This window comes from Chitinophaga sp., from assembly GCF_017745275.1.
Taxonomy (GTDB): Bacteria; Bacteroidota; Bacteroidia; order Chitinophagales; family Chitinophagaceae; genus Chitinophaga.
Window position 1 is genome coordinate 401,227 of sequence record NZ_JAGHZS010000005.1, and the last position, 115,343, is coordinate 516,569.

Here is a 115,343-nt window from a genome sequence, read left to right on the forward strand (position 1 = left end):
TATTGGCTTCTCCCTGGTACCAGCAGATTCCTTTGAGGGTATATGGGATGAGAGGGGCTACCATGGCGTTATACAACGCGGCCGGCTGGTGTGATGGATCTATGCGGTTGCTTTTATTGGCTACTGGTGGGAATGCTACGCCTACCTTATACGTCCAGTCGCCTTTCAAATCAATACTATCGTTTTCTGTAAACAAGGAATAAGGTTTATCCGGTACAAAGCCGCCCTTCCCGGCGGTATTGGTAACACGTATCACCAACAGGTTTTTACCGGCCTTCAGTAGGCCTGCCGGTACGGTGTAGCGGCGTTGCGGATATTGATAGGCAGTATTGCCTACCTGCTGACCGTTAATATACAGCGCATCTGCATCTACAATGCGTCCCAGGAAGACGCGGGCTGGCTGGCCGGCCATCGTGGAAGGGAGCGTGATTTCGCGACGATACCATACCACGCCGTTCAGGTCTTTCAGTCCCTGGTCTTCCCAGTAGCCGGGGATGTGAATGTTGCGCCAGCCGGTGGCGGTGTAATCAGGCTGATACCAGGCAGGAGTGGCTGTTAACCCGGCATCTGCAGGTGGTGCGGGAGCTGGCGTGATGGGTGGTATACCAGCCGTTTTATTTTTTTCGATGAGCGCCAGTTGCGCCGGAAAATTTTTGAGTCCGGCTTCACTGGTCCACGCTTCTATTGGCGTACCGCCTACGCTGGCATTGATGATGCCGATAGGCACTTTATATTGTTCGTATAATTTCCTGGCGAAGAACCAGGCAACCGCGGAGAACGTGCGTATGTCAGCCGGCACGGCGGGCTTCCAATAGCCGGTAGGTAAATCGGGTTGCGGACCGGCAACGTTGGTAAGCGTGGGTACCAGGAATTGCCGGATCTGTGGATGGCTGGCTTCGCTGATATCGCGGGCGTAGGTGACATCGTGGACGCCCAGTTGGTGTACCATGTTGGACTGCCCACTGCAAAACCATACATCGCCGAAAAGAATATCGCGTAGTGTAAGCTGGTTAATGGTGAGCGTGTAAGGGCCGCCGGCTTTGGTGGGTGGCAAATACAGCGACCAGTTGCCACTGGTATCGGCTGTTGTCGTATAGGCCTTGCCGTTAAAACGGACGGTTACTTTCTCTTTGCCGGATGCCCAGCCCCATAATTTTACTTTTTCATCCCGCTGCAGGATCATGCTGTCGCGCACCAGCCGGGGAAGCCGCACCTGGGCAAAAGGTTTACTGAATATGCAACAGCAGAGGGGAAGAAGGAACCATTTTTTCATAACGTATTATTGTAAAATTGTAGCGTCAGAAACCGATGCTGTTGCCACCATCTACTGGCAGCACTACACCGGTGATAAATTTTGCGGCGTCGCTGGTCAGGAAGTACGCGGCTTCGGCAATATCAACAGGTTGTCCCATGGTTCCCATAGGGGTTCTGCCAAATACTTTCGCCTTTCTTTCCGGATCACTGTTGAGTGCTTTGGCCGTCATATCGGAATAGATGAATCCGGGTGCAATGGCGTTGACGCGGATGCCCTGGGGCGACAATTCCACTGCCATGGCCCTGGTCATGCCATCAATGGCTGTTTTGCTGGCGGAATAAGCAATTACCTTGGGCAGGCCGTACTGTGCTGCCATAGAGCTGATGTGAATGATACAACCACTTTTTTGTAGTTGCATCTGTTTCACCACTTCCCGGCTCATCGTGAACACCGCCGTCAGATTCGTGAGGATGATCTGTTGAAACTCGTCGTCTGTTACTGCCGTAAAATCTTTTTTCATATTGGTGCCGGCATTATTCACCAGGATATCGATGGTGCCATATTGATGGATGATTGATTGTACAAAGGCGGGTATGGCAGAAAGATGGGTAACATCTATAGTGATGGCCTTGCAAAGCGGCCCCAGTTGCTGTTGCGCGGCATGTAGCCGCTCCTCATTTCTTCCTGCAATGATAACCTGTATACCTTCCTGCACAAATTTTTCGGCAATCGCCAGGCCCAGCCCGGAGCCCCCACCGGTAACAATGGCTACCTTTCTTTTTGTTGCTGGCATCATCTTTCTTCGTCAGTTTAAATAATTATTTTAAATGCCCGGTGCAAACGGGAATTGTAGTTGTTGATAATATTCCAAGGTATGATCCGGTTTTTCATAAGATGCCGGAATGGGCATATGGGAAATACTTTGAAAATATAATACACAGGCATTCCGCCACCAGAGCGCTTCTTTATGTTGAATATTCAATAGCATGCGCACTTGTTCAAACCGTTGTTTATCTACATAAGGTTGCAGCGATTGCCACGTAGCCTGCAGGGAGTCCGCATGTGCGGCGCCGGTGTAGTATTGATAGCAAAGCTCCTCCCACAGGTTTCGGCCGCTCTTCATTTTAAATGTCCACGGTACATGATGAAACCATAAGAGATATTTTTCATCGCAGGTATTTACATCTGCCCACTGCCGCTGTACCGCTGCTTGGTATTGCGCGAGGGCATTACTGCCCGTGGCGGTGCGGTCGAAGCCGATACCGGCGCTATCGGCTTTGTGGTAGTACACCGGGTTCCATTCAGGGCGACTCAAATTATTCACCCAGGGTGCGGGGCCGTAGTGGTGACTGGTACCCATGATATGATGCAGTCCTAACGGGTTCGCATACTGTACAAACAGGTCCCTGCTTTCCAGCATCAGTCGTGATGCTGTTTTCAAAAAAGCGGGGTTGTCAGACCATGTCATGCGTAACCATTCGTCCGCAATCTGTTCACTGGAAAGCGTGTGATCCCAGGCGAGGCGCCCGAGGGCGTACCAGTTGGCCTGCGCAAAGGGATGTCCGCACCAGTTGATATCGTTGCCGATGTTGGCTACGCCGGCCATGCCGGTGAGTGAATGCGCATCCAGGCTGCCATCAATGATTTTTGCCACGGTGCTGCCTTTTCCTTTGGCATAGGTATCGCTCTCTAGTGTTTCTTTAAACAGCGGCGCCAGGAAAACGAGGTGCGTGCCTTGTCCGAGGTATTCCTGTGTTACCTGGAATTCCATCATCAGCGGCGTATGCGGCATAGCGCCAAACAGCGGATGGAAGGGCTCTCTGGGCATGAAGTCGATGGCGCCGTTTTTTACTTGTACCATCACGTTGGGCCGGAATTGTCCGTCGAGGGGCGTAAAGTCGTTATACGCCTGTTGATGCCGGTCTACCGGGTTTTCGTGGCTGTATACAAAGGCCCGCCAGATGATGATGCCATGAAAAGGGGCGATGGCATCTGCGAGCATATTAGCGCCTTCGGCATGACTGCGGTGATAGTCCTGCGGGCCGGGTTGCCCTTCGCTGTTAGCTTTTACGAGGAAGCCACCGAAGTCGGGAACGTAGGAATAGATCTCTTTAATTTTTTCTTTCCACCATTGTTGTACGCCAGGATCCAGTGGGTCAGCGGTTTTGAGGCCACCGATGTTCATAGGTGCGCTGAACCTGGCGGTGAGAAATACTTTGATGCCATAGGGGCGGAGCACATCTGCCAGGGCTTTTACTTTTTCCAGGTAGGCAGGCGTGAGTACGGTGGCGTTGGCGTTCACGTTGGTGATCACGGTACCGTTGATGCCAATGGAAGCGTTGGCCCGTGCATAATCTATATATCGCTGATCGATGTAGTTGGGCAGGGTATGCCAGTTCCAGATGGAGAAGCCGGCATAGCCTCTTTCCACGGTTCTGTCGGGGTTATCCCAGTGGTTCAGCATACGCAGGCGCAGCTTTGGTGCAGATACCAGGGGCTGTGCGGGAATCGGTTGTGCTGTTTGCAGCAGGCGCAGGAAATGAAAGGCGCCGTATAATACGCCCCGGTCAGTATTGCCGGCAATGAGTATACATTTTTTCTGGTTGACGAACGTGGTGGTGATCACGAAACCTTCTTCCCCGGCTTGTTGCAACTGCGTACGGATGTTGGCGTTATGAATCAATAAAGACGAAGCAGGTGTGCCGGCAATGATGGTGCCGTTGCGGTATGGTGTGTTCCGGAGTGCAGGGGTTATCTGCAATAAACCCGACAAACCATTGGTTAATTCTTCTTTTACAATGCGCATGGTAGCGGAAGACCCGCTGATAATAAGGCTGTTGGCTTGTTGGCGGTAGGAGGTAAGGAGAGAGGGGGAAGTGATCCGTGTGTACCGGAGCCACAGGTCATACCCGTTTTCTCCTTTGGCAGTAAGGAGATAACAGAGGCAGACTAGCCATAACGTGGTTTTCTTCATGCAACAATTTTATTGAATGACGATGCGGGTTGCCCGGATGCAAATAACGGTATCGACTATATGTTCTTAGTGATCAGCTGCTCGTGTTCTCTTCCCGTAAATCACTTTTTGTGCCTTATTTTCGCAATCGGTTGCGTAAATATCTCAAAAAAATTTTATTCCTGCAATTTGTTTTTGAGAGAAGAGTCCCTGATTACCAGATCGGCGCGGAGCGTAATAGCATTGGTGTTATAGAGGTTACTGATGCCTTTGAGGTGATTAATAAGATGGGTGGCTGCCGTATGTCCAAGGCTTTCGCCGGGATACTCAACGGTGGTGAGGTTGGGCGCTATCACCCGGCTGATAGGGTCATTATTAAAGCCGGCGAAGGCAATATCTTCCGGGATACGCAGGCCGGCGTCTTTGAGGGCCAGCATACAATATACAGCGGCGGTGTCATTGGCGGAGAAAACCGCATCGGGGCGCTTATTGACCGGTAAATCCAGTATATACCGGGCGGCATCCGTACCCGCCTGCTCTGAGAGGTGACTGGTGAGGTGCCATTTTTCTTTTACAGGTAAATGATGATCACGCAGCGCCTGCTGGTAGCCGTTGAGCCTTTCCTGGTATACATTCCGCAGCACGTTGCCACCCAGGTGCATGATCTTTGTACATCCCTGGCTGATCAGGTGTTTGGTAATATTATAAGCTGCCTCGTAATTATTAATGCCTACTGCCGTGCTTTCATCATGCTGATGAATACGGTCGAAGAACACCACCGGTATCTTCTTCTTAAAGAAAGGTTCCAGGTGCCTGATAGTTTGGGTGTTGGAAGAAAGGGAGATGAGCAGGCCGTCTACCCGCTTATTAAACATGGTGGCCGCATTGCGTTTTTCTTTTTCTACATCCTCGAGCGACTGGGCGATGATCAGGTTGTAGCCGTGGCGGTTGGCTGCATCTTCCATACCTGCAATGGCAGACGACATAAAGTGACTGTTCAGTCGCGGTACCAGCACGCCCAGTGTATTCGTCTGCCGGCTTCTCAGGCTGCTGGCAAAGGTGTTCGACTGATATCCCAGTAACTGTGCCGTGTCCTCAATTTTCCTGCGGGTGCTTTTACTGATCATGGGATTGTTCTTCAACCCCCTGCTCACAGTGGCTGCAGATACGTTCAGGTATTTGGCAATATCGTATATAGTTACTTCCCGGTCGGCTGACATTTATGATCGCTTGTTCTTCAAAGGAAATCAACTTTCTTTGAATAAAAAAATGCAATCGGTTACGTAAGGCCGGTTTTCTCTTATATTCGTTCTAACGAACCAAAGGCGATAGATACGCCTGCGGATAATTTTTACTTTTTAAGATGCTTTATAAAACAGTCAATATGTTCATGCAGGAAACCATGCGTTGGTTTGGACCACACGATATTGTTCGTTTAAGCGACATCCGGCAGGCAGGATGCGAAGGGGTGGTGACCGCACTACACCAGATCCCCGTGGGTGAAGTATGGCCCATCGCGGCTATTGAGGAGCGGAAAGCGATGATTGAAAAAGAGGGAATGAGTTGGACTGTGGTAGAAAGTTTACCCGTTAGTGAAGATATTAAACGGCAAAGCGGAGATTATAAAACGCATATCGCCTATTACAAAGAAAGTTTACAAAACCTGGCTGCCTGCGGGATCAAAGTGATTACGTACAACTTTATGCCCGTGATGGATTGGGTACGTACTGACATTAGTTATACGTTGCCCTCCGGTGGTAAAGCCTTGTACTTTGAGCGCGCGGCGTTTATTGCCTTTGATCTTTTTATGTTGAAACGGCCACTCGCGGAGAACGATTATACGCCGGCAGCAATAGCTACGGCGGAGCATTGGTGGGAGACACATGCAGATGCAGAAAAACAAGCCGTATTTCAAAATGCGATGTTGGGATTGCCGGGAAGTACGGGTCGCTTTACGCCTGCTGAAATTCTTGCGGCATTGGATTCATATAAAGGAATAGATACCGCCAGGTTAAAAGCACACCTGTTTTATTTTTTAAGAGAGGTGGTGCCGGTAGCGGAATCACTGGGATTGAAGATGGCCGTGCATCCGGATGATCCGCCATACCCGGTATTGGGATTGCCCCGCATTGTAAGCACTGCGCAGGATTTACGGGACATAATAGCCTCCGTGCCTTCTCCTGCCAACGGGCTTTGCTTTTGTTCCGGTTCCCTGGGGGTACGCCCGGACAATGATTTGATGAGCATCATTGCGGAGCTGGGAGCGCATATTCACTTTTTGCACCTGCGCAATACGCGGCGGGATGAGCAGGGTAACTTTTTTGAAGCGGACCATTTAAACGGAGATGTGGATATGGTGGCCGTGGTGCGGGCATTGTTATTGTTGATGAAGGAAAGAAGGGTGGCGTTGCCGGTAAGACCAGATCATGGCCATCAGTTGCTGGATGATCATACCAAAACCACGTATCCGGGCTATTCGGCCATTGGCAGGCTCAAAGGGCTGGCAGAACTGCGGGGACTGCAAAGAGGTCTCGCCAGTATATTATCTTAGCTAAAGCCGCCGCGTACGCACATCTACACAGGTTTTTCCATAGCGCTAATGGTCTTATCAATGATGTTGTTGAAAAAGGAGGTATTTTGCAGGTTGATTCAGACTATAAATTTGATAAATAGTATTAATATGTCCATAGGAGAAAATGTAAATGCCAACCAGAGCGGAGATCCATATGAAAATTTTCGGTCGTTGTTACAGCAGTCCATCGTATTTCCCACTGAGTATACTTTTAAGTTCATTATAAAAGCAGAAGAGGCGAAGATAGCGGAGCTGAAGGCAATGTTTGCTGATGTAGCGGCAAAGATCACGGAAACCAATTCTTCCGGCGGAAAATATAAATCATTTACGGTGCTGGTGCCTGTGCAGAATGAAGAAGAAGTGATTACTTATTACAAGCAGGTATCCACGATCGATTCCGTAATTATGTTATAAGGAATGGTGTGAGAGTGGGGTGTAAAGGAATTGTTATAATATTGACATTTTTCAATGTATTGCATGGTTGAATACGCCAAAATCACTACTTTCGTTGCCTTATATATAATAGCTAATCGAAATTTATGAAGCAAACAGTACCAGCTTTAGCCCTGCTGCTTTCCTTGGCAGCCTGCGGTGGTGCTTCGACTGAACAGACGAAGACCGAAGAAAAAAAAGAAGCAGCTGCCACTACCGGCGCAGCTTATGCAATTGACACTGTAGCCAGCGCCGTACAATGGCGTGCAACCCACAAAGGTGGTTTTGCTCCACGCTTTGGTGTAATCAAAGTAACAAATGGTAGCCTCAACGTTGACAACGGTGCTGTTACCGGTGGTAGCTTTGATGTAAACATGAACAGCCTGACTACTGATCCTGCTGCTGTAACTGAAGCAGGTAAAAAGTCAACCGACCTGGATGGTCACCTGAAAAGCGGTGATTTCTTTGATGTAGCAAAGTATCCATCTGCTAAATTCGTTATCACTGCTGTTGCTCCTTACGATAGCGCTAAACAGAAAAGCCTGTTGCCTGGTGCTACTAACCTGATCAGCGGTAACCTGACACTGAAAGACAGCACCCTGAACATCACTTTCCCTGCACAAATCGCAGTAAACGGCAACGATGTTACCGCTAATGCTAAATTTGTGATCGACAGATCTGCATGGGGTATCAGCTACAAAACAGAAGGTAGCCCTGAAAACTGGATGATCAGCAAAGAAGTTGAAATTGGTTTCAGCGTAAAAGGAACTAAAAAATAATTCAACTGCGCAAGCAATTGTATGGAATAGAAAGCGCCCCGCAGTAATTGCTGCGGGGCGCTTTTTTGCATAAGAAAATCACAGGGAGCCCCTCACAGCCACCAGCTTATGCCTGTATTGTATTTTAATTTTTTTATCATTACCTTGGTTCAATTGCTTCAAAACAATTTCGTCAAGCCATGGGAGATCCGGCAGAGGAAGGGCATAAAGCCGCCACGTTATTACAGCAGGAGGTTACCGGGCTGGAGCTGGTATTCAAAGAATGCTACGCCATTCTCCTTGCTTACGCCTGCAAGTATGTATTGCGCGAAACCGCTGAAGACATTGTGCAGGATGTTTTTGTACAACTACACCGTAAAGGCACCCTGCACATAACCACCAATATTAAAAGTTACCTTTTTCGTAGTATCCACAATAGTTGCCTGGACTATATTAAACACCAGGCAGTACACCAGCGTTATGTAAATGCGTCGCTGCCGGCACTCACGGCGGCAGAACTGGACTATTTCAGTCCGGATGGCGGCAGGCAAAGCCTGTTGGAACTGGATCACCTTGAAGTCAGTGTATGGCAGGCCATAGAAGCATTACCGCCCAAATGCCGGGAAGTAGTGAAACTCCGCTACCAGCAAGGACTCAAAACCGGCGAGATATCCGAAGCCATGGGCATTTCTTCCCGTACGGTGGAAACACAGTTATATAAGGCCATTAAGCAGTTGAGAGGAATGATACGACGTACTAACCTCCTGTTTTCCTTTATCATCATGTAGCAGGCTGCCTTCACATTTTTTTTATTTTTCTAAAAAAAAATGAAAAAAGCATACGTAGATATTCTCTCCTTGTCGTCTAAATAAGTGACATGTCACAAAACAATACTAACGATTTGGATTATACGATTTTAATCAGGTTCATAGATGGGCAAACAACGCCGGAAGAAACGGCGGCAGTTACCGAATGGTTAGCCGCTTCCCCCGATAACCAGGCCCTGTATTTCCAGGTGAAAGATATCTTTGACCAGCAGTTAGCCAGCAGCATTACACCTGTTGAAGCTGACCAAAGCTGGGAAAAGGTGATAACACAGCTGGGAGCAGAACGCAGTGTTCCGGTAAGACGGCTTGGCTGGATGAAATATGCCGCCGCTGTGTTGGCACTGTTACTGGTTGGTGGCGCTGGTATTTACCTGTGGAGGAAAAGCAATACCCCGCCTGCGCCAATGGCTACACTGGTATCGAAAAAAAATACGGTGCAAACGATCCTTTTACCGGACAGTACACGTATATGGGTGAAGCCCGGAGGAAGCGTGAAAATGAAGGAAGGCCCAAATGAAAATACACGTGAAGTATGGCTGGAAGGAACCGCTTATTTCGAAGTAGTGAAAAAAGCCGCCGTACCATTTACAGTACATGTACCGGACATGACAGTGACGGTACTGGGTACTGCTTTCACCATCAACGATCGTCTTCAACACCCGGCGGTAATGGTAAATTCCGGCCTGGTTAAAGCCACTGCTTTCAATAAAGAACTATTGGTGCATCCCGGTGAAAGAGGAATGGTGACCGATAGCCTGTTACGGATAGATCACGTTAATCCACAGTTATATGCTGCGTGGAAAGACGGCGACTATAAATTTGAAGAAACTTCGATAGAAGAAATCAGGGAATTGTTGCTCGCGAATTACGGGTATGAAGTGGCAGTGATACAGCCACAAAAATTCCGCGGTACCCGTATCAGCGGACATGTATTGATCACAGATGAAAATAGTTTATGTAAAGTTTTGGGCGCCATGCTGAATGCCTCCGTGCGGAAAGATGGCTACCGGATTATTATTCAACCAAAGTAAGTTTCAATTTAAAAATGTATCGTCAAATGCCTGTCAGTTAAGTTGGTAATCTGAATTTTGCTGCATTGAAAATCCTAATGTTGCCGCCTGGTGATACCAGTTGGACAACATTGTACGCCGCGTTCGATGAAATACTTATCTTGTTACGACCGTCAGCCATTACGTCCACGCGTACCAGGCTGCAATTGCAAAAACCATATTATTAACAACAGTGACAATTAACAACGAAATACACAGGTATTGTCTGAAGTCTTTAACCAAAATATGTAGTCTTTAACCAAAATTTATTCGTTATGAAATTTGGATCTCTACGGCATTGCCTGAAGGGAGTGGCTGGTCTATGCTTTGTACTGAGTGCGATAACCCCGCCCTTACATGCACAGGACGCAATGGCGGGCATCGAAACGCCAACCAACCAGGAACGTGGCCGGAGCAGTCCTTCTGAAAGAGGAAGCAGCACGCAAATGATTCCACTGAAGGATGCCCTCGAAAAAATATATTCGAAATATCAACTCAGGATCGCCCACAATGAAAAGTATACAAAAGATATTTTGTTACCCGACAAAATATTGAGAATGGACGCCGAAAACGTGGTGCCCTTTCTCCAGAAAACATTACTGGGACATAACCTTAGCCTGAGCCCCATGGGCCCATCACAATATGTGATTACTCCTGCGGAGAACCGTACACCCGCGCCTGTACGAAAACCGGCTGTAAAACTAAAAGTATCCGGTACGGTAAAAGACAAGCTGGGTGCACCCCTGGTAGGGGTGACCGTAAAAGTCCAGGGAACACCCACCGGTACTACCACCAACGATAAAGGGTATTACGAACTGGACGTGGACCCCACCGATGTACTCGAATTTTCTTACATCGGTTATCAGCCCCAACAGATCGCCGTAAGGAATAAAGTAGATATCAATGTGGAAATGCTGGCGAAAGAAGGGGGCCTGAATGAAGTGGTGGTAGTAGGTTTCGGTGCACAAAAGAAAATCAGCCTCGTAGGTGCACAGTCTACCATTAAGCCGGAAGAACTGAAGCTGCCGGTACGCAGTCTTACCAATGCATTGGGCGGACGCCTCGCCGGCATTGTTGCCGTGCAAAGAAGTGGTGAACCCGGCTATGATGGCTCCGATATCTGGATACGCGGTATCTCTACCTTCGGCTCCAGTCCACGTGGCCCACTCATCATCGTGGATGGTGTTCCCGATCGTAGCATCAACGACCTTGATCCCGAAGATATCGCCAGTTTTACGGTATTGAAAGATGCCTCAGCCACCGCTGTGTATGGTACCCGTGGCGCCAACGGCGTTATCCTCGTTAACACCAAAACAGGAAGACCCGGTAAACCACAAATCAATGTGGAACTTAACCAGGCCATCACGAAATTTTCGCAGTTGCCGAAATTTGTAGATGCACCCACCTTTATGCACCTGTATAATGAAGGCTTGGAAATGAGAGGCAGAACACCATTGTATTCAGAAGAGACAATACAAAAACATGCCTCCGGCGAAGATCCGGACCTGTACCCAAACGTAGATTGGTTCAAAGTACTGTTCAATAAATGGGGGCAGAGCAGAAGAGCCAACCTCAACGTAAAAGGAGGTTCTGAATTTGCTACATACTATATTTCTGCAGGATATTACTCAGAAACAGGGTTGCTGAAAAGCGATCATGTGCAATCCTATAATTCAGATATTAAACTGGACCGGTATAATTTCACCACTAACGTAGACGCTAATATCACCAAAACAACCAAACTGGAATTAGGCGTTAATGGTTATATCATCAACAGCAATTATCCGGGTATTGGTACCAACGCTTTATTTGACCTGGCTACACAGGTGCCACCACACCTGATTCCACCACAATATTCTAACGGGGAATGGCCTAAAATACCCAATGGTAGCTATCCCAGCCCCTATCGAAATCTTACGCAATCGGGTTATGCTACGGAATACCGGAACACCGTCCGTTCTAATATCCGCCTAAGGCAAAATTTTGATTTCATCTTAAAAGGCCTGTCGGCCACCAGCATGTTTGCGTTTGACGCCTATGGCTGGAATAACCTGAACCGGAAAAGAGAGGTACAAACCTATTATGCCACTGGTCGGGATTCCGCCGGCAACCTGATCACCAAAGTAGTAGATCCCGGATCCAACGTACTGGGTTTTGAAGTGTCCAGGGGAGGTAACCGTCGCTTCTATACGGAAACTGCCCTGAACTACGCCAATAAATTCGGCGATCATGATGTATCCGGTTTGTTATTGTATAACCAGTCCGACTATATCAATGCAGATGCCGGTAGCCTGATTGAATCTATCCCTTACCGCATCAGGGGCCTGAGTGGACGTGGTACCTATGGCTATAAGAACCGTTACTTTGCCGAAGTGAATTTTGGTTATAACGGCTCCGAAAACTTTACACCGCGGAAGCGATATGGATTGTTCCCTTCTTATGGTGTGGGCTGGGTAGTTTCTAATGAAAACTTCTTCGCTCCATTGAGTCATGTATTAAGTTACTTTAAACTCCGCTATACCTACGGTTTGTCTGGTAACAGTAACACCGGCTCCCGCTTCCTCTTCCTGACCAGGATTAAGGCCGATGACGGGTTGGGTTACACCTTCGGTGTACCAGGCAACACCACCTGGGCACGTGGCCTGCAGGAAGACCAGATTGGATCAGAAGTAAGCTGGGAAACCGGTAAACGGCAAAACCTGGGTATTGAAATAAAGGCCTTCCATGATGAGTTATCCCTGATTGTGGAATTGTTCCAGGAACGCAGAACAGGTATCCTCTTAAGAAAGTACGATATCCCTTACGCTTCCGGCTATACGACCGACAATATCCCGTATAGTAATATTGGTATTACCGAGAACAAGGGTATTGATGTTACCCTCGAGTATAACAAATCATTTTCCAAAGGTTATTGGGCGGCCTTCCGGGGTAACTTCAACTTCAACATCAACAAAGATGTATATGATGGATTACCACCATGGCAGTATCCTTGGCTGAACCGCACCGGTCATCCTATTGATCAGCGCTTTGGATATGTAGCCCTCGGCTTGTTTTCTGATTCCGCAGATATTACCAAGTCGGCCAAACAGGCTGGAGATGTACGTCCCGGTGATATTAAATATAAAGACCTGAACGGCGATGGACAAATCAACAGCTACGATCAGCAGGCCATTGGTTATGGTTCCGTACCACGCATTGTATATGGATTGAACTTCAGCGCAGGCGCCAAAGGATTTGATCTGAGCCTGTTTTTCCAGGGAGTAGCGATGGTCGACTTTATGTATAGCGGCGGCCATGCCACCAATCCCTTCTATGAAGGACCTACTATCGGTAACCTGTATACAGTGGCTACTGATCGCTGGACACCGGATAATCCCAATACACGGCCTTTCTACCCAAGAATGTCAACCCGCCAGGATATCACCACCAACTATTATGAAAGTACCTGGTGGATTAAACGTGCGGACTATATCCGCCTGAAAAGTGCGGAGCTGGGCTATACATTTAATGATAAAGGATTACAACGGTTTGGCCTGAAGAATGTCCGTACCTACGTGAATGGTACCAACCTCTTTACTATTTCACCCTGGAAAATATGGGACCCGGAATTGGGCGATGGAAGAGGAACAGCGTATCCTAACATGACCACTTTCAACTTTGGTGTCCGGGCTAATTTCAAATAAAACGCACGATTATGAGTCATTACTTCTTCAGAAAAAATATCCTGCTACTTGTACTGCTGTTACTGGCAGGCAGTTGTAAGAAAGGATTCCTCAATACAGTACCGGATAATATCACCACACTGAACGACGTGTTCACCAACAGGGCCATGACAGAACAATGGCTGGCACGCATTTACAACCCGATGCCGGACATGTGGGCACAACCCTACAGCGTTCCCTGGACCGGGCAATGCGATGAGGTAGATTACGCGTGGGTACAACCCGGTATTAATTCCGGTGCTATTACCGCTGATAATGCCAGTCCTTCCTATTGGAATGGATACTACCAAACCATCCGGCAGGCTGCCATATTTTTAAAGAACGCAGATTTAAATAAGGAGATTCAGTCGCAGCCCAATGGTGTACAGTTACTGAAGCAATACAAAGCAGAAGCGCGTTTCCTCAGAGCCTATTATTACTGGTTACTGATGCGGCAATATGGTCCTGTGGTATTAATGGGAGAGGATCCCATGGCGCCGGATGCAGACTTTCAGATCCCCAGGAGTTCATGGGATAACTGTGTTGCCTATGTGTTATCAGAGATGGATAAAGCGATGCCGGATGTACCGGTACAGCATATGAATCCGGTAGATCCCACACAGCCGGATGTAACGCAAACCGGTCGCATTACACAGCCTATTATACTGGCGGTAAAGTCGCAGATCCTGTTATATAGCGCCAGCCCATTGTTTAATGGAAACAGTGAGATGAGCAGCTTTAAGAACATGGATGGCTCCAGCCTGATTAACCCGACTTTCGACAAAGAAAAATGGAAGAAAGCTGCCGATGCAGCGAAGGCAGTGATAGATTTAAACAGGTGGCAACTATATACCGTAGCAGATGCTGACCCTTTCAGAGCTGCATTTTTGTCCTGCCGCAACCTCTTTTTTGATGGCTGGCAAACAGAGGCTATCTGGATACGTACCAGCTCCGACCACGTATGGAACTGGGAACGCCACTGTTCTCCCCGTTGCGCCAACGGCAACGCCTGGAATGGAATTGCTGTGACCCAGGAAATGGTGGACGTTTTTCGTACCACCAATGGTAAACCGATTACAGATAACAGCAGCGGCTATACGGAAACCGGGTTTACCAATACTCCTACGCCTTATTATGTGGATGGTACTTCCAATATGTATGTAGGCCGGGAGCCCAGGTTTTATGTAGATGTAACCTTTAATGGTTCCGTGATCCCCGTAGTGCCGGAGAATGGACAAACCCGGGTGGAATTCTTCTTTACCGGTAACTCAGGAAAGAACGGTGCGCCGCGCGACTGGCCGTCTACCGGGTATACCGCCCGTAAAAATATTCACCCTAATACCGACTTCAGGACCGGCAGGAACTTCTCCCGCCCGGCGATGATGATCCGCCTGGGAGAAATTTACCTGAACTACGCGGAAGCATTGAATGAATACGATCCAGGCAATCCTGATGTATTAAAATATCTCAACAAAATCCGCCATCGCGGTGGATTGCCGGATATTGCTCCCGGCGCCAGCCAGGACGAGATGCGTAAACAAATTCACCTGGAACGCCAGATAGAGCTGATGTTTGAAGGACATCGCTACTGGGATGTGCGTCGCTGGAAAGTGCCCAACGCACCAGACCAGCACCAGGGCGGGCAATTCCACGGCATGAATATCGAAAAAGGTTCGTTCCTGTCGGATCCGGAATTCCATAAAAGAATAGTGGCTTTCACCAGGGCACAATGGAATAATAAGTTTTATTTCTACCCCGTGCCACAGAGCGAAATTGATCGCAATAAAAAACTGGTACAAGCCCCGGGATATTAATGCAGTGACGATGGAATTAGTACGCAGCCCCGCTATATGGCGGGGCTGTTTTGTTAACACGCCCTTACCAGAAAATGGGCTTATATTTATGCTGTTAACCAACATACAGCGTCATGAAAGAACTGATAGACAACAACGACCTGGAAGGCATCAGAAAGGCGCTTTCTGAAAATGCTTCCTTGGCCAACGAAGGCATTCCCTTCGATGAAGAAAATCCCACTAAAGCGCACCCTCTGCATCGTATCTGTGATGGCGTATTTGCGCATGCTTTCACCGATCAGGAGGGCGTGGAAATGGCGCAAATATTTTTATCGTACGGGGCTAACGTGAACGGCAATACGTTGGAAACAGGGCAGGATACACCATTGACTGCCGCCGCCAGTTTGCATGCAGAAGAAGTAGGTATCTTGTACATCAACAATGGCGCGGATATTCATCATGCCGGTTGCCATGGCGGCACCGCCCTGCATTGGGCTGCCTGGGTAGGAAGAGATAAGCTCGTGGAAAAACTGATCCGGGAAGGCGCAGCTATCAATCAACGGTGTACCGAATTTCACGGCTCTCCGCTTTTATGGGCTGTACATGGGTATAAATATGGGGGAATAAAAAACAGGCATCAACAGGCGGCGTGTGTACGTTTACTCCTGGCTGCCGGCGCAGATAAAACGATTCCCAATATAGATGGCACTACACCGCTCGAGTTCCTGGAGGAACAGGACGAGGAGCTGATACAGCTGTTGCAGTAGCCATCTCCGGACACTATAAATAATTCGGCAGGGTTAGCTAAAAATATTAAATTAGGTAGTAAACAACCTATCACAATGATGAAAAGAACCATTTCTTTGAAGGCAATTATCCTGTTATTGTTGACTGTTACCTGTTACCTCCCTTCTTTTAGCCAAACTGAGAAAAAACAAGATGTTATCCTGAAGCTCAGTGGAGAAGAGCTAAAGGGCAATGTAGTCGAAATCACCGACGACGCTATCAAATTTACTTATACCGGCGAGAAACTGGTATATACCCTGAAGAAATCAGATATACAAAAAATTACTTTCGCCAGCGGACGTGTGGAAGTAGTAAATACGCCTGCTGCTGCAGCACCTGCTGCTACTGCTGCTCCGGCGCCGGTGAGTGCAGAAGAACGCCGGAATAAAGTGGCTATTCTACCCTTTAGTTTTGTGAAGGATGGTCAGCCAGCCGCACAGGAAGTGAGTGATGGCGTACAAAATGAATTCTATGCATTCCTGAGCAAACACGCAGGGGTATATACTATTGTAAGTCCGCGTGGTACCAACGTGAAGCTCAATAAGGCTGGTATTACCCGCGCTACCATGATGAATTATACTATGGCGGAAATTGCCGATATATTAGGAGTAGAATTTATTGTAGACGGGATGATTACACAAAACCGTACCACGCAAACCAGCTATGGAAGCACCACCTACAGTGATAAGAGTAAGAAAGATGATGGAGATAGAAAGAACAGTGGATATTCCAGTAGCAATTCTACCAGTGTACAGAATTATGAAACAACTATGGACCTGAAAATTTATAATAACAAAAGCGATGTTATTTACAACCAGAACAGGAAAGCTTTCTGGAACACTGCAGATGCGTATAAAAATACGATGGAGTACCTGATCAAGCGCTGCCCGCTTTATACTAAATAAGGCTTTTAATATGAAAATATTGTTCCGCCCCAAGGCAGAAAGCAAACAACCCGGTAGTAGATACTACCGGGTTGTTGTTTGATACACATATCACACCTGTAAATGATGCTCTTGTAGGGTGTTGTAAAAAAATGCTGCCGGGCTAAACTGAACAAAACCCGACAGCATAAGAGGATAACGGACAGTCCGAAGGCTATCAGTTACCGGGTTGCCTTTATCCGCAATATCACACTCGTGCGCCTGGCGCTCGTTTGTGGATTAAAACCTATTTTCATCAGGAAATCTCCTGAATAGGTTTGGGTAGGGTTCAGCGGTGTAGTACTACCTGGATAGAGATTAATTTCTTCAATCGTATATTGTTTACCAGGATCTAATCCTTTCATCTTAATGGGTAATTGCAATGTAGTCACAAAGGTGGCAGGCATATGGTAGTTAAATACAACTGCCTCTTCTTTCTTTGCATCTACATAAGCAATAGAAGCTACTTTGTTGTGACGGGGATCCTGCAGGCGGTATTGGTCGCCATGCCATACGATATCCTTGAAGGAATCATACAAACGTATTGCTTGCTGGCAGAACAACAGGTCGTTAGGCGACAACTCATTTACTTTTATATCGAAGCCTAATTTTCCCATCATGGCCACGTCGGTTTTGAATTTGATCGGCTGGCGGCCCATGTCGGTAACATGATTGTCTACCGCGATAGAGGGGAAGTAATAGGAGTAATCCCATTGTATAAAGATCCTGTCGTAGGCATTGGTATTATCACTGGCCCAGAATTCTGTAAAGTACTGCAGTGCGCCATAATCTACCCTGGATCCGCCGCCGGCGCAAAGCATCATCGCTACATCCGGATACTTTTTACGGATCTTTTCCAATACGCGATACAATCCGCGTACATATTCAAAGTTGAGATGATCCTGGTTTTTCAGGGTGGCGGAGTGTGCGTTGTAGATCAGGGAGTTGCAGTCCCACTTAATGAAAGAGAGGCCTGGCGCTTCTTTGAACAGGTTATCAATGCTTTCATATACGAAGTCCTGTACCTGTGGATTAGAAAGATCCAGCACTAACTGGTTGCGCATGTAGTATTCCTTACGACCGGGTTCTTTCAGTACCCAGTCCGGATGTTTTTCATACAATTCGCTGTTGGGATTTACCATTTCGGGTTCTATCCAGATGCCAAATTTTACCCCGTTTTCTTTGGCTACCTGGTCCAGGTGGCCAAGGCCTTTCTTCAGTTTAGCACGATTTACCTGCCAGTCGCCAAGCCCGCCGGTAGCGTTGTTGCGTGGATACTTATTACCAAACCATCCATCATCCAGCAGGAATACATTGGTGCCCAATTTTTTGGCATCCTGTATCAATGCCTCCAGTTTGGCATCATCGAAATCGAAGTAAGTGGTTTCCCAGTTGTTCAGCAGCGTGTATCGATCACCGGTACCATTTAACAGGCGGTATTGCCTGGCCCAGTGCTGTAAATTGCGACTGGCCAGACCTTTACCTTTATCAGACAGCGTGTATACAAATTTAGGGGTAACAAACGGCTCGTTAGGTTTCAGGGTGTAATTGGCTGCAGCATTGTTGATGCCAGCCGTTACCCGCAGATAATATTCATCAAAAGTTTCAAAGTCGAGGCGGAAGTTGCCGGTCCATTCCAGCGATCCGGCGATTACCTGTCCTTCATCTTCCGTGGCGGGCTTGTCAAGCGATACCATAAAAGAGGAGGAGTGGAGCAGGTTATTGCGGGTGCCAAGTTTGGAGTCAATGGTCCGCAGGCCATGTGGCAGGAGTTGTTCTTCCGGCTGCATTTCCTGTCCCCAGCTACTGTAGTGGTTATTCAGGTAAAATGCTTTACCCTGCAAGGTAAGGTTGGCGGAAGCATATTTATTTAGTAAGATGTCGCCCTTCTCATGATGTATGATCTCCGCCCATTGCTCAATGACATCTTCTTTACGGTATGCTTCCATATACAGTGTTACCATTACATTATATACACTGTCTTTTAACTGTATGCTGGTGAGGGTGCGGTTATCGTCCAGTTGTTTCACCTGGTGGGTTACATATTGCAGCACCAGTGATTTGTCGCCGTTGTAATGTGTCACTGCCAGCGCAGGTTCCAGCAGGTTAAGAGAGCCGGAGCCCATATATATTTCCCGTTTGTTAAACAGGTCATCGTTGCCGGGTTTGAATTTGTCGAGCGAACGAAGTAGCCGGTATTCATTTATATTATCAGCCCTGGCACCGAAGTAGGTAACGAGTAGCGATTTCTCCGCATCGGTTTCCATCACCAAAGCATTATTTTTTGTTTCCACTGTAATGATTTGCTGGGCGCTGAGTGTAGCAGTGGCGGAGGTTACAGCGGCCAGCAAAAGGGTGATCGTTTTTGTAATCATGGAATTTATTGGTATTTTTAAAAAATATAGTTCCCAAAAAAAAGCGGCCGGTAGTGAGAGGGCACTGCCAGCGTATATATTTATTTCGGTGTCATGTACTTTATTATGCTGGGGCGAAGGTAGTATGCCGATAAGCAGTCCAGTTTACAATTTTTGATCAGTGTTGATCGGATTTTGACTTGTTGAAAATGGGGAAGGGGGCAGGCATAAAAAAAGGAGTACTTTGAAAAGTACTCCGGGTAGCAGTTTTATTCACTATTGTTAAACCTTATTCTTCACTGGCTTCCTCGTTAATAGAGGATTCTGCCAATTCCGTCAACGTTTCATCTGTAGCCTTTTCGTTGGCTAAGGTTTGTGAAAGTAACCTTTCCACGTCGTCATGTCCCATATTAGCTGCGAAAACACGGAGTGTGCCATAAGTAGCAATTTCATAGTGTTCTACTTTCTGAGCAGCCAGGATTAAACCAGCGTCACGAATCATGGAATCAGCATCTGTATCTTCAATAATACTGTTTGCTTCCGCGATGAGACCTTCCATGGCCTCGCATTTTTTAGCGGTTGCTTTCTCTCCTAATAATTCAAACACCTGTTCCAGCGTTTCCACATGTGTTTGGGTTTCGCCGGCGTGTTTTTCAAAGGCGGCCGCCAGTTCTTCGCTGGTAGCCGATTTTTTCATTTTTCCCAGTGCTTTCACCAGCGCTTTCTCTGCCCAGTAAATGTCTTTAAGTTCGTCAACAAAGAACTTATGGAATTCAGAATTTTCCATTTTTTGGGTCTTGCCGGTGGCTTTGGCAGTGCTTCCTTTACCGGCGGCTGATCTGGTGGACGATGATGTTCTGGAGGATGTTTTGGTAGTTGCCATAACGATAGTTTAAAAGATGAGTGATCTCTTTATTTTTTCAAAAGATATGCCTGACGCATCATTTTTTAAGATGCCTGTATAGCCTTGTATTTCAGATGCTGACTTTGCCATGATGCGTCTATCGCTGCGGGGAGAAAAATGCACGCTTTGCTGTAGAAAGAAATGTTTTATTGTGGTGTTTTTCCATGCCTGGTTGCTGTGCCTGATATCCGCTGATGTGACTGTAAACATGCATGAGCAGTGTGGTTTAGCTTGTTACTGTATTTATTCCGGCATGGATTTTTGCGGCGGCATTGTTTAAAAAAGCAGCAGTATGAATACAATACATTTACTGTTTGGTGATGGAGAGCAACTATCTATGCTTCAAATGTCCGGCAGGGCATTCGTGATGTTTTTTATTACGCTTCTTTTAATCCGGATAGGAGGGATGCGTATCTTCGGAAAGAAGTCGACGATGGATACCATTGTTATCATTATGCTGGGCGCTATACTGGCAAGAGGAGTAGTAGGAGCATCTCCGTTTTTCTCCACGGTGGCGGCAGCCACGGTCGTTGTTTTAGTAGATCGTTTGCTGGCGGCTCTCTGTATCAGGTGGGGTAAAGTAGCAAGCATAATAAAAGGAGAGCCGTTGCTGTTATATACGAATGGTGAAATTATCTGGCAGCATATGAGGATAGCATCTTTAAGTAAGGCAGATTTACTGGAAAGTTTGCGGCTGGAAACGCATATGGATACGCTGGAGGGCGTGTTGCAGGCGCAGATGGAAACGAATGGGAGGATTAGTTTTGTATTGAAAAAATAAGTTTTGGCTGCGTATCGATTTCGATAGCCAGCCAAAACTAGTCTTTTTAAGGTACTTTTGGCTGGCTATTGAAATCGATACGCAGCCAAAACTCATCCGAAATAAATAAATCAGGACCACCTTCCTGCGGGACTACCGCCTTCAAACGGCCGCTGGAAGCCATAAATTACCATAACATGCCTACCGCAAAAAAAGTATTGTCCGCCGCACAACAGGAAACTTTACTCCAAACGCTGAAAGCCCGTTTTGAAAAACATATGCAGCGCCACAAAGGACTCGATTGGGCTAAAATAGCCACCAGGCTGACCGCTGACAAAGCAAAACTCTGGTCGTTGCAGGAAATGGAAAACACGGGTGGAGAACCAGATGTAGTAGGATACGACAAAAAAACAGGCGAATATCTTTTTTATGATTGCTCTCCTGAAACGCCCCAAGGACGCCGGAGTATTTGCTACGACCAGGAAGCGCTGGATGCCAGGAAGGAAAATAAACCGGCCGGCAATGCGGTGAGTATGGCAGCAGCAATGGGCGTGGACCTTTTAACTGAAGAAGAGTACCGGTCATTGCAACAGTTGGGCGCATTCGATCAGAAAACCTCCAGTTGGATAAAAACACCTGCTGAGGTTAGAAAGCTTGGTGGCGCTGAGTTTGGGGATAGACGCTATAATAGAGTATTCATATACCATAATGGCGCGGATTCTTACTATGCCGCCAGAGGCTTCCGTGGCGTGTTAAAAGTATAATTGACAAGCCACATCCCACTACTCGAAGCCTAGCTTAATAAGGAACAATCAAAACGTATAGACACCCTGTATGAAAATTTATAGTAATTAATTATCGTTTTACGATAATTAATTACTATTTTTGGGTCATTGATCTAAATTCACGCCCAATGACCCGTGTAAAAGCTGTTTCTAAAATACTGTACTACCTCAGCAAAATATTAGCGCTGGGCTACCTGGTAACCACGGCATACGCCATTATTTGCTTATTGACCAACTGGAATATAGCGGCCTATGGAGATGGACATTCTCTCCATATCTTTTATCCTTTTACCGGCCGGCCTTTCTTAAATATAGCATCCAGCCCCTCGTATATTATTTTCTCCTTTCTGGTGCCACTGGTATTGTATAGCGTATTCTTCCAACTGGCATCCGGTGTATTTAAAGTCTTTTATCAGCCTAAACTGTTCTCCCTGCATCATATTACGCAACTACGCCGGTTTTACCTGCTCAACAGTATTGCGCCGGGTATCGCTGCGTTATGCGCTGCCTTGTTTGTATCGGTGCAGCAGGCCGTTTGGGTACTGGTGATCGTGCATTTATTCCTGGGGGCTTTCGCCTGGTTTATGGCAGCGATATTCAAACAGGGATTGCGTTTACAAAACGAACAGGACTTATTCATATAGTCATGCCAATTATCATAAACATAGATGTGATGCTTGCAAAACGTAAAATGCAAAGCAAAGAATTGGCGGAAAAATTAGGAATTACGCCGGTCAACTTATCCATCCTTAAAACCGGGAAGGCAAAAGGGGTGCGGTTCGACACCCTCGAAGCCATCTGCAAAATTTTAGCTTGTCAGCCCGGCGATATTTTGGAATATAGGGAAGAAGAATAATCCACTCATATCATCAATAGTATTAAAAAAGCCATGGACCTCCATGGTAAGGAATTGTATTGTCTAAACTCAGAGAATATGAACAGGCTTTGTATTGATCAGCTTTCGCTCACCTATCAAAATGGCGTAAAAGCACTCCGAAATATTTCACTCGATATCAGTAACGGGATGTTTGGTTTGTTAGGACCCAATGGCGCCGGCAAATCATCCCTCATGAAAACCATGGTGGGTCTGCAAAAGCCCGATACCGGTCAAATCGTTTTCAATGACGTAGATGTAATAGAACATCCGCTATTTCTCCGAAAGCAACTGGGCTTTTTACCGCAGGACTTTGGCGTTTATCCGAAGATTTCTGCGTACAATTTGTTACAACATCTTGCTATACTTAAAGGTATCAGCAGCGCCGCTGAAAGAAATGCACAAATAGATTATTTACTCAACAAAGTAAACCTGCTGCACGCGCAACATAAAGAAGTATACACCTTTTCCGGTGGAATGAAACAACGCTTTGGCGTAGCACAGGCGCTACTGGGAAACCCGCAACTGATCATTGTGGATGAACCTACAGCCGGACTGGATCCGGAAGAACGAAACCGGTTTAATATACTGTTAAGCGATATCAGCGAGCAGGTGATCGTGATCCTGTCTACGCACATCGTGGAAGATGTACAGCACCTGTGCCAACAGGTAGCCGTTATCAAAGATGGTATCATACAGGCCGCTGACAGCCCGGCACAAATGATCAGTAAACTCAGGGGAAAAGTTTGGATAAAAGAGGTGCATAAATCCGCGCTCCCATCTTACCAAAATAATTACCAGTTGCTTGGCCAACAGGTGATAGCAGGAGCTATGCATATTACTGTTTTTGCAGAAGAGCCACCGGAGGGCTTCCTGTCCATCACACCCACACTGGAACATGCATATTTTCACGCCCTTTATCATGCATAACTCATGAAAGCCATTTTTTTATTCGACCTGAAAACATATACAAAGGGACTGACGATATCCTTGCTGATCGCGTGTTTCCTTGGCATTGGCCTGTTTGCCGGCAGCCAGTTTAAGGTAGGCGCAGGTACGGCAATTTCTTTTAATTCGCCCTACAGCACCGGCTTTATGCTCGGCTTGTTGAGCCTTTCCATGATCCTCACCGCTACAGCTTTTGCACAGCAACTACTTTTCAAAGAATGGGATACACGGTTCGACCAGATCCTGTTTACCACGCCGGTTAGTAAGTATGCAGTAGCACGTGGACGTTTCCTGTTGCTGTGGATAATAACGCTTGCCGGCTTTTTAATATTGACCACAGGCTTTGGTATTGGGCAAACGCTACGGGCAGGCAGTACTATACCGCTGATCAGTTACGTATATCCATTCATTTTTTTCGGTGGCGTCAACAGTATACTGATATGTAGCTGGTTGTGCTGCCTGGCATGGAGTACCCGCAATAAGCTGACGATGGCTGTAGGAGGACTGTTGCTATATGTAATGTACATGGTGCTGTTGCTCTTTTCTGATTCCCCGCTGATGGCACAGGCATCGCCGCAATCGTTGGCTGCGCAGCAGTGGGCAGCTATCCTGGACCCTTTCGGATTATCGGCCTGGTTTTATGATAGCAGCCGCCTTTCTGTTAGTCAGCATAATACCCTGCTGATACCGGCCTCCGGATATTTTCTGCTGAACAGGGCGCTCATTGGCGTCATCTCGTGGATATGCTTACTCATCGGCTACAAAGGCTTTTCCCGTGTCAACAGCAAACGGAAATCATCTCCCCCAATACCAGCTGATAAATTACCAATAGCCGTTCACGTGAGAGTTGCTACGATGTTTAACTTGCGTACGCGATGGCTGTCGGTGGCGTCGTTTATCAAAATGGATATCGGCTATGCCATTAAAAGCATTCCATTCTTTGCCAGTGCGGTGCTATTGATTTTCTACACCGGGATGGAGTTGTATGCCGCTATTGAAAAGGGAATCCGGCTGCCGCAGCAATATGCGGAATCAGGGTTAATGGCTACTACCATCATGGAGAGCTTCCACTTCATGGGGATGCTGCTGATGGTGTATTTTATTAATGAGTGGTACTGGAAAAGTAGCCGGGAAAAATTTGCAGCATTGGAAAATAGTACTGCGCATGGCGCTTATCGGCTATGGGGGCATTGGTGCAGTGGGGTAATACTCCTGTTCGCCTATACGGTTATTATGATTGTACTGGGTCTCATTTTTCAGTGGGCGTTTCATTACCGGACGGTTGACTGGCGCGCGTATGGTGGTATTATCATTTTTAATACCTGGCCATTGTTGCTGTTGACAACAGGACTGCTGTTGGTTAATGAACTGGTGAACCGGCACTACCTCGCTTTGGGTATCAGTATGCTGGCTGCATTGGCGCTGGCAAGTCCGTTATCAAAGAAAATAATTACGTACCCGCTTTTTCGCTTCTTTTCCGGGTTTACAGGGGTGTATAGCGACTTCAATGGATACGACGCTTATTTGCCTTCTTTTGTAGCAAGAATGGCATTTGGAACAGGCCTGATGGGAATAGCATGGCTGCTCTATAGCATGATGAAAAGCAGGCGGTTGAAAATAACACCGTTGTTGGCGATAGTCGTGTTAGCCGCTGGCAGTTTTTTCTCCGGCAAAACATTTATGGAAGGATACAGGGAGAAAGACAGCGCCGCCGGAATAACTGCTGCTGCCCGCTATGAGCAATCATACCGGAGGTACCAGGGCCTGCCGCAGCCGGCAATTACAGATGTAACTGCGCAGGTGCATCTCTATCCCCATGAAAGGCGATATACCATTAGGGGGAAGTACCTGGTTAAAAACCTTTCTGGTAGTACGATGGATAAAGTACTCATTAATTTTGACGAAGGGCTAAAAGTTATTCATGCCCGTTATGCCACAGCAAAAGAGACGATAGTCATTCATCAGCCTGTGACAGCGCTGGCGTTGCAGCATCCTTTGCAGCCAAATGATAGTGCGGATATTTATTTTGAGATGTCATACAACTGGGTGCCTGTCAATGGTCATCAGCCACCCAATGCCATCCTGGAAAATGGGTCATTCATGAGGATCAGCCGTTATTTTCCCTGCCTGGGTTACCAGTCATCGCGGGAAGTAACGGACACGCAACAACGTCAGCAGGCGGGATTGGGGAGCCCCACCGGCATCACCGCCGTGGATGCGGCGCATACCACGCCATATGAGTTTATCAATTTAGACCTGGTGATTTCCACTGATGCCGGCCAGACCGCCATCGGTACCGGAGAGCTGGTACGGCAATGGCAGCAGGATGGCCGGAACTATTTCCATTACAGGACCTCACATCCCTGCCCCTTTCGTTTCGCCCTCTCGTCTGCCATTTATGCCATGCGCCGTACAGTTTATAAAGGAATAACGATGTGCGTGTACTATCATCCGGATCATCCGGAAAATGTAGCGCATTTGATATCAGGAGCGCAACAAACGCTGGATTATTGCCAGGAAAATTTTGGCCCTTATCCGTTCCATTCCATTACGTTTTCCGAAGTATCTGCATTTGCCGGTGGCTTTGCGGGAACCGCCTATCCTGCCGCTGTTTTTATGACGGAGAATGGCCTCTTTCATGCAAATATTAAAGCGGATCAACAGCAGGATGTGATTAATGAATTGGCAGCCCATGAGTTGTCGCACCTCTGGTGGGGTGGTGACCAGGTAGATCCTGACAGCCGCGAAGGGGCGGCCATGCTCACTGAAACGCTGGCCATGTACACAGAGATGATGTTATATAAAAAAATGTATGGGCGGGAGAAGATGCTGGAGAAAGTGAAAATACATCAGCAAATTTATGACCGTGAAAAAGGACTTTCAGGCAATCCGCCGTTGTATAAAGTGCTGGATCAACAAACACATATTGCCTATTCAAAAGGAGCGGTAGTAATGGTACAGCTCAGTGAACTGATCGGGGAAGATAAAGTAAATGAAGCGTTACGGAATTTCCTGGACCATCACCGGTATCCGCTGCCCAGGCCTGTTTCAACGGATCTGATCAGGGAGATACTGAATGTCAGTCATACACGCTTTCACGCCACCATTAAAAGGTTATTCATGAATAGTTAAATTGTCGTTTTTATCCAAACAACCAGCCCGGGGTGGCGCGTAGTTTTGTGAAACAATTTATTTCACATGAACATTATTAACCGGATATTGCTGGTGATCCTTTTAGCTGCCACCAGTAAGGATATTGCTGCACAAAAAAGACAAACCATGAAACAACGAATGAGCATTTTAACCATTGGCGTGAAAGACATGACCGCCATGCGGGATTTCTATGAACAGAAATTCGGTTGGGTGCCGGTAGCCGTGAATAAGGATATTGTATTTTACAAAATCAACGGCAGCCTTATTTCTCTTTTCCCTGCCAAAGCATTGGCGGAAGATGCCCGGATTCCTTATGCAGAGCAGTTTTCGCGGCATTACATTCTCGGATATATTGTGAATACAGAAAAGGAAGTAGACGACTTGTACGCGGAGTTAAAAAGCAAAGGGGTGACCGTAGTAAAAATGCCGGAGAAAACCTTCTTTGGCGCCTACACCGGCTATGTACAGGATGTAGAAGGGAACCTCTGGGATATTGGTACTAATCCGTTGATTCCATTAGATGAACAGGAGAATGTGATCACGCATAAGGATATACGACATTTGGAACAGCATTAAGATCCAGGCTCCTGCGCATATCGGCATAAGGCAGGAGCCTGATTTTATTTAGTGAGTGTTTTTAAAATATGCACACTCCGGGTCAGCTGATCTTCTGTAGAAGAGGCAAAGCCAATACGGATGCCGTTGTTGTGATGAGGACGATGACCATGCAGATCCCCATCAGATAACAGCAAGCCTTTCTGATACGCCTTTTTTGCCAGCTCGTGCAGGTCTATACGTTTGTCAAATACCGTCCATACCGACATGCCACCTTCGGGTATATTAAACTGCACGCGGTCTTTTAATTGTTGTTGCAGCAGGCTGCAAAACAAATCCCGTCTTCGCTCATAAACGGGTAATGTTCTTCTTAAATAACGGGTAATGGTGCCATCATGAATAATATCAGCCACCGCGTTGTCGAGGATATGATCTCCCTGCCGGTCCTGCATCACCCGCACTTTTGAGAGATGTTCAATCACATTTTCTGCCGCCACCAGGTATCCCATACGGAAGGCGGGTGAAAAGCTTTTGCTGAAGGAGCCACAGTAAATCACCATGCCGTGCTGGTCGGCACTGGCGAGTGGTAACAGCGGCCGGTGTTTATAGTGAAAGTCAAAATCGTAATCATCTTCCAGGATAATAAATCCATATTCATTGGCCAGCCGGAGTAATTCCATGCGCCGGTCCAGGCGCAATGATACGGTAGTAGGGTAGTGGTGATGTGGTGTTACGTACACCATTCTTACCCGGTGCTTTTTACAAATGTTTTTTAATTCATCTGTTACCATGCCGTATTCATCTACGGAAATCCCGATATGTTGTGCGCCCGCATGCCGGATATTTTGCTCCATCCGGGAATAGCCGGGAACGCCCGTTACAACGATATCTCCGGGTTCAATCAGTGCATTGCAAACCAGGTTAATACCCATGAGTGTTCCTCTTACCGAAAGTATATTTTGCGCAGTGGTATGTAATCCGCGGGTGGTATTCAGGTATTCCGACATGGTTTGCCGGTACCAGGGAGTGCCGGCGGGGTTGCCATAGCAGCCAAACTTGTTGTATAAGCCGCTTCGTGTGAGTTGATTGCGGTAGGCCCGGTACAATTCTTTTAAGGGAGCCAGTGCGGGATCGGGGTAGCCATCGTCCAGGTGCAATTCCGGGAAAGGAATATCTGGTACGCTGTGCAGGTAATGAATAGGTTTGATAGTAAACCCGGCGTTTTGGTGGGCTGGGGCAGACAGGTGCTTGTCTGGCTTTACCGGCTCGTAATCTTTCATATGCGTTGATACAAAGGTGCCTTTGCCGATCAGGCTTTCGAGCCAGCCCTGTATCACCAGTTCTTCGATGGCTTTCTGAACGGTAATCCGGTTGATATGCAACAGGCGGGCGATGTCCCTGCTGCCGGGCAGCTTTTGCCCGGCGCGTAAGGTGCCTTGTTTGATCAGGATCAGCATGGCATCGGCCAGTTGCAGGTATACCGCCCGTTCTGCGGTATGGTCAAGCGGGATATGCTCAAATAAACCAAATAAAATTGGACTATCCATTTTCTTAGTATTGGACTACAAAGGTAATCCAATGTAATGTTACTTTTATGTTACGCTATTTAAATACCGGATATGTACATACCACAATATTTTAGATTTAATCATCGGGACGAAATGGTGGCATTTATGAAGCAATATAGCTTTGCCACCATCGTTACCCAGAAAGATCAGGTTCCTGTTGCCACGCAATTGCCTTTCGTGGTTGATGATAGCACTGGCAAACTGGTACTGAAGGCACATTTCGCCGCTGCCAACGAACAGGCAAAATATATTGCGCAAAATACCTCGCTGGTGATTTTTGCGGAGCCACATGCCTATATATCACCGGTAGATTATGATAAGAAAGAAAGCGTGCCTACCTGGAATTACATAGCGGTACATGCGTATGGGAAAGCTACCATCCTGACCGATGAAATGGCCGTTGGAAAGGCTATGGAACAAATGATCATGCAATATGAACCCGGTTACCTGGCGCAATGGAACGGCCTTTCTGATAAGTACAAAACGGGCATGATGAAAGGTGTGGTGGCCTTCGAAATAGAAGTGACCGACCTGCAGGGCCAAAAGAAGGTATCGCAAAACAAAAGCGCAGGAGAGCGGGAGCGGATCAGCGGGCGGCTGGAAAATAGTGGTGACGCTTTAGCGGCTGCTATTGCCCGGGAGATGCGTGGATGGTAGTGTCGGGAAACAGGCAGGAATACTGCTTTTACGCAGGGGTAAAATATTTTATTACCGGTAGGTCCGGCGAATAATATTTGCACTATATTTATACCTCCTTTGAAAGTCGTGTTTAAAAAATCAAGAAGTGCAAACTACCACTGAAACAGCGCAAACAACGCAGCTATTCGACTACGATTACTGGAATCAGCAGCTTCCAACACTTAGTAAAGAATACCAGGGAGGCAGTCCATACCCTCACATCGTTTTAGAAAATTTCCTGAACCCGGATGCCTTGATGGCCTGCGCACAGGAGTTTGATAAATTGAATGAGGATGATGGCTGGATCAACTATGTTCATTACAATGAAAACAAAGCCGGGCTGAATAAGCTGGATTTGCTGCCCGCCACTATTAAGCGGACCATCAACGAATTAAATTCTCCGCAGTTCCTGGAGTTCCTGAGTACGCTGACCGGCATAAAAGGACTGATGAAAGATGATCTCCTGGAAGGTGGAGGCATACATCAGTCGAAGCGCGGCGGCTACCTGAATATCCATGCCGATTTCACCGTACATCCACACCATCGTCACTGGCAACGGCGCGTAAATGTGCTGGTGTATGTGAACAAAGACTGGGTAGAAGAATGGGGCGGCAAGCTGGAACTATGGGATACAGAAATGAAGGCCTGTGAGAAAAAAGTGTTACCTGTATTTAACCGCTGCGTAATTTTCAATACAGACGCGGATTCTTACCATGGACACCCCGAGCCAACGACCTGCCCGGAGGATCAACACAGAAGATCCATCGCCCTATATTATTATACAGAAGAAGCCCAGCCTTTCCGCAGAGCTACCAAATATATGGTGCGCCCCGGCGAGGAAAGGAAGAAATTTATGGTGAAGCTGGATAATACCATGGTGGCTGTTTACACAGAAATCAAAGGAAGGCTTGGCTCCAATGATAAAATAATCAGTAAAGTATTACGGTTCTTTTCACGCAAGAAATAGCAGAACTGAAAGATATCATAAAAAGGCGCCCCCACGATCTGTGGGGGCGCCTTTTATGTATGGTGATGTACATTACTTACCTGGTATTTCCCGCTTCAGGAATACGAATCCATTTTTACGATACAACTCCTTCACGCCGGCATGCTGTAAATAAGGATCTACCCGGTCTATTTTCGTTACAAAATATGCCGGTTTATCGATAGCGCCAGTCAGCAGCCAGTTTTCATCGTAAGAGTTTTGGTTTACCGGTTTCTCTTTATGCGTATAGAAAAATGGTGCGTAACTCCAATAGCCCAGCGCGGCAACATAGCAATCTTCCCCTTGTCTTTGTTCCAGGAACTCGATGGCTGCTGCCTGTGAGTACTTCTCTACTTTAGGCACAATGATAGCGGCAGCCGTGAAGATCACCAGTGCGGTACCTACAAAGTAAACCGTAGCCGCATTGATAAAGGCGCGCTTTTTCAGTTGCACGATGCCGATGATAACAGTGGCTACCATCAGTAACCCCACAATGCCTTCCCAGCCGCTCCATTTTACATCCGCCGCCATGTTGGCCTGTGCAAATGGATCTTTTACGTAAGGTATCAGTTGTTTAATGTTTAAGGCAATCACCGCTACAGCCAGTAACACAATGGCAATGATAGCACCCAGTATAGTGGCTAATACGCCTGCATATTTTTTATAATCCAGTTCTTTCCTGTCCCATTTGTAGAAGGTATAGGCCGCCAGGAAGCTGATCGGGAACCACGCCATAGAAGAATAGTGAATAATGCGCGATTGTACAATGGTGAACAGGATCGTTACTACCCAGAACAACAGCAGCATCCAGATTTTAAAGTCTTTATCATACCTGCCGGTATAGCGCGCTTTAAAGAAGGATGGAATCGCAAAAAGAGAAGCGGGAAAACATCCTACCAGCAATACTACAAAGTGATAGCCGAAAAAGCCTGCCTGTCCTGCATCGTGGGTGGTGAAGAGGCGGTACTGGTATTTTAAAAATTCAGTAATGAACCAGGGACCGTTCTTGGCAGTTTCATATCCATACCAGGTAAGGGTTACCAGCGTGGTAACGATAAGGAATACGAGGGCATGACCCCAGTTAAAATAGATCCGGAACTTATTATAGATGAAATAAACGCCCAGTACCAGCAGGAATACCATCAGGGCAACCTGTCCTTTGGTTAAAATGGCAAGTCCCATGAAAATGCCGGACCAAACGGCATAGTACAAAGGTTGCTTATTGATCCCTTCTTTATCATAGCCATTCCGTTTCCAGTGATATAAGATAAAAAAGAACAGTGCCAGGAAAGTAAACAGGTTAAACCAGGGATCAATAATACCTGATTTGAAATACATATTAGGAAAGAGAGAGCCGCCAAATGCCAGCGCCCAGAGCACGCCGAACTTCCGGTCGTATAACCGGGTACCGCATACCAGGAGCACTACCAGGGTTACAATACCACATACCGCATTGGGAAAGCGAGCAGCAAATTCGTTGATGCCAAATATTTTCATGGATAAGCTCTGCATCCAGAAGAACATGGGTGGCTTTTCCCAGAATGGTTTGAAGTTGATATAAATCCTGGTGTAATCATCCAGTTTCAGCATCTCCCTGGAACACTCTGCGAAATTGATTTCATCCCAGTCAAACAAGTGAACCCGTCCCAGGAAAGGAATGAAGAAAAGCGCTGCAATCACCGCCAGTAATAGAATAGTGGATAGTTTGGGTGTACGCATATGTACCTTATGTATATGATTGAATTAAACAAATATATGGTCATATAATAGGATTTGCAAATCAGGCGGTTAATTGTTCCCATCCCTTCATTTTTAAATAAACTCCTTTTTTGAAATTTTATTTGCGCAAGTAAATACTTGCGTTTATATTTGCAAGCATATACTTGCATTTATGAAAATCAGAAGAGATGTTTATCAAGCTATCGCTGATCCTACCAGGAGAGAAATCATCAACCTGGTAGCAGGGCAGTCGTACAACGTAAACACCATCGCAGAAAAGTTTGAGATGACCCGGCAGGCAATATCCCTGCACGTTAAAATATTGGAGGAATGCGGACTATTAGTGATCCGGCAAAGCGGCAGGGAAAGATTTTGCGAGGTACAGCTGGATCAGCTCGATGAAGTAGTGACCTGGATCGATCATTCCAGGAAATTATGGACCAAACGATTTGAAAAATTAGACAAATACTTACAACAACAAAAATCAAAAAACAAATGAAAACGAATACCCAAGATCTCCTGATTACGCATTTGTTTGATGCGCCGCGTGAACTGGTTTTTGATGCATGGACAGATCCTGAACACCTGCAGCACTGGTATGCCCCCGAGGGATGCGACATTGTATTTAAATCGATAGATGTGAGGGTAGGCGGCCGCTTTCACTCCGTGATATTGGATCCCGTTCACGGAGAATGCTGGATCACCGGCGAATACCTGGAAATAAATGCACCGGAACGACTCGTATTCAGCATGGAACTGTGCAATGAACAGGGCATACCGGTGAGTGCCACGGAAGCAGGAAAGTCCAAAGACTGGCCACCAGCCATCATCACCACCATCACATTTGAGCCATTAGGGGAGCAAACCAAGCTGACGCTGCACCAGACCGTGCCGGAAATGGAAGCGAAGAAAACAGGCGCTTATCAAAGTTGGTTCAGCATGTTTGATCGTTTGAATGCTTTATTGGTCACCAGCAAATAAGGAGAGCATGCGCCGTTTCAAATCTTTACCACTTTTGCTGCTTGTTTTGTTATCAGGTAGTTTTGTGAACGTTTCAAAACCAGGTCATATGAGCCGGAATAAAGCCACCGTTACCAATTACATGGCAGCGTTCAAGGAACATGACCATGTGAAAATACTGGCGTGTTTAACAGATGATGTCACCTGGGAGCTGCCAGGCGTTTATTCGCATAAAGGCAAAGCCGCTTTTGACAAGGAAATTGAAAACGAAGGATTTGCCGGTAAGCCTGTTATTACCGTTTCCCGGATGACAGAGGAGAATAACATCGTCATAGCCGAAGGTAACGTGCAAGCCCAAACGAAAGATGGAGTGATCATCCACCTCGTGTTTTGTGATGTGTTTGAGATGGAGAACGGCCTGATAAAAAAGCTGGTCAGTTACTTAATGCCACTGCCAGATAAAAAGTAATGGTGAATAGTTTGCGGTTACTTTTTTAATAAGGCGTTTTCCATCTCCCTGATCACCTGGTTAACGTAAAAGATTTTTGCCTGGTACGGGTTCTGTTGCGCATCTGCATTTATTTTTCTGTTCGCCACTTCTTTCCCATTAAAGGCAATGGAGTAATAAGCATATAAGCTGGTAATACCTTTGTCGGGAACCAGCGAAGCATAACCGGTGATACCAATTGCCCACTCCGACAAAAAAAGATGGCAGCAGTTTTCCGCCATACACTTCGCTGAGTAAGAAGATACACAGTCGTACTGATCACCGTGGATAGGATTCAACTGTAAGTGACGGGCTTTCTGCCCCAGGTTATACGTGGTAATACCACCCTGGAAGTAAGACGATGCACTTTCTCCGCTGGAAAATGCCGTTTGCATCAGTCCTGCTGAAACGCTTTCTGCTACGGACAAAGTCTCCTGACGAGCTTGCAAAATTGTACTGATTTTTTCTACTGTGTGAAGGTCCATCATTTCCATAATAAAGGGGCGTGTCTAATTTTATGCCAGATACAGGCATCTTTTTGGTGATACAGCAAAAGAACCCAAAAGGAGATGGTATGACGCAAACTGCACAGATGGCCGCTTTCGCTTTGTCCGGAGATTATGAAAGGTTATCCGCCGGACATGTCCAAAAGTTAAAATTACACCTGCTGGATAGCCTGGCTTCTTTTGTCTGGTCCCGGCACCAGGAGCTACCTAAAAATGTAGCACGGGCACTTGCTTTTTTGAATGGGAATGGGAATGCCAATGCTACTACATTACCGTTAGATCACCTGGCCCAGTTATATACTACCTATATCCGTTATCCTGATTTTATGGATAACTTTTTGGCGAAAGAAGCTACCTGTCACCCTTCCGATAATATAGGATTATTGCTGGCCGCCAGCCAGGGACGGTCTGTCAGTGGAAAACAGTTTCTAATGGCGATGGCCGTGTCCTACGCGATACAATGCAGGCTCACCCAACAATTACCGGTGATGATTAACGGGCATGACCATACGGCGTTGCTGGCATTTTCAGCAACAGCAGGCGGGGGAAGGTTAATGGGACTGGATGAAGTGATGTTAGGTAATGCACTGGGAATAGCCGGAAATAACCTGAATCCGTTTGTTACGTCGAGGGCTTCTTATACCACGCAGTGGAAAGGCCTGGCATCTTCGCTGGTGAATGCCTCCTGTATGAATATATTGTCTGTTGCCTTAACAGGTATCACCGGGCCGGATCAGTTATTTGAAATCCCGGAAAAGGGCTACAATGCTATCTCGGGGCTTACGCTGGACTATGACTGGAAAAAGGAAGATTTTTCCCTGCTGGACAGATGTATTTTAAAGACGTATAACGCCGAAGTACACACGCAGGTGACGCTGGAAATAATTTGTAAGCTGGCATCGGAACATGCGCTGGACCCGGACCAGGTGTCTGAGATAGACATCACTATATTTCTAACCGCTTTTCACATAGTAGGAGGAGGGGAGTATGGAGACAGAACCGCAGTATATTCCAAAGAACAGGCAGATCATAGTCTTCCTTACCTGGCGGCAGTGGCCCTGCTGGATAAGGAAGTATATCCGCCACAGCTCACTCCTGATAGAATTAACAGCGACGATGTGCAGGCGTTGCTGAAAAAAGTAAAAGTGCATACCCGTTTCCCGTTACACCGGCCCACCAAACTGGCGGGTATATTAGATCCTTATACAGAAGCCTATCCGGAATGGACAAAATGTAAGGTGGAAATGAGCTTAACGAATGGTACAAAATTGCAGTGTGAGGCGGCAGACTTTGAAGGCTTCTTTACCCGGCCGCTTTCGGCAGCAGCGGTACAAGGCAAATTTGAAAAGTTGAATCATGCTTACTTGAATAAAATGGATATTGCGGCTATCTTTTCTATGGTAAATAATCTGGAAGATTTTTATGTAGATGATCTTTTGCAGGTCGTGCTGCGGGACGGGAAATAGGTAAGGCTTATCTTGCCCGGTTTGTAAATTTTCTCTACCTTAACCCCCATGGAGCTAACAAATGAAGTATCCTGGTGGCAGCAATTCCTGCGGGAACGACTAAACATAGCGCTGGAAGAACCAACTATGCAGGCCGTTACCGGTGGGCTGTTTAACCAGGTATACCGGATCAACGATGACCAACAGGCCTGGTATATCAAGCAATACCTGGATAAGCAGGTATCCGGTATATTTGCTCCGCCTGAAATACCCGCCAGCCAGCGCTGTGAGCTGGCATTCAAAGTGCATGCCCTTTGCCGGCAGATTGATGGCAACGAAGCCCATGTGCCGGAAGTACGGCAAGATAAAGCCGGCAACACGCTGGTGATTGCCGCCGTTCCTAATGCAAAGCCATTAATAGATTACCTGGCAGCCGGCAAAACACCGGTGACCGCGTTGCTGGCAGTGGCCCGCGCCCTGGCGCGGCTGCATTCCGCTACTTATCACAGCATCGCCTATACGGAGCATCCGCTGTTCCGCAACACTACTTTCCGGGATTACAAGCTGGCCTTGCAGTATTACGAACTGTCCAGGGAACTGGCGCCGGACCTGGCAAAAGCGGTACAACACCTGGCAGATACCTATAGTACCCAATGCTATTGCGTGTTGCATGGCGATATCAATTCCCGGAATATTGTACTCAATGAAGAAACCGAAGCGATCGGCATGATTGATTTTGAGCAATCGCATATCGGTCACCCGGTGTATGACCTGGCATATCTGCTGAGTGAATTGCTTATTAGTCAATGGTACTTTGGATCGGAGGTCATGCAGCTCACTATTAAGCGCATGTTGGAATTATATTTCAGCATTCATACAGCGATCACTTATGCGGAAGTCAAAGATACCTTAAACGCCCACCTGGCCGTACAGATCTTATATCGCTTTATGGGCCCCAGCCGCAACTCCTGGACATTTTATGTTGACTCACCCAGGAGGGAGCAGATCATAGAACAGGCGAAAGCCCTGCTCAGGAGCACAGATTTGATGCAGCTTCCTGCATAATTTTCCGGATTGGGCTATTAAGTATAACTTTAGCGCATGAAATCCATTTTAACCATCGTCACCTTTGCGGCTGTATTGCTTGGCCACACTGCATTTGCACAAACTGCGTTTAAAATCATTCCCCTGGGCGTGAAAGGCGGTATCGACGAAAGCAATCTTTCTTCCTATATGATAGCCCCGCAGGGCAGTAATGATTATGTATGCCTGGATGCCGGTACTTTACACTATGGCATTAAAAAAGCGATACAGGCAAAGCTGTTACGTGGTACCGCTGATGAGGTATTGAAGAGAAATATAAAAGGCTACCTGGTTTCTCATGCCCACCTGGATCATCTGGCCGGTATGATCATCAACTCACCGGATGACAGCACCAAAAATATTTATGGCCTCGATTATTGCCTCGATGTGTTAAAGGATAAATATTTTTCCTGGAAAAGCTGGGCCAACTTCGCTGACCAGGGAGAGAAGCCCGCACTGGGCAAATATCATTATACGGTGCTCACGCCCGGGGAAGAAACACCATTGCAAAACACCACCATGCAGGTTACCGCTTTCCCTTTAAGCCATGGCAGCCCATATCAAAGTACTGCTTTCCTGGTTCGTTATAAAGAAGCTTATGTATTGTACCTGGGAGATACCGGACCAGACTCCGTGGAGCATTCCGATAGAATGCAACAGCTATGGCAACACGTAGCGCCGCTGCTGAAAGAAAAGAAATTGAAGGCGCTGTTCATTGAGGTATCATTCACCAATGAGCAACCGGATAAACAATTGTTCGGACATCTTACACCGCATTGGTTAATGTCGGAGTTGCAGGTATTGGCTTCTTTATCGGGTACTGAGGCACTGAAGAATTTTCCGGTAGTGATCACGCATATCAAGCCGGGCGCCAACCGGGAACAATTGATTCCGGCACAATTAAAAAAGTATAACCCATTACAAGTAAAGCTGATCATTCCGGAGCAGGCCAAACTGCTTACGTTTTAACCGAATTATTCAAACACATTCTACTATGAGTTTTTTAAAATATATTTCCGGGGCGCAACAGGCGTCCATCGCAGCTGTTAATCCCGCTACTACTGAGCAAGCCTTACTGGAGCAATATGGAGGCTGTAGCCTGGATAAGCAACATAACCTGTATGAAGTGATCGGGGAACATAACTGGGATGCCGATCTGGCGGCGGGCACCATCAGCTTTGGAGAAGGGAAAGTATTTCCTTTACAGGTGCTTGGTACTTTTTCACATAGTGCACAGAACTGGATGTGGGCCTGGGCCAACACGGAATCCGCTATTCCTCCGGGCGTAATGGAAGAGGTGTTGCAGCTAAAGGCGTTTGGAGAGCAGCATCAGATCGATTTATTTACAAAAGCTGATTTTGACGCCACACAAAATGATCTTCATCGCATAGGCATGATTGCAGCAGGTATGTTCGACGACAGCGCTTATTACCTCGCTGATTTCGGCCAGGGCATTTTACTGGCTACTATTAAAGGTGACAAGATTGATCGGGCAGAACGTGATAACCTCGCACGGCCTTTGTCTGTTTTCCCGCAACTGATCAGCTTCTTCGAGATGAATCATAAAAATACGTTCATCAATTATATCACGCAGATTGGTTATACCGTGGAAGAAACGTCGGACGGATTAACGGCCACCTGGAATGGCTATACGATTACCGCCACTTTTGACGAGTTGTTCAGGCTTACACAGATCAATGGAAAAAACTAAGGGGTATGAAATTATTTGGTACCGGTGCGGAATTAACGGAAATGGCCACACGAATTATGGCGGAAGACCTGGAAGCGCTGGAAAGCCAGCTCGCTGCCGGATGGAATTTGAACGCCGTTTTTAACGTTACCCGGCATGTAGATGTGTCACCCTTGACCCTGGCGCTCAGTGAACAAAAAATGAAAGTAGTTCATTGGTTGCTGGAAAAAAATGCCGTTATTAATGATAAAGCGTCGCCTGCACTCATCACTGCCGCTGCTAATTGCAAGCCGGCAGTGCTGCAGTTATTGATCGATAAAGGCGCCAACGTCAACCAACAGGATAAGTTAGATAAAACAGCCCTGACTGCGGCTTTATACGGGAATAAATATGATAACATTGCCGTATTGCTGGCTAATGGATATGATTTACAGAAAGATGGACGCTCTTTAAGGCAGGCTGTTTTCAACCGGCAGTACCCCGCCATTAAAATGTTGCTGGAAGCAGGGGCCGATGTAAACGGACATTTGCCCGATATGGTATTCCCGTATAATCCCACTGCGGTATGCGTAGCTGCTCAGAATAACGACTTCAACACCGTAAAATTACTGGTAGAAAAAGGCGCAGATGTTACGATAAAAGACAAATATGGCGAACGGCCTTATAATGCGGCGGTAGCTAATAAAAATGAAGAGATGACCGCCTATATCAAAGCCCTGGAGCCGCCGCAGTGGCATGAAGAGGAGCAGCGGCTGGCGGCACTGAAAAGCTATAAAATCCCGGCAAAGCTGCTGGAGATATTGAGAAGCGATAACCGCCGTATCAACATCCCCGGAAACGAATATATCAGTTATATCGAGTTTAACCGTGTGGTAGATGTCAAAGAAGTGAACTGGAATAAACATAAATTCCTGGACCTGTTGTCGGATGTAGATAATTATGGTGCCGAAGGATTATTGGTATGGTATCCAAAAAAGAAATGCCTGGCCTCGGCAGATTATGAACATGGAGAGTTGAAAGAATTGAGTAGTGTAGACGAATTTCTTCGTAATCCCGGAGACCAGTTGAATAAGATATTTGAATAAGGACATCACCCCTGCTCCTTATTTGCCCGGTTAATGGATGTAGCCCGTTTCACAGGTAAGGATTGCTAAATATATTTTTAACCGTTTTTATAACTGGCAGCCCCAGGCAATCCGGCGCTGGTGTGGTCTGTCGTTCGGAATATGCAGATAAAAAATGCTTACGTTTAAATATTTTGTTTTATATTCATAATAGAGAATGTGCTCATAATAATCGTTGGAATATAAAAACCGATATATCAACCTATAGGGTTAAAGCATATAAACGTCCATGAATTTTGGCCATGTCATTAACCGTCCTTAAAACGCCCAAAATGAAAAAAGTAACCACAATTGCATTAGTCTTATTGGCATCTATTGCAGTAAGCAATCATGTTTCGGCCCAGGAAACAGCTACGGCAACTGCTACAGCTACTATCGTAACTCCCATCAGTATCTCAAAGGATGTAGACATGAATTTCGGCAATGTAGCAGTGCAGTCTACTACCGGTGGTACAGTGGTACTCACCCCTGGCGGCGTTCGTTCCAGGACAGGTGGGGTAACCCTTCCTTCCACAGCCACAGGAACAGTTACAGCTGCTTCTTTTACTGTAACCGGTACCGGCAACTATTCCTACAGTATTACATTGCCGTCTTCTGCGCTGACTATTACCAGCGGAGCAAATACGATGACGGTAACCAATTTTACCAGTAACCCTTCTGGTACAGGTACCCTTACTGCCGGTACTCAAACACTGACAGTGGGAGCTACATTGAATGTAGGTGCAGCTCAGCCTGCAGGTACGTATACCTCTGGTACGCCTTTTAACGTAACGGTTAACTATAACTGACCAGGCAGGCGGTATTTTCCTTCACCATATCCCCCGTATAGCGCAATTACCATTGCTGCTATGCGCTTTGTTTGTAAAGTATGAAACCATGAGTACACCGGTAGACCTAAACATACCTGTCACCAGGTATTTTTTTCATTTTCTTGTTATTTTAATGGGCTGTCTCGGTGCTGCCATGCAGAAGCTATCGGCGCAGGGTAATCTCCTGGTAACGCCTGTTCGTGTTGTTTTTGACGGGCAGAAACGTTCAGAAGAGTTAAACCTGGCTAATTCCGGGCAAGATACGGCCAGGTTTCTTATTTCGTTTGTGGAAATCCGGATGAATAGGAATGGCACGTTTGAACAGATTAATGAACCCGATTCCGGACAACAGTTTGCCAGTAAATACCTTCGTTTTTTTCCCCGTAGCGTAGTGTTGGGCCCTAATGAAGCACAGGTGGTAAAGCTGCAGGTGACGGGAACTACAGAATTGGCACCAGGTGAGTATCGCTCTCATCTCTATTTCAGGGCGGCTCCGGATGAAAAGCCTGCCAGAGAGGGGAATGCTCCAAAGGATAGTAATGGAATTTCTGTTAAGCTCACACCGGTTTTTGGAATTACCATCCCGGTAATTATACGTATTGGCGAAACGTCTGCCAATATAAGGTTATCGGATCTTGCTGTAGACGAAGGAAAAGGACAGTCGCCAGGACTAAGCCTGTTACTCAATCGCGTTGGAAATGCGTCTGCTTACGGCGATATTACTGTGGACTATCTCTCTCCCCAGGGAAAAGTAATACAGGTGGCGGCAGTGAGAGGCCTGGCAATATATACACCTACTACACAACGCTATGTGCGTTTGCCTCTCGAAAATAAGCCGGGCGTAAACTATCATTCCGGGAAGTTACGCGTAGCATATACGAACGGCTCAAAAACAAAGGAACAACTAGCCGAAGCGGAGTTGAAACTGTAACTGCAGGAGGGAATGCTTCAGCCAAATAATGCTCCCATGGAGGTGATTCTACATTGGTTAATTCATTGGCACTGGGTTAGAAAACGCTTGAAGATTTCCGGTTCGCATACAGCCGGAGCTTTCAAATCCACATGCCTGTCCCTCTCCGGAAAAAAACTTATCCTGTTATTCATCGTTTTTCTACCAGCAATATTATCGGCTCAAACCAGCTGGAAGGGCACCGTCAGCAGTACCTGGTCTACCAGCGCCAATTGGACGGCTGGTGTACCCACAGCAAGTGTGGATGCGGTAATAGGCGATGCTAATTTTACCGGGGCATTTAATCCCACCATCAGTAGCAGCACCAGTTGCCGGTCACTTACAATAGGAGCAGGTGTAAATGCTACGCTCACCGTCAGCAAAAACCTGACAGTGACAGGCAACCTGGTCATTAACGCCGGCAGCTCCCTCATAGAAAAAGGCGTCACCCTTAGTGTCACTGGTAACTGGACCAACTCCGGCACCTATTCTACAACCAGCAGCAATGCTAAAGTAAACCTGGCGGGAACAACGCAGGCGATCGGCGGGTCAACAGCGACGGCCTTTCGTAAACTCACCATAGGTGCCGGGTGTACTACCACGCAAAATGTGAATATGTCGGTGGCGGGTACCCTTACGGTGAACGGAACTTTTATCCCGGCAGATATAGCCACGCCGGTTATCGTTTCCGGAGCAGGTGCCATTGCTGTAAATGCGGGTGGTATATTACGTGTGAATGCGGCTACTTTTGCCGGCAACTACGCACTAACGGGAACGGTTACACTCGCCGCAGGTGGTATCGTAGATTATAGTGGCACATTGGTAAACCAAACCGTGAGAAATAACCTCACTTATTCAACGCTCCGGATTTCCGGCAGCGGGATAAAAACATTGGGCGGTAACCTGAATGCCCTGAATGCTACTACCGCCTCCGTTGGAAATATAGAAGTGCTGGCCGCTACCCTCGACCTGTCTACATTTTCCGCCAACCGCGGTACCACTGTGGCGGGTGGTGGCATCACGGTCGCTAATGGCGCCACGATGAAAATAGGAGGTACCAGTACCTTCCCACTTAATTATGGCACCATCTCACTTGGCCTCACCAGTACCGTTGAATATAATGGTACCAATCAGGCGGTAGCTGCAGAATTGTACGGAAACCTTACCCTTTCTTCGGGTAGTGGCGCTGCGGTAAAAACAATGCCCGCTACCGCATTCACCGTTTCCGGTAATTTTACATCGGCAGTAGGAAGCGGCACCTCCGTTACCTATACGGCAGCTTCCAACATAACTATCAGCGGCAGCGTAAATATAGGGGCATCCACTACCTTTAACGGAGGTAGCAGTACCATTACTGCGGCCAGTAACTGGGTGAACAACGGTACCTTTAGTGGTGGTACCAGTACGGTTACTTTCACCGGGGCGGGAACTTCTATCAGCGGCTCCGGAACACATACGTTTAATAATCTTACCGCCGCAGCCACCAATATCACTGCCGCAGCTGCTGCGGCTATCACAGTTGCCGGTAACCTGGCCACTACTGCCCCGGGTACCTTTACGCATCTTACCGGTGGAACCCTTACTATGAGCGGAAGCAGCAAAACAATCACCGGATCCGGTATCTCGCTGGAGAACCTCACGGTTTCCGGTTCAGTAAGTGCAGCAACAGGAATCACGCTAACCGGTAATCTTTCCGTAGCAGGAAGTTTTAGTGGTATTTCCGGTATCGTTACCATGACCGGCAGCTCAAAAACAATTTCAGGGGCAGGTACTATCAGCTTCGGCGGATTATCGCTTCCGGGAAGCATTACTTCTACTGCCAGCTTCTCTGTGAATAATACATTGGATGTTTCCGGCAGCTTCTCCGCAACTGCTGGTACAGCTACTTTCACCGGTACCAGTTCTCTTAATGGCACCGCTAATTTATTCAATGTTGCTATTAATGGTACATCCCTGCAACTATCCACCAACTCAACGTTGGGTATCGCAAATACTTACGCCGTCACTGCAGGAACCCTGGATGTGACTACCACCGTTCCCAATACCGTCAACTTTAATGGTACGGGCGCCCAAACAATTTCTGCGGGCACTTTTAACAAATTATCGGTGAGCAATGGCAACACCAAAACACTGGGAGGAGCAGTAACAGTAAACAGTGATTTTACCATCGCATCAGGTACCACATTCAATGGATCCACTCAAAGTATAACGATACTGGGAAACTGGATTAACAACGGTACTTTTACGGCAGGTTCCAGTACCGTATCGCTAACAGGAACCGTGAATACTAATATCACCGGCGCCTCCACTTTCAGTACGCTCGTCATTAATAAAACTGCCTCTACCAACCAGGTTTCCCTGTTAAACAATATTTCAGTGACAACACTTACGATGACCAATGGCATGGTCATTACCGGCACTGGTAATACGCTGACGATCACCGGTAACAGGAGTGGCAATGGTATTATACTCGGTAACATTCAGCATTCCCATAATTTTGTATTGGGTACCGCTTATGCATTTGAAAGCCCCAACAACACGGTTACGCTTACAGGTCTTACTACCAGCGGATTTATTACAATGTCTGTACTGCCGCAGCCGGTAACTGACTTCCCTTCAGGTGCTGCGGTGAACCGGGAATATGATATTACCGTTGGTGGTGGTATCACCCTGGCCGCTACCACCTTGCGCTTCCATTATGAAGATGCAGAGCTGAACGGTAACTCAGAAGCTGGTCTTAGCATCTGGCGCAATACCGGTTCCAGTTGGGCGGTGTATGGAAATTCAGCCAGTAGTACCACTTCTAATTATGTGGAGCAAACCTCCGCGCTCAGCTCTTTTAACGGGCGTTTTACATTAGCTTCTACGGCAAATGTGGTACGCTGGAACGGATCGGTCAGCAACGACTGGAATACAGCCGGCAACTGGACAGTAGCACAAGGCAGTCCTTCCCGTCCGCCCGGCGTAAATGATATTGCGGAAATAGGCACTATTAGTTTCACCAATCAACCGGTGATAAGTACGGCCGCCAATGTAAAAAGTATTTCCTTTGGGAGTGTACAGGCAGCCACACTCACGCTGGCAGCCGGAGGCTCCCTGGTAACGCAGGGGAACATTGCAGGAATATGGTCTGCCAACGCAGCACATGTTATTAATGTAGGTGCCCAGAGTATGACAGTAAATGGCAGCCTTACGCTCAGTGATGGTACTGCCGGACATACTATTCAGTTGAATATCGGAAACGGCAGCGCAACAGTTGCCGGCGCTGTTACGCAGTCGGGAGGGGCAGGCATTACATGCACCGGCACAGGAACCCTGAATATTGGCGGCAACCTAAACTATAGCAGTGGCACATTCACTCCGGGTAGTGGTACTGTAGTGTATAACGGTGCTGCGGTGCAAGCGGTAGCCGGACTAACCTATAATCATCTTACCATTGCCAAGTCTGCTGCCAGCGCGCAGATCAGTAGTACTACCACTGTAAACGGCAACCTTACCGTTAGCGGCGGTGACTTAGCTATCGGCGCTGCCACCACAATTGCAGGGGATGTTGGCATCAGTGCCGGTGCGTCTGTTCATGGAGGTACAGCTACCCTCACGGTAAGCGGCAACTGGAATAACAGCGGCACGTTTACGCCGGAAACAGGAACTGTTACTTTTACAGGTGGTAATGCACAAAACCTTGCTGCCACTACCTTCAATAATCTTGTGGTTAATAAAACCGGTGGAACCGCGTCGCTGACAGGCAACGCATTGATAAATGGTAACCTGTCGGTCAATGCAGGTACATTCGCCTTGTCTGCCTTTACCGCTAACCGGAGTTCAGTAGGGGGCACCTTTGCTATTGCTAATGGAGCTACTGTTACGGTGGGAGGAGCGTCTAATTTCCCTGCCAATTATTCTACCGACCAGTTGGGCAACACCAGTACCGTTAATTACAACAGCGCTGGTGCACAAACAGTTGCTGGTGGCATTTCTTATGGGCATCTCACACTGGGTGGCAGTGGTACAAAAAGTCTTACAGCTAACATTACCGTTAATGGTGACCTGTCGAACAACAGTGGTGTAACGTTGAGTGCCGGCGCCTTTACCATCAACTTGTATGGTAACTGGATAAATAGTGGCACGTTTGCTGGTGGCACCGGCACAGTAACGCTGAACGGCAGCAGTAAAACCATAACAGGTAATACTACTTTCAACCGGCTTACTGTTTACGGTAGCTATGCAGTGGCGGGAAGCGATATCACTTATAATGGCCTGCTGCAGATTGTTACCGGCGGCTCTTATGATGGAGGCAGTGGATCTGCCACGGTAAGTGGTGATCTGATCAACAGTGGATCGCTGATCAGCAACGGCGTAACCACATTCACAGGTACCACGGTGCAAACCATCCGTTTTATTAATGCATTGGTATCTAATTCCAGCGGAGTGATTAACTTTAACGGGAATGTTTCTCCTATTTTAAATTCAACGAGTGCACCTACCTATGCCACACTGAATATTAATAATACTGCCGGTGTAAACGCGAGTGTGGGATGGAATGTATTAGTGGCCTTTAATATCGCTAATGGCGCCACTTTCAACGGGGGGCTTTCAACACATGTCATTAGTGGAAGCTTTACAAATAACGGCACAGTAACCAGTACCGGAACACTTTATTTTAATCCTTCTTCCGCACAAAATATTGTGCTTACCGGTACCAGTTTTTCCAGCACCGGCACCGTAAGATTTGGGGGCACTGCGGCCCTGGCTGTTGCCGGAACACCTTCCGGCTTTAACAATGTCATCATCGATAACCCGGCAGGTGTTACACCTGCCGCTGGATGGACTATAGGGGGCTACCTGCAGATTAGTGCCGGCGGAGTGCTCAATGCAGGCAGTAATAATTATACGGTGAATGGAGATATTGAAAGCAATGGTACACTGAACGGTGGTACCTCTACTTTCACAATGACGTCTGGTTCGGGAACGTTGACGGGCAGTAATGGTACTACCTTTTACAACCTTGTTATCAACGGCACGGTTCTGACGGATGCTAATTTCAATATACAGAACAATTTTACCATTAACGGCGCTTTCGATGCATCTATTGGAACGCCCACCATGACAGGTACCGGACCATCTGTTATCGGAGGCAGTGGCAGCCCATTCAACCTGGCACAGTTAGCAATACAAAAAACGGCTGCTACCGTTAAACTAACCAGGGGACTACAATTAGTGTCGTCGCTCGAAATTTTTTCCGGTGTATTGGATGCGGGAGATTCAACAATTACAGAAGATGTGGGCGGAGCGCTTTCTATTGATGACAATGCCCGGCTTATTGTAGGAGGTGTTTATAGTTTACCGGTGTTTGACAGCTATCTGCTGGATACGTTGAGTACAGTGGAATATGCAGGTAGCACACAAAGTATCTCTGCAGCTACGCCCTATGGCAACCTGGTGATCTCCACAGCAGGTACAAAAACGGCTTCGGCGCCATTGACCATCCTCAATGATTTTACACTGAGTAACGGCACCTTTGTTTCCGGCAGCTTTACGGATACCCTGCGAGGGAACTGGACGATGAGTAGCGGTGCGTTTACGAATACGGGGTCCACAATTTATTTTTCAGGTTCCACCGATCAGAATGTTACTTCAACAGGCGCTTTCAATAATATTAAAATCAATAAAACAACAGGGCTGGTATCGTTGTCAGCTAATACAACTGCAAATGGAATATTGACATTTATGGCGGGAAAAATCAGGACCGGCGTAAATACCATGATCGTAACCGCAACAGGTAGTGTCAGTGGAGCAGGACAAAGTACTGGATGGGTCTATGGCCGCTTACAAAAAAATGTGTCGGCCGGTAGCAACATTACGCGCCTTTATGAAGTTGGTGACAGCCTGAATTATACGCCGGCAACAACAACTTTTGCCAGCGTAAGCACTGCCGGTGATGTACTCACTGCGGTAACTGCCGGTAGTCATCCTAATTTACTCACGTCGGGTTTAAACACCGCCAAAAAAGTAAACCGTTACTGGACTTTGACCAATAATAGTGCTGTATTCACCACCGCCGCTGTAACATTGAATTGGGTGGCCGCAGATGTTGATGCGGGTTCCACCACAACCAACTTTAAGGCGGCGTTATATAGCGGTGGAAACTGGACTTTGCCTGCAACCACTAGTCCACTTCCCACATCGATACAGGTAACAGGATTAACCGGATTTGGAGCGCTTGCAGTAGGAGAGCTGGCCACCGGTGCTATATGGACAGGCGCACTTAGTACCAATTGGTTTGTTACAGGTAACTGGTCATCTGCTGCCATCCCGGTAAGTACTACCAACGTGACGATTCCCACAGGTCTTCTCAATTACCCATTGATAAATACGGGTGTGGCTATTGCCAATAATATCACTATTCAATCCGGCGCCAGTGTAACGGTTAGTGGCGCCAAGCTTCAGATAGGCGGTGTAATTACCAACAACGGTAATTTCACTTCCACAGCCGGCACTATTGAGCTAAATGGAGCAGCGGCGCAAACTATACCTGCTGCCGCATTTGCTACCAATACATTAATGAACCTTACCGTGAATAATGTGCTGGGAGTAACGTTAGGAGGGCCGCTTAACATCAGCGGTATATTGAAGGTCACTACGGGACAATTCACCACCGGTAATAACCTCACACTGCTTTCTTCTGCTACACAAACGGCATTGATTGATGGCAGTGGTGCCGGACAGGTATCAGGTAATGTAACTATGCAAAGGTATATCCCAACAGCTTTTGGATATAAATATTTTAGTTCTCCTTTCCAGGCAGCCACTGTCAATGAATTGGCGGATGACATCAACCTCAACGCCACGTTTCCATCTTTGTACAAATATGTAGAAAGTAATGCATCGTCTGGATGGGTGGCTTATACCAGTACCACTGGTCCGCTCACACCGATGATGGGATATGCTGCTCAAATGGGTACGGCGAACACGCCTTTTGTGGTAGACATCACCGGCGCCGTGAATAATCAAACGATTACAGCGCCGGTACTTACCAATAATAATCAGCCGTACACCCAGGGTTTTAATCTCGTTGGGAATCCTTATCCATCGCCGGTCGACTGGGATGCTGCTACCGGGTGGACCCGCACCAATATCGATAATGCAGTGTATTATTTCAATGCAGGTACAGCCGATCAGTATACCGGTACTTACAGCTCTTATATCAATGGGGTGTCAAGCGATGGTATCGCAAATAATGTTATTCCTTCCATGCAGGGATTTTTTGTACACGTTACCAATGGCAGCTTCCCGGTATCGGGTACATTATCGGTAAATAACAATGCAAGGCTCACTAACCTGTCGCCTGTTTTTCATCGCGTTCCGCAAACGGTGCCCATCCTGCGTTTGGGAGCTGCCTTTGCTGATGATGGAGGAAATCCGGATCCATTGGTAGTATACTTTGATGCTGCTGCATCCAGGTCTTTTGAGAAAACAATGGATGCCTTAAAATTAATCAATACTGACCCGGGAGTACCCAGCCTGTATGCTTTAGGCGCCGATAGTGCCCGTATGTCCATTAATGCATGGCCACTATATCCTGACAGTACAGATGTGATTCCGCTGGGCCTCAAAACGGAACGAAAGGGATGGATCACTTTCAATACAATTGACTTGGCCCGTATACCGGCTTACCTGCATATCTACCTCAAAGATGAGGCAGCAGGCAAAACACTGGAATTACAGGAGGCCACGAAGTATAGAATATACCTCGATGCCGGCACTTACGATCATCGTTTTTCGCTGGTATTCCGGAAGGAGGGAAGTGTAACGGCTCCTGAGGTAACACCGGTATTCAAAGCTTACAGTATAGGGAAAACGTTATATGGATATTTTGACAAGGTGCCGGATGAAAAGTGCCGGATTACCGTATCTAATGTGCTCGGACAGGTTTTATGGCGGCAGGATGTGAGTGGCAATGGTCGCCAGCATGTGATTGGTGATCAATATGCCAGCGGCATCTATATTGTTTCGTTTCTGGCGAATGAGAAAGTAGTGGCTAAAAAAGTATTTATAGTTAATCCGTAATATTTTTTGAGAGATGGGTGATATAACCGGGGTCATAATAAACAGGTGCTTTGTCCTTTGCCGGGTAATGGTAGTGCTTTTGTTTGTGTTGGTGAGATATACGCCGGCTGCTGCCCAGGAGCCGCCTCCACGCCCCATTGCCGTATATGTGAATCCTGCGCAGGGACTTATCTTCGGCGCCTTTTTTCAGGGAATGTCAGGAGGAACGGTGATCATTTACCCCGATGGTTCCAGGTCTGTAACCGGTAGCGTGGTACAGGCCAATCTGGGTTACCCGTTTTCGCCTGCCATTTTTGAAGTAGAGGCAAACCGGGGAACATTGATTTCAATATTAAACGGACCAGATGTCATCCTCACCGGAAGCAATGGCGGTACTATCAGTTTACACATAGGGAGTGCCAGCACTGGCAGTTCTTTTATCTGTACAGCTACGCCGCCGGCAAGGAATCTGGTGAAGATAGGAGGCACGCTGACGGTAGGAAGCCCTCTTTCAAATCCCTCCGGTAATTACAGTGGGATCTTTACAGTAACGTTTATCCAGGAATAGTATGTAACAGGTATAATGATAACAGCAGGCAGCAATAGCATCAGTAGCTACTTCTTCAATAGCTACTACGTGCCGGCCTTTCAGTTGATACTGGGGCTGATACTGTTTGTCGTGCCGTTAAAGGTACATGCCATAGAGCCGGAACCGGTGTTATATGAAACATCTGTGTTTGTGGTAGTACAAGGTATAGGTGGCGCAGAAATTTCTGCGGTTATCAGCAATGATTCGGCGTATTTGTCTGTTACAGATATGTTTAACTTTCTGAAGATAAAAAATACAGCGACCCCTCATATGGATTCGGTCTATGGCTTTTTTATTACAGAAAAAGCCCCTTTCCTGATAGACAAAAAGAATAGCGTTATTCATTATCAGCAACAGGATATTCCCCTGGGCCCACAGGATTTTATCAGTACAGAAACCGGCCTTTACCTGAGAACAGGTTGTTTTGCCTCAGTATTTGGATTGTCGTGTCAATTCAGTTTCCGCTCTCTTTCCGTTAAGCTGGAGACCAGGCAGGAACTTCCTGCGGTGAGGGAAATGCGCCAGGAGATGATGCGCCGCAATATCAGCCGCTTAAAAGGAGAACTCAAAGCAGATACAATTATAGGTCCGCGCCGTCCGATGTTTGCCATAGGGATGGCCGACTGGTCTGTAATAGCCACACAACGACCGGAAATCAATGCCAACGATACCTGGTTGAACCTTTCTCTGGGCGGTGTGCTTCTGGGGGGAGAAACAAATGTATCGCTCAATTATAATAATTACGCCAAGAGCCAGTTGGATTTTAGTCATGATACGATTGGACTGATAAAACCGTTTGATCAGCGCCAGCAGTTTTACAGGTGGCGTTATGTGAACAATGACCACAGCGCATTGCGCCAGATCATTGCGGGTAAGATCTATACTGCTTCCACTGCTTCCATCTTTGATCCGGTAGTGGGAATACAGTTGACTAATGCGCCTACCTCTTACAGGCGCTCTTATGGCTCCTACACGTTAAGTGATTATACCGATCCTGGATGGACGGTGGAACTATATGTAAATAATGCCCTGGTGGATTATACTACTGCTGATGCTGCCGGCTTTTTTACTTTCCAGGTACCATTGGTATATGGCAACTCCGTGGTACGTCTGCGTTTTTACGGTCCCTGGGGAGAAGAGCGCTTAAGGGAACAAAATATTACAATCCCCTTCAATTTTTTACCGCTGCATCAATTTGAATATACTGCCAGTGCTGGTGTGGTGGAAGATGGACATAACAGCTTTTTTTCGCGGTTGCAGATGAACTATGGTGCAAGCCGGAATATCACCATAGGAGGAGGGTTGGAGTACCTGTCGTCTGTAGTTACCGGCAAAGCGATGCCTTTTGCAATGGCATCGGCAAGGGTAACGCCCAATTTATTGTTGTCGGCAGATTATACCTATGGCGTACGCGGACGGGGTATACTGACTTATCGTATGCCTTCCAACCTGCAGTTCGAATTGTATTATACCAGGTATAAGAAAGGGCAACAAGCGATCATCTACAATTATGTAGAGGAAAGAAAGTTTATTGTGTCAAAACCTTTTATCACAAAAGGCTTTTCTTTTTATAACCGGGTAACACTTAACCAGATCATTTTACCTGAAACAAAATATACCACCGCGGAATGGCTGCTTTCCGGTGCCATTTTTCGTGTAGGCGTTAACATTAATACTTTCGCCATATTTATGAAGCCGGAACCTGCGTATGTATACACCAACCTGGCGCTTACCTGCCGGCTGCCGGGAGCATTGATTGTTACGCCGCAAATACAATACGAATACAACACCAATAGCCTGATGGCAGTCAGGTGTGAAGTAGGGAAATATCTTTTCAGACATGGCTACCTGAATGTTTCCTATGAACGTAATTATAAAAGTGATATCACCAATGTAGGTGTAGGATTACGCTACGATTTCGCCTTCTCACAGATTGGTATTGCTGCCTGGAAGGGTACCAATACCAATACACTGGTGGAATCTGCCAGGGGGAGCCTGATATACGACGATAAAACAAAAGTAGCGGGCTTTACGAACAGGACCAGCGTAGGTACGGGAGGAGTGGTGCTGCTGCCTTTCCTGGATCTTAACGGCAATGAACGCCGGGATCCCGGAGAGCCCAAAGTATGGGGCCTTAAAACCAGCTGTAACGGAGGAAGAACCATTCCTCACAAACAGGATAGTGTGATCCGGATCGTTAATATGGAACCATATGAATATTACTTTATTGAGCTGCAAAAAAATAGCTTTGAGAATATTGCCTGGCAAATAAAGAAGCCGTCCATCAGCGTAGCAGTAGATCCTAATCAGATGAAATTGATAGAGGTGCCGGTGAGCATTATGGGAGAAGTATCCGGTGATGTGATGCTGGAAGAACAGGATAAAGTAAAAGGAATAGGTCGTATGTCGGTTGGCTTTTATAAAAATGACAGCACATTGGTAGCACAGACATTAACGGAATTTGACGGGTACTTTAATTATATGGGATTACCTCCCGGCGAATATACTGTCAGGATAGATGCTGTTCAGCTACAAAAGCAGGGGATGACTGCCCATCCGGTAAAACTGCCGTTTACGATCAGACCACGCATAGAAGGAGATGTGGTGGAGGGACTTCATCTCCGGGTGAGGAGAACAACTGCCAACTAAGCTGAACCTTTGTGGTACGATCCTCCTGGAGCCGTGAACTTTTTTTTAAAAAAATGGTTATTACATCAGTCTTTAAGAAATTATCCCTCCTTTCTGCATTCTTTGCCTTCAAAATAAAAGTATATGAGCAACCCTACTGAATCAAAAGTAACAAATGCTATCAGCGAACTCGTTGATATCCCTCGAGATCAAATTACCACTGACCAGTCTTTCGAAGAGTTAGGATTTACTTCCATCCTGGCTGTTCAGCTACTATCGAAGCTGGAAACAGCGTTTGATGTACCAGCCCCACAGGGAGAGATGTTTAACATGCGCACGGTGGGCGAAGTCGTTGATTATTTTCAAAGCAAGGTTAAATAAGTGGCATCAGATAGCGAAAGGCTTGCAAACTTAGGGTTTGCAGGCCTTTGTTATTTTTTTCGGGAGATATGATACTAATTAGGTATCTTAATTATGCGAAAATTTATTCCCGTTATTTTATCAAGTTCAATGATCCCGCTATGAACAGTATATTGATATCCCTTACACTATTATTATGCTGTGGAATGCATCAAAATATTCACGCACAGTTGCCCGCATCAACAGAACCCACCATTATTGGAATGTCTGCCAGTGGTAAGTACTACTATGGTATCACCAGGAATATAATTTATAAGAAGAGGGTGGGAAAAGATAAATGGAAACAGCAGCAGCAGCTCTCCATGAGTCCTGTTATCAGTACTTTGACATATAACTCCGATAAAAATGAAATTGCCTTTAGAATGGGTAATGATTCTATTTATCATGTTAATATAAACAATGGTGAGACAAGGGTGATTCGTATAGGTGAGTACCTGTCCCGGTTCCAGGAACATCCCGTTAGCCGGCTTATCTTTTCTATCGGTAGCCACGGCTGTTTTCACCAGTATAGCGATAACCTGGAGTATGAGCGGGAAGGGGATGAATTTGTATTAACAGACAAGAAATCAGCAGGGATGAATCATAAGAACCGAATGGGCACTTCGAAAGGAATAGTACCCGCAGATGAGGTGACCCGGCTGCAGAAAGCACTATGTAATGACTATAGCAGGATGCCGCGAATCAGTGACCTGGGATTTACCCAGCAGGAGTATGACCAGTGTAAGAAAGATATTCAGGCGTTTGCTGTTGACAGAAAGGTGGACGGCAACCCGGGAAAAATTGGCTTTTACATCACAGGAAATAATGTTGATTTTAATAGATTGAGTTTATTGGTAGATAGTATTGAAACAATTGATACCGCCGCAATCGGTGAAATATTACAGCATGCCGGTTTAGTGAGTACAACGGTCGATTGGATGGCCATCAGCCTGGTAAGCGATAATGGAGAAGAGTTACATATCCGATATCACTATTTTGAAGACCCGAATGCCATGCGTTTGCCTTGCGTATTGATGTTTAATGATGAGGTGTTACGTACGTTTACGCCAGAGATTCCCCGTTTCCTGGATAGAAATTGTCCTGCTTTGATGAAGGATAAAAACCGGATGCCGTTACTGTATGCTATGGTAAACTATTTATACGCGAGGAAGATTGAATAGATAAAATGCGTTTAATGTTGCTACCAGGTAATGGCTCAAACAGAGCAGATGGTTTACTTAATGCAGGTCTTTGCACATCGCTTCAACTCATTTTAATAAATTGCCAGGCTGCTAAATAGGATCAGTACAGAAAAAAGCACCCATGTGAAAAGGGATATTTACTAACGTGATTGCCTAAACGTAAATTTTCTGACTCGCTGTGTATAAAAAGAAATGTTATCTCTGTGAACGACTTCCGGCCTTGGAGCAGGCCGGTAAGTTGAGCATTTATCAATAGTCCGGGACATTTTTATATTCATTGAAAATCATAAGATTTTGAAAAGACTGTAGTAGTATAGGCCTGATTAATAGCTGTCTGTGCTTTTCCGTCAATTACGGGTTCTATTTTAACTGAAAAACTATGCCCTGCTGCACTGAATCCACCCATTGATATAGAGGTTATGGCTACCGGTACTACGGTTTCGATTGTTACAGGCCCGGATATCAGTTTTGACTGGTCTATTTCAAATCCTTTTTGGTTGGTCTGCGCGACACCATTTACTTTGTAGAGCGTTGGTTCTGTACCATTAATAGTGCCGCCGGACACAGTAGTCTTCAGATAGTCGCCTGAGGTGAGGCCAGTGGCGGTAATGGTCAGCTTCATGGTCTTTCCCTTCGGCAGTTCAGGTGAGGGATTATCATTTTTACTTTTAGAGCAGGCGGCAAATAAAGCGATGACCAGTAACACGGATAATGATACAGATAATAAACGTTTCATTGAAATATAGTTTAGTGAATTATTCCTCAAAATTATTAGCTGCAATCCTGCCTGCCAATAGCTACAAATCATCATTTTTCAAGGCAGTATAGTTGGTGTGCTATTGTTTTGATATTTTTAGGAAGAACATGAGCGTAAAAATAAATAGCGGCAAATGAGATGTACCCTGACTATATTCATTATGTCTTTTCTGGCTGTGTGCAGCGGTGTAACGTTTGCGCAAAGGCAAAATGTTACTGACAGCCTTATAGCAGTTTTAGATAAGGCGAAGGCCGATACGGCTAAGCTTTCTATTCTGACCAGGCTTATCGTGAAATATACCAAAACCGGCCAGATTGATAAGGCTAAAAGAACACTTCATATATTGATCCCTTTAGCCAATAAATCAGGTGATAGTCTCTACCTGGGTTCAGCCTATAATACTGGCGCCTACGTTTATGCTTCGGAGGCCAATGCTGACAGCATTCAATTTTACGCAGGGAGAGCCCTTAGCGTGTTGCAGAATGCCAAGGGAATGAGGGCCATAAATTTAAAAGTCATGGCCAACAACAACCTGGCTGTTTCCTTTTCAACAAGCGGGAATATGAAAAAGGCTATTGAAGTGTTGATCGCCAACCTGTCATTGATCAAAGCCTCAGGCAACGATAATCTCTATCAGGCTACCGTCAATAATATTTCGGCAAGTTTCACAATGACCGGTGACAATGACAACGCCTATAAATATATGCTGCAGGACATCGATCTGGTTGAAAAGCCAGGGATGTCATTAACAGCTAAGGCATTTGCATATACCAATGCGGCGCTTGTTTGCAGCAACCTCAAAAAATTTGACGATCAGAAAAAGTACCTGGATAAAGCGAAAAAAGCCTTGACCCTTCTGGGCGACTCACCGCTCTGGGGACGATATTATGCCTTTGAGGCAACCTATTATGCCAACGTTCATCAATATGCTTTGGCCATTTCAGGTGCGCAGAAAGCATTGGACCTATCGAAAGAGTACCCGGAGCGGTCCAACATTTATATGGCCTATGAGGCCATCCGGACCGTGCAGGCATCTATGAAGCATTTCGACAAAGCCAGGACAGCAGCCCGGCAACTATTCGAAATGAGCAAAGAAGATAACTATACGGATATGATGACCAGCTCGGCAGCATACATCGCTGATTTTTCCGCTGAGCTGGGCGATTATAAAACCGCGTTCCAATACATGAAAGAATATGAGCAGATAAAAGACAGCGTACAATCGCAGCAGAATACGCAGAAGATAAACGAGCTTGAGACCCATTTACGCACTTCGCAGAAAGAAGAAAAGATCGTCCGCCTGGAACTGGAAAAAAAGAGGGCATCGCTTCAAATAAAAAATCAACGGCTGACCAATATTCTTTTGGGAGCAACATGTTTGCTAATGTTCATTATGTTTGGTCTCTTCTACATCTTTTACCGGAGCAAAAAGCGCACTACGGCTCAAAGAGAAAAATTAAAGATCACCGAAATGATGCTCACTACCCAGGAAGCGGAACGGGAGCGGATTGCGCGGGACCTGCATGATGGCCTGGTAGGTTCGCTTTCAGGAATTAAAATGAATTTGGCTATGATAGCTGATAAACAAGCGCACGGTGATCTTAAAACGGCCATCGCCCGCTCGGCAGGGCAGTTGGGCGATTCCATCCGCGACCTGAGGCACATAGCTCATAATATGATGCCGGAAATGCTGCTGCACCTGGGACTGGAAGCAGCATTGAAAGATCTTTGCCACCTGCTGGAAACCGCCGGCATTCTTGTACAACGCGAATTCATCAACCTGGAACAGACCATTGCTTTGGATAAGCAGGTAGTCATTTACCGCATTGTGCAGGAACTTTTTGGCAATATAGTAAGACACGCCCATGCCTCTACGGTATTTTTCCAATGCGCCCGCCAATCCGAAGTGTTCTTAATAACGGTGGAGGACGACGGCATCGGCATCGGTAATGCTTACAAGGCGGCGGGGATCGGCCTGAAAAGTGCCGAAAGCCGCGTACATTACCTGAACGGGACTATGGATATTGGTCCTATGGAAGCCGGTAAAGGGACCTCTATAAATATACAGTTGTATGTTGCATAACAAAAAGACGATAGCGGTCGTTGATGACCACCCGATTGTGTTGGATGGACTTGTGCAGTTGTTGAACAGTGAAGACGGTTTTGTGGTAAGCGGCAGCTTTACCAACGGAAAGCTCCTGCTGGACTTTTTGCACAGTCATCAGCCGGACATTATCCTGCTGGACATTGGTCTGCCTGATATCAATGGAATAGAGTTATTCGACTCGATAAAGGCACTTACCCCAGGCACTGTTATCCTGATTTTTAGTAACTACATTGAACGCAGCGCTATTACGCAGATGCTGGACAAAGGAGTCAATGGCTATATCTCGAAAAGTACATCGCCCACAGAGATCATCCGTTGCCTTTACAGGGCACTCGAAGGTCAACTGGCCTTAAGCCCGGAAGTAGAGCATATTGTCAAATCAGAGAAGCAACTTTCTTTAGATGCGCAAGCGGTCCGTGTTTCGGCAAGGGAAAGGGAAATACTATTGCTGATCGCATCGGGCATTACTTCTTCGCAAATAGCTAAAAAACTTTTTTTAAGCAAGTTTACTGTAAACAATCACCGCAAAAACTTACTGCAGAAATTAAAAGTAAAAAATGTAGCCGAATTAATTTCAGAGGCAACAAGATTGGAACTGATATAAAAAGAGGCCACCTGAAGGCGGCCTCTTTTTATGTATGGTTGGCAATTGATGATACTTATTTCTTCACCTCACTCTCCAGCAACAATTTCAACTCCTTATTAGACGGCCTTGGTGCATCTGTAGAAACGATATTCCCGTTCTTATCAAACACCATAAAGCGGGGAATTCCTTTTATGTTATAGAATTTGGCAATGTCGCTCCATCCGCTGGCAAACAGTTGTACGCCACCCAGTTTTTCGCTGGCAACAAAATCCTTCCATTTCTGGTGATCTTTTTGTTCGTCTACCGATACGCTGAGGAATAGTACATCCTGCCCGTGCATTTCTTCCTCCAGCTGTTTGAGGTAGGGAAGTTCTCCTTTGCAGGGGCCGCACCAGGTTGCCCATACATCTACCAATACCACTTTACCTTTGAAATCGGTCAGTGATGTTTGTTTGCCGTTCAAATCCGGGTAGGTGAAGTTTACTGCCTGGCCACCGGCGGCAGTAGCCTTCCTCGCCAGCTCTGCTTTTATAAAGCCGGCGCGTTGTGCCTGGTCGGAAGTAAGCAGGTATTTACCATACTGCTTGTCGAGGTCAAGGTAGCCGAGGTATGTTTTCAGGGAAGCAGCTTGTTGGAGCACTACTTCTCCTTTCAGGGTATCGTTTTCGATACCTTTCATCCTGGCTTCGATACTATAGTCCTTTATATTGCCGTTGCCCATCCTGGCTGGCAGCATTTGCAGTGTGCGCATCATACGCATGCCGTAGGGATAACGAAGCAGGCGTGTATCCGTTGTGAAATGCGGCACCGCAATGTTTTTGAAATAGGGTGTATAGTCTTTTTCTGAAGGGTGGGCAGAACGTGGAGTGCTCAGCAGTTCAGCAGTGCAGAGCAGTATATCCAATTCGCGGAACTTCGCAAATTCACTGTCAAACTGTTTGTTGCCGGAAGCCGCGAATTTCGTTTCCTGCGCTTGTTTATGGAGTGTTTCCAGCAAAGGGAAGAAATCTACGTAAGTACTTCCCGACATATTGAAATAAACGCCTTTTCTTTCCAGTGGAAGAATGGTGTTATGCCATTTCTCTATGGCCTGGTTCTCAGGTGAGTTTTTGCCGGTGAGCACATAGCTTGTATCTGTGATCTTTACATTCAGCTGGTCGTTCTTTTTGAAATAAAAGCTGTACTTGTCTATGGGAGACTGGATATTACCAGTACCGATCACATACAGTCCTTCGCGCACCGGGCGGAAATAAAACCCGAAAGAGGAATCTGTGCCAGGTTTGGACGTAGCTACTTCTTCCAGTCTTCCATGTTCTACGCGATAGAGATGTACATTACCGTCGTTCCGGCGTAGCCATTCGCCGGAAATGGTTACCTGCGCGTTCATAAATGCGGGCAAACAGAGTAGGGTGGTTACACCCAGGAGTAATTTTTTCATTGTAGTCAGGTTGTTTAATAACTGTTTGGATATGTATAGTTGCTGATAGATGGTGCGATGTAGATCACATCTCCCACACTTCCCTTTCCTTCCATGGTGAAATCGGGAGTAGTGGCCAGGTTGCCGGAGGTTTTCCGGAATGCCCGTACTTTATAGTTGCCACCACTGGTAGTGCTTATCAACATATAGTTGTGATAGAAAGGCTGCTCCGTATTGGAGGAACCGGCGTAATTACGGTGACGGATACTCGTTATTTTCTCTCCCGCGGGTACCGTGAATTGCAACTGCTCAGCGCCATTGCTCAGGTTCCATGACCATACTTCCTGCCCTACAGAAAAATACAGGATGTTTTCATCCGCCACGATCAGCCCGAAATGCTCCGCCTGGTTTAGCTTGTCCGTCTGCGTCAGGGTATCATTTACGATCTTAAGGGCATAGTTAGACGGGGTAATGGAAGAAACTATCTTCAGTGTAGGATCTGTTTTATCCCTGAACAGGGCTATGCCCACATATGGATAGGTGGATTTTACACCCATGAACAGCAGGTCTTTGTTCATCCTGTTGGCAGGCATTTCTGTTCCAGTGGCGTCTGTTGTGGCCGAAAGTACAGCGCCTGTACCGGTAGCGGAAACAAAGGAGCTGCTGGTTTCATCGAAAAAGAAAGGGTTTTCGAAAGGATATGCCATGAAATATTTGGAGAGGCTGTACGGACTGTTGTTATCATCGCGCAGTTGTTTACCGCCAAACAGCCCAATGTTGGCCGACATGGAATAAATGCTGTGCAGGTGCCCGTCGTTCACAAAATAGTTGGCCTGTGAACTTTCGCTGATACTACCAGGTCTTTTCACGGAAGGTGTTTCGTAGAAAAGATTATTGAGCCCATGTATCTCTTTAAAAGTATTGATGTTTACCACACTGGCATCTTTGTCAGACAAGATGAACAACGCCCTGGTGTTGGCGTAGGCGCCGGTTACATTGGATTTATAATTGGTATAGAATCCGAAAAGGCTGGCGTCTCCGTCGAGTTTTTTCCCATTTACCAGGGAGAATACATTTTCCAGCCTGGATTGGGGGGCGATGCCTGTGGGCGTCAGGAAGAGGTCTACATCGGTTTTACCGCCATCGCTCTTCATGATATACCAGCCCCTGGTGAATTGGGTAACCACGTTAAGGTTGGCTGTCACTATCCTGCTGAATCCCGTATGTTCGTTCCTGGTGCCAAACACGAGTACCCAGCCTTTAGCAGGCTGTGTGACCAGGTAATCCAGCGTTTTGGAGTGGCCGATGGTATCTACTTTAGGTGCGGAGCCCTGCACATTGGTTTCATATATTCCCCACCAGTAGGAGAATTGTGCATCCGGATCTGTAGAGCTGACTTTCGGATCGATGCTGATTTTGTCTACCAGCGATACCTTATCATAGGTTGCTTCCACGCCGCTGATGGTGATGTTTTCCGGGGATTTATAGCTATAGTTACCTTTGTCCTTGTAACAGGAGGCCGTTAGTAGCAGGCTGCAGGCGGCCAGGATTTGATATGTCAATTTCATGAAAGGCTGTTTTGAAGGTTAAGGGAATACAACTGTTTCACCCATTTCATCTGTGAGGGGCGCGCCTGGATGAGCGTTATTATAGTCTGTCAGCAACGTTTTCAGTTTCAGCCGCCAGAAGGAGAGCAGTGCATAATCAGTGTTCACGAAAGTGAGGAATTCCTGGTCCCACTTTTCGCCTGTTTGGTTGATCATGAACGAGTGTTTCACCTGGCTGTATTTGCCCCAGTAGTATTGCACGGCGGAGGCATTCCAGGCGGCGGGCTGACTAAGCATGTCCGTAAATTCTACCCTTCTCCACAATTTTTTGATCTCCCCTGGCTGGAACTGTTCATTTGCCTTCACCTGTATCTGCAACTTTACCGTTCCTTTTTTCAGGGAGGCATCGCGAAGCACGATTACCGGTACGGATGCATGTACCTGTCCCGCTTTGATCACATACGCATCTTTCAGGGAGGCATCGGAAAAGGCTTTGTAGTGGGTGCCAGGGACGGCATTGGCTTCTCCTGGGATATTTACCTGCTCCAGGGTGAAAGGGCGGTCGTTGCCACTTATCCCACCAATGGCGTAGATATCGAAGAATACGGTGTCTTGTGTAATGGTAGCCGGTTCGTAGAAAAAGGTGAACGGCTTCATAGTATCGGCCATCTCGAAAGAGGACGTATAGATCCGGTCGGGCGTAGGCCCAAATTGAAGCCGGGCAATATCGTTGTAAAGATAGTACTGATCTTTTTTGCAGGCAGCCAGTAAAGCGGTCAGCATGGCTACAGTGAGTATCTGTTTCATTCTTTGCGCTTGTATTATTGAACAAATTCATTTAGTGGTAATGGTACCAGGTAATTGATGGTAGATGCGGCAGGCGCCCACAGGAAGCTGGCTTTGGGTGCGTTGATGCGTTTATAGGCAAAAAATGCCTGCCCTTCTGCAAATAATTCTTTCCTGTATTCCTTCACCAGTTCCAGTTGCGCCTGTGCAGGGTCGGCCGGAAGTGTGGTAACGGCCACATTGCGGGCGTTGCGGAAAGCTTCCCAGTATGGCTGGCCTTCTCCCGCCGGCGCCGCTTCTGCGGCTACCAGGTACATTTCACTGACACGCAGCATAGGTATCTGGAAAGGTGCAATAGCAGTAGTGGTGGTAGCTCCCATGTATTTTTTCAGGATGTTGCATTTGGAACCGTTCGCCAGTGTGATCAGCGTCCAGAGGTTCGTTTCCCGTATATCCGTGCCCGTATTACCATATAACTGGTTGTTGACAGTAGTTACACTACTGCCTTTTTTCAGTGTGCCGGAGGTAAATAGCTGTTCGTATTTTTTTGCAAGCTGGAAATCATAGAGCCCGAAAATATGTTCCATAGAGAGATTAAAATTACCGCCAGACATATCGCTCAGTACTCCAAGACGGAACTTCGTGCTGCCATCCGGGTTCTTCGCATCGATTACTTCTTTAGCGCAGATATAAGCGGACCTGTTGTCCTGGAACCAGAGATAGGCGCGGGCCTGTAGCGCTTTCACTGCGTAGTAGTTCATACGAAGGAAGCGGAAAGCGGAGTAGGTGTTCTCTGGTTTGAAAGGAGAGCTCGCACTGCCGGGATTGGAGAGGTCGGCTTGTGAATACCGGGTGAAAGGATCTACGTCTTTCAGCAAAGCAGCAGCGCCGGTAAGATCGTTCAGCAGCTCCGCTTTATATTGATCGTAAGCCAGGTGTTGATTCGGTTCCCGGGAGATCTTTTTCACATAAGGCAACACGGTGCCGGTTTGTATATTGCCTGGTACGGGACCAAAAAGCCGCAGCAGGTCCAGGTGGCAATAGGCACGCAGCGCCAGGCACTCGCCTTTCATCATCTCGTAGGAACCGGCGGAAAGAAACACGTCTTTGTGAACCTCTACTTCAGCGAGAATAGCGTTGATGCTGGCAATGATCTTGTATTCCTGCGCGTACATAGCCGACAGCGCACGTTGTACGCCATCATCGGCATAGTTGAACAGCCCGAGGCGTTGCTCAGTGGTATTGGTGGTAACATCCCAGGAAGAAGTCAGTCGCTCTATGGTACCAAAGGTCATGTCCTGGCCATAGGCATTTGTGGACTTCATCTGGATGTACACCCCGGTAAGTGCATCCTGGAAGCCGCTTTCCGTGGTGAAAAGCACATCGGATGGCATCTGTGTTTTAGGCTGAACGGTGAGCCATTTTTTGCAGGAGGTAGTGCAGATGGCCATCCCCAGCAGCCCTGTAATGATATATTTCATCGGTGTCATGGAACACTAATTTGCTGGTTAGAATAAAGCGTTTACGGTGAGCGATAACTGCCTGGAAAAAGGATAGGTAGTACCTCTTTCCCGGCGTACGGTAGACAGGTAAAAGAGATCGGCCATGTTGGCGGAAAAAGACAGTGCCTGCATTTTTAACTTTTTCGCGAAGGTGCTTTTTACGTCATACTGGAAATTGGCATTCTGCATGGTGAGTGTCTTTTCATCCTGCACAAAGCGGGAAGTCCTGTTGGTAGCTGCTGTTACCAGCAAGCCTTTGAAGGCGGCATTGTCGCCCGGCTTTTGCCAGCGGTTATCGTATACGCGGGAATCTACGTTGTACCGGTAGTCTGCATTCTCCACTTTGTTAATCAGTGTTTGGTTATACAGCTGGCCACCAAAGCGGTAACCGAAGGACAGGTTCAGGGAGAGATTCTTATACCGCAACAATGTGCTGAAGTTGCCGAAGTACGCAGGTTCGCTGATACCGCTGGCGCGCAGGTCCAGCGAGTTCCAGATATAGGTAGGCTCACCATTCCTGTTTAAATACAGCTCTTTGCCGGTACTGGGATCTATACCCAGCGAAGGCACTACCCAAATGGTGTTGGTGGAATATCCTTCTTTGTAAAGCATACCAGGTACTGCGCCCGTCGCATTTTCACTGCTTTTCTGTGCCGCCTTCAGCGCATCAGAAATCATCAGGATCTTGTTTTTATTATGCACCAGCGCACCGCTGACGCTCCAGGTGATTCCTTTCCGCAGGTTGCGTACGAGAAAGGCGGTTGCTTTTAGCTCGATACCGCGGTTTTCCAGCTTACCGATGTTTTCAATATAGTTGGGAAAGCCGTTGGAGGCAGGAAGGTCTACAGATGATATAAGACCATTGGTGGTTTCGATGTAATAGTCAGCAACAAGGCTCAGGCGCCGGTTGAAAAGGTCGGCCTCCAAACCTGCGTCATAGTTCATTTTCTGTTGCCATTTCAACGATTCATTGCCGAGGCCCAGGAGATAGGCACCTGTCCAGCTGTAATAACGGTCGTCGGTATAATAACCGTAGGTCGACAACGCCTGATAAGCGTTGAAGTTCTGCGAACCGGTAACGCCCAGGGAGCCACGTAATTTCAGCCTGTTGATGAATGTCAGCTGCTTAAACATGGCTTCCTTATGCAGGTTCCAGCCGAGGCCGGCAGACCAGAAAGGCGCAAAGCGATTGAGCTTTCCAAACTGGGACGCGCCATCTGAGCGTAAGGAGAGGTCCATGAAATACCGTTCATCATAAGTGTAGTTCACGCTTCCGGTAAGGCCTACGGAGCGGGTGAGGCTTTCCGCACCACCTGGTTTACCACCTTGCGCATATTGCAGCGCCATGGAAATAAAGTCGAATTTAGGATTAGTAAAGCCTTCCGCAGCGAAGCTATAACCAGAGGATCTGGACTCGCGGATGTTGTAGTCTAATCCCGCAAATATAGCATGGGCGCCGAACTGGCGGGTGTAGCTGAGGTTGGCGCTCGCATCATAACGGAAACCTTTGTTCACTCCATATTGGTAGGAACCTCTGCGGAGAATATCTTCCGTAGCAGCAAATGCGGTATGATCTGCCGGCCGGAAATAATCTGAGTCGGCGTTCATTTTGGTAAGCCCCAGCCTTGCCCGGAAGAGAAGGTCAGGCTGTATGCGCCATTCTACAGAAAGGTTGTTGGTGATGTCTGTTGTTTTATATTTCTGAAAGGTATTCAGGGTCGCATCGTACAGCGGGTTGGTGGGTAAAGTGTTCCAGCGGTTCGTATAAATATTGGAACCAGGATTACCCAGCAGCTTTATCACACGGCCGTTTTCATCGTAGGGTGCCCAGTAAGGGTTCATCTTCACATAATCGGAAAATGATCCGTAGGGAGATTCCGCGCTTTCACCCAACCCGATCATCAGGTTGTTGGTGAAACGGATGTTCTTGTAGTAGTAACTGAGGTTGATGGTACCGTTGAACGTGCGGCGGGAAGAGCCTTTCATGACGCCCTGTATATCATTGACCTGGGCAGAAATAGAATAACGGAAGGCGTTGTCGCCACCTTCCATTCGTACGTTATGGCGCTGGCCAATACCGGTGCGAACGGGCTTGGACAGCCAGTCTGTTTCCACGCCCCGGTTCACTTCACTCATCAGGTAGTTGTAATATTGTTTGAGTGGCACATCATTTTCCGCGCGGGCGTTGTCATATAGTCCCACTTTGTTTTCCAGCTCCAGTTTATCGCGTGCGTTGAGTACGTGATAGGCGGTGAGATCCGGCATTTCAATATTGACATCACCGCGGTACGATAACCGCAGCCTGCCGGGTTGTGGCGCCCTGGTGGTGATCACGATCACGCCATTAGCGCCGCGCGAACCATAGATGGCGGTGGCGGATGCATCTTTTAGCATGGTGATGGATGCTACTTCGTTCTGGTTAATGTCCAGCAGCTTTTGCAGCGAAGATTCAAATCCATCCAGGATCACCAGCGGCGTATTCATACCCACGCGTGTTTCATCCTGCAGTTCATTTACATTAGGCAGGCTGGAATTGCCGCGGATCTGGATTTCCGGCAACCGGTTGGGATTGGAACCAAATGTATTGCTCTCCACAATATTAAAAGAAGGATCGATGTTGCGCAGGGAAGTGATCAGGTTACGGTTGCCGAATGCCGCCAGCTGTTCTGCTGTAACAGTGGTTACTGCGCCGGTAAAGCTTTCTTTTTTCCGGTTAAAGATACCAGTGGTCACCACTACTTCATTAATCTGTTGCTGCGATTTGCTTAACATGATATTCAGCGTGCCGGCGCCTGCCACGCTGATTTCCCTTGGTGCATATCCCTGGCAGGTTACCTGTAACGTGACAGGGAAGCCCCTTACTTCTAATCTGAATCTTCCATCTGGCGAAGATACCGTGCCGGTGTAGGCGCCCTTTACACGTATGGTGGCAAAGGGAATAGCCGCTCCTGCTTCGTCACGCACGTAGCCGGATATTTCCTGCATAATTGTTCTGACGGGAGTGAGTGTTTTTTCATTGATCACTACCATTTTGTTGACGATGCGATAGGTGAGTGGTTGGTTGTTCAACACAATCGCCATGGTTTCCTGCAGCGTGGCATTGGTCACCTGTATGTCCTGTGGTGAGGACATTTTCAGTACATGTTCATCCCACATAAATGACAAACCTGTTTGTGTTTCCAGCTTCCCGAATATCTCTTTCAGAGAGGCATGTTTCAGGTGGAGATTAATCTTTTGTGCAGCGGCTGTACCGGTCTGGAGATAAACGATCAAGAGAAGAATAGCAGCGGCTTTCGCGCGCTTTTGCAGTTCCATCAATAGTCCGGCAAGGGCATAAAAATGCCGGACCAAAAACGCAATTAATTGCATACATTTGGGTGGTTTTTGGTTGATAAATAAAACAGAACCTGTATTTAGTTTATTAGCCCGACCTTAATAGCCGCTCCGTGAGTCAGACGGGGCGGTTTTTGTTTTCCAGGCTAATGTCTTTATGGTTGTACGATCAGCTTACCATTTTCCAGTTTACAATTCACGCCATATATATTTAGCGCCTCAATTACATCAGAGAGATTTACGTCCCTGTCGATAGTACCGCCAAAGGAGCGTTTAGGCAGTTCTCCCTTCATGTCTACTTCTATGTCGTACCATCGTGATATCTGCCGGAACAATGCCGGCAAATCTGTACTGCTCATCATGAACAGCCCTTTCTTCCATGCTATTGCATTTTCGGTTTCCGCGTTGTTGTCTACCGTAATGCTACCATTCTTGTCAATATTGGCCTGTTCTCCCGGTTGAAGCACCTGTTGTTTATTCACCCGGATGCTGCCCTGCAGCAGGGTAGTTTTTATGATGGGTTCATCCGTATAGGCGTTAACGTTAAACGCGGTGCCCAGTACTTCCACCACACCTTTTTCATGGAAGTGTACGGAGAATGGTTTGGCAGCATCTGCAGCCACTTCGAAATAGGCTTCTCCGGTGATCCTTACCTCGCGGGTATTACCCGAAAAAGCTACCGGGTATCGCAAAGAGGAGGCTGCATTCAGCCAAACCTTTGTGCCATCCGGTAGTACCACGCTGAACTGCCGGCCTCTGGGAGTTGAAATTGTATTATATGCGATGGCAGTTGTGCTGGCGGTGTTGGCATCATATACTACCTGTCCGTTGTTGAGTACTACATTGGTTCCCGCCTGGCTGGCTACTACGCCATTCTTCATGCTATCCAGCAATACGGTGGAGCCGTCTGCCAGCATGAGCACGGCGCCTTGTTTTCCTGGCGCTATTGCTCCGCTATGCGCTACCGTTGGCGGTGTGCGTTTAGGCTGCTCCGTTAGCCGGTAGATGCCGCCTGCCAGCACCAGCAACACTATAGCTGCCGCCGCCCAACGCCAGTAGTACATGCGTTTCACCGGTGTATCACGGGGAAGGTCTACTGATTTTGCTTTCTCTAACAAAGGTTGTAGGGAGAGATCAAATTCCAGGTCCATATCAGGCGCCCCGGTCAGCTCCATGAATACTTCCGTCAGGGCTTCCCGTTGACCGGGATCCCCCAGCAGGGCATAAAATTCCTGTTGACCAGCTGCATCCAGCTTGTTATCCAGGAAGTCCTGCGCCAGTATATGTAATCGGGTATTTTTCATGGTGTTCATAATATAAGATCAGGGTGAGGCATGTTTTGTCATCATGGGACAAAAAATTTTTTTTACCGGTGCAGTAAAAGCATCAGCATGAGGAACCCTGAAGAGGTGAGCCGCTCCCTGATAAAGGCCAGGGCCGCGCTAAGAGCATTGCGTACATAGCCATGAGACAGTTGCAGGTTTTCTGCAATCTCCCGGGTGGTCTTTCCTTCCACACGATTCAGGTGGTAGATGGTTTTCCGTTGTGGCGGAAGTGATTCAATGGCCTCATGTACCAGCCGGTGAATTTCCTTCAGCTCCAGGGTGCTGGTGCTGTCAACAGGATTTTGTGTTATTTGGAGTGCCTCCAGCCGTTTATCGTTTGCTGCATGTCGCTGCAGCGCCAGCAGGCTCTGGTTGATAGTGATTTTCCTGAGCCAGGCGCCCAGGTGTGTTACTTTGTCCAGCTTATCGCGATGAAGCCATACTTTAATAAATACTTCCTGCACGACTTCCTGCCGGGCATATTCGTTCTTCAATATCTTCATGGCTATTGCAGCGAGCGGAGTGGCCCACGTAACAAATAAGGCGGAAAAAGCCTGCTCGTCACCTTCCGCTATACGTTGCAGGAGCGCAGTTTCATCCGTATGTAAAGATTCTGGCGACACTTCGGGCATATTTAAAATTCCGGCGATTCATTTCAGCAGCATATTAATGCAGTAACCTGAATGAATGCCACAGTAGATTTTGGTTGTTTTAATCATCTTCATGGCGTCATCTCAAAAAAAGTGAGGCATGGTAATCACTGTCCCTGTTAAACACGGTCTAACGTGATCTCTAAAAAAAGGCGAAAATAACAGTAATTGGGTTAATTTATTAAAATTATTAAATAAAATTAATAACGAAATAAGGGCAGCCTCTCTCCAATCATTGACCTTCCTTAACATTAAAGCAACCCCTGTTAACCTGCTTTGGAGTGAAGTGGAATTACAAAGACAACCTTTTGTACTGTTTGTAAGTGCTCGTTGGCTGCCTCCTTTTCGGAGTTTTGTTGCAGGAAATTGATATCAGATCATAACTTTGATGGAAGGAGAGGAACGAATCAGAAAGAAAAAAAATCAGATGATGAATGAAGTTACTGGAACGTATATTTGTAGCCGTAATGTCCGCCAGGCCTATGAAGAGGTGAGGGCGAATAAGGCAGTGGAAGAGTGGAGTTATATAATAAATGTCTTTTTGAAAGGTGCTATTGTATTTCTCCGGGAAATCAGTTAGTTTACTGATATACCGCTTGGGTCTTTTTTATAATAGCGTCCTTTTCTGCCCTGCTGAGAGCTCGTATAATCCCTCTTTTATTATTGGGACCAGGTTTATCCCGCTTCTCATTTTCAATTTCCCGTTTCTTTCTCTGGCCGGCTATACCGGTAATGTATAAACGACTGATAACACAGGAGGCTATACGCTTCCCGGATACGGCTTCATCTTATCTATTACGCTTGTAATAGATTGGCAGCCAGATCGGCGCCAGATAATTTTGGTATAATCCGTAATGATATTTCGTATTAATACTACTATTACTATTATTTTTTCTATTAATTTAGGCTGTAATTAATCCTATTATATGTTATCCCGCTTCTATGGTGTTGATAGTTATCAGGAGACCTTGCAACAGATATTGAATAATAACCTGTCACTTAACAATACCAAGGTCAAACGAGTGTTGATATTATATGATGAAGGCAAATTTTTCCTGGGAGACTCTTGTATCACTTTAAGCCGCCTGGCTATTAGCCGGCTTTTTTTTGGAGAAGAGACAGAAATTGACCTGAATTGTTGCAATAAAGAAGCGCGTGCGTTGTATGGTGCCCTTACAAAAAATAACCCTGCATTTAGCAATGTTACCTGTTTCCACTATGACGAAATTGATTATGAGCATTATGATCTTATCATTTGTATGACTATTCATGAGGATCAGTTATTGGGCCTCCTGCACAAGAGAGCGATGCAGGCAGGAAATCTGGGGCAACTTAGTATATGCATATTTTCTTTTTCCCATTTATTGCTGATTCCACGGCAAGATTCTGCCCTCATTTTTCCTGTCCACCAGGAACTGCTCGATTTTTACCAGGGGTATTTAGATAAGCCCCATGAGATCTTTATTGATGAGCCCGAAAAAATCTGGGCGAATAAATGGTTGGCAGCAAAGGGAGTAGCGCCCAATGATCACCTGTTTATTTTTGTAGATTCTTCTTCCAGTACTATGAAAAATGTGAGCTGGGATGTGTATTTTAATGTTCTGAAATTTTGCCTGCAGGAAGCCCATCATAAAATATTAATTTTTGATGAAAAAGGAGCCGGCAAGGCGGAATTTTATGGGCAATGGTTATCTGCAACAGAAATGCAACAGGTAATTTTCTCTACACAAATGACATTGAGAGAAGATATCAGCCTGTTGGGAGCCGACTGTGTAAAAATGATTTTTGGTCCATGTACCGGATTAATGCACTGCGCTTCAAGTGTTTACAATCAATTTGTAAATCAGGGAATGCCAATTGAAGAAGTTCCGTTATTAGTTACCTATACCGGCAAATGGGATGCAATGGAGTGGTGGAGCAACGCGCCACTCATAAACTGCCTGGTAATCAGATTGGTAAATGGAGAAAAACAAATGTTCAGATTAAGTGATCTCAGTGAAAAACAAAAAATCGATTTTAGTGACAGATTGCATAGCAATGAATATACAGCTGGAATGCTTGTAGACTTTTTAGAGAGCAATTTGGTAGGATAAACCTGTAAGCAAATTAAGAAAGACAATTTTTTTTTACTTTAACAAAGTATTATTATTGTTTTTTTAGTGTTTTACTAAACAGTTGTTATCTTAAGTCACATTTAAGAATCTCAAAATATCCGAAATCCGGTTACGTATTTGTACCCTGTAAAGGATCCTGTTGTAGCGTAGTCTGTATTTATAGTTAGTTGTTACCTTATTTGTTAGATAATGACCCGAAATTGATTGTTACATAAAAAGTAGTCTCCTATGCATAGTCAGCTAATTTTAGTAGAGTATTATTATAGCTTCTATAGGAGAATTTTTATTTTAACCCATAAAAATATCTGCAATGGAATTAATTAATCTGGCTATGGTATATGAACATACTATCTTCCGAAAAGTCTTGAAAGAATATTTCTCCGCAGTAAATATTAATATGGCGATTCAGACGGCCAACATCAGGGAACTCTTCGAAGGCTTGAAAAAGACACCTATTGACATTCTGTTGCTGGACACACTGGTGATACAGCTAAATGGAAAGGAAATTATACGTGCCATCAAAGATTCCTATCCCGATATGAAAATATTGGTGCTGTCGCTCGGAGCGGACATGCAGATTATTGTGGAATTGCTGGATTTTGGTATTCATGGATGCATCTCCAGAGATGATGAACCGGAAGACCTGGTGAAGGCTATACTGTCTGTAGCCAGCAATAAAATATACCGTAATAAATTGTTTACCGAAGCACTGTATTATAATAAGGAAAACGTCCTGAATAGTGTAGTCAGTGATAAGAACAACCCGCTCGACAGCAGGGAAAAACAGGTGCTGCAGTTTTTATGGGAAGAAAAGAGCAACCGGGAAATAGCAGAAACCCTTTTTCTCAGTGTCCGGTCTATTGAAAAAATCAGACAGGATATGAAAGAGAAACTGAGAGTGAGATCAACAATAGGCCTGTTGAAGTACGGCATTGATAAAAGAATTATTCAAACGGAAGTTAAAAATACCTATGTAAACACCCTGTAGAAATCCACGTAGTTTTTTAGTATAAACCGAATGAATAAATAGTACTTACCCTATTTTCGACCTGAATTTTATGGTTTAATTTGAATCCTGTTAACTATTGAGTAATAAAAATTGCCGGCAAACACACGCTGTGCATATTTAATTCCCGTTAATTTATTTTTTTTAACTTTTACTGTCATTTTACCCTGAAACGTAAGTCTGTGGCTTACTTTAGCGATAGCTTTTTGCTCAAAATTCCTGTTATGAAGAAATTTAATGAAGGTTGGTATGTAGTATATACTAAGCCAAGACATGAAAAAAAAGTTTGTACTGCATTAGAAGATCTGGGCATTGGGCATTTTTTTGCCATGATGAAAAAACTAAGAATATGGAGCGATCGCAGGAAATATATAGATACCCCTGTATTTCCTTCCTACATTTTTATTTACCTGAAAGATCACCAGGAATATTTTAAAGGACTCGATGTGGATGGAGTACTATATTATGTAAGAATGGGTAAAGAAGTTGCAAAAGTAAATACCGCCATAGTGGACAATCTTAAAGTAATGCTGAATAGCGGAGGCCCCATAGAAGTAACCGAAACTAATTTCATGCCCGGGCAGTTGATGGTTATCCAGCAAGGCCCGCTGGCGGGCTTTACCGGAGAAGTAGTGGAGTACAACGGATGTGAAAAGGTACTGGTGCGCGTTCAGTTGTTTCAGCGAAATGTGTTAATGTCTTTATCACAGGAATACCTGATGGAAGAGGCATCTGCGTATTCTTCCAGATCTTAAATAACAAAAGTTTTTTTATGTCTTTAAAAAGAGACTCCTATATCATAGGTTCGGGACTGACACATGATGGCTCCGTTTGTCTGATGAAAAATGGAAGTATTTTAGTAGCAGTGGAAAAGGAAAGAATTACCCGTCTGAAACATGATGGACTAAATGATGCAGATGCGATCGACTATTGTCTCCATGCAGCAGGTATTACCCTACACGATATAGACCTGGTGGTGCAAAACTCCAACTACGGTTTTTTCGAATATGGTAACGGGCATTACCATGGCCCCCGGCATTTTACCTCCACATTGGATGTGCCGGTAGTAACGATCTCTCATCATCTGGCTCATGCCTACTATGGCATAGGCAGCAGCCCGTACGATCAGTCCGCCGTCCTCGTACTGGATGGCTGCGGAAGCCTTTATGATGAATGCATAGACTTAAAAGATGCACTGATTCTGCCGGATAATATTCCTCATGATCTGCTGCATCTGTATGTGGAAAAGGACAGCTTTTATCACTATCATAATAACCAGCTAAGTACCATCTGCAAGGATTTTTCTCCTTTTGGCCTGGTGCTAAAGGAATATCCAATGCATCCCACTTCTGCCATGCACTCTATTGGCGGTGTATATGCATCTATTACGGCGTATTGTTTCGCTAATGGCGATGATACCGGCAAACTCATGGGACTGGCTCCATATGGTAAGCCAGGTGTTTACGATTACTCCATTTTTGAATTGAAAAACGGGCGGGTATTTGTCAACTACGACTGGATGAAGACCTTCCGGCAACCGGTAAGATCCCAGGCGGATTTCTGGAACAACTTCCAGTACTATGCAGACATTGCGTATTGGGCGCAAAAAGAAACGGAAAGGGCTATCCTGTATTTAATCCGCTCCCGGAAAGAACTGACCGATGCGGATAATTTATGTTATACCGGTGGTGTGGCATTAAATGCAGTGGCCAACGCAAAAATTCTAAAGGAAAACATATTTAAAAATGTTTACTTCACACCGGCAGCCGGAGATAACGGGTTGGCCATTGGTTGCGCCTACTACGGCTGGCTGGAAGTGTTGAAAAGGGAAAGGATAAAACATAATGGCAGCTCCTGTTTTGGGAAAGTATATTCCGCCGGTCAGATAAAAACAGAAATATCAAATTTTGTGCTGCCAGATAAACTATCCGGTAAATTATTTATTGATACCTTTTTTGAACATCTCCCTTTTTTCTTCCGGAAAGAAGAAACAGACAAAGAGCAGTTTTGCATGCAGTTTGTCATTTCAGGCGTCGGTAATTTTTCTTTTCTGATAACACCAGGTAAAGTATCAGTGAATGAAGATGCCAGCCTTCAGGCCGATTGTGTATTTTATGCGGATAGTATTACCTTCATTAATGCTGTCAATGACAGCGCTACATTTTTTAAATCCAAACAAAAAGGGAATACTTTTATATTAGGTGATTTCGGATATTTCCTGCGCGTGATCCGAATGGAGGAACTGGTGGCCACCACCCGCAAACTAAGCCAGGAGCAGCCAGCATTTAAAAAGATTCATTTCTCGGAAGAAAGCGACGTTTTTGCCGCTACCGCCAGGTTACTGGCAGATGGAAAAGTAATCGGCTGGTTCCAGGATGGTTGCGAATTTGGGCCGCGGGCACTAGGGAACCGCAGTATCCTGGCTGACCCCAGGAAAGCAGGCGTACAGAAATTTATTAACAACAAAGTAAAGTTTCGGGAAGATTTTCGCCCTTTTGCACCTGCTGTGTTGAAGGAACATGTTTCCGATTATTTTGAGTTTGAAGGAGACAGCCCTTATATGATTTTAGTAGCCCCTGTAAAACAGGAATGGAAAGACAAAATTGCCGGCGTAGTACATGTAGACAATTCCTGCAGGATACAAACAGTTACCAGTGAAAGCAGCCCCAAATTTTATCAGCTTATCCGGGAATTTAAGTCTCTTACAGATATCCCGGTACTATTGAATACCTCTTTCAATAAAAAAGGAATGCCCATTGTTGAAACTCCTTCACAGGCGCTATCTTACTTTTTTGAATGTGCGCTGGATTGCCTCGTGATCGACAATTATATTATCACCAAAGAATTGAACGAAGCATAATTGCCTATATATAACATGGCTTTTTATTACCCGGTTGGCAAACCGCCATCTGTACGCCTTTAATGCTTTCTATCCGGCCGATTATTGTTTGTACCCTCTTTCTATCACTAAAAATCCTGATTAATCATGAGTTTGTCCTCAATGCTGATGAGAGCCGCCGCGGCTGATACTGCCGGTGTTACACTCGTTTGCATGAATAATATTGAAGAAACGATTAGCTATAAGTCGTTGTACAGGCAATCCCTGATGATGTTGGGTCATCTGCAGGAAGCAGGACTGAAAGAAGGAGATGAGCTGGTATTACAAATAGAGGAAAACCGACTTTTTATACCCATTTTCTGGGCATGTATCCTGGGAGGAATTATTCCGGTGCCGTTGAATCCCGGAGTGCAGGCAGCGCAGAAAATGAAGCTTTTCAAAGTATGGGGCTATCTTAACAACCCTTATTTCATCACAGATAGTGGCGCCTTTGAAAAGGCCACGGATTTACTGGATTCGCCGGAAATGTCTGCTGTTGGCAATAGTATCCAGGAACGTCGCATTTTTCCGGAAAAATTGTTAAGCGAAGGGAAAGAAGGTATCATGGCTGATTCCAGAGAAGACAGCATCGTTTATATTCAGTTTTCTTCCGGCTCTACCGGCGATCCCAAAGGGGTTATATTGACCAACGATAACCTGCTTTGTAATATAGAAGATATCATTACATCACTGCAAATATCTGTAGCTGATAAATTACTCAGCTGGATGCCTATGACGCATGATATGGGCATGATCGGTTTTTTACTGGCGGGTATTTATATGAATATAGATACAGTTAATATTCCTACCTCACTTTTTATAAGAAGACCGTTGTTGTGGATGGAAAAAGCAGCAGCGCATGAGGCCAGTGTATTGTATTCTCCCAATTTCGGACTGCAGTATTTCCTCGCCGCCCTGGATAAGAAAACGGCTTATCAATGGGATTTATCCGGCATAAGAATTATTGTAAATGGTGCGGAGCTGATCTCCGACAACATTTGTAAAACCTTTACCGCCGCATTGGCGCCTTATGGATTGCGGCAACACGCTATTGTTGCAGCGTATGGACTGGCAGAAGCTGCTGTGGAAGTGTCCACAACGGTACCGGGAACCGCACTGAATGCTTATTATCTCCACAGATTACATCTGAATATCGGCGAGGAAATCCAGGTGATTGCTCCTGCAGATCCTGCGGCGGTATGTTTTGTTGAAGTCGGAATAGCTGCCACCGCCTGTAAGGTCAGGATCTGCAATGATCGTGATCAGGTGCTGGCTGAAAATAAGATGGGGCATATCCAGATAAAAGGACGCAACGTAACCCAGGGATACTATAACTATCCCGAAGCCACCAAACGCGTTTTTACAGCAGACGGCTGGTTGAAAACAGGTGATACCGGTTTTTTAATCAATAACCGCCTGATAGTGGTAGGCCGCATCAAAGATGTTTTTATAATTAACGGCCAAAATTATTATCCGCAGGATATAGAACAGATACTGGTCAGGGCAGGTGTGGCAGAACCGGGTAAAATTGTAGCCGTAGGAGGGAGGAACCATCACAACAGCAAAGATGAATTGCTTGTATTTGTGCTATATAAAGGAAATGAAGCTGCTTTCCAGGCAGTGAGCGACCTGGTAGGCAATATCCTGTGGAAGGCTGTTGGTATTTACGCCGACAGGATATTGCCGGTTAGAAAAATTCCCAAAACCACTAGCGGCAAAGTGCAAAGGTTTGAGCTATGGAACAGGTATATTTCCGGTGAATTTAATATTGATCACGGAGATGCCCGCATTGGTGGCACTTCATCTCCGGGAACTGTTTCCTCCGAATGGCTGGCCGCAACAGTAGTGGCTTTACTAGGCGATAATAGCATTACCCCACAAACGGATCTGCTGGAATATGGCATCAATAGTCTTACAGCCATGCGCTTTGTAGCAAGGATAAAACAAAAAACAGGTTTGTCATTGCCGGTGGAAGCAATCTTCAGATTACGTACCATTGAAAGTATCCGGCAGCAACTGGCAACAGCTGCAATAGATAATGTCTATCCACCTTTAAAACAGGGAAACACCCTTTTGCAGCGGAGCCTAACTACAGGGCAGGAACGCATTTTCATGGAGTACCTGTTGAACGAAGATAGCTCGGGGTACAACCTGCCGGTGATCTATGATGTAAAAGGCGCATTGCAATGGCCATCTATTCATAAAGCTTTCCGGCTGTTGGTAGAGAAGTACACGACGCTGCGCACTTCCTTCAAAATAACCGCTGATCGTCCGGAACAGGTTATCCACGAATACCACGATGACTTATTTAATCCAGAATATACTGATCTGAGGTCAGTGCCGGATCCCGAAAGCGTATTGGAGGAAATCAGTAGTGCTTTTATTAGCAAGCCATTTGACCTGCGGATTCCTTCACAGCTAAGAGTGAATGTGATACAAACAGGAAAGGCATCTTACCGTATCGTGTTCGTAATACATCATATCCTGGTTGATGGCTGGTCATTAGCATTGCTCTGTGAAGAATTGTCGGCACTCTATAATCAACTGGCGCAGGGAAATGACAGCATTGATGCAGGGAGGGCCGCTTTTCAATATAACGATTACGTGGTATGGCAACAGGACCTTGAGCAAAGCTACATTTTCAGTCAGCATAAAAAGTATTGGCTGCATGAACTGGAAGAGTTACCGGAACCTGTTCCCCTGTTTCCTGTTAAACTCAGCGGCGCCACCATATTATCCGGGAAAATAAGCACACAAAGATATTGCCTGGACGCAACGGAAGTAGCGCAGTTGAAAACGTTGGCCCAAAAGCATCATACTTCTCCTTTTACTGTAATAATTACACTCATCAACATTATTGCACACCGGTATTCCCGGGAAACAGATATCACCATTGGATTCGAAGTAGCCGGCCGTATCCTGGAGGAAATGGAGGATATAATTGGTTATATGCTGAATACGCTTTGCCTGCGGGTAGAAGTGGAAGGAACCACTTCTTTTTCAGACCAGCTGGAAATAGTTAAAAGCAAAGTTTTTTCCGCAATGGAGCATCAGCTGTACCCGGTGGAATACCTGATCAATGATAAGCAAATCAATACGGTCCACTACGGAAATGCTTTATTTAATGTACTGGTGTTGTACCAGAATTTCCATCAGCACGATTACCAACTGCAATTGAACAACTGTGAGATAAACAGGCGGCAGCTGGACGTTTCAGACGGGTACATGGATACGGTGCTGGAATTTTCTGAACAAAAGGATGAACTGGGACTGGCGATACATTTTAATAACGAAAGGCACCACGGTGCAACCGCTGATCAGTTTGTAATACATCTCAGGAAGTTATTGGAGGCAGTATACAAGGAAGAAAACAGACAGATCATCAAATACGATTTTCTGACAGACCGGGAAAAGGAGATGCAGTTAAGTATCATCAGCGACGCGGCAGAAACGATGTCGCAGAAACTTCCTGTTCACCTTCAATTTGAGCAAAATGCCTTTATGGTACCGGATGCCATTGCATTGGAAGCTGAAACGGAAACTTATACTTACAAACGGCTGAATCAATGTGTAAACAGACTGGCCAATTTCCTGAAGAGCAATTATGCGATAGGGGCCGATGACTGCATTGGCTTCTGGGTGGGAAGAAATGAATACATCGTTATTGCCATGCTGGCAGTACTGAAAGCGGGAGGTACTTATATTGCCATAGATACCGATTGCCCGGTGATCAGGGCCGGAAAAATAATGGAAGAATGCCAGATGAAATTGTTGTTGGTAGATAATATGTATCTGGACCAACTGGAAAATGATTTTGACGGCGAATTTCTTGTGAGCATAGAAAGCATCATTGAGGCAACCGAAAATTGCGAAAACCCGGCGTATACCGGGCAAATGAGCGACCTGGCCTACCTGATCAATACCTCGGGATCAACAGGTACCCCTAAGGCGGTGATGATTACCCATGATACGCTGTCTGATTACGTAAAGCAGTTTGTGAGCTATTTTAAGATAACCAGCAAAGACGTTTTTGTGCAGCAATCTTCTGTTGCCTTTGATACCATCATTGAAGAAGTGTTTCCCGCATTGTGTTCAAAAGGGAAAATAGTTATTGCCGATAAAGGAGGATGGGATATTGATGAGTTGTTGACGGTAATTGCCAGGAAAAATGTCACCATTCTTTCAACTTCGCCGCTGGTGTTGAACGAAATAAATAAACAGGTAGACAGCCGTATAGGCACCCTTCGGATCATTATCAGCGGAGGTGAAGTACTGAGGAGCACCTACATCAATAACCTGCTGCAGAATGTGGTGATCTATAACACCTATGGCCCGTCGGAAACCACCGTATGCGCCACCTACAAAATGCTGACTTCCATCGACGATGTTGCGTTAATCGGGAAGCCTGTCAGTAACCGCGCAGTATACATCCTGGATCAGCAGTTGCAGATGATGCCGCTGGGATGTACCGGTGAAATTTTTATAGAAGGTGGTTTAGCAAGAGGTTATCTCAACATGCCAGCTCTCACTGCGGAAAAATTTATCCCCCACCCGTTTAAGCCCGGCAAAAAACTTTACCGATCCGGCGATCTGGGCAGGTATACAGAAAGTGGAGATATTGAATTCATAGGCCGTAAAGATTTCCAGGTGAAAGTAAGAGGCCATAGGGTAGAACTGGAAGAAGTGGATAAAGTAATTAACCAGTATCCGGATGTCATAATGGCCGTCACCTTACTAAAGTCCCAGACAGATTACCTGACGGGATACCTGGTGGTGAAAGAGGGATTTAAAGAAGGAGCGCTTCGGGTACACCTCAGTCGTTACCTACCTTCCTATATGATCCCTTACCGTTTTGAAATACTCGATAGTATCCCGCTTACCCCATCTGGTAAAACCGATAGAAAACTGCTGGCCGGAAAAAACAGCAATGGCAGACAGCCAGACAGGGAGCAGGAGCTGGTGACAGCGGTAACGAGAACAGAGGAAAGCCTGGTCCGGATGTGGCAAAAAATACTCGATAGAAAAGAAATCGGCATTACGCATAATTTCTTTGATTTGGGTGGGCATTCTATTAAAGCACACCAATTGCAAAACCTTATTTATGCAGAGCTGGCGATTGATGTGAAATTGGCGGATATCTTTATTTACCCCACTATCCGGGAGTTAAGCGCCATTATTGATCAGGCGGAAACAGAAATTTATAACTACATAGAGATTTCTTAATATTTACTGATGAAGATCAGCTCACTCCGAGATAATTAGACTATGAATATTTTTAAGCTTTTTCAGTCCAGGTCCGTTTACTTTTATTTTTTCCTGGTGCTCCTCAGCCTGGTAGGAAGTATTACCAATTTAGGCATGTTGATGACGATCAACATTGCCCTTGGGGGAAAGTCCATTTTTTCTTTAGGGAAATATGCTTACCTGATATTTATAGTGTTTATGGTGTTTTCTTTTGTTTCGAGTATGCTGTTTCAGAATTACATGGTCCGGCTAAGTAATGAGATGACGCTTGACCTGGAGCTGAAGCTTATTAAGAAAGTAAGAAATGCTTCTTTTGAATCTTTTGAGCGACTGGGTACGGAGAAATTGTATGCCGCCATTTCTGATACCCGTGTGCTGAGCCGGGTACCGGAAGTATTCATTGGGTTTGTTAATGCCGCCGTCACCATTGTATGCTCGCTGATTTACTTTATGTGGGTGTCTCCAGTGGCCTGTGTTATTGTTATCATTCTGATGTTTTTTCTCCTGGTAATATACCTGCACCAGAATAAAAAAGTAGAGAACGACCTGAATAAAGTAAGGGATTTGCAGGATGTATATTATGGCTTTATCCGGGAACTGGTGGATGGATTTAAACAGGTCAGAATCTCTTTTCTGAGGAATAGTAATCTATATGACAAATACATCCTGGTCAACAAGGAAAAGTCCATGTCACTGAATGTTAAAACATCCAAGCGTTATGTCAGAACAGAATTAATCGGTGCGTACAGTTGGTACCTGGTGTTGGGATTTGTGATTTTTTTCCTGCCTATGATGGTAAATATCAGCGTGCCTGAACTTACGGCATTTATAACAACCGTATTATTTATGAAAGCACCGGTGTCCCAAATTATTATGGTGGTTCCTTTTTATACAGGTTTAAAGATTGCAATAAACCGTATTGAAAGAATTGATACCCTGCTGGAAACAGATACCGTACCTGAATATACCGCGAATGCAGCTGAATTTCATTCCGTGCGATTTGAGAACATTATTTGCCGGTATGAAAGTAATGACCACTCTTTTGAACTGCGGGTACCGGACTTCAAAATCAGTAAACAGGAAATTGTTTTTATCATAGGCGGTAATGGCAGTGGTAAAACAACTTTTATTCACCTGTTAACAGGTTTATGTAAACCCATTTGCGGACAGGTATATCTCAACGATAAAGAAATTACCTGGCAGGAATTCCAGTTGTTCAGTAATAATATGGCAGCGGTATTTAGTAATCATCATCTTTTTACAGAAAATTATGATGAACATGAGCTGACAGCGAACAATGAATATTTAAATCACTTCACCCATCTGCTCAATTTAAAGGGTGTACTTAGAATTGATTATGAAAAGGAGCGGATTGATACAAAAGTATCTAAAGGACAGCAGAAAAGAATTGCGTTGTTAATGGCACTGATGGAGAAGAAACCCATCCTGGTGCTGGATGAATGGGCTGCGGAGCAGGATCCTTTTAATAAAAAGAAATTTTATACGGAGTGGTTAACGCTACTCCGGGATATGGGGCAAACGATTATTGCGGTGTCTCACGACGATGAGTTTTATCATGTACCTGACAGGTTGGTGAAATTTAATTATGGTCAGATTGTCAGCGATACAAGATTAGTACAGGTAGAATTATAACTATTCAATTTGATGGTTCCGGTTAACGTATTCTGTATCCCGTTTGCAGGAGGTAATAAATACTCTTACAGGGAGTATGAGCAATGCGCTCCTGCTCATATTAATATTATTCCGCTGGAATATCCCGGCAGGGGAAGCCGTATCAGGGAGGGCTTCATAAAAGATATGGATGCCCTGGTAGACGATATATATCAACAGATGAGCAAGGTGGGCTTTCAGCACAACTATGCTATATATGGTCACAGTCTCGGTGGTGTAGTAGCCTTGTTTCTGGCCAGGAAGATCCTGGCGGAACGACAGCGCAAACCCCTGCATTTGTTTATTACCGGAACTACGGGACCCTCTTCTCCCGCCAGGCAGGCGAAGAAAAGGTACCTGCTCAGCAAGGAAGATTTTATTGAAGAATTGAAAGAGCTGGACGGATGCCCTGAAGAGATATTGAATAATCCGGAAATGCTGGATTATTTTGAACCTATACTGAGAGCTGATTTTGAGGTGTCCGAAACCTTTAATTACGTGCCGGCCCACCCCCTTGATCTTTCCCTTACGGTAATTACAGGTACGGAAGAAGATATGGAAACGGAAGATATCCGTATGTGGCAATTGGAAACTAGCCGCCTCGTAGATTTCAGGCAAATGCCGGGAAAACATTTTTTTATTTTTAACAACGCTGCAGAGATATTAAATATAATATCAGAGAAAATCCTCTTACATACAAAAGCAATTTTTTTATGATGGAAAAGCAACTCTATTTAAAACCTAACCTGGTAATAGAACCTTTGGTAGACAACTGGTATGCCTGGTCACATCTTATTTCTCCTCCTACAGCGGCAATGAACATGGTACATCGCCATATGGAAATTATGGATTCTTATGTGATGGCGCCCGACGTACATTTTCAGGCGGTGCTGAACCCTAAAATGAGAGGAGGCCCGTTTATGGATCTGGGTGGTAAAAGAATAGACGAGGTAAAGGAATTACAGGCCGCTACCAGGAAAGGAAGTGCGAAGTTATTTGAACTGGCAGCTGCTATTAAAGAACTCGATAAAATGTTGCTTGAAAACGCAAAAGGATATTCCCTGGAAACACTGTACGAAAAAGTGCCGGTGATGCTGAAAGGGTATGTAGAACTGTTTTACGACAGGCACAATAATCCTGCTTTCCGTTTCTTTGAATCCCTGATGTATACCAATGGGTTTTATGATAAAACATCACAAAGTATTGCCCTATGGATCACCGATAATGACCACCGGCCTTTCAGCCTAAGTACCCCGCGGCTGAAAGAACCTCACGTATTACAGCTGCCTATTCCTTTTGATCATCCCGGTGTAGATGAACTGGCTAAAATGAAGCGGGTACCACAATCCTTGTCTTATATCCGCTCCTTTTTTGATATTCCGGCAGAACAGGAAGCGCTCTTTGCCTCTTTTTTTACAGAAGAACCTTTCCCCGGCTATAAGCACTACGAAGGAGACAGCATCCGCATGCGTTATTTCGGACACGCCTGTATCCTGATTGAAACCAAAGATGTGAGTATATTACTGGACCCGCTGATCAGTTACTACGGTTATCATTCTGACATAGACCATTTTTCAGACCTGGACCTGCCGGATGTAATCGACTATGTACTGATTACGCATAATCACCAGGATCATATTCTCTTTGAAACATTATTGCCACTCCGCCATAAGATAAAAAATATTATTGTACCGGCTACCCGTGGAGGCAGGCTGGAAGATCCTCAGCTGAAGCTGATGTTCAACAGCATTGGCTTTAATAATGTATACGAAATTGATGAAATGGAAACCATTTCTTTTGTGGATGCTTCTATCACCGGCGTGCCATTTACCGGGGAACACAGTGATCTGAACATATTAACCAAAGCATGCTTCTATGTTAAAATAGGCGACTTCAAATTAATGTTCATGGCAGATTCGCGGGTGGTGGAACCTATGTTGTATAAAAACATTCAACAACAGATAGGCGATGTGGATGTTATTTTTCTGGGTATGGAATGTGATGGTGCACCGCTTACCTGGCTGTATGGACCGTTATTGACGAAGAAGCTGGCAAGGGACCAGGATAGCAGCAGAAGGCTTGCTGGTTCTGATTGCGCCAAAGGAATGACCCTGGTAGATATTTTTCATCCGAAAGAAACCTATGTATATGCAATGGGCCAGGAGCCATGGCTGGAATTTATCAGCAGCATAAAATATACAGATGATTCTAACCCGATTGTACAATCGAATAAACTGGTAAAGCTGTGCCAGGAAAGAGGTATTATCGCTGAACGTTTATACGGAGAAAAGGAAATTATGTATGAGAAAAATACTGCTCCCGCAGTAGTATAATCTTCTGATAAACTTATTTACACCCCCTTTTTTGCATCCCTCATTGCCAATTATTTATTACGACGTTATGCATACCGGCATTTCGTTCATGATCCGATCCTAATTGTTAGCTCATGTCCAATAATATAGTGGAGGCCATTATCAAGAAAGCTGTTCAGAAAGGAGTAGATATCCTGCTGGATGGGGACAAGTTGATCCTCCGGGTTTTAAAACAGGTAAATGTTGATAATGACCTGATCAGCCTGATCAGCGAGCATAAGGAAGAAATAAAACATTTCCTTGGCAACGTGGCAAGCAGCGCTGATGCGAAAGCCCGTAGCCGGAAAATCTCTCTCAGGACAAAAGACAGTACCAGCAAATGGCCACTTTCTTTTGCCCAGGAGAGATTATGGTTTGTACACCTGTTACAGGGCAGCGTACAATATCATATGCCTTACCTGTTTAAACTGAAGGGGCAACTGCAGGTAGATCAGCTGGCCGCTGCATTTAAACGGATTTTAACCCGTCACGAGGTACTCCGTACCCTGATCCGGGAAGGCGATGGCAACGGCTACCAGGAAGTCAGGGAATCAGGAGATTGGAAAATGACGATAGCGGATAGTAATGATGTAATGAATGAACACCCATCATTGCAGGAGTACATCGACCATCTTATTAAGAGACCTTTTGATCTGTCCCATGATTATATGCTGCGGGTGGAATTGATCCGCCTGCCGGCAGAAGAATATATCCTGGTAGTGGTAGTACACCATATTGCATCAGACGGATGGTCAATGGGCCTGATGCTCCAGGAGCTGAAACAATACTATAATGCACCACCCCTCGAAGTATTAGCAGCGCCGGAGACTCCAGTATTGCAATATGCGGACTACGCAGTCTGGCAACGGGAATATTTATCAACAGCTATTATACAACAACAGGCTGGTTTTTGGGAGCAACATCTGAAAGACTTATCGCCACTCGAACTGTCATCAGACTTTAAGCGCCCCGTTGTACAGGACCTGAAAGGTGCCGTGATCCGGAAGGTACTGGATAATGAGATGTATCAGTCGTTGCTCGATATTTCCAGGAAGAACGATTGCACTTTGTTTGTAACCCTGCTGAGCGCCTTCAAAGTATTGCTGATGCGCAATACCGGAGATACGGACATTTACGTGGGCAGTGTGGTATCCGGAAGACAACTCCGGGAGGTGGAACAACTGGTGGGATTTTTTATCAACACACTGGTGTTAAGGGATCAGCTGAACCCGGAGATGAGTTTTACACAATTAATGCAGCAGGTAAAACTTACTACGCTGCAAGCTTATGAACACCAGGATATTCCATTTGATAAAGTAGTACAAATGCTTGGAGGGGAGCGGGAAATGAACCGTCATCCGGTGTTCCAGTATTTTTTTGCGGTACACCACAGTGCCGGTAATGAAAACCTGGTGCTGCACGACATTGTGTCTGAAATGATGGAGCATCATCTGCATACTTCTATCTATGATTTCAGCCTGGATGTACTGGAACTCAGCGATGGATGGCATTTACAGTTAACCTATGCCAGCAGCCTGTTTCGTCAGGATACTATGGAACGGTTGCTGAATCATTATATCGGGTTGTTGCAGTCAGTGATAAAAGATGCGGAAAAATGTATTGCTGAAATGGAGATGCTGAGCGTGGAAGAGCAGCACAGCCTGTTGCATACTTTTAATGATACCCAAGTGGTATATCCGGAAGAGGATACACTGATCGATTTATTCAGCAGGCAGGTGAAGCTGCATCCGGAAGCCGTGGCGGTGGTATGTAAGGACAGAAAATATAGTTATAGTGAACTCGATCTATGCAGTACACAGTTATCCGGTTACCTGGTAAAATGTGGTGTTAAGCCAGGTGAAAAAATTCCGGTATGTTTCGACAGGAGCTTTAATATGCTGGTGGCGCTGCTGGGTGTTATGAAAGCGGGAGCGGCTTATGTGCCGGTTGATCCGGCTTACCCGTTGTCTCATATCGATTACCTCGTAGGAGATATTGCCGCTGCTATTGTTGTTACTACCGCGGCATATCGGTCATTCTTCCAGCAAGGAGGACTGAGTAAAATAGTGTTGCTGGATCAGGAATGGGAGCACATCATGAACGGGGAGGTATCTGCTCCGCAACACTATGCTGTTCCGGATCACCTGGCGTATATCATTTATACTTCAGGAAGTACCGGCAGACCCAAAGGCGTGATGATCACGCATCAATCGTTGATTAACTTTTTACGGGCCATGGTGGCTCAATTGGAGTTTTCGGCTGCTCACAGCATATTGGCCATTACGACTTATAGTTTTGATATTTCCTGCCTGGAATTATATACACCCCTCATCGCAGGAGGAAAAATATACCTGGCAGAAAGAGAAGATGTGATAGATGGAAACAAGTTGCATACGCTGCTGGCACAATGGCGTCCTACGCATATGCAGGCTACGCCTTCTACCTGGCAGATGCTACTTGAAAGTGGATGGCAAAATGAGGAAAATGTCACCCTGCTAACAGGTGGTGAGGCTTTACCCGTTGCGTTGAAAAAACGTTTGACGGATATAAGCCGGTCCATATGGAATATGTATGGTCCAACAGAAACGACGATATGGTCAACTGCGGCGCTGCTCGACAGTGAAGCTGTTATCAGTATTGGTCGTCCAATCAGTAATACCGCTATTTACATATTAAACAGTCATTTGCAGTTATGCCCGGTGGGGGCGCCAGGGCAGCTTTGTATTGCGGGTGCCGGCGTGGCCAGGGGATATCTTCACCAGGAGCAATTAACAGCAGAAAAATTTATCTCTAATCCCTTTGGTGGCGGACTATTATATCAAACGGGCGATATAGCCCGCTGGCAGTCAGATGGAAGCATTGTTTATATTGGACGTGCCGACAACCAGTTAAAAATAAAGGGACATAGGATTGAACCCGGGGAAATAGAGATGGCCCTCAGTCATGTACCCGGTGTTAAAAATGCCGTGGTGGTAGCCGGAGCAGATCGTGGCGCCGGGCGACAACTGATTGGTTATGTGGTTACAGACGAAACATACCGCAAAGAGGTAGCCTATGATTACCTGGTGAGCCACCTGCCTGCTTATATGGTTCCATCCACATTATCCGTCATCGATGATATTCCTTTAACGGCCAATGGTAAGGTAGATCGTAAGGCTTTATCAGCTATGGCCACCGTGATACCAGATGCTTCTGTGTATGAAGCCCCGCGTAATCCTACGGAAGAAAAACTGGTAACCATCTGGGAAGCATTGCTGAATATATCCCCGGTGGGTATCCATGATAACTTTTTTGAGCTGGGTGGCCATTCCCTGTTGGCTATGCGTGTAGTGGCAGCTGTGAGAAAACAATTAGACAGGGAGCTGGCAGTAAGGGACATTTTTCTTTATACCAGCATCGCCCAACTGGGCGCTGTACTTTCCAATACAGCAGCTAAATCAGGACTTGCTTTACGCGCTTACCCACGGGAAGGCATGGCTGTTCCTTTATCTTTTGCACAGGAACGCCTGTGGTTCCTGGATCAGCTGCATGGGAGTGCTGCTTATCATATGCCCTTTGTTTTCCGTATAGAGGGTGAACTGGTTGTTTCCCTGTTGGAAAATGCACTCCGGCAAATCATAGACCGTCATGAGGTATTACGCACGGTGATTGATAATCAGGACGGACAAGGTTATCAACGTGTATTGCCATCTTCCGATTGGCAGTTGGAATACCTGGCGGACCTGCCGGCATCCACAGCCGGATATGTGTCGGCTTTTATTCACCGTCCTTTTGACTTGTCTTCTGATTATCCGCTGAGGGTATGCCTGCTGAAAGTGTCTCCTACAGAACATATACTAGCCGGCGTATTACATCATATCTGTAGTGATGGCTGGTCTATACCGGTATTAACTGCAGAACTGGCGGCTTTTTACAGCAGCACGCCTGCTACGTTGCCCGCCCTGCCGCTGCAATATGCCGATTATGCATGGTGGCAGCAGGATTACCTGCAAACAGCACATTACACTACCGGGTTGGATTACTGGCAAAAACAGTTATCCGGTCTGGTACCTTTCCGTTTAACGGGAGACCAGTGGATGGCTGCCGGCAACCGGGAAGGGGCAGCGCTGAGTTACCAGCTAAACCACGCATTATCCACTTCGCTGGTACAGTTATGTCATCGGGAAGGTTGTACCATGTATATGCTGTTGTTGAGCGCTTTTAAGGTACTCCTGTATCGTTACAGCGGTATCGGGGATATTGCTATTGGGACTTCTTCTGCTGGTCGCCGTTACCAGGAACTGGAAGGACTGATTGGTTTCTTTATCAACACGCTGGTATTGCGTAGTCATCTGAATGGAGAACAATCATTTAAGGAGCTGTTGCAGCAGGTGCGTGAAACCACGCTGGCAGCTTATGATTATGCGGATATTCCTTTTGAGAAGATCGTAGAAACGTCAGGCGTACAGCGGGATCGCAGTAGCAATCCGTTGTACGAGATCCTGTTTACGATGCAGAATAATGAAGCAGGTAAGGGGTTAACACTGGAAGGTTTAACAGTAGTTCCGTTACCACAGGTAGTGAGTGGTGCGCAATTCGATATTAACTTCAACGTGCGCGAGGCCGACGGGCATTTAATGCTAGAGGTCATTTATCGTAGCGACCTGTATAGCAACGCGCTGATGCAACGTTTTGTCGGTCACTATGAACGTTTGCTGGAAAGTATAGTCGCAGATGCGGATCAGCGCATCGGCCAGTTGCATATGCTCACCACTGCAGATGAACAATTACAAATCTCTTTTAACAATAGCTCCTTTGATCCCTCTTTAGATACCACTGTTTTTGTAACAGAACAAGATACCGTCATCGACGTATTTCTTCGTCGGGCACAGATGCATCCGGATGCATCTGCACTTGTGTATTCAGGTGGAACATTGACCTATGCTGAGCTGGCATTACGCAGCCGCACGCTGGCCAATACATTGCGGTCTTATGGCGTGGGTGCCGGAACGCCGGTGCTGCTATGTACCCGCCGTGGCGCCGACATGATGACCGGCATACTGGGTATCCTGATGGCTGGCGGCGCTTATGTACCATTGGAACCGGATGCTCCAGCCGGCCGCCAGGAATATATTATTACCGACAGTGGCAGCAAAGTAATAGTGACCACCAGTAATGAAGCACCACTATTTCCATACTACAACTGCATTTGCGTGGATGGGCTAACGCCGGAACCGGCAGCGGCAATGCCATTGCCGCAACCTGCCGATGCGGCTTATATCATTTACACTTCTGGCAGCACGGGCAAACCCAAAGGGGTGAAGATCACGCATAGTAATCTGCGTAATTATATAGCGCATAGCATCGCTGCATATATCGGGAACGGAACTGATGAAAAGAATACAGGTAGTGGCAGTTACGTTCACTTGTCCTATAGTTTCGATGCAGCAGTAACCGCCTTGTTTGCACCTTTACTGGCGGGGCGTCGTGTGGTAATGGGCAGTAATACGGGACTGACTGTTTTTGAAGATCCCTTGTTTTTATCCGCTGCCCCCTACGACTTTATAAAACTTACACCGGCTCATTTGCCTTTACTGACGCCCGTACTCATCAGCGAAATCCCTTTGTTGACGAGGCGTTTGGTGGTAGGAGGAGAAGCCTTGCAACCAGCCCATTACGAGGCACTGGGAGGTTATCGCATAGAAATTATTAATGAATATGGCCCCACAGAAGCCACAGTGGGCTGTAGTACTTATCATTTTAATACCAGCGACAATAACATTGGTACCGGCCCCGGTGGTGTATTGATCGGTCGCCCGATCCGGAATATGCAGTTATACGTGTTGGATCAGGATGGAAATGTTTGTCCAGCCGGCGTGCGTGGGGAGCTCTGTATCAGTGGTGCCGGTCTTTCTGCAGGATATCATCATCAACCAGAACAAACACAACATAAATTTATCACAAATCCTTTCGGTCCCGGATTATTATATCGTACAGGAGATGTAGCACAACTGGAAGCAGATGGCAACTTATCTTACCTGGGCAGACTGGATGACCAGGTAAAGATCCGCGGCTACCGCATAGAACCCGGCGAGGTGGAGGTAGTGCTGAGTAGCAGTCCCGGTGTACAACAAGCGGCGGTAGTAGTGGACAAGACAGAGAAAGGATTCCGTCTTTCCGCATTTATTGTAAAAGAAGATGATTACAACCGGGAAGCAGTAGAGCAGTACCTGCGTATGCACCTACCGGAATATATGTTGCCGGCGCAACTCACGGAAATAGCCGTGCTGCCATTAACCGTGAATGGCAAAGTAGACCGGTCTGCATTGGCGGCCATAGCGGCCGCCGCTCCGGCCGGCAAAACATACGAAGGCGCCCGCAATGAAATGGAAGCAGTACTGGTAACGATCTGGGAAGAATTATTAGATATATCACCGGTTGGTATCCACGATAATTTCTTTGAGCTGGGCGGTGATTCTATTGTCACCATTCAGCTGGTTAGCCGTGCCCGCCGCCAGGGCTACCACTTTGAAGTAGCAGATGTGTTCAGCTACCAGGATATTGCTGCATTGTCAATTTATATTGCGCAACAAGGTAAAGCTGCATTAAAAGGTGAGCAAGGAATTTTGAGTGGCAGCAGCGGGCTGTTACCGGTGCAGCAATGGTATCTCGCCAATAACGGAAAAAATAAACATATTTCACACTTTAACCAGTGTATATTATTGCGTATAGCCAAATCCGTTAGTGCGGATACATTGCACCGTGCGGCTGATTTATTATCCGCCCGGCATGATGCATTAGGCTTCCGTTACCGGCAAACAACTGCGGGCGAATGGGAACAAACATACAGCGGTGGCAGCGATGCTTTTGTAACAGCAGATCTCCGGCATATAGAGATGGCTTCCTTGAGCGCAGCTATTACCCGTCACAGCCAGCAATACCAGGAAAGCCTGGATATCACTGCAGGGCCGATTTTCCGCCTGGTATTATTGTTAACGCCTGCGGCAGAAGAACATCACCGGTTGCTGTTGGTAGTACATCACCTGGCGGTAGACAGCGTTTCCTGGCGTATCCTGCTGGAAGAACTGGATGCTATACTCACCGCATTGCAGGAAGGAAACAGGTATGAACCTCTATCTAAAACTAGCGCTTATCGGGAATGGTACCAGGCTTTGTCAAGGCATACCTTCAGTAGCCAGCTTCCTTACTGGGAGCGTATCAGCGCCGGATATAAACCGTTGCATGCAGAAAGTGAGCCGGTACGGCATGGAGACATGGCACACTATGCGGCGCATTTTTCCACCGCACAAACCAGGTATTTATTACAGGAAGCCCCGCGTCTTTACCAAACGGAAATAAATGATCTGTTGCTGTATGCATTATGCTGCAGCCTGAAATCCTGCAATGGTCATGCACGTGTGCACATCGGGTTGGAAGGCCATGGCCGCGAAGCTTTGCCGGGAACAGATCTGAGCCGTACTGTGGGTTGGTTTACTTCTATGTACCCGGTGATGTTGGAAGCCACGCACGATAATATCCGCGACAACCTGTTAAGCATAAAAGAACAACTACGTCAGATTCCTGGTAAAGGAATCGGCTACGGCGTATTAAAATATATCCACGGCGCTGCCGGACTATCCGGCAAAGATCCATGGGACCTGGTATTTAACTACCTGGGGCAGAGCGATAACGTGATCCGGCAGAGCAACTGGCTCAGCGCCGCACCGGAGAGCGCTGGACAGTCTGTGAACAATGGCATTTACAGCCATGCGCTGATAGCCGTAAACAGTCTGGTTTCCGGTGGTAGCTTACAGATGAACTGGACCTACAGCCCGGCACATTACAATGAGTCAGATATTGCTACCTTATCAGAAGCTTATTTCGCCGCCCTGGATGAGCTGATGGCCCATTGCCGCGAACAGGGCAGCAACGATATTGCGTACGCAATTCCTTCAGATTATGGCTTGTCCGCTGACGTGAGCTATGAGGCGCTGAACAGTTTCCTGTCCGATATAGAAGCAGGTGTGGTGAGAAGAACACTGTTATCAGGCGTTTACCGGCTAAGCCCTTTACAGGAAGGCTTGTTATTTCATGGCTTGTACAACGAAAGCGGTGGCGCTTACATTGAACAGTTCCGTTGTGAGGTAAGCGCTTTAGATGAAGCCATTTTTATCCGCAGTTGGGAACAACTGTTAAGTCGGCATAGTATTTTGCGAAGCAGTTTTTATGCGGCTGCATTTAATATCCCTGTACAGGGAGTACATCGTCAATGCGAACTCCCCTTGCATAAACTGGATTACCGGGGCAAAGGGGAAGAAGAGCTGCAAGCGTTGATCGCCGCTTACCTGGAGGCCGACCGGCAGGCAGGATTTGATTTCCGGCAAGCGCCTTTGATGCGGTTTACATTGATCCGTTTGGACGACTCGCGCACGGAAATGATCTGGACCTTCCATCACCTGATCCTGGATGGCTGGTCCACTCCGGTGTTGATGGAAGAGTTCCTGCAAACCTATGAACAGTTGATATCCGGCGTAACAATGCCGGTATTGCAGGAGGATCGCTATGAAGATTATATCCGCTATATCGCCGCACAGGACAAGGATGCATCGGTAGCTTACTGGAAAGACTACCTGAAAAATATAACAGAAGGTTGCCTGTTGCCTTATGTGAAGGAAGGCGTCAACCGGACAAAAGGAACAGGGCGTTACCAGGAGCAAACGATATTGTTGGACGCCGCCCGCATGGAAGAAATAGCTTCCTTCTGCCGTTATCACCGTATAACAGTGAATACCCTGATACAAGGCGTATGGAGTTACCTGTTGCACCGTTATACCGGTAGTCAACACATTACCTATGGTGTCACTGTTTCCGGCCGGCCGGGTGATCTGGCCGATATGGAAAACAGGGTTGGGATGTATACCAATACTTTACCTTTTACTATAGGATTACAGGAAGAGCAGCGGATAACAGACTGGTTGCTGTTGCTGCAACAGGCATTCCTTGAAAGTCAGCAGTACCAGTACAGTTCATTAACCAGTATTCAGCAGTTGACAGGTATTGGTGGTGATCTGTTTGATACGATGATCACTTTCCAGAATTATCCGGTAACGGAGATACTGAAAGCAAGTCACTGGAATTTTAAAGCAGACAAATTTCATATTACGGAAGAAACGAGCAATTATCCGCTGTCGCTGAGGATATTGCTGGCAGATACGATTACTATACAGTTCATTTATAAGGAAGAGAGCATAGATGCGGTGTATGTGGAAAATATTGCTGCTCACTTTGAGCATGTGCTCGACCAATGTCTGGACAGCAGCATTCATCACCTGAAAGAGATAAAGCTGCTGACTGCAAAAGAAGAAACCGCCGTATTGCAAACATTTAACTACACAAAAGCAGATTACGGTCAGCCTGCCACGATTGTATCAGTATTTAATCAGCAGGTACAGGCTACACCTGATGCTGTTGCACTGGTGTTTTTGGAGGAGGTAATGGATTACCGGGAGCTGAACAAACGCGTAAACCAATTGGCGCACTACCTGGTAAAAAAAGGTGTTCAAAAGGAAATGCCGGTGCCGCTATGCCTGGAAAGAGGACCAGGACTGATCATAGGAATGTTGGCGGTTTTAAAAGCAGGTGGCGCTTATGTGGCGCTGGACCCGGCTTATCCGCAGGAAAGATTATCTTATATGCTGGAAGATACTGCGGCCACCCTGATATTAACGGATAGCAAAAACGACGATAAGCTATTGCAACATACAGGCATCCTTATTGACATAGATAGCGAGGCGGACATAATAGCCATGATGCCGGTAACAGATCCGGTGATTACCGCTACACCTTATTCCCTGGCATATATTGTTTACACATCAGGGAGTACCGGTCGGTCAAAGGGTGTTATGATTGAACATCATAGCGTGGTGAACCTGGTATACAACCAGGTAATCCCTTTGAACCTGCAGGCTGGCATCAGTGTTTTACAATTTGCGTCTATCAGCTTTGATGCCGCTTATCATGAAATATTTACCACGCTGCTACATGGCGGAAAGCTGGTGCTGGTCACTAAAGAAGTAATACTGGATAGTCACCTGTTGAACGAAGTGATCCGGCAGCATGAAGTAGCCTTGATTACATTACCACCGAGCTACCAATCGGCTATTATAAATGAAGTATCCGGTCTTAAAACTATTATCTCCGCGGGAGAAGCGCTGAATCCACAACTGGCGGCGGCATTAACAGAAAAGGGTATCCGGGTGATCAATGCATATGGTCCCAGTGAAAATACGGTATCTGCTATTTTATCCGTCAGCCCTATATATGAAGATGGAACAGTGACTATCGGCAAGCCATTGGCGAATGTACAGGCTTATATCCTGGATGGGCAGTTGCGCCCGATGCCTGTTGGGCTTACAGGAGAATTATACCTGGGTGGTACACAGTTGGCCAGGGGATATCTTCATGCAGCTGCACTTACCCGGGAGAAATTTATTAATAATCCCTGGGGAGAAGGTCGTTTATACCGTACCGGCGACATGGCCAAATGGTTGCCGGATGGAAATATGACCTATGTTGGAAGAAAGGATGAACAGGTAAAGATTCGTGGGTATAGGATTGAACCCGGTGAAATAGAACAGGTACTGCAGGAATGCCCCGGCGTGAAGCAGGCAGCAGTAGTAGTGGTGATGGGTAAAGACGAAGAAAAAAGATTGGCAGGATACCTTATAAAAGGATCCGGTTACACACGTTCATCGGTAGATGCCTGGCTGAATAGCCATCTTCCGGAATTCATGATCCCATCGTTACTACGGGAAATAGAAGAAATGCCGTTAACACCCAATGGGAAGATAGACAAAAAACTACTGGCTTCCTGGCGGGATGAAAGAGACGTGCTAACCGGTGAAGAAGAATTGTTGAATACTACAGAAGCTGCACTGGCAAATATCTGGAAAGAACTGCTGGACATTAACCCAATAAGAAGGGATGATAATTTCTTTGAACTGGGAGGCCATTCCTTACTTGCCATCAGGCTTATATCTGCTATCCGCAAAAAGTTTGATTGTGAAATAGATATCCGGTATGTATTTGACTACCCAACCATCGGCGGATTAGCAGAAGTACTGGCCGTAACACAGGAACATACGGTGTTGCCGGGGATAGAAAAAAGGCCGGAAAACCTCGTCACGATCCCGCTGTCTTTTTCCCAGGAAAGATTATGGTTTATAGATCAGTTGCAGGGCAGTACTGCTTACCTCATCTCTAATGTACTCCGCCTCAAAGGCCACTTAAACAAATCTGCACTGTCTGCAGCGTTCAGGGAAATTTTATCGCGGCATGAAATTTTGCGTACTGTAATCTGCGAACAGGATGGTAAAGGGTACCAGTTTATCAGGGACGCAGCTGATTGGAATTTGGAACAACTGCCGTATGAAAATGGTATCCTGGAAAAATTGTTGAATATCCCCTTCAGCATATCAGATGATTATATGCTAAAGGCATGGCTCATCAACGTAACGGCCAATGAATACCTACTTGTAGTAGGCTTGCATCATATTGCTGCGGATGGCTGGTCTATGTCGCTGCTGACTAATGAACTGAATGAATTATATAACAGTGCGGTAGCGGGTCGCCTCGCTCGCTTACCTGTATTGCCGGTACAATATGCCGACTACGCCTTATGGCAAAGAGATTTTATGGAAAGCCCGGTAATGGCAACACAGTTGGCTTACTGGAAAGAGCAGCTGAAAAACGTCACACCATTTGAGATTCCTGCAGATTTTACATTACCTGCAGAGCGGTCAATGAAAGGAGGTGTCGTGAAATGCATGATAGATAATACTTTGCTGGATGCACTGACAGAATTGTCGGAGCAGGAAGGCACTACTTTATTTATGACCCTGCTCGCGGTATTCAATGTATTGCTATACCGTTACACCGGGCATGAAGATATTTGTGTGGGCAGTCCTGTTGCCGGTAGGAACCAACTGGAAACAGAAAAGCTAATAGGTCTTTTTGTAAATACCATTGTGTTGAGAACACAGGTAAGCGGAACGCTCCGCTTTACGGACCTGTTGCAGGCAATAAAACAAACTACCCTGGAGGGCTATACGCATCAGCATGTGCCCTTTGAAAAAGTGGTCGATGTGCTGGGGATTCAGCGTGACCTTCATCGTCACCCCCTCTACCAGGTGCTTTTTACCTTACAGCATCAGGAGAAGGAGGGGGATTTACAGTTGAAGGAGCTGGAAGTAACAGTGGAAGACATCCCGGCAGATAAAGTGAAACATGATCTGAGCATGGATATCACCTTATCAGCTGATGGTTTGCAGGTAACTATGGACTATTCCGGAGAACGTTACAGAACAGAAAAGATAACGCGTATGCTGCGGCATTTCGAGCAGTTATTGTTATCTGTTGTCAGTAATCCGGCAGCAGATATTGCTTCGCTGATATTATTACCGGAAGAAGAAAAAAATTGTTTACTGCACACTTTTAACAATACCAGCGTTGATTATGGAGATACCGGCACCATATTGCTTTTACTGGAAGAGCAGGTGAGAACGGTACCCGATAGTCCGGCGGTATCTTATGCCGGGGAAAAAATTACTTACCGGGAACTGGATCGGCGCGCTGCTCAGCTGGCCGTGTACCTGCAACAGCAGGGCGTTGGAAAAGACGTGTTGGTACCTGTTTGTACAGAGCGGGGAATAGGATTGATCGTGTGTATCCTGGGTGTTTTAAAGGCAGGCGGTGCATATGTGCCACTGGATCCAGCATACCCGGCAGAAAGACTGGCTTTTATGCTGGAAGATACTGCAGCAGGTATTGTACTGGCAGATAATGTGGGAGTCAGCACGATGCCTTATCGCGAAAATGTCCGGGTCATCAATATCGAAACGGCGCAGGAAATTTTTAGCAACGTGGTGGTGAACGGACCACAGATTTATCCGGCTGTCAATGACCTGGCTTACGTTATTTATACATCGGGAAGTACTGGCAGGCCTAAAGGGGTGATGATCGAACACGGAGGTGTGTTGAATATGGTACGGAGTCACATAGATTTTCTTTCTCTCCGTCCAGGCAGCAGCATACTACAGTTTGCCTCTTCCAGTTTTGACGGCTCCTGCCAGGAAATCTTTAATACGCTTTGTTCTGGTAGTTGCCTGGTCATACCTTCCCGCGAACAGATCTTACATCCGGAGCTTCTCTTTGATCTTATCGTAAAGGAAAACGTGGCATTGGCTACGCTTCCGCCTTCCTATCAAACTACTGTCAGGGATAAGTTGTCAGTATTGGAAACACTGTATTCAGCCGGGGAAGCGCTCAATCCTGATATAGTAAAGTATATCCAGGAAAAAGGGGTGAGGGTCATCAATGGTTATGGACCTACTGAAAATACAGTAACGGTTACACTAACAGATAACCCGCTAACCACAGAGGGAAATGTAATAATTGGCAAGCCAATCAATAATGTGCAGGTATATATTGTGGATCGCCATGGTGCATTATGCCCGGTGGGTATTGCCGGGGAAATAATGGCGGGAGGTGCACAGGTAGCCAGGGGCTATCTGAATTTACCTTTACTCACAGCTGAAAAATTTATTCCTCATCCATTTGGAGAAGGACGGGTATATCGTACTGGTGACCTTGGCCGCTGGCTCCCCGATGGTAATATTGAATACCTGGGTCGTTTGGATGAACAACTGAAGATCCGCGGTTTCAGAATAGAGCCGGGAGAAGTAGAAAGTGCTTTACTCGCTTATCCAGGTGTAAAGCAGGCAGTAGCTGTGGCCGGAAAAGATGGTGCCAATGCTGCCCGTTTGCTGACATATGTAGTCACGGATGAACAGTATCATGCAAACGGGGTGATGTCTTATTTGCAGCAGCGCCTGCCGGCCTACATGGTGCCGTCTTTTGTAATCATACTGCCGGAAATTCCATTGACACCCAGTGGAAAAGCAGATAAGCGGTTATTATCTCAAATAGAACCGGTGATCCGGCATACACGCGATTATGAACCACCGCGTAATGAAGTGGAAAAAATATTGGCGGCGATCTGGGAAGAATTACTGGGCCTTGCTGAAATAGGCATTTATGATAACTTCTTTGAGCTGGGAGGCGATTCTATCATTACCATCCAGGTAGTGAGCCGCAGCCGCCGCAAAGATATCGTGCTGCAACCTCGTGACCTGTTTATTCACCAGGATATTGCTTCTTTATCGGCTTACCTGGCGCATCGCGGACAGGTACAGGCAACGGAAGGAGAACAGGGCGTTTTAAGCGGCAACTGTGGATTGTTGCCAGTGCAGCAATGGTATCTCACCAACAATGGCAACAATGAACATATTTCGCACTTTAATCAAAGTGTGTTACTACGTATATCCAAAGCCGTAAGCGCCGATACACTGCAACGTGCAACAGATATGTTGGCTGCCCGCCATGATGCGCTTCGGTTCCACTACCGGCAAGCAGCCACCGGGGAATGGGAACAGGCTTATGGCGGCCGCAGTGATGCATTTGCAACAACAGACCTGCAGCACATCGGGGCAGCCTCACTCAGCGACGCCATTACCCGCAGCAGCCAGCATTACCAGAAAAGCCTTGATATTAAAACAGGTCACATTTTCCGCATGGCATTATTGTTAATGCCTGCAGCAGAAGAACATCACCGGTTACTGCTGGTGGTGCATCACCTGGCAGTAGATGGCGTGTCCTGGCGTATCCTGCTGGAAGACCTGGATGCAATGCTGACAGCGCTGCAGGGTGAACATCCCTATGAGCCGCTTCCTAAAACAAGCGCTTACCGCGAATGGTACCAGGCTTTGTCAAGGCATACCTTCAGTAGCCAGCTTCCTCACTGGGAGCGTATCAGCGCCGGTTATAAACCGCTGCGCGGAGAAAAAGAAGGGACGGTGTGCCGGGCAGATATGGAAGAACAGGTCATTCATTTTTCTGCTGCACAAACGAAATACTTATTACAGGAAGCTCCGCGTGTTTATCAAACGGAAGTAAATGATTTATTACTGTATGCTTTGTGCCGCAGTCTGACATCCTGGAGTGGTCATGCCCTTGTGCACATCGGGTTGGAAGGCCATGGCCGTGAAGCCTTGCCGGGAACAGATCTGAGCCGTACTGTAGGTTGGTTTACTTCCATGTACCCGGTGATGCTGGAAACCCCCCACGATAATGCCCGCGACAACCTGTTAAGCATAAAAGAACAACTACGTCAGATACCTGGTAAAGGAATCGGCTATGGCGTATTAAAATATATCCACGGCGCTGCCGGACTATCCGGCAAAGATCCATGGGACCTGGTATTTAACTACCTGGGGCAGAGTGATAACGTGATTCAGAAAAGCAACTGGCTCAGTGCCGCGGAAGAAAGCGCCGGCCGGTCTGTTAGCGATGGTATTTATGGCAACGCATTGATGGAGGTAAATAGTATTGTTTCCGGTGGCTGCTTACAGATGAACTGGAGCTACAATCGCGCTTACTACAATGAAGCGGAGATTGCCGCTTTATCATCTGCCTATTTCGCCTGTATAGAAGAATTGATCGCGCACTGCCGTGAACAGGAAAATAACGAGATTATTTACGCCATCCCGGCAGACTATGGCTTGTCGGGTGATGTAAGCTATGAAGAGCTGAACAGCTTTTTATCCGGTATGGAAGGAGCCGTAACGAGAAGAACATTATTATCGGGCCTTTACCGGTTAAGCCCTCTGCAGGAAGGCTTATTATTTCACGGCTTATACGATGAAAGTGGAGGTGCTTACATAGAGCAATTCCGTTGTGAAATAGGCGCCCTGGAGGAAATGGTTTTCATTCGCAGCTGGGAACATTTATTACATCAGCATAGTATCCTGCGAAGTAGTTTTTATGCCGATGCATTTAATATCCCGGTGCAGGGGGTACATCGGAAATGTGAAATACCCCTACATAAATTAGATTACCGTGGTAAGCCGGAAGCTGATCAGCAAGCCCTGATCGCTGCTTACCTGCAGTCTGACCGGGAAACAGGATTTGATTTCCGGCAGGCGCCGTTGATGCGGTTTACATTGATCCGTTTAGATGAATCGCGTCATGAAATGATATGGACTTTCCATCACCTGATCCTCGATGGTTGGTCTACACCCGTGCTAATGGAAGAATTTTTGCAAACATATGAGCAGTTGTTATCTGGTGCAGTTCTCCCCGTAACAGCGGAAGACCACTATGGAGATTATATCCGTTACATCGCAGATCAGGACCAGGAAGCAGCAACTGCACATTGGAAAGCATACCTGGACGGTGTGACCGAAGGGTGCCTGTTGCCTTATATACAGGAAGGCATTAACCGAACCAAAGGAGGAGGAAGTTACCGGGAGGAAACTTTATTGCTGGGCGTGAAAGAAACGGAAGAAATAGCCTCTTTTTGCCGTCATCACCGGCTAACGGTCAATACCCTGATACAAGGCGTATGGAGTTACCTGCTGCACCGTTATACCGGTAGTAATCATATTACTTATGGTATCACCGTTTCCGGGCGGCCGGACGATCTTTCCGATGTAGAGCGGAGGATAGGGCTGTATATTAATACGTTGCCTTTTCATACTGAAATTAAGGAAGAAGGTATATTAGACTGGCTATTTTCTATCCAGAAAGAACAACTGGAAAGCAGGCGCTATCAGTACCGCCCATTAAGTGAATTACAACAACTGACCGGGGTGAATGGTGATTTATTTGATACCATGATCACTTTTCAGAATTACCCGGTGAGCGAAAGCTTTGCTGCTTTTCAACATACACTGGAAATAGGAAAGATCACTATCCGGGAACAAAGCAACTATCCGTTAAGCATAGTGGTGGGAACGGGCGAAAGATTGAGTGTGCGGCTCAACTACAACGAGACCGTTTTACCGGTGTATTATGTACGGCAAATGCTGGGACATATAGAAAACGGGTTGTTGCAAATCGCCAGGAATGCCGCTGGAAATATATCCGGTATTACCTTGCTTACACCTGTGGAAGAGCAGTTGATACATAGCTTCAGCCATTCGTTGGTAGATTTTCCTAAGCAACAGACTATGATAGACCTGTTTGCGGAACAGGTGCTTAAAAAACCGGATGCTATTGCCGTGGTATTTGAAGGACGGGAATTAAGTTATGCAGCACTCAACCAGTATACAGATTGGCTGGGGCACTACCTGAGAGCCAAAGGGGTGAAACAGGAATCCCTGGTACCGGTGAGTGTAAACAGATCCATGGAAATGATCATCGCGATGCTGGGCGTTATGAAGGCGGGCGGCGTTTTCGTACCGGTTGATTCTTCTCTGCCGCAGGACCGGCTCGGCTATATATTAAAAGATACGGCTTGCCATATTTGTATTGCAGATACCAGGCTAAAGGAAACGCTGTTGTCCTTTACGCAGGAGATAGAAGTGATATGTCTTTCCGAAGAATTGGACCGTATCCCGGAAAATTCCGACATACTGCCCTGCAACTACAGTAATCCTGCTGCGGGGATGTATGTGATTTACACGTCTGGTTCTACCGGCAGACCTAAAGGTGTATTAATAGAACATCATGCTTTGGTGGATCATGTTTTTGGTGTGATAGCAGGTGCATCGCTGGATACCTGCCGCTCCTTTGCACTCTTCGCATCATTGGTAGCTGATGCAGGTCACTCTATCCTGTTTTCCGCTTTCGCTCTTGGAGGAACTGTGCATGTATTGTCAGAAAATATACTGCTTGATGCGGATGGCGTCCGGGAATACCTCGAAAAGAACGCCATAGATTGTTTGAAGATAGTGCCTACTTTATGGTTGTCTTACCTCGAAAACAGCCAGCCGGTGCTACCGTTAAAAGTCATCATATTCGGAGGCGAAACGTTCCCTGCACACATGACGGCGTTACTGTCGGCTTCTGCTTATAAAGGAGCCGTTTATAACCATTACGGGCCAACGGAAATAACTATCGGAAGAACGATCTACAAGGTAGACCTCGAAGAAGAACGTAAAATTATTCCTATAGGATCACCGTTTGGAAACACCAGCGTATATGTACTGGATGAACAAATGAGGAAATGTCCTGTGGGTATAGCCGGTGAACTGCATGTAGGCGGAAATGGTATTGCACGTGGTTATCTCAATCAACCGGAAATAACGGCGGCCAGATTTACGCGTGATATTTTTAGTGAAGACACCACTGCACGGTTCTATAAAACAGGCGACCTGGTGAAATGGTTGCCCGATGGTAACCTGGAATATATTGCCAGGAAAGATGCACAGGTAAAACTGGCTGGTAACAGGATAGAACCGGGTGAAATAGAAATGGTGCTGCAGGAAATAGCCGGGGTTAAACAGGCACTGGTGGTAGTGAATGAAGCTAAAACCGGTGATAAGCGACTGGTAGGTTATATAGTAGTGGAAGATGATTTTGACATGGATGCTGCAGATCGTCATTTGAAATCCAGGATGCCGGCCTATATGATTCCTTCTTTCCTGATTAAGCTGGATAGCGTGCCACTCCTGAGCAGTGGAAAAGTAAACAGGAAAGCTTTGCCGGATGTGGATGTTAGCCAACTGGTAACAGATAACTATGTAGCCCCGGAAACAACGGCGGAAAAAATACTGGCAGACATCTGGCGGGAATTATTAAAAATAGAAAGGGTAGGTGTACAGGATAATTTCTTTGAACTGGGTGGAAACTCTTTACTGGTTATGCGGATGAGTGCAAGGATCAAAAAGCGTTTGTCCGTATCGGTACCTGTTCACCTGTTTTTTCAGCTCACCCGTATCCGTGATATAGCAAAATACCTGGAACTGGATGTACAAGCCCTGGCGCCTGATAAAAACAGTACCCAATATGAGGTAATTAATATTTGAGTTAATCCTATTTCCCATTTTCCCTCGCGGGAATGTCAACATTATACTGGCGTTTACAGTGTTAATACTTTAAGTAATATGCTTAATAAAGTGATCGATTTGCTGCACACGGCAAAAAAGGATGGCATTCATATTATGCTGAATGAAGGAGGCCTGCAGGTAAGTGTACCCCAGGATAAAAAGATCAGCCCTGAACTGTTAACAGCAATAAAAGACAATAAGGAGTTTATCATCAGTTTTTTGAACGATGACAGACGGAAAGAATATCATGATGCAGATGATCGTCCCTTAATTGCTTTTAAGAGAACGAACGGTGTGCCCGTTCCCTTATCTTTTTCACAAGAACGCTTATGGTTCCTGGATCAGTTGCAGGGAAGCATTGCTTATCATATGCCTTTTGTGTTCCGCATTGAAGGAACACTGTCTGTTTCCCTGCTGGAGCAGTCGCTTCGGCAGATCATAGATCGGCATGAGGTATTACGGACGGTGATTGAGGAACGGGAAGGACAAGGTTATCAGCGCCTGTTGCCATCAGCAGGCTGGCAAATGGAATACCTGGCAGATCTGCCGGTATCCACAGGCGACTACCTGTCAGCTTTTATTCACCGGCCTTTTGACTTGTCGGCAGAGTACCCGCTAAGGGTATGTTTGCTGAAAGTTTCGGCTACAACATATATTCTTGCCGGTGTGTTGCATCATATCTGCAGCGATGGCTGGTCTGTACCCTTATTAACAGCGGAACTGACAGCCCTTTACAGCAGTGAACCTGCTGCGTTGCCGGCGCTGCCGCTACAGTACGCAGATTACGCATTGTGGCAACGTGACTATCTGCAAACTGCGCATTATACCAGCGGGCTGGAGTACTGGAAGAAACAGCTATCCGGGTTGGTGCCTTTCCGTTTAACAGGTGACCAGGTGATGGGAGCCGGCAGCCGGGGAGGAGCGGTAGTAACCCATCAGTTAAGCAGCACTTTGTCAGTGGCGTTAACGCAATTGAGCCAACGGGAAGGCAGCACTATGTATATGTTGCTGTTGACGGCTTTTAAAGTCCTCCTGTATCGTTATAGTGGTATTCATGATATTGCTATCGGCACTTCCTCCGCAGGCCGCCGCCACCAGGAACTGGAAGGCTTGATAGGTTTCTTTATTAATACGCTGGTATTGCGTAGTCATCTCCGTGGAGAGCAATCATTCACGGAGCTGTTACAACAGGTGCGTAAAACTACACTGGCGGCTTATGATCACCAGGATGTTCCCTTTGAAAAAATTGTAGAACATTCAGGGGTACAGCGGGATCGGGGCAGTAATCCATTGTATGAGATCCTGTTTACGATGCAGAATAATGAAGGAGGAGCGGAGCTTGCACTGGAAGGGCTAACTGTTGCGCCATTATCGCAGATGGTAAACGGTGCGCAGTTCGATATTAACTTCAACGTGCGGGAGGGCGACGGGCATTTACTGCTTGATGTCATTTATCGTAGTGAGCTATACAGCGAAGCACTGATGTTACGTTTGGTAAGTCATTATGAACGTTTGCTGGAAAGTATTGTAGCAAATGGGGGGCAGCGGATAAGCCAGTTATCGATGCTGACAACAGCGGATGAAGCATTGCAAATTTCTTTTAATAATACATCCTGCAACACGATACAGTTCTTAATGGATAAAGAAACCGTTGTCGACGGGTTTCTGCGACGGGTAGCCATGGAACCGGATGCTCCGGCGCTGGTATATGCAGGCGGCACGCTCACTTATGCTGAACTGGCAACACGCAGCCGTATGCTGGCTAATACACTGCAGTCCTATGGTGTGAGTGCAGGTACACCGGTGCTGCTATGCATAGCGCGTGGTGCCGATATGATGACTGGTATACTGGGTATTCTGATGGCTGGCGGCGCTTATGTGCCGCTGGAACCGGATGCTCCTGTTGGCCGGCTGGAATACATTATCACCGATAGCGATAGTGAAGTAATTGTGACTTCGAGTAATTATGTATCGTTATTTCCATACCGCACCTGTATCTGCATAGATACGTTGCGGCCGGTGTCGGCGCCAGCCATGCGGTTGCCTCAACCGGAAGATGCTGCCTATATTATTTATACTTCAGGCAGTACCGGCAAACCCAAAGGAGTGAAGATCACGCATAGTAACCTGCGTAATTATATAGAGCATAGCATAGCGGAATATATAGGCAGCGGAGAGGGTAGTGGCAGCTATGTACACCTGTCCTATACTTTTGATGCTGCTGTAACCGCCTTGTTTGCGCCTCTGTTGGCTGGTCGCCGGGTGGTGATGGGGAGTAACAGCGGATTGGATGTTTTTGAAGATCCGTTGTTTTTATCAGCAGCTCCTTATGACTTTATAAAACTCACCCCGGCGCACTTACCTTTACTGACGCCGGTGCTTACCAGCAGAACTCCCTTGCTGACGAAACGTTTGGTACTGGGTGGAGAAGCTTTGCTACCCGCTCATTACGAGGCGCTGAAGGATTATGACATAGAGATTATTAATGAATACGGTCCTACGGAAGCCACTGTGGGCTGCAGTATTTATCGTTTTAATACCAGTGACCAGCATATTGGTGCCGGCCCGGGTGGCGTATTGATTGGTCATCCGATCCGGAATATGCAATTGTACGTGCTGGACCAGGATAGTAATATATGCCCGGTAGGTGTGCGGGGCGAATTATGTATCAGCGGTACTGGTTTGAGTACGGGATATCACCATCAACCCGGACAAACAAAACAAAAATTTATCCCGCATCCCTTTGGAAATGGGCTGTTATATCGTACCGGGGATATGGCGCAACTTGAGCCAGACGGCAATTTAGCTTACCTGGGCAGGCTCGACGACCAGGTGAAGATCCGCGGTTACCGCATAGAACCGGGTGAAGTGGAATCGATACTCGGTGGCGGCCCTGGCGTACAACAGGCAGCGGTGGTGGTTATAGGTGATGCCGCTAAAGGATTCCGCTTAGTTGGGTTTGTTGTAAAAGAAGGAGATTACCGGGAAGACGCAGTAATGCAATACCTGCGGATACATTTACCGGAATATATGCTGCCCGCCAGGCTTACGGAAATAGCCCTGATGCCGTTAACAATGAACGGTAAAATAGACCGGGCTGCATTGGCGGCCCAGGCCACTGCTATGCCGGATACAGCTATCTATGAAGGAGCGCGCAATCCCACGGAAGCAAAACTGGTAGCCATCTGGGAAGAATTGCTGGAAGTGTCCCCGGTAAGTATCCATGACGATTTTTTCAAACTCGGCGGCCATTCTTTATTGGCCATCCGGGTAATTTCCGCTGTCAGGAAAGCATTGAATATTGAAATAGATATCAAAGAAATATTTGACTATCCAAGTATTAGCCAGTTGTCATCGCAAATCAGCGCACCGGAGCCGGTAGATCAGGGATTTACTATTATCCCGAAAGCTGCAGGTAACATTGCACCGCTTTCTTTTTCCCAGGAACGCTTATGGTTCATTGACCGCTTACAGGGAAGTACGCAGTACCACATCTCACAGGTATTCCGTTTGAAAGGCTTGCTGGATACTGAAGCGCTCAGATTTGCCTTTAAAACCATTGTGCAGCGACATGAAATATTATGCTCGGTTATCGGGGAAAAAGATGGGGTAGGCTACCAGGTATTAAAAGATACACACGCATGGGAAATTGAATTTATTACACCTGGAAGCAGTACTGACTTACCAGGTTATATACAAACACTTATTGACCAACCATTTGATTTATCTGCTGATTATTTACTAAGGGTGACTGCCATCCGGATAGCACCGGCAGAACATATGTTGGTGATAGTCATGCATCATATTGTATCAGATGCCTGGTCTATGGGGATCATGATGCAGGAACTGGCACGGCTGTATAACAGTCGCTCAGGGAAAACAGCTTTTGAGCTGCCGCCTTTGTCCATACAGTATGCCGACTATGCTGCCTGGCAAAGAAGTTATTTCAATACGGACGTATTATCCGGCAAGCTGGCCTACTGGCGGGAGCAGTTAAAGTCATTGCAGCCGTTTGAATTGCAGCCGGATTATGGCCGTCCTGCCATAGCAGATATCAGGGGTGCTGAAGTAAATCTTTTACTCTCCGCATCGTTGTCTGCCGCCTTACAGGCGTTTTCGCAGGCAGAAGGCGTTACACTGTTCATGACGCTTTTAAGTGCCTTTAAAGCATTGTTGTACCGCTATACCGGCATGTCCGATATTTATGTGGGCTGCCCTGTCGCCGGCAGGTATCACCAGGAAACAGAGCCGCTGGTCGGGTTCTTTGTTAATACCCTTGTGATGAGAAGTAAGATAGATGGCCGGGATCGCTTCTCTTCATTGCTGGCATCCGTCAAACAAACGGCATTGGATGCCTATAAGCACCAGGAAATTCCATTTGAAAAAATAGTAGAAGTATTGGGAGGAGAAAGGGACCTGAGCAGACATCCAGTATTCCAGATATTATTTAATGTACAGAATAATCCGGTAAGGAATATCCCGGCAATAGATGGCCTGGAAGTGAGTATGGAAGGGCAGGAAAGTATTACCGCGAAATATGATATTGTTATTAATGCTACTACTTCAGAAGAAGGATTACATATTAACCTGACTTATAACAGCCGTATATATGCAGCCTCGCATATGCAACGGTTTATGAGTCATTATACGCGCTTACTGGAAAGTATTATAGCAGATGCCAATCAGCATATTGCACAGTTGCCGATGCTGACAGCTGCGGATGAACAACTACATATCTCTTTCAATAATACTGCTTTTAACGCCCCTCATTTATTTCCGAATAATGGTACGGTCATCGACCTGTTTTTGCACCGCGTGGCGATGCACCCGGATGCGACTGCGCTGGTACATGCAAGTGGTACGCTGACTTACGGTGAGTTGGCATTGCGTAGCCGTACACTGGCCGATACATTGCGGTGCCATGGTGTAAGCGCTGGCATACCGGTACTGCTCTGCGCCGATCGCGGCGCCGATATGATGACAGGCATACTGGGTATCCTGTTGGCCGGTGGCGCTTATGTGCCAATGGAAGCAGATGCTCCCGCTGCACGCCGGGAATACATGATCACTGACAGTGGCAGTGAAATAATAGTAACCACCAGCCGCTATGCATCATTATTCACTTCCGGTACCTGCATCTGCGTAGATACTTTGACGCGGCCTTCAGCCATGGAAATACCTTTGCCACAACCCGGTGACGCTGCCTATATTATTTACACTTCCGGCAGCACAGGTAAACCTAAAGGGGTGAAGGTCACACATCATAACCTGAGCAATTATATTGAACATAGCATTTCTGAATATATAGAAAGCGTAGACAAAAATAACAGGACAGGCAGTGGTAGTTACGTGCATTTGTCCTATACTTTCGATGCCGCTGTCACTGCTTTATTTGCACCTCTATTGGCAGGTCGACCGATAGTGATGGGCAGCTATACAGGGCTGACTGTTTTTGAAGATCCGTTGTTTTTATCTGCCGCTCCATACGACTTTATAAAACTTACACCGGCTCATTTGCCTTTACTCATACCGGTGCTTAACAGCGGTGCTCCTTTGGTGACGAAATGTTTGGTACTTGGAGGCGAAGCCCTGCAGCCGGCACATTATGAGGCACTGACTCATCATGACATAGTAATCATTAATGAATATGGTCCTACAGAAGCTACAGTGGGCTGCAGCATTTATCGTTTTCATACCAACGACCCCCATGTTGGTACGGGTCCTGGTGGTGTATTGATTGGTCGTCCGATCCGTAACATGCAACTGTATGTAGTGGACCGGGATGGAAACAAATGCCCCGCAGGAGTGCGCGGAGAACTCTGTATCAGCGGCGCAGGTCTTTCTGCAGGGTATCATCATCAACCCGGACAAACACAACAGAAATTCATCACCAATCCATTTGGTTCCGGGTTATTATATCGTACGGGAGATATAGCGCAACTGGAATCAGATGGTAATTTATCCTATCTGGGCAGGCTGGACGACCAGGTAAAGATCCGTGGCTACCGGATAGAACCAGGCGAAGTGGAAGTCGTGCTGAGTAGCAGCCCTGGTGTACAACAGGCTGCAGTAGTGGTGGTAGGGGATGCAGAGAATGGATTCCGTTTATCCGGATTTGTTGTAAAAGAAAATGATTATAACAAAGAAGCAGTAGTGCAATACCTGCGTATGCAGTTGCCGGAGTATATGCTACCCGCCCGGCTTACGGAAATAAAAGTTATGCCGTTGACGGTGAATGGGAAAGTAGACCGGCCCGCATTAGCCGCTATGGTAACGTTTACACCGGATGTATCGGTATATGAAGGTCCGCGTAATCCAACGGAAGAAAAACTGGTGGCCATCTGGGAAACATTGCTGAATGTATCTCCGGTAGGCATCCATGATAATTTCTTTGAACTGGGCGGCCATTCACTACTGGCCATGCGTGTAGTAGCAGCCGTAAGAAAAGAATTAGACAGGGAGTTGGTAGTAAGAGATATTTTTCTTTATACCAGCATTGCCAAACTGGGCGCTATACTATCGGATGCACATACTGCATCAGCACTTACCTTACATGCCTATCCACGCGAAGGCAGGATGATTCCTTTATCTTTTTCCCAGGAACGTTTATGGTTCCTGGATCAATTGCAGGGCAGCACTGCTTATCATATGCCCTTTGTTTTCCGTTTAGCGGGTGAACTATCTGTTTCCCTGCTGGAAAATGCACTCCGGCAGATCATCGATCGGCATGAGGTATTACGCACGGTGATTGATAACCGGGACGGACAAGGTTATCAACAGGTGTTACCTTCCTCATCGGGTTGGCACCTGGAATACCTGGCAGATCTGCCGGCATCTACAGCGGAGTACTTGTCGGCTTTTATCCGCCGGCCTTTTGATTTGTCTTCCGATTATCCGCTGCGGGTATGTTTGCTGAAGGTGTCCCCTAGGGAATATATGCTCGCCGGTGTATTACACCATATCTGCAGCGATGGCTGGTCTATACCGGTATTAACTGCAGAACTGGCGGCTTTTTACAGCAGTACGCCTGCTACACTCCCCGCCCTGCCCCTGCAATATGCAGATTATGCATGGTGGCAACGGGACTATTTGCAAACGGCACATTACACTGCCGGGTTAGACTACTGGAAAAAACAGTTATCGGGGCTGGTACCTTTCCGTTTGGCAGGAGACGAGCGGAAAGCATCCGGCAACCGGGAGGGTGCGGCGCTGAGTTATCGCCTAAGCAACCAGTTATCCGCTTCACTGACGCAATTAAGCCAGCAGGAGGACAGTACCATGTACATGTTGCTGTTGAGCGCTTTTAAAGTGCTCCTGTACCGCTATAGTGGTATCCGGGATATTGCTATCGGTACATCTTCTGCAGGACGTCGTTACCAGGAACTGGAAGGATTGATTGGTTTCTTTATCAATACGCTGGTATTGCGTAGTCATCTGAATGGTGAACAATCATTTACGGAGCTGTTACGGCAGGTGCGTGAAACCTGCCTGGCAGCTTATGATTACCCGGATATTCCTTTTGAAAAGATCGTAGAAACTTTAGGTGTACAGCGGGACCGCGGCAGCAACCCATTATATGAGATCCTGTTTACAATGCAGAATAATGAGGGAGGAGCAGAACTTGCACTGGAAGGTTTAACGGTTTCGCCATTGACGCACCTGGTGAGTGGCGCGCAGTTCGATATTAACTTCAACGTGCGCGAGGCAGACGGCTATTTAATGCTGGATATAGTTTATCGCAGCGATCTGTACAGCGAAGCGATGATGCAACGTTTTGTGCGTCACTATGAACGTTTGCTGGAAAGTATAGTCACAGGTGCAGGGCAGCAGATAGGTAAGTTGGCTATCCTGACCGAATTGGATGAGCAATTGCAGCGGTCTTTTAATGACACCTTCTGCAAACAGGGTGTATGTAATAATATTTCCTGTAGTAATGTTTCCTGCAGCAGTAATAATGGTAATATAGCCGCTCTGTTTCTAACAGACAACGATACCGTCATAGATGTATTTCTTCGCCGGGTAGCGATGCATCCGGATGCAATTGCGCTGGTATATGCAGGTGGTACATTAACTTATGGTGAACTGGCATTGCGTAGTCGTGCCCTGGCTGATACGTTGCTGGCTCATGGCGTAAGTGCCGGTATGCCGGTGCTGCTATGTACAAGCCGTGGCGCTGATATGCTCACCGGTATACTGGGTATTCTGCTGGCAGGCGGCGCTTATGTGCCGCTGGAACCGGATGCTCCTGCCGGCCGCCAGGAATATATTATCACAGATAGTGGTGCTGAAGTAATAGTGACCACAAGCAACTATGAATCTTTATTTCCATACCGCAGTTGCATTTTCGTGGATACTTTAACGCCACTGCCTGCAGCCGCAATACGGCTACCACAATCCAGCGATGCCGCATATATCATTTACACATCCGGCAGTACCGGTAAGCCAAAAGGGGTGAAGATCACCCATAGTAATCTGCAGAATTATATAGCGCATAGCATTGCTGAATATATTGGCAGTGGAGCAAGTAATAATGAATACCGTGCAGGCAGTGGCAGTTTCGTACACTTGTCCTATAGCTTCGATGCGGCGGTAACCGCCTTGTTTGCACCGTTACTGGCGGGGCGCCCGATAGTGATGGGCAGCAATATGGGACTGACTGTTTTTGAAGATCCTTTGTTTTTATCCGCTGCTCCATACGACTTTATAAAACTCACCCCGGCTCATCTGCCTTTACTGATACCAGTACTCACCAGCGCTGAAACGCTGCTAACGAAACGTTTGGTACTCGGTGGAGAAGCCTTGCAGCCGGCTCATTACGAGGCATTGACAGGTTATGACATAGAGATCGTAAATGAATACGGCCCTACAGAAGCTACCGTAGGTTGCAGTATTTATCGCTTTAATACCAATGATCCTCACATTGGTACTGGTCCGGGTGGCATATGGATAGGTCACCCTATCCGCAACACGCAACTATACGTGCTGGACCAGGATGGCAATATATGTCCTGTAGGAATACCTGGAGAACTCTGTATCAGCGGTGCGGGCCTTTCTGAAGGATATCATCATCAACCGGAACAAACACAAAATAAATTCATCACCAACCCTTTCGGCTCCGGGTTATTATACCGTACAGGAGATATAGCACAACTGGAATCATCCGGTAATTTATCCTACCTGGGCCGGGTGGATGACCAGGTGAAAATCCGCGGTTACCGTATAGAACCTGGCGAGGTGGAAGTAGTGCTGGGTAGCAGCCCTGGCGTACAACAAGCGGCGGTAGTGGTAACAGGCGATACAGGAAAAGGATTCCGTTTATCCGGGTTTATTGTAAAAGATGCGCATTATAGGAAAGAAGTAGTTGACCAATATCTGCGTACACAGTTGCCGGAATATATGTTGCCGGCACAAATCACGGAGATAGCCATGTTGCCGTTAACAATGAATGGAAAAGTAGACCGGTCTGCGTTGGCTGCGATAGCCGCCGACGCACCGGTCAGCAAAACATATGAAGGCGCCCGCAACGAACTGGAAGTAGTACTGGTAAAGATCTGGGAAGAATTGCTGGACGTATCGCCGGTAGGCATCCACGATAATTTCTTTGAGTTGGGCGGAGATTCTATTATCACCATTCAGTTGGTCAGCCGCGCCCGGCGCTTTGGTCACTACTTTGAGGTAGCAGACGTATTCAGCTACCAGGATATTGCTGCATTGTCAGTGTATATTGCAAACCGGGATAAAGAAGAATTACAGGGAGAACAGGGCACTTTAAGTGGTAATAGCGGATTGTTGCCGGTGCAACAATGGTATTTCACCAATAACGGAAAAAATGAACATATTTCACACTTTAATCAAAGTGTATTACTGCGTATAGCCAAATCTGTGAGTACGGATACCTTGCATCGGGTGACGGAATTATTAGCTGTCCGCCATGATGCGCTTGGGTTCCGCTATCACCAAATGCCCACGGGTGAATGGGAACAATCTTACGTTGGTGGCAGCGATGCTTTTGTAACAGCAGATTTGCAGCATGTAGAGGTGGCCTCATTGAATGAAGCCATTACCCATCATAGCCAGCAATACCAGGAAAGCCTGGACATCGCCGCTGGCCCCATTTTCCGGATGGTATTGCTATTAACGCCTGCGGCAGAAGAACATCACCGGCTATTGCTGATCATCCATCACCTGGCAGTAGACGGTGTATCCTGGCGTATCCTGTTGGAAGACCTGGATGCAATGCTAACGGCCTTACAAGCAGGCCAGGCATATGAATCACCCACTAAAACAAGTTCTTACAGGGAGTGGCACCAGGCTTTATCAACATATAGCTTCAGTTCTCAACTTCCTTACTGGGAACGTATCAGCGCCGGTTATCAGCCATTACGCGGAGTAAAGGAAGAAGAAATAATAATGGTGCGTCGTGCAGATATGGCCGAACAGGTTGTTCATTTTCCAGCCACACAAACCAGGTATTTATTACAGGAAGTTCACCGCGTTTATCAAACGGAAGTAAACGATATATTGCTGTACGCTTTGTGCCGCAGCCTGACATCCTGGACGAGGCATTCCCGCGTCCATATAGGGCTGGAGGGCCATGGCCGCGAAGCTTTGCCGGGAATAGACCTAAGTCGTACCGTGGGCTGGTTTACCACCATGTACCCGGTGATGCTGGAAGCCAATCACGATAATACCCGCGACAACCTGTTAAGCATTAAAGAACAATTACGCCGGATTCCAGGAAAAGGAATCGGTTATGGCGTATTAAAATACATCCACGGTGCTGCCGGTTTATCCGGCAAAGATCCGTGGGACCTGGTATTTAATTACCTGGGTCAGAGCGACAATGTCCTCCAAAAAAGTGGCTGGATCAGTGGTGCCACAGAAAACGGTGGACAGCCAGTGAACGATGGCATTTATAACAATACTCTGATAGCTGTTAACAGTATTGTCTCCGGTGGCAGCCTGCAAATGAACTGGAGCTATAGCCGCGCTCATTTCAGCGAATCAGAAATAGCAGCATTAGCAACCGCTTATTTTACCTGTTTGCATGAGCTGATCGCTCATTGCCGCGAACAAGGCAACAATGATATTACCTACGCAATTCCTTCAGATTATGGCCTGTCTGGTGATGTGAGTTACGAAGCGCTAAATAGCTTTTTGTCCGGTATGGAAGGAGCTGTGGCAAGAAGAAAATTGTTATCAGGTGTTTACCGGTTAAGCCCTTTACAGGAGGGGTTATTATTCCATGGATTATATGATGAAAGCGGCGGTGCCTATGTAGAACAATTTCGTTGTGAAGTAGGTGGTTTAGATGAAACTGCCTTTATCCGCAGTTGGGAATATTTATTACGTCAGCATAGTATTTTACGTAGCAGTTTTTATGCAGATGTATTTGATATTCCTGTCCTGGCCGTATATCACCAATGTACGTTGCCCTTGCAACATCTGGACTATCGTGGTAAGTCTGAAGCAGAACAGCAGTTACTGATAACCGCTTACCTGCAGGCCGACCGGGAAGCCGGATTCGATTTTCAACAGGCGCCGTTGATGCGGTTTGCATTGATCCGTTTGGACGAGTCGCGCCATGAAATGATCTGGACATTCCATCACCTGATCCTGGATGGTTGGTCTACCCCTGTGCTGATGGAAGCATTTTTGCAAATATATGAACGGGTGTTAGCCGGCGCCGCTGTACCTGTGTTAACGGAAGACCGCTACGAAGATTATATCCGTTACATTGCTGCACAGGACAAGGATGCATCTGTATCTTACTGGAAAGGCTATCTGGAAAATATAACGGAAGGCTGCCTGTTACCCTTCATAAAGGATACGGCTATACGTACAAAAGGAATAGGAGAGTATAAAGAGCAACTGTTATGGCTTGACAAAGAACAATCTGAGCAGGTAACAGCCTTCTGCAGCCGGCATCATCTCACCGTGAATACATTAATGCAGGCGGTATGGAGTTATATATTATCCCAGTATACCGGTAGTAGCCGCATTACTTATGGCGTCACTGTTTCCGGCAGACCGGAAGATTTACCCGGTGTAGAAAAAAGAGTAGGACTATACATTAATACGCTTCCTTTCCATATGGAAATAGTGGAAGACCAGCCGATACTCACCTGGTTAGCGGAGGTACAGGCAGAAATGCTGAGAGGCAGCCGTTTTCAATATAATTCACTCAGCGCTTTGCAGGGATTTACGCCAGTGAAGGGTGACTTATTTGATACCATGATTACTTTTCAGAATTACCCGGTGACAGAGGTGACTACGAGCCCGCAATGGCAATTGAAAATTGATAACGTACATATACAGGAGCAAAGTAATTATCCATTAAGCCTGGTGATAGGGTCTGGTGCTGTGATTTCTTTACAATGTAATTATAATGCCGACCTGGTAGCGACTTACTATGCCCAACAGGTATTGCAGCATATTGTTCATGTTTTACAGCAAATCCTTTCTCTCCCACAAGGAAGTATAAAAGATCTTTCCCTGCTTACTGCCGCAGAAGAAGCGATGATATGGAGGTCGTTCAATCAACAGGTGCAAACAGTAGAATGTGGTGATACGGTAGTGGAACAGTTCTTGCGCCGCGTGGCCATCCACCCGGAGGCTCCGGCACTGGTACATGCAACCGGCACACTGACGTATGGAGAACTGGAATCGCGAAGCCGTAGGCTGGCCACTACATTACGGTCCCACGGAGTAAGTGCCGGTATGACGGTGTTGCTATGCACGGAGCGCGGCGCCGATATGATGATTGGTATATTGGGTATCCTGCTGGCCGGTGGCTGCTATGTACCACTGGAACCAGATACTCCCGCCGGCCGCCGGGAATATATCATCACCGATAGTGGCAGTGCTATAATAGTGACCACCAGTCACTATATCTCCCTCTTCTCTTCGCATAACTGCATTTGCATCGACACTTTAACGACGCTGTCAACACAG

The 115,343-nt window shown here is 46.5% G+C and carries 63 protein-coding genes (2 of these 63 only partly in view); 46 read left to right on the forward strand and 17 right to left on the reverse strand.

The annotated features are described in order from the left end of the window. From J7623_RS16785 to J7623_RS16800, 4 genes are all read right to left on the reverse strand, one after another. Nucleotides 1-1,273, reverse strand: the 5' portion of a protein-coding gene (locus tag J7623_RS16785) for a sialate O-acetylesterase (RefSeq protein ID WP_291922427.1). It extends 617 nt beyond the left edge of the window; only the first 1,273 of its 1,890 coding nucleotides appear in the window; it begins with the start codon at nt 1,271-1,273; its stop codon lies beyond the left edge, outside the window. Between the two features lie 25 nt (nt 1,274-1,298). Next, nucleotides 1,299-2,051, reverse strand: coding sequence for an SDR family oxidoreductase (locus tag J7623_RS16790; RefSeq protein ID WP_291922428.1), 753 nt, complete (start codon nt 2,049-2,051; stop codon nt 1,299-1,301). Nucleotides 2,052-2,078: 27 nt separating this feature from the next. Continuing rightward, nucleotides 2,079-4,229 carry an alpha-glucuronidase family glycosyl hydrolase gene (locus J7623_RS16795; RefSeq protein ID WP_291922429.1) on the reverse strand — a complete coding sequence of 717 codons (2,151 nt, stop codon included), beginning with the start codon at nt 4,227-4,229 and terminating at the stop codon, nt 2,079-2,081. 155 nt (nt 4,230-4,384) lie between these two features. Then, nucleotides 4,385-5,428, reverse strand: coding sequence for a LacI family DNA-binding transcriptional regulator (locus J7623_RS16800; protein ID WP_291922430.1), 1,044 nt, complete (start codon nt 5,426-5,428; stop codon nt 4,385-4,387). 164 nt (nt 5,429-5,592) lie between these two features. Here J7623_RS16800 and uxuA point away from each other — a divergent pair, with 164 nt between their 5' ends. From uxuA to J7623_RS16845, 9 genes are all read left to right on the forward strand, one after another. Then, entirely contained in the window at nt 5,593-6,759 is a 1,167-nt protein-coding gene (gene uxuA, locus J7623_RS16805) for a mannonate dehydratase (RefSeq protein ID WP_291922431.1), read from the forward strand. A gap of 129 nt (nt 6,760-6,888) precedes the next feature. Then, nucleotides 6,889-7,194, forward strand: a complete 306-nt coding sequence (locus tag J7623_RS16810) for a DUF493 domain-containing protein (protein ID WP_291922432.1) — start codon at nt 6,889-6,891, stop codon at nt 7,192-7,194. Nucleotides 7,195-7,319: 125 nt separating this feature from the next. Next, nucleotides 7,320-7,991, forward strand: coding sequence for a YceI family protein (locus J7623_RS16815; protein ID WP_291922433.1), 672 nt, complete (start codon nt 7,320-7,322; stop codon nt 7,989-7,991). A gap of 179 nt (nt 7,992-8,170) precedes the next feature. Continuing rightward, the gene (locus J7623_RS16820; protein WP_291922434.1) at nt 8,171-8,758 is read left to right on the forward strand and encodes an RNA polymerase sigma-70 factor; all 588 of its coding nucleotides are present in this window, start codon (nt 8,171-8,173) and stop codon (nt 8,756-8,758) included. 89 nt (nt 8,759-8,847) lie between these two features. Continuing rightward, a complete protein-coding gene (locus tag J7623_RS16825; RefSeq protein ID WP_291922435.1) occupies nt 8,848-9,828 on the forward strand; it encodes a FecR domain-containing protein in 981 nt (326 codons plus the stop codon). A gap of 293 nt (nt 9,829-10,121) precedes the next feature. Continuing rightward, nucleotides 10,122-13,529, forward strand: a complete 3,408-nt coding sequence (locus J7623_RS16830) for a TonB-dependent receptor (RefSeq protein WP_291922436.1) — start codon at nt 10,122-10,124, stop codon at nt 13,527-13,529. 11 nt (nt 13,530-13,540) lie between these two features. Further along, nucleotides 13,541-15,361, forward strand: coding sequence for a RagB/SusD family nutrient uptake outer membrane protein (locus J7623_RS16835; protein ID WP_291922437.1), 1,821 nt, complete (start codon nt 13,541-13,543; stop codon nt 15,359-15,361). Between the two features lie 113 nt (nt 15,362-15,474). Next, the gene (locus J7623_RS16840; RefSeq protein WP_291922438.1) at nt 15,475-16,107 is read left to right on the forward strand and encodes an ankyrin repeat domain-containing protein; all 633 of its coding nucleotides are present in this window, start codon (nt 15,475-15,477) and stop codon (nt 16,105-16,107) included. Nucleotides 16,108-16,182: 75 nt separating this feature from the next. Continuing rightward, nucleotides 16,183-17,031 (forward strand): hypothetical protein, encoded by an 849-nt coding sequence (locus J7623_RS16845; protein WP_291922439.1) that lies wholly within the window; start codon nt 16,183-16,185, stop codon nt 17,029-17,031. A gap of 200 nt (nt 17,032-17,231) precedes the next feature. On the opposite strand, the gene J7623_RS16850 is transcribed toward J7623_RS16845, so the two are convergent. Together J7623_RS16850 and J7623_RS16855 are read right to left on the reverse strand one after the other, a co-directional pair. Further along, nucleotides 17,232-19,424 (reverse strand): alpha-galactosidase, encoded by a 2,193-nt coding sequence (locus J7623_RS16850; protein ID WP_291922441.1) that lies wholly within the window; start codon nt 19,422-19,424, stop codon nt 17,232-17,234. Between the two features lie 268 nt (nt 19,425-19,692). After that, a complete protein-coding gene (locus J7623_RS16855) occupies nt 19,693-20,286 on the reverse strand; it encodes a ferritin-like domain-containing protein (protein ID WP_291922443.1) in 594 nt (197 codons plus the stop codon). A 313-nt stretch (nt 20,287-20,599) separates the two neighbouring features. On the opposite strand from J7623_RS16855, the gene J7623_RS16860 reads away from it, so the two are divergent. From J7623_RS16860 to J7623_RS16890, 7 genes are all read left to right on the forward strand, one after another. Further along, nucleotides 20,600-21,088, forward strand: coding sequence for a YetF domain-containing protein (locus J7623_RS16860; protein WP_291922446.1), 489 nt, complete (start codon nt 20,600-20,602; stop codon nt 21,086-21,088). Nucleotides 21,089-21,264: 176 nt separating this feature from the next. Further along, the gene (locus tag J7623_RS16865) at nt 21,265-21,831 is read left to right on the forward strand and encodes a DUF4256 domain-containing protein (RefSeq protein WP_291922448.1); all 567 of its coding nucleotides are present in this window, start codon (nt 21,265-21,267) and stop codon (nt 21,829-21,831) included. A 149-nt stretch (nt 21,832-21,980) separates the two neighbouring features. Then, nucleotides 21,981-22,496, forward strand: a complete 516-nt coding sequence (locus J7623_RS16870; RefSeq protein ID WP_291922450.1) for a hypothetical protein — start codon at nt 21,981-21,983, stop codon at nt 22,494-22,496. 2 nt (nt 22,497-22,498) lie between these two features. Continuing rightward, complete coding sequence (locus tag J7623_RS16875) at nt 22,499-22,708, forward strand: helix-turn-helix transcriptional regulator (RefSeq protein WP_291922451.1); 210 nt, start codon at nt 22,499-22,501, stop codon at nt 22,706-22,708. A gap of 78 nt (nt 22,709-22,786) precedes the next feature. After that, nucleotides 22,787-23,656 (forward strand): ABC transporter ATP-binding protein, encoded by an 870-nt coding sequence (locus J7623_RS16880; protein WP_291922453.1) that lies wholly within the window; start codon nt 22,787-22,789, stop codon nt 23,654-23,656. A gap of 3 nt (nt 23,657-23,659) precedes the next feature. Further along, a complete protein-coding gene (locus tag J7623_RS16885) occupies nt 23,660-26,806 on the forward strand; it encodes a M1 family aminopeptidase (RefSeq protein WP_291922455.1) in 3,147 nt (1,048 codons plus the stop codon). A 66-nt stretch (nt 26,807-26,872) separates the two neighbouring features. After that, nucleotides 26,873-27,403: a VOC family protein gene (locus J7623_RS16890; RefSeq protein WP_291922457.1), complete on the forward strand. Its 531-nt coding sequence runs from the start codon at nt 26,873-26,875 to the stop codon at nt 27,401-27,403. A 44-nt stretch (nt 27,404-27,447) separates the two neighbouring features. On the opposite strand, the gene J7623_RS16895 is transcribed toward J7623_RS16890, so the two are convergent. After that, on the reverse strand, nt 27,448-28,929 hold the full coding sequence (locus tag J7623_RS16895) for a PLP-dependent aminotransferase family protein (RefSeq protein ID WP_291922459.1): 1,482 nt from the start codon (nt 28,927-28,929) through the stop codon (nt 27,448-27,450). Nucleotides 28,930-29,001: 72 nt separating this feature from the next. Here J7623_RS16895 and J7623_RS16900 point away from each other — a divergent pair, with 72 nt between their 5' ends. Together J7623_RS16900 and J7623_RS16905 are read left to right on the forward strand one after the other, a co-directional pair. Further along, on the forward strand, nt 29,002-29,607 hold the full coding sequence (locus J7623_RS16900) for an FMN-binding negative transcriptional regulator (RefSeq protein ID WP_291922461.1): 606 nt from the start codon (nt 29,002-29,004) through the stop codon (nt 29,605-29,607). Nucleotides 29,608-29,734: 127 nt separating this feature from the next. After that, on the forward strand, nt 29,735-30,595 hold the full coding sequence (locus tag J7623_RS16905) for a 2OG-Fe(II) oxygenase (RefSeq protein WP_291922463.1): 861 nt from the start codon (nt 29,735-29,737) through the stop codon (nt 30,593-30,595). Nucleotides 30,596-30,667: 72 nt separating this feature from the next. Here J7623_RS16905 and J7623_RS16910 read toward each other — a convergent pair whose 3' ends face one another. Next, nucleotides 30,668-32,332, reverse strand: coding sequence for a glycosyltransferase family 39 protein (locus tag J7623_RS16910; protein ID WP_291922465.1), 1,665 nt, complete (start codon nt 32,330-32,332; stop codon nt 30,668-30,670). A gap of 172 nt (nt 32,333-32,504) precedes the next feature. Here J7623_RS16910 and J7623_RS16915 point away from each other — a divergent pair, with 172 nt between their 5' ends. The 3 genes from J7623_RS16915 (at nt 32,505) to J7623_RS16925 (ending at nt 33,761) form a co-directional block, all read left to right on the forward strand. Further along, entirely contained in the window at nt 32,505-32,831 is a 327-nt protein-coding gene (locus J7623_RS16915; RefSeq protein ID WP_366839213.1) for a metalloregulator ArsR/SmtB family transcription factor, read from the forward strand. Then, nucleotides 32,828-33,313, forward strand: a complete 486-nt coding sequence (locus tag J7623_RS16920; RefSeq protein ID WP_291922467.1) for an SRPBCC domain-containing protein — start codon at nt 32,828-32,830, stop codon at nt 33,311-33,313. Before J7623_RS16915 ends, J7623_RS16920 begins: the two co-directional genes overlap by 4 nt. A gap of 88 nt (nt 33,314-33,401) precedes the next feature. Next, nucleotides 33,402-33,761 carry a nuclear transport factor 2 family protein gene (locus tag J7623_RS16925; RefSeq protein WP_291922469.1) on the forward strand — a complete coding sequence of 120 codons (360 nt, stop codon included), beginning with the start codon at nt 33,402-33,404 and terminating at the stop codon, nt 33,759-33,761. A gap of 17 nt (nt 33,762-33,778) precedes the next feature. On the opposite strand, the gene J7623_RS16930 is transcribed toward J7623_RS16925, so the two are convergent. Then, a complete protein-coding gene (locus J7623_RS16930) occupies nt 33,779-34,273 on the reverse strand; it encodes a CinA family protein (protein ID WP_366839216.1) in 495 nt (164 codons plus the stop codon). 11 nt (nt 34,274-34,284) lie between these two features. On the opposite strand from J7623_RS16930, the gene J7623_RS16935 reads away from it, so the two are divergent. From J7623_RS16935 to J7623_RS16990, 12 genes are all read left to right on the forward strand, one after another. Then, nucleotides 34,285-35,751 (forward strand): MmgE/PrpD family protein, encoded by a 1,467-nt coding sequence (locus J7623_RS16935; RefSeq protein ID WP_291922471.1) that lies wholly within the window; start codon nt 34,285-34,287, stop codon nt 35,749-35,751. Nucleotides 35,752-35,799: 48 nt separating this feature from the next. Further along, entirely contained in the window at nt 35,800-36,795 is a 996-nt protein-coding gene (locus J7623_RS16940) for an aminoglycoside phosphotransferase family protein (RefSeq protein ID WP_291922473.1), read from the forward strand. Between the two features lie 36 nt (nt 36,796-36,831). Next, nucleotides 36,832-37,782: a 3',5'-cyclic-nucleotide phosphodiesterase gene (locus J7623_RS16945; protein ID WP_291922475.1), complete on the forward strand. Its 951-nt coding sequence runs from the start codon at nt 36,832-36,834 to the stop codon at nt 37,780-37,782. A gap of 25 nt (nt 37,783-37,807) precedes the next feature. After that, a complete protein-coding gene (locus J7623_RS16950) occupies nt 37,808-38,524 on the forward strand; it encodes a DUF6882 domain-containing protein (RefSeq protein ID WP_291922478.1) in 717 nt (238 codons plus the stop codon). A gap of 5 nt (nt 38,525-38,529) precedes the next feature. Beyond that, complete coding sequence (locus J7623_RS16955) at nt 38,530-39,588, forward strand: ankyrin repeat domain-containing protein (RefSeq protein ID WP_291922480.1); 1,059 nt, start codon at nt 38,530-38,532, stop codon at nt 39,586-39,588. A gap of 311 nt (nt 39,589-39,899) precedes the next feature. Continuing rightward, nucleotides 39,900-40,415 carry a DUF4402 domain-containing protein gene (locus J7623_RS16960; RefSeq protein ID WP_291922482.1) on the forward strand — a complete coding sequence of 172 codons (516 nt, stop codon included), beginning with the start codon at nt 39,900-39,902 and terminating at the stop codon, nt 40,413-40,415. Nucleotides 40,416-40,503: 88 nt separating this feature from the next. Next, nucleotides 40,504-41,367: a hypothetical protein gene (locus J7623_RS16965; RefSeq protein WP_291922484.1), complete on the forward strand. Its 864-nt coding sequence runs from the start codon at nt 40,504-40,506 to the stop codon at nt 41,365-41,367. 36 nt (nt 41,368-41,403) lie between these two features. Continuing rightward, nucleotides 41,404-49,452, forward strand: a complete 8,049-nt coding sequence (locus J7623_RS16970) for a hypothetical protein (RefSeq protein ID WP_291922486.1) — start codon at nt 41,404-41,406, stop codon at nt 49,450-49,452. Between the two features lie 13 nt (nt 49,453-49,465). Continuing rightward, the gene (locus tag J7623_RS16975; RefSeq protein WP_291922488.1) at nt 49,466-49,999 is read left to right on the forward strand and encodes a DUF4402 domain-containing protein; all 534 of its coding nucleotides are present in this window, start codon (nt 49,466-49,468) and stop codon (nt 49,997-49,999) included. Between the two features lie 15 nt (nt 50,000-50,014). Continuing rightward, nucleotides 50,015-52,669, forward strand: a complete 2,655-nt coding sequence (locus J7623_RS16980; RefSeq protein ID WP_291922490.1) for a hypothetical protein — start codon at nt 50,015-50,017, stop codon at nt 52,667-52,669. Between the two features lie 123 nt (nt 52,670-52,792). Further along, the gene (locus J7623_RS16985) at nt 52,793-53,029 is read left to right on the forward strand and encodes an acyl carrier protein (RefSeq protein ID WP_291922492.1); all 237 of its coding nucleotides are present in this window, start codon (nt 52,793-52,795) and stop codon (nt 53,027-53,029) included. Between the two features lie 185 nt (nt 53,030-53,214). Beyond that, the gene (locus J7623_RS16990) at nt 53,215-54,228 is read left to right on the forward strand and encodes a hypothetical protein (RefSeq protein WP_291922494.1); all 1,014 of its coding nucleotides are present in this window, start codon (nt 53,215-53,217) and stop codon (nt 54,226-54,228) included. 295 nt (nt 54,229-54,523) lie between these two features. Here the strand turns inward: J7623_RS16990 and J7623_RS16995 are convergent, their stop codons facing one another. Beyond that, nucleotides 54,524-54,985 carry a hypothetical protein gene (locus J7623_RS16995; RefSeq protein WP_291922496.1) on the reverse strand — a complete coding sequence of 154 codons (462 nt, stop codon included), beginning with the start codon at nt 54,983-54,985 and terminating at the stop codon, nt 54,524-54,526. Between the two features lie 154 nt (nt 54,986-55,139). On the opposite strand from J7623_RS16995, the gene J7623_RS17000 reads away from it, so the two are divergent. Together J7623_RS17000 and J7623_RS17005 are read left to right on the forward strand one after the other, a co-directional pair. Beyond that, on the forward strand, nt 55,140-57,089 hold the full coding sequence (locus tag J7623_RS17000) for a histidine kinase (RefSeq protein WP_291922498.1): 1,950 nt from the start codon (nt 55,140-55,142) through the stop codon (nt 57,087-57,089). Continuing rightward, nucleotides 57,079-57,717 (forward strand): response regulator transcription factor, encoded by a 639-nt coding sequence (locus J7623_RS17005; protein WP_291922500.1) that lies wholly within the window; start codon nt 57,079-57,081, stop codon nt 57,715-57,717. Before J7623_RS17000 ends, J7623_RS17005 begins: the two co-directional genes overlap by 11 nt. A gap of 55 nt (nt 57,718-57,772) precedes the next feature. Here the strand turns inward: J7623_RS17005 and J7623_RS17010 are convergent, their stop codons facing one another. From J7623_RS17010 to J7623_RS17040, 7 genes are all read right to left on the reverse strand, one after another. Beyond that, nucleotides 57,773-59,137, reverse strand: coding sequence for a TlpA disulfide reductase family protein (locus J7623_RS17010; protein ID WP_291922502.1), 1,365 nt, complete (start codon nt 59,135-59,137; stop codon nt 57,773-57,775). Nucleotides 59,138-59,151: 14 nt separating this feature from the next. Then, nucleotides 59,152-60,684 carry a PKD-like family lipoprotein gene (locus J7623_RS17015; protein ID WP_291922504.1) on the reverse strand — a complete coding sequence of 511 codons (1,533 nt, stop codon included), beginning with the start codon at nt 60,682-60,684 and terminating at the stop codon, nt 59,152-59,154. A gap of 18 nt (nt 60,685-60,702) precedes the next feature. Continuing rightward, entirely contained in the window at nt 60,703-61,470 is a 768-nt protein-coding gene (locus J7623_RS17020) for a DUF4843 domain-containing protein (protein ID WP_291922506.1), read from the reverse strand. A 14-nt stretch (nt 61,471-61,484) separates the two neighbouring features. After that, entirely contained in the window at nt 61,485-62,939 is a 1,455-nt protein-coding gene (locus J7623_RS17025) for a RagB/SusD family nutrient uptake outer membrane protein (RefSeq protein WP_291922508.1), read from the reverse strand. A gap of 18 nt (nt 62,940-62,957) precedes the next feature. Next, the gene (locus J7623_RS17030) at nt 62,958-66,320 is read right to left on the reverse strand and encodes a SusC/RagA family TonB-linked outer membrane protein (RefSeq protein ID WP_291922510.1); all 3,363 of its coding nucleotides are present in this window, start codon (nt 66,318-66,320) and stop codon (nt 62,958-62,960) included. A 119-nt stretch (nt 66,321-66,439) separates the two neighbouring features. Then, a complete protein-coding gene (locus J7623_RS17035) occupies nt 66,440-67,588 on the reverse strand; it encodes a FecR family protein (protein ID WP_291922512.1) in 1,149 nt (382 codons plus the stop codon). Nucleotides 67,589-67,650: 62 nt separating this feature from the next. Next, on the reverse strand, nt 67,651-68,232 hold the full coding sequence (locus tag J7623_RS17040) for a sigma-70 family RNA polymerase sigma factor (RefSeq protein ID WP_291922514.1): 582 nt from the start codon (nt 68,230-68,232) through the stop codon (nt 67,651-67,653). A 457-nt stretch (nt 68,233-68,689) separates the two neighbouring features. On the opposite strand from J7623_RS17040, the gene J7623_RS17045 reads away from it, so the two are divergent. The 11 genes from J7623_RS17045 to J7623_RS17095 all read left to right on the forward strand — a co-directional run. After that, nucleotides 68,690-68,839, forward strand: coding sequence for a hypothetical protein (locus J7623_RS17045; protein WP_291922516.1), 150 nt, complete (start codon nt 68,690-68,692; stop codon nt 68,837-68,839). 400 nt (nt 68,840-69,239) lie between these two features. Then, nucleotides 69,240-70,352: a hypothetical protein gene (locus tag J7623_RS17050; RefSeq protein WP_291922518.1), complete on the forward strand. Its 1,113-nt coding sequence runs from the start codon at nt 69,240-69,242 to the stop codon at nt 70,350-70,352. A 331-nt stretch (nt 70,353-70,683) separates the two neighbouring features. Next, nucleotides 70,684-71,361, forward strand: coding sequence for a response regulator transcription factor (locus J7623_RS17055; RefSeq protein ID WP_291922520.1), 678 nt, complete (start codon nt 70,684-70,686; stop codon nt 71,359-71,361). A 242-nt stretch (nt 71,362-71,603) separates the two neighbouring features. Then, nucleotides 71,604-72,134, forward strand: a complete 531-nt coding sequence (locus J7623_RS17060) for a UpxY family transcription antiterminator (protein ID WP_291922522.1) — start codon at nt 71,604-71,606, stop codon at nt 72,132-72,134. A 17-nt stretch (nt 72,135-72,151) separates the two neighbouring features. Next, complete coding sequence (locus J7623_RS17065; protein WP_291922523.1) at nt 72,152-74,239, forward strand: carbamoyltransferase C-terminal domain-containing protein; 2,088 nt, start codon at nt 72,152-72,154, stop codon at nt 74,237-74,239. Nucleotides 74,240-74,365: 126 nt separating this feature from the next. Next, nucleotides 74,366-79,480 (forward strand): non-ribosomal peptide synthetase, encoded by a 5,115-nt coding sequence (locus J7623_RS17070; protein ID WP_291922525.1) that lies wholly within the window; start codon nt 74,366-74,368, stop codon nt 79,478-79,480. Nucleotides 79,481-79,522: 42 nt separating this feature from the next. Further along, nucleotides 79,523-81,154, forward strand: coding sequence for an ATP-binding cassette domain-containing protein (locus tag J7623_RS17075; RefSeq protein WP_291922527.1), 1,632 nt, complete (start codon nt 79,523-79,525; stop codon nt 81,152-81,154). A gap of 12 nt (nt 81,155-81,166) precedes the next feature. After that, on the forward strand, nt 81,167-81,889 hold the full coding sequence (locus J7623_RS17080; RefSeq protein ID WP_291922541.1) for a thioesterase domain-containing protein: 723 nt from the start codon (nt 81,167-81,169) through the stop codon (nt 81,887-81,889). After that, nucleotides 81,886-83,505, forward strand: coding sequence for an MBL fold metallo-hydrolase (locus tag J7623_RS17085; RefSeq protein WP_291922529.1), 1,620 nt, complete (start codon nt 81,886-81,888; stop codon nt 83,503-83,505). Before J7623_RS17080 ends, J7623_RS17085 begins: the two co-directional genes overlap by 4 nt. 113 nt (nt 83,506-83,618) lie before the next feature. Beyond that, the gene (locus J7623_RS17090; RefSeq protein WP_291922531.1) at nt 83,619-102,368 is read left to right on the forward strand and encodes a non-ribosomal peptide synthase/polyketide synthase; all 18,750 of its coding nucleotides are present in this window, start codon (nt 83,619-83,621) and stop codon (nt 102,366-102,368) included. A gap of 78 nt (nt 102,369-102,446) precedes the next feature. After that, a protein-coding gene (locus tag J7623_RS17095) for a non-ribosomal peptide synthetase (protein ID WP_291922533.1) crosses the window boundary here: on the forward strand, nt 102,447-115,343 show its 5' portion. Its footprint extends 2,829 nt past the window's final position; only the first 12,897 of its 15,726 coding nucleotides appear in the window; its start codon is at nt 102,447-102,449; its stop codon lies beyond the right edge, outside the window.

What these genes read in the sequence shown, in the direction of transcription:
- J7623_RS16890 (WP_291922457.1), top strand. Translation starts at nt 26,873, where the DNA reads ATGAACATTATTAACCGGATATTGCTGGTGATCCTTTTAGCTGCCACC.
- J7623_RS17045 (WP_291922516.1), top strand. Translation starts at nt 68,690, where the DNA reads ATGAATGAAGTTACTGGAACGTATATTTGTAGCCGTAATGTCCGCCAG.
- J7623_RS16940 (WP_291922473.1), top strand. Translation starts at nt 35,800, where the DNA reads ATGGAGCTAACAAATGAAGTATCCTGGTGGCAGCAATTCCTGCGGGAA.
- J7623_RS16950 (WP_291922478.1), top strand. Translation starts at nt 37,808, where the DNA reads ATGAGTTTTTTAAAATATATTTCCGGGGCGCAACAGGCGTCCATCGCA.
- J7623_RS16855 (WP_291922443.1), bottom strand. Translation starts at nt 20,286, where the DNA reads ATGGCAACTACCAAAACATCCTCCAGAACATCATCGTCCACCAGATCA.
- J7623_RS16985 (WP_291922492.1), top strand. Translation starts at nt 52,793, where the DNA reads ATGAGCAACCCTACTGAATCAAAAGTAACAAATGCTATCAGCGAACTC.
- J7623_RS16990 (WP_291922494.1), top strand. Translation starts at nt 53,215, where the DNA reads ATGCATCAAAATATTCACGCACAGTTGCCCGCATCAACAGAACCCACC.
- J7623_RS17025 (WP_291922508.1), bottom strand. Translation starts at nt 62,939, where the DNA reads ATGACACCGATGAAATATATCATTACAGGGCTGCTGGGGATGGCCATC.
- J7623_RS16795 (WP_291922429.1), bottom strand. Translation starts at nt 4,229, where the DNA reads ATGAAGAAAACCACGTTATGGCTAGTCTGCCTCTGTTATCTCCTTACT.
- J7623_RS16860 (WP_291922446.1), top strand. Translation starts at nt 20,600, where the DNA reads ATGAATACAATACATTTACTGTTTGGTGATGGAGAGCAACTATCTATG.
- J7623_RS16900 (WP_291922461.1), top strand. Translation starts at nt 29,002, where the DNA reads ATGTACATACCACAATATTTTAGATTTAATCATCGGGACGAAATGGTG.
- J7623_RS16800 (WP_291922430.1), bottom strand. Translation starts at nt 5,428, where the DNA reads ATGTCAGCCGACCGGGAAGTAACTATATACGATATTGCCAAATACCTG.
- J7623_RS16910 (WP_291922465.1), bottom strand. Translation starts at nt 32,332, where the DNA reads ATGCGTACACCCAAACTATCCACTATTCTATTACTGGCGGTGATTGCA.
- J7623_RS17020 (WP_291922506.1), bottom strand. Translation starts at nt 61,470, where the DNA reads ATGAAACAGATACTCACTGTAGCCATGCTGACCGCTTTACTGGCTGCC.
- J7623_RS17035 (WP_291922512.1), bottom strand. Translation starts at nt 67,588, where the DNA reads ATGAAAAATACCCGATTACATATACTGGCGCAGGACTTCCTGGATAAC.
- J7623_RS17070 (WP_291922525.1), top strand. Translation starts at nt 74,366, where the DNA reads ATGAGTTTGTCCTCAATGCTGATGAGAGCCGCCGCGGCTGATACTGCC.
- J7623_RS17065 (WP_291922523.1), top strand. Translation starts at nt 72,152, where the DNA reads ATGTCTTTAAAAAGAGACTCCTATATCATAGGTTCGGGACTGACACAT.
- uxuA (WP_291922431.1), top strand. Translation starts at nt 5,593, where the DNA reads ATGTTCATGCAGGAAACCATGCGTTGGTTTGGACCACACGATATTGTT.
- J7623_RS16945 (WP_291922475.1), top strand. Translation starts at nt 36,832, where the DNA reads ATGAAATCCATTTTAACCATCGTCACCTTTGCGGCTGTATTGCTTGGC.
- J7623_RS16790 (WP_291922428.1), bottom strand. Translation starts at nt 2,051, where the DNA reads ATGATGCCAGCAACAAAAAGAAAGGTAGCCATTGTTACCGGTGGGGGC.
- J7623_RS16810 (WP_291922432.1), top strand. Translation starts at nt 6,889, where the DNA reads ATGTCCATAGGAGAAAATGTAAATGCCAACCAGAGCGGAGATCCATAT.
- J7623_RS17005 (WP_291922500.1), top strand. Translation starts at nt 57,079, where the DNA reads ATGTTGCATAACAAAAAGACGATAGCGGTCGTTGATGACCACCCGATT.
- J7623_RS17010 (WP_291922502.1), bottom strand. Translation starts at nt 59,137, where the DNA reads ATGAAAAAATTACTCCTGGGTGTAACCACCCTACTCTGTTTGCCCGCA.
- J7623_RS16970 (WP_291922486.1), top strand. Translation starts at nt 41,404, where the DNA reads ATGGAGGTGATTCTACATTGGTTAATTCATTGGCACTGGGTTAGAAAA.
- J7623_RS16865 (WP_291922448.1), top strand. Translation starts at nt 21,265, where the DNA reads ATGCCTACCGCAAAAAAAGTATTGTCCGCCGCACAACAGGAAACTTTA.
- J7623_RS17015 (WP_291922504.1), bottom strand. Translation starts at nt 60,684, where the DNA reads ATGAAATTGACATATCAAATCCTGGCCGCCTGCAGCCTGCTACTAACG.
- J7623_RS16830 (WP_291922436.1), top strand. Translation starts at nt 10,122, where the DNA reads ATGAAATTTGGATCTCTACGGCATTGCCTGAAGGGAGTGGCTGGTCTA.
- J7623_RS16870 (WP_291922450.1), top strand. Translation starts at nt 21,981, where the DNA reads ATGACCCGTGTAAAAGCTGTTTCTAAAATACTGTACTACCTCAGCAAA.
- J7623_RS16840 (WP_291922438.1), top strand. Translation starts at nt 15,475, where the DNA reads ATGAAAGAACTGATAGACAACAACGACCTGGAAGGCATCAGAAAGGCG.
- J7623_RS16955 (WP_291922480.1), top strand. Translation starts at nt 38,530, where the DNA reads ATGAAATTATTTGGTACCGGTGCGGAATTAACGGAAATGGCCACACGA.
- J7623_RS16930 (WP_366839216.1), bottom strand. Translation starts at nt 34,273, where the DNA reads ATGGAAATGATGGACCTTCACACAGTAGAAAAAATCAGTACAATTTTG.
- J7623_RS17085 (WP_291922529.1), top strand. Translation starts at nt 81,886, where the DNA reads ATGATGGAAAAGCAACTCTATTTAAAACCTAACCTGGTAATAGAACCT.
- J7623_RS16875 (WP_291922451.1), top strand. Translation starts at nt 22,499, where the DNA reads ATGCCAATTATCATAAACATAGATGTGATGCTTGCAAAACGTAAAATG.
- J7623_RS16850 (WP_291922441.1), bottom strand. Translation starts at nt 19,424, where the DNA reads ATGATTACAAAAACGATCACCCTTTTGCTGGCCGCTGTAACCTCCGCC.
- J7623_RS16915 (WP_366839213.1), top strand. Translation starts at nt 32,505, where the DNA reads ATGAAAATCAGAAGAGATGTTTATCAAGCTATCGCTGATCCTACCAGG.
- J7623_RS17055 (WP_291922520.1), top strand. Translation starts at nt 70,684, where the DNA reads ATGGAATTAATTAATCTGGCTATGGTATATGAACATACTATCTTCCGA.
- J7623_RS16925 (WP_291922469.1), top strand. Translation starts at nt 33,402, where the DNA reads ATGAGCCGGAATAAAGCCACCGTTACCAATTACATGGCAGCGTTCAAG.
- J7623_RS17000 (WP_291922498.1), top strand. Translation starts at nt 55,140, where the DNA reads ATGAGATGTACCCTGACTATATTCATTATGTCTTTTCTGGCTGTGTGC.
- J7623_RS17060 (WP_291922522.1), top strand. Translation starts at nt 71,604, where the DNA reads ATGAAGAAATTTAATGAAGGTTGGTATGTAGTATATACTAAGCCAAGA.
- J7623_RS17080 (WP_291922541.1), top strand. Translation starts at nt 81,167, where the DNA reads ATGGTTCCGGTTAACGTATTCTGTATCCCGTTTGCAGGAGGTAATAAA.
- J7623_RS16845 (WP_291922439.1), top strand. Translation starts at nt 16,183, where the DNA reads ATGATGAAAAGAACCATTTCTTTGAAGGCAATTATCCTGTTATTGTTG.
- J7623_RS16920 (WP_291922467.1), top strand. Translation starts at nt 32,828, where the DNA reads ATGAAAACGAATACCCAAGATCTCCTGATTACGCATTTGTTTGATGCG.
- J7623_RS17075 (WP_291922527.1), top strand. Translation starts at nt 79,523, where the DNA reads ATGAATATTTTTAAGCTTTTTCAGTCCAGGTCCGTTTACTTTTATTTT.
- J7623_RS16995 (WP_291922496.1), bottom strand. Translation starts at nt 54,985, where the DNA reads ATGAAACGTTTATTATCTGTATCATTATCCGTGTTACTGGTCATCGCT.
- J7623_RS16835 (WP_291922437.1), top strand. Translation starts at nt 13,541, where the DNA reads ATGAGTCATTACTTCTTCAGAAAAAATATCCTGCTACTTGTACTGCTG.
- J7623_RS17030 (WP_291922510.1), bottom strand. Translation starts at nt 66,320, where the DNA reads ATGCAATTAATTGCGTTTTTGGTCCGGCATTTTTATGCCCTTGCCGGA.
- J7623_RS16965 (WP_291922484.1), top strand. Translation starts at nt 40,504, where the DNA reads ATGAGTACACCGGTAGACCTAAACATACCTGTCACCAGGTATTTTTTT.
- J7623_RS16815 (WP_291922433.1), top strand. Translation starts at nt 7,320, where the DNA reads ATGAAGCAAACAGTACCAGCTTTAGCCCTGCTGCTTTCCTTGGCAGCC.
- J7623_RS16895 (WP_291922459.1), bottom strand. Translation starts at nt 28,929, where the DNA reads ATGGATAGTCCAATTTTATTTGGTTTATTTGAGCATATCCCGCTTGAC.
- J7623_RS16820 (WP_291922434.1), top strand. Translation starts at nt 8,171, where the DNA reads ATGGGAGATCCGGCAGAGGAAGGGCATAAAGCCGCCACGTTATTACAG.
- J7623_RS16960 (WP_291922482.1), top strand. Translation starts at nt 39,900, where the DNA reads ATGAAAAAAGTAACCACAATTGCATTAGTCTTATTGGCATCTATTGCA.
- J7623_RS16980 (WP_291922490.1), top strand. Translation starts at nt 50,015, where the DNA reads ATGATAACAGCAGGCAGCAATAGCATCAGTAGCTACTTCTTCAATAGC.
- J7623_RS16880 (WP_291922453.1), top strand. Translation starts at nt 22,787, where the DNA reads ATGAACAGGCTTTGTATTGATCAGCTTTCGCTCACCTATCAAAATGGC.
- J7623_RS16975 (WP_291922488.1), top strand. Translation starts at nt 49,466, where the DNA reads ATGGGTGATATAACCGGGGTCATAATAAACAGGTGCTTTGTCCTTTGC.
- J7623_RS16885 (WP_291922455.1), top strand. Translation starts at nt 23,660, where the DNA reads ATGAAAGCCATTTTTTTATTCGACCTGAAAACATATACAAAGGGACTG.
- J7623_RS17090 (WP_291922531.1), top strand. Translation starts at nt 83,619, where the DNA reads ATGTCCAATAATATAGTGGAGGCCATTATCAAGAAAGCTGTTCAGAAA.
- J7623_RS16825 (WP_291922435.1), top strand. Translation starts at nt 8,848, where the DNA reads ATGTCACAAAACAATACTAACGATTTGGATTATACGATTTTAATCAGG.